This window comes from Corynebacterium xerosis NBRC 16721 = ATCC 373, from assembly GCF_001552415.1.
GTDB classification, from domain to species: domain Bacteria; phylum Actinomycetota; class Actinomycetes; order Mycobacteriales; family Mycobacteriaceae; genus Corynebacterium; species Corynebacterium xerosis.
Genome location: NZ_BCRD01000003.1, coordinates 170763 through 283410, shown reverse-complemented (window position 1 = coordinate 283410; position 112648 = coordinate 170763). Strand labels below are relative to the sequence as shown.

At 70.1% G+C, this 112648-nt stretch carries 105 protein-coding genes, 1 tRNA gene and 1 riboswitch (2 of these 107 only partly in view); of the genes, 58 read left to right on the top strand and 48 right to left on the bottom strand.

Annotated features, from left to right (window positions below):
• A protein-coding gene (locus CX1_RS06865) for an MmpA family trehalose lipid delivery protein (protein WP_060925452.1) crosses the window boundary here: on the bottom strand, positions 1 to 234 show its beginning. The gene continues 1497 nt to the left of window position 1, outside the view; the window shows 234 of its 1731 coding nt (coding positions 1-234); it begins with the start codon at positions 232 to 234; its stop codon lies off the left edge, out of view.
• A 155-nt stretch (positions 235 to 389) separates the two neighbouring features.
• Positions 390 to 1541 carry a cell envelope lipid trafficking protein PgfA gene (pgfA, locus tag CX1_RS06860; protein ID WP_046650405.1) on the bottom strand — a complete coding sequence of 384 codons (1152 nt, stop codon included), beginning with the start codon at positions 1539 to 1541 and terminating at the stop codon, positions 390 to 392.
• Positions 1542 to 1634: 93 nt separating this feature from the next.
• On the opposite strand from pgfA, the gene CX1_RS12040 reads away from it, so the two are divergent.
• Positions 1635 to 2954, top strand: a complete 1320-nt coding sequence (locus tag CX1_RS12040; protein ID WP_046650406.1) for an acyltransferase family protein — start codon at positions 1635 to 1637, stop codon at positions 2952 to 2954.
• Here CX1_RS12040 and CX1_RS06850 read toward each other — a convergent pair.
• From CX1_RS06850 to CX1_RS06825, 6 genes are all read right to left on the bottom strand, one after another.
• Positions 2864 to 6517, bottom strand: coding sequence for a DUF3367 domain-containing protein (locus CX1_RS06850; protein WP_060925451.1), 3654 nt, complete (start codon positions 6515 to 6517; stop codon positions 2864 to 2866). The two genes, CX1_RS12040 and CX1_RS06850, sit on opposite strands and share 91 nt — an antisense overlap.
• Before the next feature lie 22 nt (positions 6518 to 6539).
• Positions 6540 to 6734, bottom strand: a complete 195-nt coding sequence (locus tag CX1_RS06845) for a DUF2613 domain-containing protein (RefSeq protein WP_060925450.1) — start codon at positions 6732 to 6734, stop codon at positions 6540 to 6542.
• A 187-nt stretch (positions 6735 to 6921) separates the two neighbouring features.
• Entirely contained in the window at positions 6922 to 7410 is a 489-nt protein-coding gene (locus tag CX1_RS06840) for a universal stress protein (protein ID WP_046651038.1), read from the bottom strand.
• Positions 7411 to 7516: 106 nt separating this feature from the next.
• Positions 7517 to 8215, bottom strand: a complete 699-nt coding sequence (locus tag CX1_RS06835; RefSeq protein WP_160298031.1) for a class I SAM-dependent methyltransferase — start codon at positions 8213 to 8215, stop codon at positions 7517 to 7519.
• 47 nt (positions 8216 to 8262) lie between these two features.
• Complete coding sequence (locus tag CX1_RS06830; protein ID WP_046651040.1) at positions 8263 to 8760, bottom strand: GyrI-like domain-containing protein; 498 nt, start codon at positions 8758 to 8760, stop codon at positions 8263 to 8265.
• Between the two features lie 133 nt (positions 8761 to 8893).
• Positions 8894 to 8967: transfer RNA gene (locus CX1_RS06825), tRNA-Gly, on the bottom strand.
• A 150-nt stretch (positions 8968 to 9117) separates the two neighbouring features.
• On the opposite strand from CX1_RS06825, the gene dcd reads away from it, so the two are divergent.
• The 6 genes from dcd (at position 9118) to CX1_RS06795 (ending at position 14630) form a co-directional block, all read left to right on the top strand.
• Positions 9118 to 9690, top strand: a complete 573-nt coding sequence (gene dcd, locus CX1_RS06820) for a dCTP deaminase (protein ID WP_046651041.1) — start codon at positions 9118 to 9120, stop codon at positions 9688 to 9690.
• A gap of 108 nt (positions 9691 to 9798) precedes the next feature.
• The gene (locus tag CX1_RS06815) at positions 9799 to 10635 is read left to right on the top strand and encodes an ABC transporter ATP-binding protein (protein WP_046651042.1); all 837 of its coding nucleotides are present in this window, start codon (positions 9799 to 9801) and stop codon (positions 10633 to 10635) included.
• On the top strand, positions 10632 to 11405 hold the full coding sequence (locus CX1_RS06810; RefSeq protein WP_082719184.1) for an ABC transporter permease: 774 nt from the start codon (positions 10632 to 10634) through the stop codon (positions 11403 to 11405). Before CX1_RS06815 ends, CX1_RS06810 begins: the two co-directional genes overlap by 4 nt.
• Positions 11402 to 12145 (top strand): ABC transporter permease, encoded by a 744-nt coding sequence (locus CX1_RS06805; protein WP_082719183.1) that lies wholly within the window; start codon positions 11402 to 11404, stop codon positions 12143 to 12145. Before CX1_RS06810 ends, CX1_RS06805 begins: the two co-directional genes overlap by 4 nt.
• Positions 12142 to 13125, top strand: a complete 984-nt coding sequence (locus CX1_RS06800; RefSeq protein WP_052753288.1) for an ABC transporter substrate-binding protein — start codon at positions 12142 to 12144, stop codon at positions 13123 to 13125. Before CX1_RS06805 ends, CX1_RS06800 begins: the two co-directional genes overlap by 4 nt.
• Before the next feature lie 131 nt (positions 13126 to 13256).
• Positions 13257 to 14630: a UDP-glucose dehydrogenase family protein gene (locus tag CX1_RS06795; protein WP_046651043.1), complete on the top strand. Its 1374-nt coding sequence runs from the start codon at positions 13257 to 13259 to the stop codon at positions 14628 to 14630.
• A 51-nt stretch (positions 14631 to 14681) separates the two neighbouring features.
• Here CX1_RS06795 and CX1_RS06790 read toward each other — a convergent pair whose 3' ends face one another.
• The 3 genes from CX1_RS06790 to CX1_RS06780 form a co-directional block, all read right to left on the bottom strand.
• Positions 14682 to 15407, bottom strand: a complete 726-nt coding sequence (locus CX1_RS06790) for a DNA alkylation repair protein (protein WP_046651045.1) — start codon at positions 15405 to 15407, stop codon at positions 14682 to 14684.
• A gap of 12 nt (positions 15408 to 15419) precedes the next feature.
• Complete coding sequence (locus tag CX1_RS06785; protein WP_046651053.1) at positions 15420 to 16661, bottom strand: pyridoxal phosphate-dependent aminotransferase; 1242 nt, start codon at positions 16659 to 16661, stop codon at positions 15420 to 15422.
• 763 nt (positions 16662 to 17424) lie between these two features.
• Positions 17425 to 20949, bottom strand: coding sequence for a heterodisulfide reductase-related iron-sulfur binding cluster (locus tag CX1_RS06780; RefSeq protein ID WP_060925449.1), 3525 nt, complete (start codon positions 20947 to 20949; stop codon positions 17425 to 17427).
• 523 nt (positions 20950 to 21472) lie between these two features.
• Here CX1_RS06780 and dnaK point away from each other — a divergent pair.
• The 5 genes from dnaK to CX1_RS06755 all read left to right on the top strand — a co-directional run bounded on the left by dnaK (position 21473) and on the right by CX1_RS06755 (position 27144).
• A complete protein-coding gene (dnaK, locus tag CX1_RS06775) occupies positions 21473 to 23320 on the top strand; it encodes a molecular chaperone DnaK (RefSeq protein ID WP_060925448.1) in 1848 nt (615 codons plus the stop codon).
• A complete protein-coding gene (gene grpE, locus CX1_RS06770) occupies positions 23321 to 23935 on the top strand; it encodes a nucleotide exchange factor GrpE (RefSeq protein ID WP_046649627.1) in 615 nt (204 codons plus the stop codon).
• A gap of 43 nt (positions 23936 to 23978) precedes the next feature.
• On the top strand, positions 23979 to 25202 hold the full coding sequence (gene dnaJ, locus CX1_RS06765) for a molecular chaperone DnaJ (protein ID WP_060925447.1): 1224 nt from the start codon (positions 23979 to 23981) through the stop codon (positions 25200 to 25202).
• Positions 25203 to 25286: 84 nt separating this feature from the next.
• Positions 25287 to 25628 carry a heat shock protein transcriptional repressor HspR gene (locus CX1_RS06760; RefSeq protein ID WP_244465395.1) on the top strand — a complete coding sequence of 114 codons (342 nt, stop codon included), beginning with the start codon at positions 25287 to 25289 and terminating at the stop codon, positions 25626 to 25628.
• 19 nt (positions 25629 to 25647) lie between these two features.
• Entirely contained in the window at positions 25648 to 27144 is a 1497-nt protein-coding gene (locus CX1_RS06755; protein WP_060925446.1) for a PucR family transcriptional regulator, read from the top strand.
• 30 nt (positions 27145 to 27174) lie between these two features.
• Here the strand turns inward: CX1_RS06755 and CX1_RS06750 are convergent, their stop codons facing one another.
• From CX1_RS06750 to gabT, 4 genes are read right to left on the bottom strand one after another with little or no spacing between them, the layout of a single operon-like run.
• Entirely contained in the window at positions 27175 to 28272 is a 1098-nt protein-coding gene (locus CX1_RS06750; protein WP_046649629.1) for a CaiB/BaiF CoA transferase family protein, read from the bottom strand.
• A complete protein-coding gene (locus tag CX1_RS06745; RefSeq protein WP_046649630.1) occupies positions 28269 to 29726 on the bottom strand; it encodes an aldehyde dehydrogenase family protein in 1458 nt (485 codons plus the stop codon). The genes CX1_RS06750 and CX1_RS06745 overlap by 4 nt, the downstream gene beginning before the upstream one ends.
• Positions 29723 to 30886 (bottom strand): acyl-CoA dehydrogenase family protein, encoded by a 1164-nt coding sequence (locus CX1_RS06740; protein WP_046649631.1) that lies wholly within the window; start codon positions 30884 to 30886, stop codon positions 29723 to 29725. Before CX1_RS06740 ends, CX1_RS06745 begins: the two co-directional genes overlap by 4 nt.
• A 45-nt stretch (positions 30887 to 30931) precedes the next feature.
• The gene (gene gabT / locus CX1_RS06735; RefSeq protein ID WP_046649632.1) at positions 30932 to 32290 is read right to left on the bottom strand and encodes a 4-aminobutyrate--2-oxoglutarate transaminase; all 1359 of its coding nucleotides are present in this window, start codon (positions 32288 to 32290) and stop codon (positions 30932 to 30934) included.
• Positions 32291 to 32504: 214 nt separating this feature from the next.
• Here gabT and CX1_RS06730 point away from each other — a divergent pair, with 214 nt between their 5' ends.
• The gene (locus CX1_RS06730) at positions 32505 to 34088 is read left to right on the top strand and encodes an amino acid permease (RefSeq protein WP_082719182.1); all 1584 of its coding nucleotides are present in this window, start codon (positions 32505 to 32507) and stop codon (positions 34086 to 34088) included.
• Positions 34089 to 34163: 75 nt separating this feature from the next.
• The gene (locus CX1_RS12385) at positions 34164 to 34337 is read left to right on the top strand and encodes a hypothetical protein (protein WP_156425057.1); all 174 of its coding nucleotides are present in this window, start codon (positions 34164 to 34166) and stop codon (positions 34335 to 34337) included.
• Here the strand turns inward: CX1_RS12385 and CX1_RS06725 are convergent.
• Together CX1_RS06725 and CX1_RS06720 are read right to left on the bottom strand one after the other, a co-directional pair.
• Positions 34330 to 35742 (bottom strand): alpha/beta hydrolase, encoded by a 1413-nt coding sequence (locus CX1_RS06725; RefSeq protein ID WP_060925445.1) that lies wholly within the window; start codon positions 35740 to 35742, stop codon positions 34330 to 34332. The genes CX1_RS12385 and CX1_RS06725 overlap by 8 nt on opposite strands.
• Positions 35739 to 36029 (bottom strand): hypothetical protein, encoded by a 291-nt coding sequence (locus CX1_RS06720; RefSeq protein WP_146780708.1) that lies wholly within the window; start codon positions 36027 to 36029, stop codon positions 35739 to 35741. Before CX1_RS06720 ends, CX1_RS06725 begins: the two co-directional genes overlap by 4 nt.
• A 121-nt stretch (positions 36030 to 36150) precedes the next feature.
• On the opposite strand from CX1_RS06720, the gene CX1_RS06715 reads away from it, so the two are divergent.
• Positions 36151 to 36990, top strand: coding sequence for a carbon-nitrogen hydrolase family protein (locus tag CX1_RS06715; protein WP_046649651.1), 840 nt, complete (start codon positions 36151 to 36153; stop codon positions 36988 to 36990).
• 93 nt (positions 36991 to 37083) lie between these two features.
• Here CX1_RS06715 and CX1_RS06710 read toward each other — a convergent pair whose 3' ends face one another.
• Complete coding sequence (locus CX1_RS06710; protein ID WP_113570042.1) at positions 37084 to 37977, bottom strand: fructose bisphosphate aldolase; 894 nt, start codon at positions 37975 to 37977, stop codon at positions 37084 to 37086.
• Between the two features lie 37 nt (positions 37978 to 38014).
• A complete protein-coding gene (locus tag CX1_RS06705; RefSeq protein ID WP_052753042.1) occupies positions 38015 to 38923 on the bottom strand; it encodes an FAD-binding oxidoreductase in 909 nt (302 codons plus the stop codon).
• A 241-nt stretch (positions 38924 to 39164) separates the two neighbouring features.
• On the opposite strand from CX1_RS06705, the gene clpB reads away from it, so the two are divergent.
• On the top strand, positions 39165 to 41735 hold the full coding sequence (gene clpB / locus CX1_RS06700; protein WP_060925444.1) for an ATP-dependent chaperone ClpB: 2571 nt from the start codon (positions 39165 to 39167) through the stop codon (positions 41733 to 41735).
• Positions 41736 to 41864: 129 nt separating this feature from the next.
• On the opposite strand, the gene CX1_RS06695 is transcribed toward clpB, so the two are convergent.
• The 3 genes from CX1_RS06695 to CX1_RS06685 form a co-directional block, all read right to left on the bottom strand.
• The gene (locus CX1_RS06695) at positions 41865 to 42284 is read right to left on the bottom strand and encodes a hypothetical protein (RefSeq protein ID WP_046649636.1); all 420 of its coding nucleotides are present in this window, start codon (positions 42282 to 42284) and stop codon (positions 41865 to 41867) included.
• Positions 42285 to 42581: 297 nt separating this feature from the next.
• The gene (locus CX1_RS06690; RefSeq protein ID WP_052753043.1) at positions 42582 to 42887 is read right to left on the bottom strand and encodes a hypothetical protein; all 306 of its coding nucleotides are present in this window, start codon (positions 42885 to 42887) and stop codon (positions 42582 to 42584) included.
• 160 nt (positions 42888 to 43047) lie between these two features.
• Complete coding sequence (locus CX1_RS06685; protein ID WP_060925443.1) at positions 43048 to 43860, bottom strand: SDR family oxidoreductase; 813 nt, start codon at positions 43858 to 43860, stop codon at positions 43048 to 43050.
• Positions 43861 to 43930: 70 nt separating this feature from the next.
• Between CX1_RS06685 and CX1_RS06680 the strand changes: the two genes are divergently transcribed.
• The 10 genes from CX1_RS06680 to CX1_RS06635 all read left to right on the top strand — a co-directional run bounded on the left by CX1_RS06680 (position 43931) and on the right by CX1_RS06635 (position 52747).
• Positions 43931 to 44758, top strand: coding sequence for a sulfurtransferase (locus CX1_RS06680; RefSeq protein WP_046649639.1), 828 nt, complete (start codon positions 43931 to 43933; stop codon positions 44756 to 44758).
• A gap of 25 nt (positions 44759 to 44783) precedes the next feature.
• Positions 44784 to 46292 (top strand): type III secretion system chaperone family protein, encoded by a 1509-nt coding sequence (locus tag CX1_RS06675; protein WP_060925442.1) that lies wholly within the window; start codon positions 44784 to 44786, stop codon positions 46290 to 46292.
• Positions 46289 to 46843 (top strand): orotate phosphoribosyltransferase, encoded by a 555-nt coding sequence (gene pyrE, locus CX1_RS06670; protein WP_046650408.1) that lies wholly within the window; start codon positions 46289 to 46291, stop codon positions 46841 to 46843. The genes CX1_RS06675 and pyrE overlap by 4 nt, the downstream gene beginning before the upstream one ends.
• A 2-nt stretch (positions 46844 to 46845) precedes the next feature.
• Complete coding sequence (locus CX1_RS06665) at positions 46846 to 47658, top strand: lysoplasmalogenase (protein ID WP_060925441.1); 813 nt, start codon at positions 46846 to 46848, stop codon at positions 47656 to 47658.
• Positions 47655 to 48338, top strand: coding sequence for a TrmH family RNA methyltransferase (locus CX1_RS06660; RefSeq protein WP_046650409.1), 684 nt, complete (start codon positions 47655 to 47657; stop codon positions 48336 to 48338). Before CX1_RS06665 ends, CX1_RS06660 begins: the two co-directional genes overlap by 4 nt.
• Positions 48339 to 48410: 72 nt before the next feature.
• Positions 48411 to 49616: a glycoside hydrolase family 76 protein gene (locus CX1_RS06655; RefSeq protein WP_174520153.1), complete on the top strand. Its 1206-nt coding sequence runs from the start codon at positions 48411 to 48413 to the stop codon at positions 49614 to 49616.
• On the top strand, positions 49607 to 50524 hold the full coding sequence (locus CX1_RS06650) for an ornithine cyclodeaminase family protein (protein WP_217994757.1): 918 nt from the start codon (positions 49607 to 49609) through the stop codon (positions 50522 to 50524). Before CX1_RS06655 ends, CX1_RS06650 begins: the two co-directional genes overlap by 10 nt.
• A 12-nt stretch (positions 50525 to 50536) precedes the next feature.
• Positions 50537 to 50603, top strand: a riboswitch (guanidine-III (ykkC-III) riboswitch).
• 14 nt (positions 50604 to 50617) lie between these two features.
• Positions 50618 to 50932, top strand: coding sequence for a DMT family transporter (locus CX1_RS06645; RefSeq protein ID WP_046650410.1), 315 nt, complete (start codon positions 50618 to 50620; stop codon positions 50930 to 50932).
• A 23-nt stretch (positions 50933 to 50955) separates the two neighbouring features.
• A complete protein-coding gene (locus tag CX1_RS06640) occupies positions 50956 to 51366 on the top strand; it encodes a DUF3151 domain-containing protein (RefSeq protein ID WP_046650427.1) in 411 nt (136 codons plus the stop codon).
• A 13-nt stretch (positions 51367 to 51379) separates the two neighbouring features.
• Entirely contained in the window at positions 51380 to 52747 is a 1368-nt protein-coding gene (locus CX1_RS06635) for an FUSC family protein (RefSeq protein WP_052753194.1), read from the top strand.
• A gap of 24 nt (positions 52748 to 52771) precedes the next feature.
• Here the strand turns inward: CX1_RS06635 and aqpZ are convergent, their stop codons facing one another.
• Positions 52772 to 53530: an aquaporin Z gene (gene aqpZ / locus CX1_RS06630; RefSeq protein WP_371440288.1), complete on the bottom strand. Its 759-nt coding sequence runs from the start codon at positions 53528 to 53530 to the stop codon at positions 52772 to 52774.
• Positions 53531 to 53617: 87 nt separating this feature from the next.
• Positions 53618 to 54424: a hypothetical protein gene (locus CX1_RS06625; RefSeq protein ID WP_255217646.1), complete on the bottom strand. Its 807-nt coding sequence runs from the start codon at positions 54422 to 54424 to the stop codon at positions 53618 to 53620.
• An 86-nt stretch (positions 54425 to 54510) separates the two neighbouring features.
• On the opposite strand from CX1_RS06625, the gene CX1_RS06620 reads away from it, so the two are divergent.
• On the top strand, positions 54511 to 55797 hold the full coding sequence (locus CX1_RS06620; RefSeq protein ID WP_060925437.1) for an adenylosuccinate synthase: 1287 nt from the start codon (positions 54511 to 54513) through the stop codon (positions 55795 to 55797).
• A 4-nt stretch (positions 55798 to 55801) separates the two neighbouring features.
• Here the strand turns inward: CX1_RS06620 and CX1_RS06615 are convergent, their stop codons facing one another.
• Positions 55802 to 57004, bottom strand: coding sequence for an amidohydrolase (locus CX1_RS06615; protein WP_046650412.1), 1203 nt, complete (start codon positions 57002 to 57004; stop codon positions 55802 to 55804).
• Between the two features lie 33 nt (positions 57005 to 57037).
• On the opposite strand from CX1_RS06615, the gene CX1_RS06610 reads away from it, so the two are divergent.
• A complete protein-coding gene (locus CX1_RS06610; protein WP_060925436.1) occupies positions 57038 to 57973 on the top strand; it encodes a nucleoside hydrolase in 936 nt (311 codons plus the stop codon).
• Positions 57974 to 58011: 38 nt separating this feature from the next.
• Positions 58012 to 59232: a formate-dependent phosphoribosylglycinamide formyltransferase gene (purT, locus tag CX1_RS06605; protein ID WP_046650414.1), complete on the top strand. Its 1221-nt coding sequence runs from the start codon at positions 58012 to 58014 to the stop codon at positions 59230 to 59232.
• 56 nt (positions 59233 to 59288) lie between these two features.
• Here purT and CX1_RS06600 read toward each other — a convergent pair whose 3' ends face one another.
• The 3 genes from CX1_RS06600 to CX1_RS06590 all read right to left on the bottom strand — a co-directional run bounded on the left by CX1_RS06600 (position 59289) and on the right by CX1_RS06590 (position 63128).
• Complete coding sequence (locus CX1_RS06600) at positions 59289 to 60809, bottom strand: HNH endonuclease (RefSeq protein WP_082719181.1); 1521 nt, start codon at positions 60807 to 60809, stop codon at positions 59289 to 59291.
• Positions 60810 to 61102: 293 nt separating this feature from the next.
• On the bottom strand, positions 61103 to 61603 hold the full coding sequence (locus tag CX1_RS06595; RefSeq protein WP_046650415.1) for a phosphoribosyltransferase: 501 nt from the start codon (positions 61601 to 61603) through the stop codon (positions 61103 to 61105).
• 151 nt (positions 61604 to 61754) lie between these two features.
• Positions 61755 to 63128, bottom strand: coding sequence for an FAD-dependent oxidoreductase (locus CX1_RS06590; protein ID WP_060925435.1), 1374 nt, complete (start codon positions 63126 to 63128; stop codon positions 61755 to 61757).
• Between the two features lie 99 nt (positions 63129 to 63227).
• Between CX1_RS06590 and CX1_RS06585 the strand changes: the two genes are divergently transcribed.
• The 13 genes from CX1_RS06585 (at position 63228) to CX1_RS06530 (ending at position 76567) form a co-directional block, all read left to right on the top strand.
• Positions 63228 to 64172 carry a sulfite exporter TauE/SafE family protein gene (locus CX1_RS06585; protein WP_046650416.1) on the top strand — a complete coding sequence of 315 codons (945 nt, stop codon included), beginning with the start codon at positions 63228 to 63230 and terminating at the stop codon, positions 64170 to 64172.
• Positions 64173 to 64243: 71 nt separating this feature from the next.
• Entirely contained in the window at positions 64244 to 65920 is a 1677-nt protein-coding gene (locus tag CX1_RS06580; RefSeq protein WP_046650417.1) for a nitrite/sulfite reductase, read from the top strand.
• Positions 65917 to 66117 (top strand): hypothetical protein, encoded by a 201-nt coding sequence (locus CX1_RS12035; RefSeq protein WP_102214002.1) that lies wholly within the window; start codon positions 65917 to 65919, stop codon positions 66115 to 66117. The genes CX1_RS06580 and CX1_RS12035 overlap by 4 nt, the downstream gene beginning before the upstream one ends.
• Complete coding sequence (locus CX1_RS06575; protein WP_046650419.1) at positions 66114 to 66833, top strand: phosphoadenylyl-sulfate reductase; 720 nt, start codon at positions 66114 to 66116, stop codon at positions 66831 to 66833. Before CX1_RS12035 ends, CX1_RS06575 begins: the two co-directional genes overlap by 4 nt.
• Positions 66834 to 66860: 27 nt before the next feature.
• Positions 66861 to 67772, top strand: coding sequence for a sulfate adenylyltransferase subunit CysD (gene cysD, locus CX1_RS06570; protein ID WP_060925434.1), 912 nt, complete (start codon positions 66861 to 66863; stop codon positions 67770 to 67772).
• Entirely contained in the window at positions 67772 to 68992 is a 1221-nt protein-coding gene (locus CX1_RS06565) for a sulfate adenylyltransferase subunit 1 (RefSeq protein ID WP_046650420.1), read from the top strand. The genes cysD and CX1_RS06565 overlap by 1 nt, the downstream gene beginning before the upstream one ends.
• Positions 68989 to 69717 carry a sirohydrochlorin chelatase gene (locus CX1_RS06560; protein ID WP_060925433.1) on the top strand — a complete coding sequence of 243 codons (729 nt, stop codon included), beginning with the start codon at positions 68989 to 68991 and terminating at the stop codon, positions 69715 to 69717. The genes CX1_RS06565 and CX1_RS06560 overlap by 4 nt, the downstream gene beginning before the upstream one ends.
• 88 nt (positions 69718 to 69805) lie before the next feature.
• Positions 69806 to 71410 (top strand): ABC transporter substrate-binding protein, encoded by a 1605-nt coding sequence (locus CX1_RS06555; protein WP_046649571.1) that lies wholly within the window; start codon positions 69806 to 69808, stop codon positions 71408 to 71410.
• A 41-nt stretch (positions 71411 to 71451) separates the two neighbouring features.
• A complete protein-coding gene (locus CX1_RS06550; protein ID WP_082719207.1) occupies positions 71452 to 72402 on the top strand; it encodes an ABC transporter permease in 951 nt (316 codons plus the stop codon).
• Positions 72399 to 73205 carry an ABC transporter permease gene (locus tag CX1_RS06545; RefSeq protein ID WP_052753025.1) on the top strand — a complete coding sequence of 269 codons (807 nt, stop codon included), beginning with the start codon at positions 72399 to 72401 and terminating at the stop codon, positions 73203 to 73205. Before CX1_RS06550 ends, CX1_RS06545 begins: the two co-directional genes overlap by 4 nt.
• Positions 73202 to 73942 (top strand): ATP-binding cassette domain-containing protein, encoded by a 741-nt coding sequence (locus tag CX1_RS06540; RefSeq protein WP_060925431.1) that lies wholly within the window; start codon positions 73202 to 73204, stop codon positions 73940 to 73942. Before CX1_RS06545 ends, CX1_RS06540 begins: the two co-directional genes overlap by 4 nt.
• Position 73943: 1 nt before the next feature.
• Positions 73944 to 74582: an ABC transporter ATP-binding protein gene (locus CX1_RS06535; protein ID WP_060925430.1), complete on the top strand. Its 639-nt coding sequence runs from the start codon at positions 73944 to 73946 to the stop codon at positions 74580 to 74582.
• Between the two features lie 272 nt (positions 74583 to 74854).
• On the top strand, positions 74855 to 76567 hold the full coding sequence (locus CX1_RS06530) for an HNH endonuclease signature motif containing protein (protein ID WP_060925429.1): 1713 nt from the start codon (positions 74855 to 74857) through the stop codon (positions 76565 to 76567).
• Positions 76568 to 76727: 160 nt separating this feature from the next.
• On the opposite strand, the gene CX1_RS06525 is transcribed toward CX1_RS06530, so the two are convergent.
• Positions 76728 to 78089 carry an FAD-dependent oxidoreductase gene (locus CX1_RS06525; RefSeq protein WP_046649566.1) on the bottom strand — a complete coding sequence of 454 codons (1362 nt, stop codon included), beginning with the start codon at positions 78087 to 78089 and terminating at the stop codon, positions 76728 to 76730.
• A gap of 477 nt (positions 78090 to 78566) precedes the next feature.
• Between CX1_RS06525 and pta the strand changes: the two genes are divergently transcribed.
• Together pta and CX1_RS06515 are read left to right on the top strand one after the other, a co-directional pair.
• Positions 78567 to 79958 (top strand): phosphate acetyltransferase, encoded by a 1392-nt coding sequence (pta, locus tag CX1_RS06520; protein ID WP_082719206.1) that lies wholly within the window; start codon positions 78567 to 78569, stop codon positions 79956 to 79958.
• A gap of 3 nt (positions 79959 to 79961) precedes the next feature.
• Positions 79962 to 81158 (top strand): acetate kinase, encoded by a 1197-nt coding sequence (locus CX1_RS06515; RefSeq protein WP_046649565.1) that lies wholly within the window; start codon positions 79962 to 79964, stop codon positions 81156 to 81158.
• A gap of 124 nt (positions 81159 to 81282) precedes the next feature.
• Here the strand turns inward: CX1_RS06515 and CX1_RS06510 are convergent, their stop codons facing one another.
• The 4 genes from CX1_RS06510 to CX1_RS06495 form a co-directional block, all read right to left on the bottom strand.
• Positions 81283 to 81954, bottom strand: coding sequence for a L,D-transpeptidase (locus tag CX1_RS06510; protein WP_082719180.1), 672 nt, complete (start codon positions 81952 to 81954; stop codon positions 81283 to 81285).
• 62 nt (positions 81955 to 82016) lie between these two features.
• Positions 82017 to 84383, bottom strand: a complete 2367-nt coding sequence (locus CX1_RS06505; protein WP_052753022.1) for a serine/threonine protein kinase — start codon at positions 84381 to 84383, stop codon at positions 82017 to 82019.
• On the bottom strand, positions 84380 to 85420 hold the full coding sequence (locus tag CX1_RS06500) for a glutamate ABC transporter substrate-binding protein (protein ID WP_060925426.1): 1041 nt from the start codon (positions 85418 to 85420) through the stop codon (positions 84380 to 84382). Before CX1_RS06500 ends, CX1_RS06505 begins: the two co-directional genes overlap by 4 nt.
• Positions 85420 to 86949: a GlnX family signal transduction membrane protein gene (locus tag CX1_RS06495; RefSeq protein ID WP_046649563.1), complete on the bottom strand. Its 1530-nt coding sequence runs from the start codon at positions 86947 to 86949 to the stop codon at positions 85420 to 85422. Before CX1_RS06495 ends, CX1_RS06500 begins: the two co-directional genes overlap by 1 nt.
• A gap of 134 nt (positions 86950 to 87083) precedes the next feature.
• Here CX1_RS06495 and CX1_RS06490 point away from each other — a divergent pair, with 134 nt between their 5' ends.
• Positions 87084 to 87587 (top strand): NUDIX domain-containing protein, encoded by a 504-nt coding sequence (locus CX1_RS06490; protein ID WP_046649562.1) that lies wholly within the window; start codon positions 87084 to 87086, stop codon positions 87585 to 87587.
• Here the strand turns inward: CX1_RS06490 and CX1_RS06485 are convergent.
• A complete protein-coding gene (locus tag CX1_RS06485) occupies positions 87581 to 87895 on the bottom strand; it encodes a hypothetical protein (protein ID WP_046649561.1) in 315 nt (104 codons plus the stop codon). The genes CX1_RS06490 and CX1_RS06485 overlap by 7 nt on opposite strands.
• A gap of 32 nt (positions 87896 to 87927) precedes the next feature.
• Here CX1_RS06485 and thiE point away from each other — a divergent pair, with 32 nt between their 5' ends.
• From thiE to CX1_RS06465, 4 genes are read left to right on the top strand one after another with little or no spacing between them, the layout of a single operon-like run.
• Positions 87928 to 88665, top strand: a complete 738-nt coding sequence (gene thiE, locus CX1_RS06480; RefSeq protein WP_046649560.1) for a thiamine phosphate synthase — start codon at positions 87928 to 87930, stop codon at positions 88663 to 88665.
• On the top strand, positions 88662 to 89762 hold the full coding sequence (gene thiO, locus CX1_RS06475) for a glycine oxidase ThiO (RefSeq protein ID WP_060925425.1): 1101 nt from the start codon (positions 88662 to 88664) through the stop codon (positions 89760 to 89762). The genes thiE and thiO overlap by 4 nt, the downstream gene beginning before the upstream one ends.
• 14 nt (positions 89763 to 89776) lie before the next feature.
• Positions 89777 to 89986: a sulfur carrier protein ThiS gene (gene thiS / locus CX1_RS06470; RefSeq protein WP_052753021.1), complete on the top strand. Its 210-nt coding sequence runs from the start codon at positions 89777 to 89779 to the stop codon at positions 89984 to 89986.
• 3 nt (positions 89987 to 89989) lie between these two features.
• Positions 89990 to 90778, top strand: coding sequence for a thiazole synthase (locus CX1_RS06465; protein WP_060925424.1), 789 nt, complete (start codon positions 89990 to 89992; stop codon positions 90776 to 90778).
• Positions 90779 to 90823: 45 nt separating this feature from the next.
• On the opposite strand, the gene CX1_RS06460 is transcribed toward CX1_RS06465, so the two are convergent.
• Positions 90824 to 91351, bottom strand: a complete 528-nt coding sequence (locus CX1_RS06460) for a MarR family winged helix-turn-helix transcriptional regulator (RefSeq protein WP_046649558.1) — start codon at positions 91349 to 91351, stop codon at positions 90824 to 90826.
• 101 nt (positions 91352 to 91452) lie between these two features.
• Here CX1_RS06460 and CX1_RS06455 point away from each other — a divergent pair, with 101 nt between their 5' ends.
• Positions 91453 to 92661, top strand: coding sequence for a multidrug effflux MFS transporter (locus tag CX1_RS06455; RefSeq protein WP_046649557.1), 1209 nt, complete (start codon positions 91453 to 91455; stop codon positions 92659 to 92661).
• Here CX1_RS06455 and CX1_RS06450 read toward each other — a convergent pair.
• Positions 92649 to 93446 (bottom strand): exodeoxyribonuclease III, encoded by a 798-nt coding sequence (locus tag CX1_RS06450; protein WP_046649556.1) that lies wholly within the window; start codon positions 93444 to 93446, stop codon positions 92649 to 92651. The two genes, CX1_RS06455 and CX1_RS06450, sit on opposite strands and share 13 nt — an antisense overlap.
• A 100-nt stretch (positions 93447 to 93546) precedes the next feature.
• Here CX1_RS06450 and CX1_RS06445 point away from each other — a divergent pair, with 100 nt between their 5' ends.
• The gene (locus CX1_RS06445) at positions 93547 to 94200 is read left to right on the top strand and encodes an RDD family protein (RefSeq protein ID WP_160297995.1); all 654 of its coding nucleotides are present in this window, start codon (positions 93547 to 93549) and stop codon (positions 94198 to 94200) included.
• A gap of 11 nt (positions 94201 to 94211) precedes the next feature.
• Here the strand turns inward: CX1_RS06445 and CX1_RS06440 are convergent, their stop codons facing one another.
• Both CX1_RS06440 and CX1_RS06435 read right to left on the bottom strand, forming a co-directional pair.
• Positions 94212 to 94694: a hypothetical protein gene (locus CX1_RS06440; protein ID WP_052753019.1), complete on the bottom strand. Its 483-nt coding sequence runs from the start codon at positions 94692 to 94694 to the stop codon at positions 94212 to 94214.
• A gap of 254 nt (positions 94695 to 94948) precedes the next feature.
• Positions 94949 to 95884, bottom strand: coding sequence for a hypothetical protein (locus CX1_RS06435; protein WP_052753018.1), 936 nt, complete (start codon positions 95882 to 95884; stop codon positions 94949 to 94951).
• Between the two features lie 182 nt (positions 95885 to 96066).
• Here CX1_RS06435 and CX1_RS06430 point away from each other — a divergent pair, with 182 nt between their 5' ends.
• The 3 genes from CX1_RS06430 to CX1_RS06420 are packed head-to-tail and all read left to right on the top strand — an operon-like array spanning position 96067 to position 101433.
• Positions 96067 to 97923 (top strand): dynamin family protein, encoded by a 1857-nt coding sequence (locus tag CX1_RS06430; RefSeq protein WP_046649574.1) that lies wholly within the window; start codon positions 96067 to 96069, stop codon positions 97921 to 97923.
• Between the two features lie 17 nt (positions 97924 to 97940).
• A complete protein-coding gene (locus CX1_RS06425; protein WP_255217644.1) occupies positions 97941 to 99353 on the top strand; it encodes a dynamin family protein in 1413 nt (470 codons plus the stop codon).
• 34 nt (positions 99354 to 99387) lie between these two features.
• Positions 99388 to 101433: an Hsp70 family protein gene (locus tag CX1_RS06420; RefSeq protein WP_146780710.1), complete on the top strand. Its 2046-nt coding sequence runs from the start codon at positions 99388 to 99390 to the stop codon at positions 101431 to 101433.
• A 56-nt stretch (positions 101434 to 101489) separates the two neighbouring features.
• Here the strand turns inward: CX1_RS06420 and CX1_RS06415 are convergent, their stop codons facing one another.
• The 4 genes from CX1_RS06415 to CX1_RS06400 form a co-directional block, all read right to left on the bottom strand.
• A complete protein-coding gene (locus CX1_RS06415; protein ID WP_046649555.1) occupies positions 101490 to 102032 on the bottom strand; it encodes an RNA polymerase sigma factor in 543 nt (180 codons plus the stop codon).
• A gap of 7 nt (positions 102033 to 102039) precedes the next feature.
• Entirely contained in the window at positions 102040 to 102492 is a 453-nt protein-coding gene (locus CX1_RS06410) for a hypothetical protein (protein ID WP_046649554.1), read from the bottom strand.
• A 108-nt stretch (positions 102493 to 102600) separates the two neighbouring features.
• Complete coding sequence (locus CX1_RS06405) at positions 102601 to 103674, bottom strand: N-acetylglutamate synthase, CG3035 family (RefSeq protein ID WP_244465378.1); 1074 nt, start codon at positions 103672 to 103674, stop codon at positions 102601 to 102603.
• Positions 103671 to 104288, bottom strand: a complete 618-nt coding sequence (locus CX1_RS06400; protein WP_046649553.1) for a peptide deformylase — start codon at positions 104286 to 104288, stop codon at positions 103671 to 103673. The genes CX1_RS06405 and CX1_RS06400 overlap by 4 nt, the downstream gene beginning before the upstream one ends.
• Here CX1_RS06400 and CX1_RS06395 point away from each other — a divergent pair.
• From CX1_RS06395 to CX1_RS06380, 4 genes are all read left to right on the top strand, one after another.
• On the top strand, positions 104287 to 104610 hold the full coding sequence (locus tag CX1_RS06395) for a DUF3263 domain-containing protein (protein ID WP_244465377.1): 324 nt from the start codon (positions 104287 to 104289) through the stop codon (positions 104608 to 104610). The genes CX1_RS06400 and CX1_RS06395 overlap by 2 nt on opposite strands.
• Positions 104611 to 104734: 124 nt before the next feature.
• Positions 104735 to 105481 carry a LytR C-terminal domain-containing protein gene (locus CX1_RS06390; RefSeq protein WP_060925421.1) on the top strand — a complete coding sequence of 249 codons (747 nt, stop codon included), beginning with the start codon at positions 104735 to 104737 and terminating at the stop codon, positions 105479 to 105481.
• 91 nt (positions 105482 to 105572) lie between these two features.
• A complete protein-coding gene (locus CX1_RS06385) occupies positions 105573 to 106136 on the top strand; it encodes a hypothetical protein (protein ID WP_146780712.1) in 564 nt (187 codons plus the stop codon).
• Positions 106137 to 106240: 104 nt separating this feature from the next.
• Positions 106241 to 107437 (top strand): glutamate--cysteine ligase, encoded by a 1197-nt coding sequence (locus CX1_RS06380; protein WP_046650547.1) that lies wholly within the window; start codon positions 106241 to 106243, stop codon positions 107435 to 107437.
• A gap of 225 nt (positions 107438 to 107662) precedes the next feature.
• Here CX1_RS06380 and CX1_RS06375 read toward each other — a convergent pair whose 3' ends face one another.
• The 6 genes in view from CX1_RS06375 to CX1_RS06350 are tightly spaced (at most 25 nt apart) and all read right to left on the bottom strand, a layout consistent with a single transcriptional unit that may run on beyond the window.
• The gene (locus tag CX1_RS06375) at positions 107663 to 108019 is read right to left on the bottom strand and encodes a monovalent cation/H(+) antiporter subunit G (RefSeq protein ID WP_046650548.1); all 357 of its coding nucleotides are present in this window, start codon (positions 108017 to 108019) and stop codon (positions 107663 to 107665) included.
• A complete protein-coding gene (locus CX1_RS06370; protein WP_046650549.1) occupies positions 108019 to 108414 on the bottom strand; it encodes a monovalent cation/H+ antiporter complex subunit F in 396 nt (131 codons plus the stop codon). Before CX1_RS06370 ends, CX1_RS06375 begins: the two co-directional genes overlap by 1 nt.
• Complete coding sequence (locus CX1_RS06365; protein WP_052753217.1) at positions 108414 to 109127, bottom strand: Na+/H+ antiporter subunit E; 714 nt, start codon at positions 109125 to 109127, stop codon at positions 108414 to 108416. The genes CX1_RS06370 and CX1_RS06365 overlap by 1 nt, the downstream gene beginning before the upstream one ends.
• Positions 109124 to 110776: a Na+/H+ antiporter subunit D gene (locus CX1_RS06360; protein WP_046650563.1), complete on the bottom strand. Its 1653-nt coding sequence runs from the start codon at positions 110774 to 110776 to the stop codon at positions 109124 to 109126. Before CX1_RS06360 ends, CX1_RS06365 begins: the two co-directional genes overlap by 4 nt.
• A 25-nt stretch (positions 110777 to 110801) precedes the next feature.
• A complete protein-coding gene (locus CX1_RS06355) occupies positions 110802 to 111299 on the bottom strand; it encodes a Na(+)/H(+) antiporter subunit C (protein WP_046650550.1) in 498 nt (165 codons plus the stop codon).
• Positions 111296 to 112648, bottom strand: the end of a protein-coding gene (locus CX1_RS06350) for a Na+/H+ antiporter subunit A (RefSeq protein WP_046650551.1). The gene runs 1626 nt beyond the window's last position; the window shows 1353 of its 2979 coding nt (coding positions 1627-2979); its start codon lies off the right edge, out of view; it ends in the stop codon at positions 111296 to 111298. Before CX1_RS06350 ends, CX1_RS06355 begins: the two co-directional genes overlap by 4 nt.

Below are 112648 nucleotides of genomic sequence, written 5' to 3'. Positions count from 1 at the left end.
CGTGAATCCGCCGGCCAGGGCCAGCACCGTGTCCTGCGGCGCGGCGCGGGCGGCGGATTCGCCCAACCCCCACGCCGCATCCGTCAGCGCCGGGTGCGGCGGGACGACCATGTCCCGCAACATCGGCATCCCCGGCGACGCAAAGGGCCACAACACCGCGGCGACGAGCAGGAACGTCCAACCGACCACGATCATTTGGCCGGCCCGCTCGGACTTCACCACGGCAGTGTTCACGGCGACGAGTCTAACGGGCGAGCCGGACCGCCAGGCCGGATGGCGGGAAGGTGGGCGTCGCAAAGCAACCGGGCACGAAAAACCCCGCCCACCGAAAACGGTGGGCGGGGCGGAAACCCTGCGGTGGGATCATCGGGCGGGCGCCCGATGGCCGATTAAGAGCGGCGGTGGGTGCGGATGCCCAGCAGAACCAGGATCAGGCCGATGATGCCCAGGACCCACGGCACGACCGTGCCGGCGATGGTCAGCGCGGACTTGGAGTCCTTCGCCTTGGCCATCTGGTTCTTCTTGGTCTCCTCGCTCCACTGGCCGGAGAAGTCGAGCGCGGTGCGGTTGCGCTCCTCCGCCTCCTTGGCGCGGCCTTCCTCGGTGACCATTTCCTCGGCCTCGGCGTCATCGCGGGCGTAGAACTGGAAGATCTCCTCGGTGCCGTTGACGATCATGCCGGTGGTCGGCTCGACGCGGACGGTACGCGTGGTGGTGTAGTAGCGGTCCATCTCGACCTCGTCGTCGCCCTCGAGGCCCCACTTCTCGGCCGGGAACGCCAGGCGCAGGGACGCCAGGGTCGACTCGTCGGCCGTGGTCAGCTCGCGGCCATCGCGGGTGGCGTGGGCGAGGGTGTTCTCGTAGAGGTTCTGCGGGGGAACCGTCATGGAGTACTTGTAGACCGTCTCGCCGTCCTGCTCCTCTTCCTCGATGAAGTCGATCTCGAAGAGGTCCAGGCCGATGGCGTCGAAGTACGGGTACGACTTCTTCTCGGCGTCGAACGGGAACTGGTACTGGATGCCCGGGCGGGTGAACTGGACCGGCTCATCCGCGCCCTCCTGGCCCGGGGCGGCGGCCGAGATCGAGGAGATCGGCTCGTCGACGGGGAACGCGTTGGTGCGGTCGAGGGTGATGCGGTCGACCGTCGCGTTGATCAGGTTGCGCGGCTCCTCGCGGTCCTCGCGCAGGATGACCGTGCCGGCCTCGAGGGTGACGCGCTCCTTGTCGGAGGGCTCCTCGGTGCGGACGTGGCGGGACGACTTGAGCGGCACATCGGCGATGAAGCAGTGGATCGGCAGGTCGGGGTTCTCGCCCTCGGCCTCGCAGCGCGGGTCGTCCTCGCGGGTCTCGACCGCCTCGCCCGACGCCAGGGCGCCCGAATCGAGCAACGAGCCTTCGCGGACTTCGGTTACGGTCGTGCTGACCGTGTCCAGCGGAATGACCTTCAGCCGGGGCACGAGGAAGGTCGGCAACAGGACGGCGATGACGATCAAGGCGGCGCCGATGATGATCATCAGATGAGCGAGAGTTCTTTTAGCCATGAGCAGTGATTTCCCTTACGTCTTGCGGGTTTCTCGTGCAAAACCTAGCAGGTTCCGAAACGAAGGTACGACGAAATCAAATATTATCCGGGAATGATCGTGCGAGAGAATCAGGCGACCGGCCCCCACCTCGCGGAATCCGCCTTCTCCGGGGAACCGGGACCGGAATTCCGGCCCGCATTTCGCCCGGGTTTCCTGCCCGCCCTAGAAGGGCTGCGGGCGGTGGCGTCGCTGGGCATCATCGGCACTCACGTCGCGTTTCAGACGGGGCACGACGTCGGGGCGCTGTGGGAGCGCATGCTCGGGCGATTCGATTTTTTCGTCGCCGTGTTCTTCACGCTGTCCGGCTTCCTGCTGTGGCGCAGCCACCGGGCCGGGTACGGCGGCGTGGTGTGGCGCCGTCGCAAGCGCCCGCGGGGGGAGGCAGGTGCCTCGGCAGCTGCCCCCGCCGCTTCTTCTCCCGTCGAGCGCGGCTCACTCGCCGCCGGCTGGGCGAAGTACTACCGCAAGCGCGTCGCGCGCATCATGCCGGCGTATTGGGTGCTGGTGGTGCTGGTGCTGGTGGCGTTGCCGGTCGGCGAGGGCGCGAACCTGCGCACGTGGCTGACCAATCTGACGCTGACGCAGGTCTACTTCGCCGATTCCCTGCACGGCGGGCTGACGCACCTGTGGTCGCTGTCGGTGGAGGTGGCGTTCTACGTCACGCTGCCGATCTTCGCCATCGCGCTGCGCGGCCTGGACCCGATGCGCCGCCAGGGCGCGCGCATTCTGGCGCTGGTGGGGTTGTCGGTGCTCAGCTTCGGCTGGGTGTGGCTGCCGCTGCCGTATCCGGACGGCGTCAACCCGCACATCCAGCCGGCGGCGTATTTCTCGTGGTTCGCGGCGGGCATGATCTTCGCCGAGGTGGAGTCGCTGGCCGGTTCGCAGTCGGCCCGCGCCCGCGGGGTGCTGGCCACGGTGCAGCGGTTCGCGCGGCTGCGGTGGCTGTGGATCGGCACGGCGGTCGGCGCGCTGGCGCTGGCGGCGTGGATGGGCCCGGAGGGCCTGGTCGAGCTGTCCAACTGGGAGTTCCTGCGCCGCACGTGGTGTGGCCTGGTCTTCGGCGCGGCGGTCATCGGCCCGTGGGCGCTGGCCCCGGAGTCCCGGTTCCTGACCACCCCGGTCATGCAGGCCCTGGGCCGCTGGTCCTACGGCATTTTCCTGTGGCACATGGCCATGCTGTCGGTGGCGTTCCCGCTGTTGGGGGTCCGCATTTTCGACGGCCACCTGCTGGCGGTGTCGGCGGTGACCATCGCTCTGACCATCCCGTTGGCGGCGGCGTCCTACGCGTTGGTGGAGGAACCCGCCCGCCGTTGGCTGGGCAGGGTTTGGGCCAACGACGCCAGGACCAGCGCACCGGTCAGCACCAGCTGAAGCGGCCATTCGAATCCGGCGTAACCGCCGCCGGGCCATGCGTCGTTGGCCAGGAGGATGCCTGCGATCCCCGTCAGGACGGCCGTCGCCGCGATTGCTTTACGACGCACAGGTTCCGCCCCGAAGCGCCTGACCAGGTTCACGCCGATGGTGGCCAGAACGGCGGCGACGGCGATGCCGGGCAGGCCGGCGACGAGCCAGGCCACGGCGAATCCGGCGATGGCGGTGGCGTACCGGTGCAGATCCGGTGCGGCGTGGGATGAGGCGGCGGCGCTTTCTTCTGCGCGCGGGCGTCGCCAAGCAAAGCCGATGACGACGGCGACCAGCGCGAACAATGCCGCCAGGCCACCGCCGGCGATGATGCCCGTGCGCCATGTGGCGGCGGGCGGGAAGTCGATGGTGAACGTGCCCGATGCGCCGGCGGGGACCAGCCACGCCTGCTGCCAGCCGTTGACGGTCAGGGGCTCGAGCTCGCGGCCGTCGATGGTGGCGACCTGGCCCGGATTGACCGACACGGGGCGGTAGATGATGCGGTCGACGTCGGCGGCGGCGATGGTGCCCGAGCCGATCTCGGTGTCGGAGTCGGTGCCAGAGTCGGAGTCGGCCGTGCCGAAGTCGGCGACGACCTCCGGCGCCTGCTGCTCGCGGGTGGGTGCGGCGAAGTCCTCGCCGGTCAGCGACACCCAGCGGGCGCGGGAGCTGATCTCGTGCATGCCCGGCTCGAGGTCGACGACGTCGCCGCAGGCCAGGGGCTCGCCGTCGAGTTCGGTCCACGGGTCGTCCAGGCCGGCGCGGCAGGTCTCCGCGTCGATGGTGACGGTGATCGGCGCGGGGGCGGTGAAGGCGCGTCGGAAGCGGTCCTCGTCGATTTCCTGTCCGAAGGCCCAGCGCTGCACCAGCGGCGAGGCGTCGGGGACCACCGGGATGCGGATCGGCGTGACGTCCTCGCCGGCGGAGTTTTCCAGCTCGATCTCGGCCAACGCGAAACCGGCCGGGGCGTTGGTGGCGGTGATGCGGATGGCGCCGGCGTCCGAGTCGGAATCCTCCGAGCCCGAGCCCGAGTCGGCGGAACCGCCGCGCGGCAGAGGCATGCTCATCGGTTCGCCGGGGGTCAGCCACTTCGACGTGGAGGCGCCGCCGGCGCGGACCTGCACCTGAGCGGGGACGACGGCCGCGGTGATGGTCAGGCGGCCGCCGTCCATCGGCTCCTCGGGGACGATCTCGACCCACTCGGCCTGGCCGCCGGTGCCGGAGCGAGGCTCCCACCACGTCGACGGGTCGCCGTCGACGAGCGCGTTCATCGAATGCTCGGGGCGGGCGCCGCCGACGTTATAGGGCTCGGACGCCGAGGAGGACACCTCCAGCGACGCCCGGCCGGTGGCGGTCTGCGTTTCCGCGACGCCGGCGACCGGGTAGTCGGGGACGATGTTGGTCACGCCGGTGTCTTCGTCGGGGTCGAGGATGCCCGAGACCGCGCCGCGGACCTCGCCGTAGTTGCGGCCGCGGCGGGCCGGGGTGTCGGTGACGGTTCCGGCGGCTTCGCCGTGGAGCATGCGGACCGGGGCGTCGCGGTCGATTTCGTCCAGTCGCGGGAGCACTTCCGGTCCGCCGGAGACCAGCGGCACCGAGGAGGCCTCGACCATGTGCGGCGCCAGCGCGTCGGCGCCGCCGTCGACGGCCCAGATGGCCACGGCCGTGTCGGGCTCGCCGGACACCGGCCCGGTCGGGGCGTTGGCCCCGCCGTGGGCGAACTCGGCGACGAGCTCCATGCCGGGGGATTGCCGCAGCGTGTCGCGGAGATCGGACAGGCTGGTGCCGCGGTTGAACGGCGGCAGGTCCGAGCGGACGAGGACGTAGCCGATGCCCTGGTTGCGCAGCGTGGCGGCCAGGGATTCCACGCCGTCGCCGCGGCCGAGCTGGTCCTGCACGCCGTCGAGGCCGCGGATGGCCTCCGGCGGCACCAGCGGCACCGCATCGCGGACGACCCACGGCACGTCGGTCAACGGCTGCAGCGGCTCGTCGCGGGTGAAGCCCCAGTCCATGTCGGCGAAGGGCATCGACGGGGCGACCAGGGTGCGGGCGCCGCCGGCGTTGTCGTTCAGCCAGTCGGCGGCGTCCGTCCAGTGCGAGGGGACCTCGTCGTACGCCCCGGTCGGCGCCAGCCGGGCGCTCCAGGCCGGGGCGGTGGCGCCGGCGACGACGACGAGCACGAGCATGGCCACGACCGCCGACGGGTGCTTCTCCGGGTGCAGCCACTTCTCGCGGATGGACGTCTTTTCTGCGCCAGTCTCGGTGCCGATGCCGGTGCCGGTGTCGACGCTGGTGTCGGTTCCCGCGTCGCTCCCGGCCGCGGTCTCGGTCTCGTTTCGCGAGCCCCGCCCCGACCCCGGCCACGGCAGCATCGCCGTGGCGTGCGCCAATCCCAGCATCAGCGGCAGGCGCAGCGCCGGATCCATCTTGTGCAGGTTCCTCAGCGGGGCCAGCGGGCCGTCGAGAAGCTCTTGCCCGAACTCGCCCAGGGGCGCGAACGGCGTGGTCCATGCCGTCATGGTGGCCAGCCCGACCAGCGCCATGAGCAGCCAGCCGCGCCGGCCCGGCATCGAGCCCATGGCCAGGCCGACCAGGCCGATCGCCGCGACCGCCATGGTGGCCAGGATCAGGACCGGCTCAGAGACCAGCGCATTGCCGCCGACGCGCTCCAGCGACACGAACGGCGCCCACGACGTCGCGCCGCGCAGCGCCTCGCCGAGGTTGAGCCAGCGCGTGGTCACGCCGGAGGACTCGATGTAGTCGGTGAACGGCGGCGAGTACGAGCCGAGCATGAGCAGCGGCACGATCCACCACATGCTCGCCGCGGCGCAGGCGGCCAGCCAGCCGGCGAACATCGACCACGCGCGCTTGCGGCGCGGGCCGGTGCAGCCCGCGAACACCAGGATCAGGGCCGCGGGGACGCAGGCCGCGGCGGTGCCGACCGCGTTGACCGCGCCCGTGCACAGCACCGCCAGGCCGGACAGCAGCACCGCCCGGGTGGCGAACTTCCAGCCGACGGCGTCGGGCCTGCGCACCACCGCCAGCAGCGGCAGCAGGATCCACGGGGCCAGCGCCACGGGCCAGGCCTCGGAGGAGATCGCGCCGAGCGTGGTCAGGATGCGCGGTGACAGCGCGTAGAGCAGGCCCGCCAGAATGCGGGACTGCCGCGAACCGACGCCGGCGACCTCCGCCACCCGCACGAATCCCGTGAACGCCAGGCACAGCAGCAGGCACCACCACAGCCGCTGCGTCAGCCAATCCGCCCAGATCGCGTCGGGGATCAGGTCGAACAGCGCGAAGAAGGCCCCCTGCGGGAACAGGTAGCCGTAGGCCTGGTTCTGCAGCTGGCCCAGCGGCATGATCTCCGACCACATCTGCAGCGAACGCTCCAGGAAGCCGGAGGGGTTGGCCGTCAGGTCATGCTTCGTGTCCGCGACCGTGCGGCCCGGGGATTGGATGAAGGCCAGCAGACACAGCAATGCCCACCATCCGACCAAGGCGCGCGTGGGCGAGCGTCGATCGGTGGTGGGCATGGCGGGGAGGGTACTGGAGCGGCTAGCGCTCGCCGTACTCGACCCCGCCCATCAGGGCCTCATCCGCGGAGGCGGCCTGCGCCTCGGGGATCTCGGACTCCTGGGTGACCTGCGCGATGCCGAAAATGAGGGCACCGCCGAGGAGGGCGCCGACAAGGGCGCTGGCCAGGGCCGGGCCCAACGTGCGGCGCTGCTCCGACTCGGTCTCGTAGGGCATGTTTCACTCCTCGAATTAATGTTCCTGGGGAATGGACGCAACTGTAGACCATCCGTGGGGTCACGGGGAAGTTTCGGGGAAATCGGGGGAAGTTCCGGTTCGCCCCAGGTGGGGGAGCCTTCGTTGCCAGTTCGTTACCGGCCCGGGGGCTTTGCGACGGGCCGGCGTCCCCGTCATTCCGCGTGCGTCACTTCGGCGGCGGGACGATGAGCACCGGGCGGCCGGCGTTCTTCAGCACCGCGTCGGCGGTCGACGAGGACAGCAGCCCCCGCAGCCCGGAGTTGCCGCGGGTGCCGGAGACGATGACGCCGGCGTCGAGGTCGCGGGCGGCGTCGACGATGGCCGACCAGATGGTCGTCTCCGATTCGACCAGGTAGGGCTCGGCGGTGAAGCCCACCGATGCCGCGACCTCGACGCCTTCGCGGCAGATGCGCTGGGCTTCCTCGTGGGCGGGGTCGCCGTCGTCGACGGTGGAATCCCAGTCGGGCTGCATCATCCCGGAGGCGCCGGCGGTGCGGGCGGCCTGCCGCTGCAGCGGTTCCCAGGCGGTGAGGATGTACGCCGTGCGCACCGACAGCAGTGCGCCGGCCCATTCGATGGCGCGCTTGGCTTCGTCGGAGCCGTCGTAGGCGATGAGCATGGAATCGCCGCGGGCGGCGTCGTGAGCGTCGGACATCGGGTTTCTCCTGTCTGCTGACGTTTCGACACCAGACTAACCCCGGCCGCGTCCCCTCATGGCGAGATCGCGATCGGGGGCGCGGATCGCGATCTCGTCGGGTGCCCTACTTCTTCGGCGCGGTGGCCACGACGAGCGCATCGATGGAGCCTTCGCCGCGGTCGACGGCTTCGGCGACCTCGACGGTCCAAGTCTCCGGGAGCTTGGCGACGACGTCGGCCGCATGGAAGAGGACGTCCGGGTCCTTGGGGCCGTTTCCTTCGTTGTCGCGGTCGTGGCCGACGACGACGAGGGTGCCGCCCGGTGCGGTGATCTCCACCAGGTGCTCCCACGTCGCGGCCATCTTCTCCGCGGGCAGGTGGAGGTACGCGGCGACGACGAGGTCGAAGGTCTCCTCCGGGTGCCATTCGGAGACGTCGGCCTGCACGGTGGTCAGCGTGGGGACGTGGGCGACTGCGGCGGTCTCGCCGCCATCGGCGGACACCTCCACCTTGGGGGTCTTGCCGGCCTCGGCCTGGGCGTCCTCATCTTCGGAGACTGCGACCTCGGCGACGGCGTCGGGCACGTGGGCGGCGGCCTGGGCGGCCTCGCGGGTGTGGCGCAGCGCGACCTCGGAGAAGTCGACGGCGGTGACGTCCCAGCCGCGGCCGAGCAGCCATGCGGTGTTGCGGCCCTGGCCGCAGCCGACGTCGGCGGCCGAGCCGGGCGTCAGCTCGGAGGCGTGGCGCTCCAGGAGAGTGTTCGGGCCCGCACCGAAGTGCTGCGGGTTATCGGCGAATCGTTGGTCCCATCCGTGGTTGTCCATGACCGCGACCATACCCAAAGGGGTATCGATCCTGGTCCACCCGGGCGTCAGTCGACCCGGGTGTTTAGCCCCGTGCGCATGTCCGCCGGATCGGCGTCCGGCGTCGGTTCGGTGAGGTAGACCTCCCAGCACGGCATCGCCGGGGTGTGTCCGGCCGAGACGAGCGCGTCCGTCAGCTCCCGCCACGCCTGGCCGAGCCCGTCGTAACCGCCTTCGTACAGGGCGGACGCGACACGCCCCGCCGGCAATTCGGAGGGCTCGATCTCGATGGCGGAGCCGTCGGAAAGCGGGGCCGGGACCGTCCCGGGCAGCGGCGCGTCCAGGGGCACGCCGACTTCGATGTCGCAGCGGGACCAGTCGTCGGAAAAACGCGGGTACAGCGCGAACGGCGCACCGGCGGGGGAGATGCCCGCCGCGGCGAGCGCCGGCAGCAGCGCCGGGAAGGCCCGGTCGAACAGGCCGGACAGGTCGTCCATGGCGATGTCGGAGGCGCGGACGACGGCGGTGGGCACGGCGCGGGATTCGTCGACGGTGAACTCGGGCATGATGAGGGCTCCTTCGGGAGGCGGCAGTTCGGCGGCTCGGCAGCGAGGGGCCGGGAAGCGTCGGATGTGCCCGCGAGGATACGCAAAAACCCTCCGCCCGAACGTGCAGGTGGAGGGTCTTTCGGTGACGCGTTGGAGCCGATGACGGGAATCGAACCCGCGCCGCCTGCTTGGGAAGCAGGAGTTCTACCATTGAACTACATCGGCATGGAGCGGATCAGCATCGGAAAGATGGATCTCTCTTCCGCCCATAATGTAGCACCGCCGCCGGGCGCGTCCGCAAAAGCCCGGGATAGCGCGCGGCTGCTTTGCGACGACCCGCGTTTTTCCCGTCCGCCGTGCCGGTAGGGTGGTGGCGTGCTGCTTTCCGACCGAGACATCCGCGCCGCCCTCTCCGCCGACGATGACGCCCGCCTGGGCATCGAGCCGTTGGACGAGGAGATGATCCAGCCGTCGTCGATCGACGTCCGCCTGGACCAGTTCTTCCGCGTGTTCAACAACTCGCGGTACACGCACATCGACCCGAAGCTGCCGCAGGAGGAGCTGACCACCCTGCGCGAGGTGCCGTGGGACGAGGCGTTCGTGCTGCACCCGGGCGAGTTCGTGCTGGCGTCGACGCTGGAGAAGTTCACCATCCCGCCGCACCTGGCCGGCCGCCTGGAGGGCAAGTCCTCGCTGGGCCGCCTGGGCCTGCTGACGCACTCCACCGCCGGGTTCATCGACCCCGGTTTCACCGGCCACATCACCCTGGAGCTGTCGAACGTGGCCAACCTGCCCATTTCGCTGTGGCCGGGCATGAAGGTCGGGCAGCTGGCGCTGTTCCGCATGACCTCCCCCGCGGAGGTGCCGTACGGTTCCGGCGCGTTGGGCTCCAAGTACCAGGGCCAGCGGGGCCCGACGCCGTCGAAGGCGTACCTGAACTTCCGTTAGCCCTCGTTGGCGTGCGAGGTGACGGTTCGGCCACGACTGCCGACCGTGACCCCGGCCGTCGTAGGTGATCGGCGGTAACCGACGCCGTTTAGCGCTACCGTGGGCCGTATGGCCACCGAAACAGCCGCGCCCGCCATCCGGTTCGAGGGCGTCACCAAGTCCTACGGGGACGGCCCGCCCGCCGTCGACGACGTCGACCTGGACATCCGCGGCAACGCGGTGACCGTCCTGGTCGGCTCGTCCGGCTGCGGCAAAACGACGCTGCTGCGCATGATCAACCGCATGGTCGAGCCGACGTCGGGCCGGGTGCTCATCGGCGGCGAGGACGTCGCCGACCGCGACCCCGTTCAGCTGCGCCGCGGCATCGGCTACGTGATGCAGAACGGCGGTCTGCTGCCGCACCGCACCGTCGCCGACAACGTCGCCACGGTCCCGCGCCTCAACGGGGTGTCGAAGAAGGACGCCCGTGCCCGCGCGATGGAGCTCATCGAGCTCGTCGGCCTCGACGCCTCCGTGGCGGACCGGTATCCGTCGCAGTTGTCGGGCGGTCAGCAGCAGCGCGTCGGCGTCGCCCGCGCCCTGGCCGCCGATTCGGGGATCCTGCTCATGGACGAGCCCTTCGCCGCCGTTGACCCGATCGTGCGCCGCGAGTTGCAGGCCGAGGTCACGCGCCTGCAGGCGGAGCTGGAGTGCACCATCGTCTTCGTCACCCACGACATTTCCGAGGCCCTGCACCTGGGCGACGAGGTGGTGTTGCTGGCCAAGGGCGGCCGCATCGCCCAGCAGTGCCCTCCGTGGGAGCTGATCGAGAAGCCCGCCGACGATTTCGTCCGCGACTTCATCGACGCCGATTCCCGCCGCCTGCGCATCGACGGCGACCGGGTGCTCGACGCCCGCGGCCGCGTCGCCGGCGTACTCGGCGATTACCCGGAGCCGTCGCGATGATCCGCTGGTCCTGGTTCGCCGAGAACTCCGCGCAGATCCTCGATCTGACGTGGGCCCACGTGTGGCTGTCGGTGCCGCCGATCATCGCGGCGGTGCTCGTCTCGGTGCCGCTGGGCTTCGTGGCGTCGCGTCGCAAAGCAGTCCGGGGAACGATCGTCGGCGGCGCGGGCCTGCTTTATGCCATCCCGTCGCTGGCATTGTTCGTGATGTTGCCGCTGGTCCTGGGCACGTCCGTCCTGTCCCCGCTCAACGTGCAGGTGGCGCTGGCGGCGTACGGCGTGGCGTTGATGACGCGCACCACCGCCGACGCCTTCGGCTCCGTCCCCGCCGCAGCCAGCGACGCCGCGAAATCGATGGGCTACCCCGCGTGGCGGCGCGTCCTCGGCGTCGAACTGCCGCTGGCCGGGCCGGTGCTGCTCGCCGGTGCGCGCGTGGTGTCGGCGTCGACGGTGTCGCTGGTCAGCGTCGGATCGCTGGTCGGCGTGCACGGGCTGGGGTACTTCTTCACGGACGGGTTCAACCGTAGCTTTCCGACGGAGATCCTCGCCGGCGTCATCGGCACCGCCGTCGTCGCCCTGTTCTTCGACCTAGTGCTCGTGGCGTTGGGCAAGCTGCTCATGCCGTGGACGAGGTCGGTGGCCGGGCAGAAGGCCGGACGGAATTCGGGGCAAAAGTCGGGACGGAAACCCGGGCGGAAACCCGACGACGAGAACGCCGGGACCGATGAGCCCGGGGCGGACGAGAGCGACGAGCTGAAGGTGGCGAAATGAGCATCTCCGCATCGGCCCTCGTGGTCGAATCCGCAGCCGAATCCGCGTCCGACGCGGGCGTGGTCTCCCAGGCGTGGACGTGGCTGACCTCGGGTGATTCGTGGGCGGGCGACGGCGGCATCGGCGCCCGGATCCTCGAGCATTTGGGCTATTCGTTGCTGGCCACGGTCATCGCTGCGGTCATCGGCGTGGCGCTCGGCGTCGTCGTCGGGCACACGGGTCGCGGGCAGGGCGTGGTGCTCGGGACGTCGGGCATTCTGCGCGCGATGCCGTCGCTGGGCCTGCTGACCTTCCTGGCGCTGATCATCCCCGCGGGCGTGACGCTGCCGCTGATCCCGGCGACGATCGTGCTGGTCATCCTCGCGGTGCCGCCGATCCTCGCGGCGACGGCGTCGGGATTCCGGTCCATCGACCGCTCCGTCATCGACGCCGCCTACGCGATGGGGCATTCGACGAATCAGGTCATCGGCCGCGTGGAGTTCCCGCTGGCCATGCCGGTGCTCATCGGCGGGCTGCGGTCGGCGTGGCTGCAGGTGCTGGCCACCGCGACCATCGCCGCGTACCTGGGGCTCGGCGGTCTGGGCAGGTTTCTGCTCGACTCGCTGGCGGTGCGCGATTACGGCGTCATGCTCGGCGCGGCGGTGCTGGTGGCGGGGTTGGCGCTGATCACGGACCTGGTGTTCACCATCGCGGAGAAGGTGCTGGCCCCGGCCGGTGCCCGGACGGGAGGAGCCCGATGAACGGGCAGTCGAATCAGCCGGGTGGGCGGCCCACGAACAGGATCAGCCGCCGTGCTTTCCTGGCGGGCGCCGCCGCCACGACGGCCGCGGCGCTGGCGGGACTGTCCGCCTGTGCACTCGACCCGGCCAACCCCGCCAACCGCGCGGCCGGTCAGATCCGCGTGGGGTCGGCGATGTTCCCGGAGTCGGAGATCATCGCCCGCATTTGGGCCCACGCGCTCACCGAGGCCGGCCACGACGTCGAGGTCGTGCCGCAGATCGGCGCGCGCGACGTGTACCTCGCCGCTCTGCAAGAGGGTTCGGTCGATCTGGTACCGGAATACTCGGGCAACCTCGCCGCGTACTTCGGCGACGTGCCCGCCGGCGCCGACCCTTCCGGCGTCCTCGCCGCGCTCGACGCGAATCTCCCGCAGGACCTCGAGGCCCTCGCCCCGGCCCCGGCCGAATCCAAGGACGCCTACCGCGTCCTGCGCGCCGTCGCCGACGAGCACGGCCTGGCCAGCCTCGCCGACCTGCCGAAGCTGGCCGACGCCACCGGAGCCATCCGCATCGGCGGCTCGCCGGAACTGTCGCAGCAGCCCTACGGTCCCGACGGTCTCGCCGAGGTCTACGGCGTCGATCCGGCGGCGATGGAGATGGTCGTCTACGGCGATTCCGGTGGCCCGCTGACCATCCGCGCGCTGACCGACGGCGCCGTGGACATCGCGGACATCTACACCACCACGCCGCTGCGCGACCCGTCCGGCGCCGACGTCGACGTGGTCACGCTGGAGGATCCCGAGCAGCTCATTCCGGCGCAGAACGTCGTCGCGCTCGCCCGCCGCGGGGTGCTGGACGAATCGGCGCGCCGGGCCCTGGAGTCGGTGGCGTCGCGCTTGACGACGGCCGACCTCACCGACATGAACCTGCGCGCTTCGGGCGACGAGAAAGCCGGCGCCGACTTGATCGCGCGGGATTGGTTGGCGGCCGGGCCGTCGTAAAGCGACATCGGTGAACTTCCGGTGAGCACCGGGTGATGGCCCGGTGTTGCGCAGGTGAAATCACGTATCACCTGCGCGTTCGGGTGGGGCCCGAGTCGCCAAGTACCGCAACGTATTTCATACTGGCCGGTATGCGAATGACCGTCATCGGAACCGGATATCTGGGTGCGACCCATGCCGCGTGCATGGCCGAGCTGGGGCACGAGGTCCTCGGCGTCGACGTCGACCCCGCCAAAATCGAGGCGCTGTCGGAGGGGCGGGTGCCGTTCTACGAGCCCGGCCTGCCGGAGCTTTTGCGCAAGCACGTCGATTCCGGGGCGATTCGCTTTACGACGGACTATGACGAGGCCGCCGGATTCGCCACGCTGCACTTCGTCGGCGTGGGCACCCCGCAGGTGAAGGGATCGAGCGCCGCGGACGTGCGTTACGTGGACGCGGTCATCGACGAGCTGGCGGCGCGCGTGACCGGCGACCACGTGATCCTGGGCAAGTCGACGGTGCCGGTGGGCACCGCGCAGCGCCTGCAGGAGCGGGCCGACGCGATTCTGGCGGAGCGTGCGGCGGATGCGGGCAACACCGGCGACGCGGGCGACGGTGCCGGGCCGGTGGCGACCATCGACCTGGCGTGGAACCCGGAGTTCCTGCGCGAGGGCCACGCGGTGAAGGACACCCTCGAGCCGGACCGCATGGTCCTGGGCCTGGGCGAGGGCTCCACCCGCGCCGAGGACGCCGTCCGCGAGTGCTTCGCGCCGATCCTCGACCGGGGCACACCGATGATCGTCACGGATCTTCCGACGTCGGAGCTGGTGAAGGTCTCCGCCAACGCGTTCCTGGCCACGAAGATCTCCTTCATCAACGCCGTGTCCGAGATCTGCGAGACCACCGGCGCCGACGTCACGGTGCTAGCCGACGCGATCGGCATGGACCCGCGCATCGGCCGCCGCTTCCTCAACGCCGGTCTCGGCTTCGGCGGCGGCTGCCTGCCCAAGGACATCCGCGCGTTCATGGCGCGCGCCGGCGAGCTCGGCGCGGATCAGGCGATGACGTTCCTGCGCGAGGTCGACGCGATCAACATGCGCCGCCGCGAAAAGTGCGTCGGCCTGGTCAAGGACGCGTTCGGCGGCACTGCGCTGGGCCGCCAGGTCGCGGTGCTCGGCGCGGCGTTCAAGCCGAACTCCGACGATGTCCGCGATTCCCCGGCGCTGTCCATCGCCGGTTCGCTGTCGCTGGCCGGCGCGGCCGTGCGCGTCTACGACCCGCAGGCGATGGACAACGCCCGGAAGATCTTCCCCACGCTCGACTACCGCGACTCCGCCGAGGACGCCCTCGACGGCGCGGAAATCGTCGTCGTGGCCACCGAGTGGGACGAGTTCCAGCAGATCGACCCCGTGGCCGCGGGCAAGCTCGTCGCCGACAAGAAGCTCATCGACGGCCGCAACTGTCTGCCCGTCGATCAGTGGCGCGCCGCCGGCTGGGACGTCAACTGCCTGGGCCGCGGCAAGTAGGCGGCGGCTTCGCGCGGTCGGCTGCCGGGCCTGGACGAAGAGGCTGCACCGTCACAGGTGCTTCGTCGCTTCACGACGTGACAGCGCCGACATCTCCGGCCGCCCCGCCGCGAATGCCCGCACCCAGTCGGGGTCGGTCCTGGCGTAGTCGCGCAGCGCCCAGCCGATGGACTTGCGGATGAAGAATTCGCCGTCGCCGAGGTTCGGGTCGATGACGTCGGCGAGCAACCCCGCATCCGTCGTTTCCTTCGCCTGCAGCTGGTGCAGGATCGCGTAGCGCCGCACCCACATGTCGGCGTCGCGGGCCCAGCGCCGCATTCGCGCGTCCTCGCCGGCCCGGTCGTGGTCGCGGACGATGAGCTGCACGCGCACCAGCTCATCGACCAGGTCCCACCATGCGCCGGTGACCACCATGTGGTGCACCAGATCCATGACGGCCGGTGTCACGAATTGCTTGACGACGGGCGCCAGCAGCAGCCCGATCGCGGCCCTGCGCTCTTCGCGATTGCGCGCCCCGTCCCACAGCGTGTCCGTGGCGGCGATGACCTCGTCGGTCGAGGTGAACCCGGCCGTTTTCGCGGCGGCGCGGGCCACTCGGCGGACGTCGGGGACGCGTACGCCGAGCATCGGCTCGTCGGTCTTCAGATACGCCGCCTGACCGGCGGCGCGGTCGGGATCGGCCAGCGGCGCCAAGCCGTCGCGGACGGAGGCGATGAACGTGGCGGGCGCCGGGCCGTCGTCAAGCGAAGGATCCTGAACCCGCGACCGCCGCCCCACCCCGACGCCCTCCTACTGCTCGTAACTGGCCAGGAAGTTGCCCAGGCGCTCGATGGCCTCCTTGAGATCGCGCGCCCACGGCAGCGTGACGATGCGGAAGTGATCCTGCGTCGGCAAGTTGAAGCCCGAACCGCCGACCATGAGGATCTTCTCCTCGCGGAGGATGTCGAGCATCAGCTTCTCGTCGTCGTGGATCTCATGGACCTCCGGGTCGAGCTTCGGGAACGCGTACATCGCGCCCATCGGCTTGACGCAGCTGACGCCCGGAATCGAATTGAGGCCCTCCCACGCGACGTTGCGCTGCTCCAGCAGGCGGCCCGGCGGCAGCACCAGATCCTCGATGGACTGGTAACCGCCCAGCGCCACCTGGATGCCATGCTGCGCGGGCACGTTCGGGCACAGGCGAGTCGACGCCAGCAGGTTGATGCCCTCGATGAAACCCTCCGCATGGCGCTTCGGACCGGTCAGCACCATCCAGCCGGCGCGGTAACCGGCGACGCGGTACGTCTTCGACAGGCCGTTGAACGTGATGCACAGCAGATCCGGGGCCAGCGACGCGGTGGCGATGTGCTCGGCGTCGTCGTAGAGGATGCGGTCGTAGATCTCGTCGGACAGCAGCAGCAGCGAATGCTCGCGCGCGATGTCGACGATGCCCTCGAGGACCTCGCGGCTGTACACCGCGCCGGTGGGGTTGTTCGGGTTGATGATGACGATCGCCTTCGTCCGATCCGTCACCTTCGACCGGATGTCCTCCAGGTCCGGTTCCCAGTCCTGCTCCTCGTCGCAGACGTAGTGCACCGGCTTGCCGCCGGCCAGCGTCGTCGCCGCCGTCCACAGCGGGTAGTCGGGGGCGGGGATGAGGACCTCGTCGCCCTCGTCGAGCAGCGACTGCGTGACGATCGAGATCAGCTCCGACACGCCGTTGCCCAGCCACACGTCGTCGACGTCGAAGCGGGGGAAGGTCGGGTCCATCTCGTAGCGCGTGACGACGGCCCGCCGGGCCGAGTAGATGCCCTTCGACTCCGAGTAGCCCTGCGCATGCGGCAGCGCGCGCACCATGTCCTGCACGATGGTGTCGGGTGCGTCGAAGCCGAACTTCGCGGGGTTGCCGGTGTTGAGCATCATGATGCGATGCCCGTCGGCCTCCATCTGCTCCGCCAGCGTCGTCACCGGGCCGCGGATGTCGTAGAGGACGTTCTTCAGCTTGTGCGACTGGTCGAGCGTGCGCAGCGGCGTGCGGCGCGGGTGGTCCATGCCGCGGCGCTGGGCGACGCGGGCCGCACGGGTCTGCTCTGCGCGGGCGGCGCGCTGCAGCTCGGCGGACTTGCGCAGCGCCTTTTCCTTCACCACGGCCGGGTCGGGAATCGACGCGTCGGTGCCGGCGTCGGTGGTGGGGGAGTCGGTGGTGCCGGTGGTGTCGGCGTCAGAAGCGGGGGCCTGGGCGGCGGCAGCGGCGGCAGCGTCGGCGGGCGCGGCGGCGGCTGCGTTGGCGGCGGCCGCGTCGGTCGCGGGGTTGACGGTGTCCGGGTTGCCCGGCTGGTCCTGGGGTCGCTTCTGGATACTCACCCGTAAGAGTCTGCCACTTCGCCTCGTCCGGCGAGAAGTGTTCCACGGGGTCGGGTGGGGCTCTCCCCATGGTGGGGCTGCTTGGCGACGCCCGCCGGCCCCGTCGTCAAGCCGAACCATCGCCTTCCGCCGGCTTCGCCTGGCTCGCCTGCCGACTCACCTGCCTACCGACTTGCCTGCCTGTGTCCTCGGCCTGCCCCCTCCCTTCGGCTCGCCGATCTGGGGTTGGTGCATTTTGATCGACGCTCATGATTCGGCGGGCGCATCCGCGCAGGTGGTCGGACCTGCTACTGGGGAGCGTTGATCGTATGGCACGAACGGTCGGGGCGAAGGGGCGAGGAACGCATGAGGGCGGGTGGGCGCATGCGAAAGGAGGAGGTTCCGGGCGGAACCTCCTCCTTCGCGTTTCGGGATGCTTTACGACGTCCCGATCACCGTCGTATTCGCCGTGCTACTTCGCGTTGCGGCGAGCCGCCCCGGGAAGCGGGACGCCCTTGTCGTTGCGCGGCATGTCGGCGGCACCGGCGGCGGGGGCAGCAGGCGTCGCGTCGGCAGCCGGGGACTCCTCGGCGGCGGGCTCGACGGGAGCCTCCTCGACCGGGGCCTCATCGACCTCGGCCGGAGCCTCTTCGGCCGGAGCGGCTGCCGCAGCACCGGCGGCACCGGCGGCGGCCGGAGCGGCCTTGCGTGCGCCACCCGGAGCCGGGGCACCGCGGCGGGCACCACCCGGCAGCGGGACACCACGGGAGGTGGTGGCCTGCTCGGCGGCGGGAGCCTCGGTGGTCTCGGCAGGCTCGGTGGATGCGGCGGTTTCGTCGACCTCGTGGGCCTGCGAAGCGTCGGCATCGAGCTGCTCGACCTGCGCCTCCTGCGCGGCGGTCGCCTCCTCCGGAGCCTTGGTGGGCTCGGCGTCGGCGGCCTGGGTCGGGGTTTCCTCGGCGGAAGCCTCACCGGCCGGGGCACCCGCGGGAGCTGCGGCAGCCTTGCGCGCACCGCCCGGCACCGGCGCACCGCGTCGAGCGCCACCCGGGACGGGTGCACCACCGGCGGTCTTCGGGGCCTCGGCCTGGGCCGGAGCCTGGGCCTCGGTCACCGTCTCGGCCTCGGCCGGGGCAGTGGTCTCGGCGGTGGGCTCGGCGGCGGCGGGCGCGGCCGGAGCCGCACCACGGGCACTGCCCGGAACCGGGGCACCCTTCTTCGCGCCACCGGGCACCGGAGCACCGGCCTTCGCGCCACCCGGAGCGGGGGCACCGGCGGGCTTGGGGGCACCGCCCGGGGCCGGGGCGCCGGCGGACTTGGCACCGCCGGGCACCGGAGCACCCGACTTCGCGCCGCCCGGGGCCGGGGCGCCGGCCTTCGGGGCGCCACCCGGAGCGGGAGCGCCGGACTTGGCCCCACCCGGCTTGGGAGCGCCACCCGGAGCAGGAGCACCGGCCTTCGGGGCACCGCCCGGAGCGGGGGCGCCGCCCGGCTTGGGTGCTCCACCCGGAGCAGGAGCACCGGCCTTCGGAGCTCCACCCGGAGCGGGGGCACCGCCCGGCTTGGGAGCTCCACCCGGGGCCGGAGCACCGCCCGGCTTCGGGGCAGCGGCCGCAGCACCGGCAGCACCGGCGGCGGCAGCGCCACCAGCGGCGGCCTTCTTCTTGGCCTCGGCTTCCTCGGCGGCCTTCTTCTTGGCGGCCTCTTCCTCGGCGCGGGCGCGCTCCTCGACCTCGATGGCCTCGGTGTCGACCCAGCCGCGCTCGGGCTGCTGGATCCACTCGGGCTCGCGGGCCGGCGGCAGGGCACCGTCGACGAGCACGGAGTCGCGGATCATCTGGGCGATGTCCAGGACCTCGGGCTTCGTCTCGTCGTCCTCGGCGAGGTTGTTCACGCCGTCGGACATCATCGTCTTGCAGAACGGGCAGCCGATCGCGATCGCCGACGCGCCGGTCTCCAGAGCCTCGGAGGTGCGGTTGACGTTGATGCGCTCGCCGATGGTCTCTTCCATCCACATGCGCGCGCCGCCGGCGCCACAGCAGAAGCCGGTGTCCTTGTTGCGCGGCATCTCCACGAGGTTCGCGCCGGACGCGCCGATCAGCTCACGGGGAGCCTCGAAGACCTTGTTGTGGCGGCCCAGGAAGCACGGGTCGTGGTAGGTGACCTGGCGGCCCTGGCCGGAGGCGACGGGCTGCAGGCGGTTGTCGCGGACCAGCTGGTTGAGCAGCTGGGTGTGGTGGACAACGGAGTAACGGCCACCGAGCTCCGGGTACTCGTTCTTGAAGGTGTTGAAGCAGTGGGCACAGGTCACGACGATCTTGCGCTGCTTCGGCGGCACGCCCTCGAACACCTCGCCCAGCTGCTCGATGTTCTGCTCGGCGAGCATCTGGAACAGGAACTCGTTGCCCGCGCGGCGGGCGGAGTCGCCGGTGCAGCCCTCGGCCTGCGACAGGACGGCGTACTTCACGCCGGCGGTGTGCAGCATCTCGGAGACGGCCTTGGTGGTCTTCTTGGCGTTGTCGTCGTACGCGCCGGCGCAGCCGACCCAGAAGAGGTACTCGGTGTCGTCGAAGTTGTCGACGTCCTCGCCCCACACGGGCACGACGACGCCGTCCTGGCGGACCTCGTTGATCCAGTCGGCGCGGGTGGAGGCGTTCTGGCCCCACGGGTTGCCCTTGGTCTCGAGGTTCTTGAACAGGCCGGCCAGCTCGGTCGGGAAGTCCGACTCGACGAGCACCTGGTAGCGGCGCATGTCGATGATGTGGTCGATGTGCTCGATGTCCACGGGGCACTGCTCGACGCAGGCGCCGCAGTTGGTGCAGGACCACAGGACATCGGGGTCGATGACGCCGGCCTCGCCCTCGCCGACCAGCGGCAGGGTCAGCAGCGGCGAAGCCTCGGCCGCCTCCTCGCCCTCGACGCCGGCCTTCTTGTTGGCCAGCAGGTACGGGGCGGACTGGTATGCGTGGTCGCGCAGCTGGTTGACCAGCAGCTTCGGCGACAGCGGCTTGGCGGTGTTCCAGGCGGGGCACTGCTCCTGGCAGCGGCCGCACTCGGTGCAGGACGTGAAGTCCAGAAGGGCCTTCCACGAGTGGTCGGTGACCACGCCGGTGCCCATGGAATCGACCTCGGGGTCGGCTTCCTCCAGGTTGATGATCTCGCCGTCGGAGGTCATCGGCTTGGCGGCGCCGAGGGCGTTGGTGCCCTCCGCGTCGCGCTTGAGCAGGATGTTCGCGAACGCCAGGAAGCGGTGCCAGGCGACGCCCCAGGTGAGGTTGCGGCCGACGACGAACAGCCAGATCATGCCGGACAGCAGCTTGATCAGGGCCATGATCGACACGAACTCGGGGGACTCGGGCATGATCTTGGCGATCCACCCGGTGACGAAGTCGGTCCAGTGGACGGTGCCGTCGCCGTAGGTCGCCAGCTTGGCGGCCTTGACCAGCAGCATGCCCAGGCCCTCGATGAGGACGACGGCCTCGACGAAGTAGGCGGCCTTGGCGTTGGAGCCGTAGAAGCGGCTGAGGCGCTCCTTGCCCAGGTTGGTCTGGCGCACGATGATCAGCGCGAGGATGCCCAGGGTGGTGCCCAGGCCGAGCAGCTCGTCGATGAAGTGCCAGGCGGCGAGGTCCTTCAGGATCGGCCAGCCGCCGGCGGGGTTGAAGGTCTGGATGTAGGCCTCGAACCAGACCAGTGAACCGAGCAGGAAGCCGACCATGACGAACCAGTGGGCCACGGCGACGCCGGGCTTTTTGGCCATCTTGGTGTGGCCGACGATCTCCTTGATCGTGGTCCAGATGCGGGCGCCCCAGTCGCCGGTGTGGCCGTAGGTCTTCTGCCCGACCAAGATCGTGCGGACCATGTGCGCGAAGCCCTTGATGAACACGAACCAGCAGGGCAGGGACAGCAGCAGGCCGATGAATCCGACGGTGATGGTGAACCCGTTGGAGGTCACCGCATCGCCGCCGGTTTCGGCCGCAAGGTGAAGCACGCTCATGACGTTCCTAACATTGTCGGCGTGAACAATGGCTGAGCGTCCGCCCGTGGGTGACGGGTGGACGTAAATAGTTCTCTTGTGAGGTATATCACGAGCGTCGTGGCAGGTCGAACGAATTTCGCAAACGGGGGTCAGGTCATCTGAAAGCCTCCAGGTCCAGATTTCGCACACATTTTTATGACCTAATTTGAGTTAACCGTTACTAACTGGGCTTTACGACGTTTCGGGGGCGACGTGGCCGTCGTCAAGCGGTAAGGGCGAGCGTGTGGAGGGGCGAAAAATGGCGCTGCAACGGGGGTGATGCGCATCACAGTGGAAAAGTTGAGTCGACCGGGAACAACTTTGGGGTGGCGCCCGTTGTGAGGGGTGAAAGGTTGAGTGGATGGCACTCAAGATGAACGCCGCGAGGCTTGACGCGAGTCGGGCCCTTCGGCAAACTTGAGCGCCAGACGCTTAACGTCACATCTGACATCAACTAATCGTGAGCCGCGAAGGCGGCCCCGCAATCAGGAGGACATCAATCATGGGACGTGCAGTCGGTATCGACCTGGGCACCACCAACTCCGTCGTGTCGGTGCTGGAGGGCGGCGAAGCCGTCGTCATCGCGAACTCCGAGGGTTCGCGCACCACCCCGTCGGTCGTCGCCTTCGCCAAGAACGGTGAAGTGCTCGTGGGCCAGTCGGCCAAGAACCAGGCGGTCACCAACGTCGACCGCACCATCCGCTCCGTCAAGCGCCACATGGGCACCGACTGGAGCGTCGACATCGACGACAAGAAGTACACCGCGCAGGAGATCTCCGCGCGCACGCTGATGAAGCTGAAGAGGGACGCCGAGTCCTACCTGGGCGAGGACGTCACCGACGCCGTCATCACCGTCCCGGCGTACTTCTCCGACTCCGAGCGCCAGGCCACCAAGGAGGCCGGCCAGATCGCGGGTCTCAACGTCCTGCGCATCGTCAACGAGCCCACCGCGGCGGCCCTGGCCTACGGCCTGGAGAAGAACGACAAGGACCAGACCATTCTGGTCTTCGACCTCGGCGGCGGCACGTTCGACGTGTCCCTGCTGGAGATCGGCGACGGCGTGGTCGAGGTTCGCGCCACCGCCGGCGACAACAAGCTCGGCGGCGACGACTGGGACCAGCGCATCGTCGACTGGCTCGTGGAGAAGTTCAAGGCGTCCCAGGGCATCGACCTGACCAAGGACAAGATGGCCCTGCAGCGTCTGCGCGAGGCCGCCGAGAAGGCGAAGATCGAGCTGTCGTCGTCGCAGCAGGCCACCATCAACCTGCCGTACATCACCGTCGACGCCGAGAAGAACCCGCTGTTCCTCGACGAGACCCTGTCGCGCACCGAGTTCCAGAAGATCACGCAGGATCTGCTCGACCGCACCCGCAAGCCGTTCCAGCAGGTGCTGGCCGACTCCGACATCCCCGTGGCCGACATCGACCACGTCGTGCTCGTGGGTGGTTCCACCCGCATGCCCGCCGTGTCCGACCTGGTCAAGGAGATGACCGGTGGCCGCGAGCCGAACAAGGGCGTCAACCCGGATGAGGTCGTCGCCGTCGGCGCGGCCCTGCAGGCCGGCGTTCTGCGCGGCGAGGTCAAGGACGTGCTGCTCCTCGACGTCACCCCGCTGTCCCTGGGCATCGAGACCAAGGGCGGCGTGATGACGAAGCTGATCGAGCGCAACACCACCATCCCGACCAAGCGCTCGGAGACCTTCACCACCGCCGAGGACAACCAGCCCTCCGTGCAGATCCAGGTCTTCCAGGGCGAGCGCGAGATGGCCGCAGCCAACAAGCTGCTCGGCTCCTTCGAGCTGGGCGGCATCGCCCCGGCGCCGCGCGGCGTGCCGCAGATCGAGGTCACCTTCGACATCGACGCCAACGGCATCGTCCACGTCACCGCCAAGGACAAGGGCACCGGCAAGGAGTCCACGATCACCATCCAGGACGGTTCCGGCCTGTCGCAGGACGAGATCGACCAGATGATCAAGGACGCCGAGGCCCACGCCGAGGAGGACCGCAAGCGCCGCGAGGAGCAGGAGGTCCGCAACTCCGCCGAGTCGATGGTCTACCAGACCCGCAAGTTCGTCACCGACAACGAGGACAAGGTGTCCGACGACATCAAGGACCGCGTCGAGGAGGCGGCCAAGGGCGTCGACGAGGCGCTGAAGGGCTCCGACATCGAGGCCATCAAGACCGCGGTGGAGAAGCTGTCCACCGAGTCCCAGGAGATGGGCAAGGCCATCTACGAGTCCGAGGCCGCGCAGGGCGCGACCCAGGCCGACGCCGGCGATGCCGGTGAGGCCGCGGCCGACGACAACGTCGTGGACGCCGAGGTCGTCGACGAGGACGAGAAGGACAAGTAAATGACGAATCCGACCGACAACCCCTTTGCTGACCGGGGCGCCGGTCCGGACGCCGGCCCCGCCGAGGCGGCCGCCGCCGATGGCTTCGAGCAGAACGCCTTCGACGACGCCGTCGACGCGGACGCCGCCGCGCAGGCCGAGGCCGATGAGGCCGAGGCTGGCGACGGTGCCGGTGCAGTCGACGACGAGGCGACGCGCCTGCAGTCGGAGCTCGACGAGCGCACCGAGGATCTGAAGCGCGTGTCCGCCGAGTACGCCAACTACCGGCGCCGCGTGGACCGCGACCGCCAGCTCGACCGCGAGCTGGCCAAGGCGTCCATCGCCGGTGAGTTGCTGAACCTGGCCGATGACCTCGACCGGGCCGAGCAGCACGGCGATCTGTCCGCCGAAGGTCCGCTGCGGGCGTTCGCGGACAAGTTCCGCAACACTCTGACCACCCTGAAGATCACCGGTTTCGGGGCCGAGGGCGAGGAGTTCGATCCGGAGGTCCACGAGGCCGTCCAGGACACCTCGACCGGCGACGAGAAGGTCATCGGCGCGGTGCTGCGCAAGGGTTATCGCTTGGATCAGCGTTTGATCCGCACGGCGATGGTCGTCATCGCCGACCCCGCCTGATCGATCCCGATCCGGCGCCAACCACGGAAGGAGGAGATGTCCGATGACCCAGCGTGAATGGGCGGACAAGGACTATTACGCGGACCTGGGCGTCTCCAAGTCCGCGGGCCAGGAGGAGATCAAGAAGGCCTACCGCAAGCTCGCCCGGGACAATCACCCGGACACTCACCCGGGTGACCCGAAGGCGGAGGAGCGTTTCAAGAAGGTCTCCGAGGCCTACTCCGTCATCGGCGACGCCGACAAGCGCCGCGAGTACGACGAGTTGCGTTCCGCGCTGGCCGGCGGCGGGTTCCGCTTCCCCGGCGCGGGCGGCGGCTTCGGCGGCGGTGGCTTTACGACGGGCGGGCCCGGCGCCGGAGGTGCCGGCGGCGCCGGTGGCGCGGGCGGCTTCGACTTCAACGTCTCCGACATCTTCGGCGAAGGCGGTGGCGGCGGTGGCTTCGGCGACTTCCTCAATGGCTTCGTCAACCGCGGCGGTGGCGCCGGCGGTGCCGGGCGGGCGTCCCGACCGCGCCGCGGCGCCGACGTGGAAACCGAGATCACCCTCGATTTCCGCGAGGCCGCCAAGGGAGTCACCATCCCGTTGCAGTTGACCAACCCGTCGCCGTGCACCACGTGCCACGGTTCGGGCGCGAAGCCGGGCACTCACCCGGTCACGTGCGGCACCTGCCACGGTTCCGGCTTCACCAACGAACAGCGCGGCGCCTTCGGTTTCTCCGCGCCCTGCCCCGATTGCGGTGGCCAGGGCACGAAGATCGAGGATCCCTGTCCCGACTGTTCCGGCACCGGCGTGACCACGCGGCGCCGCACCATCACGGTGCGGGTGCCTGCGGGCGTCGTCGACGGCCAGAAGGTCCGCTTGGCGGGCCAGGGCGAGGCGGGGCTGCGCGGCCGCCCGGCCGGCGACCTGTTCGTCACCGTGCACGTGCGACCCGACGAGATCTTCACCCGTTCGGGTGACGACCTCGAGGTCACCGTGCCCGTGAGCTTCGGCGAGCTGGCGCTCGGCGGCACCATCACGGTGCCGACGCTCGACGGCAAGGTCCGCGTCCGCGTCCCCGCCGGCACTGCCGACGGCCGTACGCTGCGTGTCCGCGGCCGTGGCGTGCCCAAGAGGTCCGGCACCCCGGGTGACCTTCTGGTCACCGTCCGGGTGCAGGTTCCCCCGAAGTTGGATGACGCCGCCGCGTCGGCGTTGCGTTCCTACGTCGAGGCCGAGCGCGCCGGCGGATTCAATCCGCGCGACGGCTGGGCCGGGGCGAAGTAGGTGATTCGCGTGGCCCATGAGGAATCGCGTACCGAGTCCCGCACCGAGGTGTACGTCATCTCCGTCGCCGCCGACTTGGCGGGCATGCACGCCCAGACCCTGCGCAATTACGACCGCCTGGGTTTGGTGACGCCGCAGCGCACCAGCGGCGGCGGCCGCCGTTACTCCCAGCGCGATGTCGCGCTGCTGCGGGAGATCCAGCGGCTGTCGCAGGAGGAGGGCGTCAACCTCGCCGGCATCAAGTCGATCATCGGGCTCAACGAGCGAGTCGAAGAGCTCGAGAACGAAAACGCGGCGCTGCGCGCTAAGCTCAGCGAGGCGGAATCCCGTCGCGGTCGCCCGCGAGGTGAAATCGTCCACGTCCCCCGGTCCACCGCCGTGGTCATGTGGGAGCCGCGCCGCAGGCGGTCGAAAAATCGGGATTGAGGGCCATTAGGCTGCTGCCATGACCCTCACCGTCGCTTCGCTGGTGGACCGCCCCGACTTGGGGCTCACATTGTTGGCCGCGCGGGACGTAGCGGAATTCACGCCCGTCGATTGGGCCCATGCGATCGACCGCGCCGACACCGGCCGATGGATCGCGCGCGGCACCCTGGTGCTGACGTCCGGGTTCCAGCTTCCCGACGAAGAAGTCGGCCAGGCCGCCTACGTTGACGCGCTGCGCCGGGCGGGGGCGTGCGCCGTGGCGGTGGACACCGGCGGGCGGTGGGATCGGGTGCCCGCCGCGATCGTCGTCCGTGGCGCGGAAATCGGTTTCCCGGTCCTCGCCGTCGACGCCGGCGCCCCGTTCACGACGGTGGTGCGGGCGGTGGCGGAAGAGGTCACTGCGATCCGGGAACGTCGCCTGACGGAACTGGTCGGCGTGCAGTCGGACCTGGTGCGGATGATGTTGCGCGGTGGGGTGCCGCCGGTGCTCGAGCGGCTCGATTCCGTCATCGGCGGCAGGACTCTGGTGCTCAACAATCGTGGCACCGTGTTGGAGAGCGCGGGCGGGCGCCCGGATGATCCGGAGCGCCCGTTTCCGCATGTCCCGGCCCCGCCGTATTCGCCATCGGTGGGCAAGTCGCCTCTGCTCGAGCGGGGCATGCGGATGATCCGGCCGTTGACCGGGATGTCCGCCAGCCCCGGCGTTCTCGTCGTCGACGCCCCGCACGGGTTTGACGAGATGAACCGGCTGCTGGTCGATCACGCCGCCACCATCGTGTCGCTGTCCATGTCGAGGTCGTTGGCGGTCCACGAGGCGGAGGAGCGGCTGCGCAGGGACGCCATGCGGCGCATACTCGGCGGCGACGTGCCGGGCAGGGAGCAGTTGGCGTTGTTCGGCCTGTCCCCGTCATCTCGGGTGTCGGCGCTGCTCATCCGCAACTCTTCGGCTACGTCGTCGCGGTTGGCCGATGAACTGTCCGGTTGCGGGTGCTCGTTCTTGTGCGAGCCACGGTTGATGGGGCACGCCGTCGTCCACGACGGTCCGGACGACATCGCGGAGCACCTGGCGGCGGCGTTGACGGTGCCCGGCCGGCCGATGGTCATCGGCATGGGCGAGAGGATGCCGCTGTCCGACGTGGCGACGTCCCTGCGGCAGGCGGAACTCGCGGCGGCGCGCGCCGACTCCGGGATCCGGCACATCGGGGACCTGCCGGCCCATGAGCTTTTGCTGGGAGTCCTCGACGATCGTGCTGCGGAGATCCTCGCTGGCGGGTTGCTGCGGAAGCTGTCCGACCATGACGCCGCCACCGGCGAGCACACCGTCGCCGCGGCCATCGCATTCCTGGAAGGCAATGGCCGGTACGAGGCGATGGCGCGGAAGTTGGGCGTGCACCGACAAACTGCCCGTTCCCGCGCGGAGCGCGTCGAGGATGTGCTGGGGGCGAGCCTCGAGGATCCCGACGTCCGGGCGGAACTGTGGTTGGCATTGCGTTCGCGCGGCGACGCCGTCCGCTGACGTTCGGGCCGGCGCCATCCCCGGCGGGATTCACCGAAGCATCGGCGGCGGCATCGCGTACGCGGCGGGAGTCTCGGAGAGGTTCAGCGGATTGCGCACCGATGGCACCCCGTCGATGTCGACGCGCGGGACGAGGCCGAGTGACTCGGCGAAGTCGAAGGCGCCGGCGATGTCGTTGACGGGGCCGGCGGGGACGCCGGCGTCGGAAAGCAACCGGAACCACTCGTCGGCGGTGCGCTGGCGCAACGCCGCGTCGATCAGCTCCTTCAGCTCGGCGCGGTTGTCGACGCGCGCATGGTTCGTGGCGAAACGCGGGTCGCCGATGAGGTCGTCGATGCCGAGCACCCTGCAGAATCGGTCGAACAGGGAATCGTTGCCCACGGCGACCGCCAAACGGCGGTCGGCGGTGGGATAGACCTCATAGGGGCTTATCGACGGGTGCCGGTTGCCCATCGGCCCCGCCACCCGTCCGGCGCCGAGGTACGCCGATGCTTGATTGACCATTGACGACAGTCCGCAGGACAGAAGATCGGTGGATACGCGCTGGCCGAGTCCAGTCGACTCCCGATGGCGGAGCGCGGCGAGCACCCCGAAGCCGAGGTGCAGTCCGGTGAGCACGTCGATCACGGCCACGCCGACCTTGACCTCGCGTCCGGGGCCTTCGCCCGTGACCGACATGAGCCCCCCGACGGCCTGGACGACGAGGTCGTATCCGCCCAAGCGGGCGGCCGCCTCGGATTCGCCGAATCCGGACAGGGACGCGTAGACGACGCCGGGGTTGTCCGTGCGGATGCGGTCGTAGCCGAGACCGAGGCGGTCCATCGTTCCCGGCCGGAAATTCTCGATGATGACGTCCGCGCGCAGCGCCAGTTCGCGTGCTCGGTCGAGGTCCGAGGGATCGCGGAGGTCCAGTTGGAGTGAGCGCTTGTTTCGATTGACCGACGCGAAATAGGTCGATTGCCCATCGGGGCCGTAGGGCGGGCCCCACGCCCGGGTGTCGTCGCCGACGTCCTGCCTCTCGATTTTGATGACCTCGGCCCCGAGATCCGCCATGAGCATCGTGGCGTAGGGGCCGGCGAGCACCCGCGAAAAGTCGGCGACGATGATTCCGTCCAGCGCCCCGGTCATCGTGGGCCCCTGCCGAGATAGATCGTCGTCGTGCGGGTGAAGAAGTCCCTCGCCGCGCGCCCCTGCTCCTTCGGCCCGAGACCTGAGGCGCCGGCGCCGCCGAAGGGGACATGGGGGTCGGCGCCCGCGGACTCCGAGTTGACGTGGAGGATGCCGACCTCGAGATCATCGATTGCGTCGAACGTGGCGGCGAGTGAATCCGTGAACACTGCCGCGGTCAACCCGTATTCACCGAGGTCAGAAGTGCGAAAGGCCTCGGCCGCATCTTCGACGACCAGTACCGCGAGGACGGGGGCGAAGAGCTCGTCGCGCCACAAGGCGTCTTCGGGAGAATCGACCCGCACGATGGTCGGTTCCATGAAGTGACCGCCAGCGCAGCCGGGCACCTCGGGAATATTGCCCCCGCAGAGGATCTCGGCGCCGCGGTCGACTCCGGCGCGTACCGCGGCCAGAGCGTCGTCGCGGGGGACGGAGTCGATCATCGGGCCCATGGACGTGCCGTCGGCGAGCGGATCCCCGGTGACGCGCGCGGTGGCGCCCGCGACCAGTTCGGCGAGAAACTCCTCGGCGACCGAGCGGACCACCGCGACTCTCGATGTCGCGGTGCACTTCTGTCCCGTCGAGTTGAAGGCGCCGGCGATGACCTGGCTCGCCGCGTGGGGGATGTCGGCGTCCGCGAGGACGACCGCCGGATTCTTGCCGCCCATCTCGGCCTGGACGGGAATGCCCGCCGCGGCGCACGTTGCGGCGATGGTGCGGCCGACCTTCGTCGATCCCGTGAAGGTCACCGCCCGGATGCGGGGATCGACGAGCATCGTCGACGCGTCGGCGGAGGACGAGGCGACCAGATTCAGGACGCCGGGCGGCAAACCCGCGTCGTGCAGTGCTCCGGCCAGCCGCATCGCCAGCAGGGGAACGGTCTGTGCGGGTTTCCACACCACGGTGTTGCCGTGGATGAGAGCGGGTGCGGCTTTCCACGCCGGAATTGCGATGGGAAAGTTGAAGGGGGTGATCAGCGAGACGACTCCGACGGGTTTGCGCACGACCTCTATTCGTTCGCCTCGGCGCGGAGAGTGGAAGATTTCTCCCGCGTCGCGGTCAGACTCGCCGGCCTGGAAGTCGAGTACCGCCGCGGCCCGGTTCACTTCGCCGATGCCCTCGGCGAGGGTCTTTCCTTCCTCCTGTGCCAGTTCGGCGCCCCACTCGGCGGCATTGCCGCGGAGGATGTCGGCGGCGCGTCGCAAAACGGTGGCACGTTCCGCCATCGGCGTCTCCGCCCACCCCGCGCGAGCGGCGTCGGCGGCGGCGATGGCCTCGGCGACTTGGCTTGACGACGCCAACCTGCCGGCCGCGACCGCAATCTCCGGCCTGGCCGGGGACGTCGATGCGAACTCGGCGCCGTCGCCGGGGACCCATCGTCCGTCGATGAGATGCTCGATCGTCGCGTGGCTCATCGGAATGCCTGCTCTCCGGTCAGGGCCTGGCCGATGATCAACTGGTGCATTTCGGCCGTGCCTTCGTAGGTCAACACGGATTCGAGGTTGTTCGCGTGCCTGATCGGCGAGTACTCGGTGGTGATTCCGGATGCGCCGAGGAGAGTGCGGCACTGCCGGGCGATGGCGATGGCCTCGCGGGTGGAATTGAGCTTGCCCAGCGAGATCGACTCGTTGGGCAGGGCTCCGGCGTCCTTCAATCGGCCCAGCTGAAGTGCCAGCAGCAGGCCCTTGTCCAGCTCGAGGACCATGTCCGCGAGTTTGGCCTGCGTGAGCTGGTACGACGACAGGGGCTTGTCGAAGACGCGGCGCTCCCGGACGTACTCGAGGGTCTGTTCGATCGAATCGCGGGCGGAGCCGAGCGCGCCGAACATGATGCCGAAGCGCGCTTCGTTGAGGCATGACAGGGGACCGCGCAACGTGCCGACGCCCGGCAACCGGGATGAATCGGGTACCCGGACCTCGTCGAGGACGAGCTCCGAGGTGATCGACGCGCGCAGCGACACCTTTCGATGAATGTCCGAGGTCGTGAACCCGGCGGTTCCCTTTTCCACGAGGAAACCCGCGAACCCGCTGTCCGTGCGCGCCCACACGACGGCGACGTCGGCGAGCGAGCCGTTGGTTATCCACGTTTTCGTGCCGTTGAGGACCCAGTCGTCCCCGTCGCGCCGGGCATGGGTGCGCATCCCCGCAGGGTTGGAACCAAAGTCGGGTTCGGTCAATCCGAAGCAGCCGATTGCCCTGCCGGCGGCCATTTCGGGCAGCCAACGGTTCTTCTGCTCTTCGTCGCCCCATTTGTGAATCGCGTACATGGCCAGCGATCCCTGCACCGACACGAACGAGCGGATGCCCGAATCGACCGCCTCGAGCTCCATGCACGCCAGGCCGTAGGCCACCGCGGAGGTTCCCGCGCAACCGTAGCCTTCGAGGTGCATGCCCAGTACTCCGATTTCGCCGAACTTGGGACCCAGTTCCCGAGGAATGTCGTGGGCCTCGAACCAGTCGCCGATGTGGGGCCGGAGTTCGCGATCGCAGAATTCCCGGACGGTATCGCGGATCATCCGCTCTTCTTCGGAGAGCAAAGAGTCGAAGCCAATGAGCTGAGCGGGAGTGTGGGCCATGTCGTGGTCCTTTCGGGGGCGTGAGATTGGGGTTGGGGGAGGGGATCAGCGGGCGAGCTCTTCGACGAGTATCGCCAGGGCCTCGTCGAGGAGGCCGTCCCTGATGGACAACGGCGGGAGGAGGCGGATGACGTTGCCGAAGGTGCCGGCGGTGAGGACGATGACGCCGCGTTCCTCGCACCGGCGGGCGACGTCGGCAACGCGCGCCGGGTCGGGAGTGATCCCGTCGGCGCGAACGAGCTCGGCTGCGTACATTGCGCCGCGGCCCCGAACGTCCCCGATGACGGGGTTCGTCGACTTGGCTTTCGTCAGCGCCGCTTCGATGCGGTCGCCGATGTCGCGTGCCCGCTCCGTGAGGCCTTCCTTTTCCACGACGTCGAGAACGGCGATGGCTGCGGCGCAGGCGACGGGGTTGCCCGCGTAGGTGCCGCCGATGCCGCCCCGATGCGCGGCGTCCATGACGTCCGCGCGGCCGACTACGGCGGCGATGGGCATGCCGCCGCCGAGCCCCTTGGCCAGCGTCATCAGGTCGGGGACGACGCGTTCGTGATCGCACGCGAAGAGATCGCCGGTGCGGGCGATGCCGGTCTGGATCTCGTCGGCGACGAAGAGGATTCCCCGGTCGCGGCAGAAGTCGGCGAGGCGGGGCAGGAAGCCCTCGGGCGGCACGATGAATCCGCCCTCGCCCTGGATGGGCTCCATGACGATGCAGGCGATGTTGCCGGCACCGACTTGGGCGTCAACGAGGAGTTCGAGTTGAGCCAACGCGTCGTCGGCGGCGGAGTCGGGCCCGCCGGGCCAGCGGTAGGAATAGGGGCTGGGGGCGCGGTGGACGTCGGATGCAAATGGGCCGAACGACTGCTTGTATGGATTGTTCTTTGCGGTCATTGCCATGGTCAGGTTCGTGCGCCCGTGGAACGAGTGGTCGAAGACGACCACCCCGGGGCGGCCCGTGAACGCGCGAGCGTATTTGACGGCGTTTTCCACGGCTTCCGCCCCAGTGGAGAACAGCGCCGCGCGCTTGGAGTGGTCTCCGGGGGCGATGTCGGCCAGGCGCTGGGCGAGGTGGAGGTATCCCTCGTATGGCTGGTTGAGGAAACACGTGTGCGTCAGTTCGCCCATCTGCACACGGGCGGCCTCGACGACATCGGGGTGCGCATTGCCGACGGTGGTGGTCGCAATACCCGACCCGAGGTCGATGAGGCGGTTGCCGTCGACGTCGACGACGATTCCGCCGGCAGCGCGCTTGGCCCAGGTGCGCTGGCCGGAGCTCAGGCCGGCGGGCAGAGCCGAGGTGGCCTGGGCCGTCAGATCGCGGGAGCGGGGGCCGGGGATTTCCGTGGCTAGATGCCGCGATTGCTCGATGCCGTTGACCGTCGGCGTGGCGGTGAGCGAAGTGGTCATGGCTGATCTCCTCAGTGTCGGGATGTGCTGCCCATCACTTTCGGGCGCCGGAGACCGCTCCCGCCATCATCTGTTTGGTGAATAAAATGTTTCCGATTCGACATTTTGTCGATATGTCTGGCCGATCGGCCCCCTTAATGTGTCCCACATCACGTTCGCGGTGCGTTCGCCGCGTCGGGTGCGTGCCCGAGAAACCAATTTGAGGAGGATCGCCATGACCGACCCCACGGGGGCCCCGAGTTGTAGCGGCGGGGTCGAATTACGCTCTGACCTTTCCAAACGTCACCTGACCATGATTTCGATGGGCGGCACCATCGGTGCCGGGTTCTTCGTCGGCCTCTCCGGCCTCATCGCCGTCGCCGGGCCATCGGCCATCGTGACGACGACTATCGCCGGCGGCATCGTCTACTTGATCATGAGGATGTTGGGCGAGATGGCCGTCGCAAAGCCGTCGACGGGGTCGTTCGTCGACTACGCCCGCATGGCGATGGGGCGCTGGGCCGGGTTTTCGACGGGTTGGTTGTACTGGTATTTCTGGGTCATCGTGGTGGGAATCGAGGCCGTCGTGGGCGGCGAGCTCATCGCTCGTTGGGTGCCCGCCATCCCGCAATGGCTTACCGCGGTCGTCATTCTCGTGGTGATGGTGTCGGTCAACCTGCTGTCGGTGAAGAGTTTTGGCGAAGCCGAGTTCTGGTTCGCCGGCATCAAGGTGGTCGTCATCGTCGCATTCCTCATCGGGGGGCTGGCGTTTGCGCTTGGCGCGTGGACGGGGCTCGGCGATGCACCTCCGCAGTTGCGGAACCTGTGGAGCCACGGCGGCTTCGCTCCCAACGGAGTCAGCGCGATCTTCGTCGGCGTGGTCACGGTGATTTTTTCCATGACCGGCGCGGAACTGGTCACCATCGCCGCCGCCGAATCGTCGCACCCCGCCGACGCGATTCGTCGCACGACGCAAACGGTGGTCGTGCGCATCCTCGCGTTCTTCGTCTTGTCGACGTCGTTGTTGGTCGTGATCCTTCCGTGGGATTCGTATGCGGCCGGCGTTAGCCCGTTCATCACGGCACTCGACGCCATGGGCGTGCCGGGCGCTGCGGACATTCTCAACTTCATCGTCCTGGTGGCAGTGCTGTCGTGCCTCAATGCCGGTTTGTACACGGCCTCCCGAATGATCTTCACGCAGGGCCGCAACGGCGATGCCCCGGCGTGGATGACGCGCGTCAATGGGCGTGGCGTCCCCACGGGGGGCATTCTCTTCTCCGCGATGGTCGGATTCATCTGCGTGGCGGCGGGCTATTTTTGGCCGGACACGATCTTTCTGTACCTGGTCAACTCGTCGGGCGCGGTGGTGCTGTTCGTTTACGTCTTCATCGGCGTTTCGCAGATCATGTTGCGCCCCCGGCTGAGGCGGGAGCTCGAGCCCCATGGTGGCTTGACGTTCCGGATGTTCGGTTGGCCGGTCGTCCCGGCGATCGTCACGGGATTGATCGTGGTGATCATCGCCGTGATGGGCATCCGGACGGCGACGCGTGCCGAGTTCGTGCAATCGATGGTGTCGCTGGCCATCGTCGTCTCCGTCGGATTGTTTCTGCAGAAGACGGGAATCAAGGGCCGGTACGAAGGCCTTCCGGCGCCATTGCCGGAGGGGGTCAGCCCCGATGACTATTCGCCGGGGCGCATCTACGAGAATCCCTCTTTCCTGAACCGGGCCCCGGAGGGAACCTTGAGTTCGATGTCGGCGGGCGGTGCAACCTCGGATCGTGTTTCCGACCGCCCGCGCGCGGGTTCCTCCGTGGAGTAGGAGCCGCGTCCGCTCCTTTTCGCCCCCGGCCGGCCCGATGCATTCTCGCATCGGGCCGGCCATTGCATTTTCCGTATGCCTGATATCCAGGTCCGGGAGGCCCGCCCCGACGAGTCCGCCGTCGGCCACGTGGCGATCGTCGCGCTGGTGTTCGTGGCGCTGCCGCTGGGGTTGTCGATCCTGTTCAATTTCCTGTTCTCCCGCATTGGCGGGGTTCGCGGCGAGCATTACGAGCTCGACTTCAAATAGGCCCCGAAGCCCGAACCGGGCCCCGGTGCGGCTCGGCGGTCCATCCGGGCCGGACGTCCGAGCCCGGACCTGAACCGGGGAGGGAATTGGCGAAGGCCTCGACTCCGCGGCGGAAGCGATGGTCGGGGAAGTAGTCCTCGGAATGCGGTCCGGGCGTAAAATTCCTCGGCCATGGCCGTCCGTTGGTGATCTGCTTCGAACCCATTGCCCCGGCCCCGAACGCGGGATCCGCGGGGTCGGCGCCGTGGATTCCGCTCGCCGCCGCCCCGCGAATGATGTCGTGCCCGGTGGTCACGGCGGTCACCCGGTCGCGGGTTTGCCAGGCCGGGTACTTGGTGCCGTCGCTGCGCCGCAGGGTCATGTCGTCGGCGGATTGGATTCCCCGTCCTGCTCCTGGCGATGCCGCCAGCACCACGCCGTCGGCGTGGAGGCCCCGGCCCCTAGTCGCCTGGGCCGCCACGGTCGCCCCGTAGCTGTGCCCGATCACGACGAGGGAGGCGCGGGAGTTTTCGGCCAGGTGTGCCTGCACCCGCTGCAGGTCCGGCGCGGCCGCCTCGTAGAACCGCGCCGACGCCGCCGACGTCACCCCGGGCGGCGCGTTGTACGTCATCACGGCGACGGCCGTCCGGTCCCCATAGTCGCCCCTGGCCTTGTCGGTCTGCGCCAGGAGATCCTCCGGCGATGATCCCGTGCCGGGCACGATGGTCACGATCCGGTCGGCGCCCGCGGGATCCCCGGCGATGATCGTCGTGGTGGTCGCCGTCCTGTCCAGGACCGTCACCTCGGCATCATCGCCGAGCCCGAAGGCGTCGTAGATGCCTTGCGCGGCGTCCGCCCGCGCGCCGGGGAGCCCGCTGGCCGCTTCCCCGGCGCCGAACCTGACGCCCGGAACGTACATGTGCCGCCGCGGCGGATGCAGCGCCGGCAGCGCGGCGGCGAGCTCATCGTCGAGGCTCCTGACCCGTCGCAGGGCACTCCTCACTGCCTCGGAGAGCCTGCGGTCGCTGTCCGGGTTCGCGGCGTCTATGTCGATGGCGCCGAATCGCAGCGGTCGCATCACCTCACCCGTGTCGTCGTCGACGGTGAGTCCGGCGGCCCGCGCTTCGCCGACAGCCACGCGGAGGTCATCGCGTGCGCTGGTCAACGAGATTGCCGCCTCTCCGAGCTCCTCGGCGAACCGGCTCACCAGGGCACCGTCGCGGCGCACCCTGCCGCCGGCGTCATGGACGGCGGTCTCCGCGCTGCCCCGGATGTCCCCGGAAAGCTCATCCGCGCCCACGCCATCGATGCGGCCGTCGATGTCGCCCGCCGCCGACTCCATCAATCGCGCCAGCGACGCCCACCGTCGCGCGGCGGTGCCCAGGTTTTCGGTCCGCCAGGCGAGGATCGCGCTGATCGGCGTCACGGTTCCGTCCCGAAGGCCGCGCCATGGGCGGCATCGCCGTCGTCGATCGCCCGGGCCGCGCGGGCCGCGGCGACGCCAAGGTCATCGAGCAACTGACCCTCGGCCCGCAACTCCTCCCGCCATCGCAGGGCCCCGTGGAGCAGTTCTCCGAGCATCCGCGACCCGGGCATCTCGACGTCGTCGTAAAGCAGATGGGCCATGCCCGAAAGACGGTGCCCGTCGCCCCTCAATCCGGTCCCCATGCGCTCCAGAGCGGCCGGGCTCACCGTCATCCCCGTGTTGGTCATGCCCGCAGGTTCCCGGACCATCCGGCTCCGCGCACCCGGATCGGCCGCCCGCGACACCCGGATTGTGGATGAATCCCCGCAGCGCCCCCGCCTGTGGATGAACCCCGGTAACGTCGATCACATGCGCATCGCACTCGCCCAGCTGGAACTGTCCGCTGAGCCGCAGGAGAACCTCGGCCAGGTCAAGGACGTCATCGTCCGCGCCGTCGACGCCGGGGCCGACCTGGTGGTTTTCCCCGAGGCCACGATGAAGGCCTTCAACACCGGCCGCCTGGACACCGTCGCCGAGCCGCTCGACGGGCCCTTCGCCACCGCCGTCCGGTCCGCGGCGGCCGAGGCAGGCGTCACGGTCGTCCTCGGCATGTTCCGCCCCGCCGACGTCGTCGAGCGCGACGGCAAGGAACTCCGGCGCGTGCACAACACGCTGCTGGCGACGGGGCCCGACGTCGACGCCCATTACGACAAGATCAGGCTTTTCGACGCCTTCGGTTTCCGCGAATCCGACACCGTCGCCCCGGGCTCCGATCTGGTCGTCATCGACGTGCCGGTGGGGTCCGCCGAGGTCCGCCGCACGGTCCGCGTCGGCTTGGCGACGTGCTTCGACATCCGCTTCCCGGAGCAGTTTGTTGAGCTGGCGCAGCGCGGCGCCGAGGTCATCGCCCTGCCGGCGGCGTGGAACGACGGCCCGGGCAAGGTCCGCCAGTGGGAGGCGCTCGTCGCCGCCCGCGCCCTGGACTCGACGTGCTTCATCGCCGCCGTCGACGCCGCCCGTCCCGGCGGCTCCGCGAAGGCCGGCAAGCCGGAGGGCCCGGTCGGCGTGGGCCACTCGATCCTGTCCAGCCCCGACGGCGAGGTCATCGCGAAGGCCGGCTTCGCCCCGCAGCTGCTCATCGCGGACATCGACCTCGACGAGGTGCCGCGCCTGCGCAAGACCATCCCGGTCCTGGAGATCCGGAAGTAAGCCGGGGAGTTCCCGGCTAAACGGAGAAACGACGAACGCCCCGCCCCGGGAGAACCGGGGCGGGGCGTCACTCGTCTGACGCGGCGGTGCTTCTTACAGCGACGCCTCGTAGATGCCCTTCACGGAATCGGCCATGGTGGCGTCGAACTCCTCGTCGGACTGCTGGGCCGACAGGCCCTCGGACAGCGCGCGGGAGAAGGAAGCGATCATGCCGGGCTGGCGGGAGAGACGCTCGTTGGCGTCCTCGCGCGGGTAGCCGCCGGAAAGGGCCACGACGCGCATGCACTTGGGGTGCTCGACCAGCGGGGTGTAGAAGCCATCCTCGGAGGGGATGGTGACCTTGATCATGACCTGCTCGCCCTCGGGGAGGGCGTCGAGGTGCTTGATCAGCTCGTCGCGCAGAATGGCCTCGGCCTCGGCCTTGTCGGCGGCGTTGATGTCCACCTCGGGCTCGACGATCGGGACCAGGCCGTGCGACAGGACCTGCTTGGCGAACTCGAACTGCTGCTCGACGTTCTCCTTGATGCCGGCCTCGTTCGCCTCGGCGACGAAGGAACGCATCTTGGTGCCGAAGATGCCCTTGGCGACGCCACGCTCCAGCAGCTCGTCCAGGCCCGGGCACGGCTTCATCAGCTGCACGCCGTTGGCCTTGTCGGCCAGGCCCTTGTCGGTCTTCAGGAACGGGACGATGCCCTTCTTCTCCCACAGGTACTGCGCGGTGGGGATGCCGTCGATCTCGCGGTCCATGGTCTGCTCGAACAGGATCGCGCCGATGATGTGATCGGAGTTGAACGACGGGGACTTGATGATGCGCGTGCGCATCTCGTGGACCAGATCGAACATCTCGTCCTCGTTGGTCCACTGATCCTCGGTGACGCCGTACAGGCCGAGCGCCTTCGGGGTGGATCCACCGGACTGGTCGAGAGCGGCGATGAAGCCCTTGCCCTCGGTCATCTGCTTGGCCTGATCCGGGTTAATGGCGTTCATGCGTGTCCTTTCGTCGGGAAGGGTGTTCGTCACAAGCCTAGTCAAGGTCCGCCCGGCCCGCTCCCCGTGAAGCGGTGGTTTTGGCCACGGGGTCATGGTGAATGAACCGGGGGTCCGCCCCCGCCGCGACCAGCCGTTCGCGCGTTGCCTCGATCATCTCGCCGCGACCGGCGATGAGCACGGTTTTCCCGGACAGTCCTCCATCACGGTGCAATCGCACCGCAACATCGGCGGCCACCCCCAACCTGGGCATCGGGGCGGCCGGATGTGAACTGTATGGCCCCGGACGGGTCAGCGGTGCGTCGTCACGCTTTTCGACGGCCGTGGTCACCGTCAGGTTCGGCAGGTTCCGGCTCATCTCGATCACGGTCCGCAGATCGTAGAGTTCGCCCGGCGTGCGAGCGCCGTACACGAGGTGGATCTTCGGCGGCGCGGGCAGGTCCGCGGCTTCGAGGAGGATCGCGCGCAACGGGGCCAGGCCGGTGCCGCCGGCGATCATCAGGATGTCCCTCGGGTCCGGTTCGGGCAGGCGGTGGCGTCCGGGCGCCGGGTCGTCGTCAAGCTCCGTGCCGTACTCCCGCAGGACGTCGCCGAGACTGCCGCGCGGGGTCCCGAAGGTCCATACGTCGCCCGGGCGTGACGCGGCGACCAGCGGGCGCGACTCCGCGCCGCCGTCGACGATGCGGATGTGGAACTCCAGCAGGCCCTCCGGATTCGGCGGCAGGGCGGGGGAGTAGTCGCGCCAGATGCCCGGCGCCAGCGGCGAGCGGATGGGGATGTGCTGGCCGACGGTGAACGGGATCGGCTCGGGGCAGTGGACGCGGATGACGGCGATGTCGCGCGTGCGGCGCTGGACCTCCAGGACGCGGCCGGTGAACGTGGCGGGGCCGTCGGTGCGGGCATGGCGCTCGGGGGTGCCATGCCTGGGCCGGCGAGTGTGTTCCATGGTGTGCCAGATTTTCACGGCAACCTTGGGTGAGGATGAGAAAGGTCCGGGAAGACGTGGTTCATTGCCTGGTTCGACATCCTCAGTGTGACGCGAATCACGATAATTGGCAAGGTTGAGTGGAACAGGCTCAACCCTGTGGCCGTTGCATGGTGTGAATGGCTACGATTGCGGCCGATTCCGAAGTGGAGTTGAGCGCGATCGACTCACATATTGCAGACCCCACGAAAGGACGAGGACCATGTCGTTCACCCCGACCACCAAGACGAACGAGGCCCTGCAGGCGGCGCTGAAGTCCGCGTCCGCCGCGGGCAACCCCGACATCCGCCCGGGCCACCTGCTGGTGGCCCTGCTGGAGCAGCCCGATGGCATCGCCGGCCCGCTGCTCACCGCCGCGGGCGTCGAGCCGACCGGCGCGCTGGCCCGCGCCCGCGCGCTCGTCGCCGGTTACCCCAGCGCGCAGGGCTCCAACATGGCCAACCCGCAGTTCAACCGCGATGCGCTCAATGCGCTGACCGCGGCCGAGGAGCTGGCGGGCGAGCTCGGCGACGAGTACGTCTCCGCCGAGATCCTGCTCATCGGCATCGCCACCGGCCAGTCCGAGGCCGCGAAGTCGCTGCAGGACGCCGGTGCGACGCCGGAGGCGCTGAAGGGCGCCCTGACGTCGGTGCGCGGCAACCGCCGCGTGACCACGGAGGACCCGGAGGAGCAGTACCAGGCGCTGGAGAAGTACGCCACGGACCTGACCGCCCGTGCCCGCGAGGGCAAGATCGACCCGGTCATCGGCCGTGACCAGGAGATCCGTCGCGTGGTGCAGGTGCTGTCGCGCCGCACGAAGAACAACCCGGTGCTCATCGGCGAGCCCGGCGTGGGCAAGACCGCGATCGTGGAGGGCCTGGCCCGCCGCATCGTCGCCGGCGACGTACCGGAGTCGCTGAAGGGCAAGACCCTGATGAGCCTCGACCTGGGTTCGATGGTCGCCGGCGCGAAGTACCGCGGCGAGTTCGAGGAGCGCCTGAAGGCGGTCCTGGACGAGATCAAGGAGTCCGACGGGCAGATCGTCACGTTCATCGACGAGATCCACACCATCGTCGGCGCCGGCGCGACCGGCGAGGGTTCGATGGACGCGGGCAACATGATCAAGCCGATGCTCGCCCGCGGTGAGCTGCGGCTGGTCGGTGCGACGACGCTGGACGAGTACCGCAAGTACATCGAGAAGGACGCCGCGCTGGAGCGCCGTTTCCAGCAGGTCTTCGTCGGCGAGCCGTCGGTGGAGGACACCATCGGCATCCTGCGTGGACTGAAGGAGCGGTACGAGGTGCACCATGGCGTGCGCATCACCGACTCCGCGCTGGTCGCGGCGGCCACCCTGTCGGACCGCTACATCACGTCGCGATTCCTGCCGGACAAGGCCATCGACCTGGTCGACGAGGCCGCGTCGCGTCTGCGCATGGAGATCGACTCCTCCCCGGAGGAGATCGACTCGGCCGAGCGCATCGTCCGCCGCCTGGAGATCGAGGAAATGGCGTTGGAGAAGGAAACCGACGTCGCGTCCCGCGATCGCCTGGAGAAGCTGCGCGAGGAGCTGGCCAACGAGCGCGAGACCCTCACCCAGTTGAAGACCCGCTGGCAGAACGAGAAGTCCTCCATCGATGACGTCCGCGTCGTCCGCGAGGAGCTGGATCAGCTGCGCACCGAGTCCGACAAGGCCGAGCGCGAGGGCGATTACGGCCGCGTCGCCGAGCTGCGGTACGGCCGCATCCCCGAGCTGGAGAAGCAGCTCGCGGAGGCCGAGTCCGCGGTGGAGGAGTCGCAGGGCGAGTCGATGCTCAACGAGGAGGTCTCTCCGCAGGAGGTCGCCGACGTCGTCAGCGCCTGGACGGGCATTCCGGCCGGCAAGATGATGCAGGGCGAGACCGAGAAGCTGCTGTCGATGGAGAAGGTCCTCGGCGAGCGCGTTGTCGGTCAGGAGGAGGCCGTGGTGGCCGTCTCGGATGCGGTGCGCCGCACCCGTGCGGGTGTCGCGGATCCGGATCGTCCGACCGGTTCCTTCCTGTTCCTGGGCCCGACGGGCGTGGGCAAGACGGAGCTGGCGAAGGCTCTGGCGGAGTTCCTGTTCGACGATGAGCGCGCGATGGTGCGCATCGACATGTCGGAGTACGGCGAGAAGCATTCCGTCGCCCGCCTGATCGGTGCCCCTCCGGGTTACGTCGGCTACGACGCCGGTGGTCAGCTGACCGAGGCCGTGCGTCGCCGCCCGTACACCGTCGTGCTGTTCGACGAGGTCGAGAAGGCTCACCCGGACGTCTTCGACGTGCTGCTGCAGGTCCTGGACGAGGGTCGCCTGACCGATGGCCAGGGCCGGACGGTGGACTTCCGCAACACCATCCTGATCCTGACGTCGAACCTGGGCGCCGGCGGCACCCGGGAGCAGGTGATGACGGCGGTGAAGTCGGCCTTCAAGCCGGAGTTCATCAACCGCCTGGATGACGTGGTCATCTTCGACGCGCTGTCCCAGGAGCAGCTGCGCGGCATCGTCGACATCCAGGTCGCGCAGCTGGCGGCCCGCCTGTCGGCCCGTCGCCTGGTGCTCGACGTCGACGACGCGGCGATGGATTGGCTGGCCGAGCGCGGTTACGACCCGGCCTACGGCGCCCGTCCGTTGCGCCGCCTGGTGCAGAAGGCCATCGGCGATGAGCTGGCCAAGCGTCTGCTCGCCGGCGATGTCCGCGACGGCGACCGCGTGCTGGTCCGCGTCTCCGAGGACGGCGAGTCGCTGGTCATCACCGGCGAGCCCCGCGACGAGGAGTAGCTCGCGCGGCTGCGGGCAGGGCCCGTCGCTTTACGACGGCTGATCGCAGATTGGGTGAGGCCGACACATGAAAGCGGGCCGGGTGGAAACACCCGGCCCGCTTTTGCGTCTTCAGGCCGCACCCGCGCCCTACTTCTCCACCGTCACGGTCGTCTCGGCGCGCTCGTCATCGCGTTCGAGCTCAATGCGGTACTCGCCGGCCTTCAGGTCGCCGGCGCCGTCGACAAGCGTCATTTCCATCGAGCTGTCGCAGCCGGCGACGGGCACGGAGTTGATCACTTGGTCGTCGGGGGCGGTGACGGTGAGCACCAGGCGGCATTCCTCGTCCGGCCCGGCCTTCGCGGTCCAGTCGACGGTGTAGCGGGCGGTGCCGGACTCGTCGAATGTCAGGGGCTCGTCGGGCGTGACGCCCAGTTCGATGCTGCCGGCATCTTTGCTTTCCGACGTCTCCGGCGAGGCCTCCTCCGTCGTGCACGCCGCCATCACCAGGGCGGCCGCCGCCAGCGTCGAAGCGATCGAGGAGCGGCGAACCTGCGTGGTGACGTTCATCACTCAAACGTATTAGGTGCCGGCGGGGCATGCAACACCGTTCGCGGCGTGACGGGGGCGTGCGCCTCCCGGGCTTGGGTGGGTTGGCGTGCTACTTCTCGGTTTACGGCCACGCGACGGAAGGACAGGCGCATGCTCGACATCATCATCTCCATCTTCACCGACCCCGGCTTCGCCAAGGGGTTCTTCGGGGCGGCCATCAACCACGCCCGGGATACCTTCGGCGCCTTGTCGTAGGTGGGGGCTCGACGGGTGGGGGCCGTCGTAAAGCGAGAAAGTGAGGGCGAGGGGCTTGGGTCAGCCCTCCACGGCCATCTTGCGCACCGCGGTCTTGTCGCCGGAGGTCAGCTCGATGCCGTCGGCGTCCTGCTCGGCGGGCGGGCCGTTCGAGTCTTCGGGGGATTCTGAGGTGTCTGTGCTCCCCGAGGTTGCGGCCGACTCGGTGGCGTCCGCGGGTGCGGAGGCGACGATGTCGTTGCCGTTGGCGGTCGTATCCTCCGTGTCTCCCGATCCCGCATCCCCGCCGCAGGAGGTGAGAAGCAGTGTCATGGCGACGGTGGGGACGACGAGAGCGGTGCGGCGCTCTGCGCGAGCGATGTACATCACTCAAAACTATTCCGGCTGCACGGGAGTTTCGAGGGATCGATTGCTGGGGTGGCCAACGAGCGATGGCACGATCCGAGCAGAACGAAACGGGCCGGCGTGGATCGATCCACGCCGGCCCGTCGTAAAGCAGAACTCGTAAGCCCCGCCGTCCCTGCCCCTAAAACCCGATTTTGCGCTTCGTGGTCAGCTTGCCGTTGACGAAGCGGGTGAGGAACGGCGGCGACATGTGCGAGCCGGCGAACAGAAGCTTGGCCTGCAGGCCGACGGGGAAGTGGACCTTGGCGGGGGAGCGCGGGGTGCGGCGCTCGCCGTCCTTGTAGCCGGCGTCGATGCAGTCGACGACGGCCGTGGCGACATCGTCGGCGGTCAGGCGGATGCCCAGGCGGGACGTGCCGGTGGTGGCCACGCCGTCGAGCATCCCGGTGTCGGCGAACAGCGGCCACACGGCGGCGACGCGGATGCCCAGGGGGCGCCACTCGTAATCCAGGGCCTCGGTCAGGCCACGGACGGCGAACTTGGACGCCGAGTAGGTGGCCATGTCCGGGGTGCCGTAGATGGCAGCGGCCGACGCCAGGTTGATCAGCTGGCCGCGCGACTCCTTCAGGTACGGCAGCCCCAGCTTCGCGCCGTAGGTGACGCCCTTGACGTTGACGTCGATGATGCGTTCGTCGACGTCGATGCCCGCATCCTCGAAGGCACCGCCATAGAGGACGCCGGCGTTGTTGACGATCACGTCGATGCGACCCCCGGCGACTTCGGCGAAGGACCGCAGCGCGTCGCGCCACTCGTCGGGGTCGCGGACGTCGAGGTGCCCGGTGACCGCGCCCTTGCGGCCCTCGGCCCAGGAGACGTCGTCGGAAATGTCGTAGACGCCGACGGTCCAGCCGCGGTCGAGGAGGATCTCGGCGGTGCTGCGGCCGATGCCTTGGGCGGCTCCGGTGATGAAGGCGGTGCGCGTCGAATTGTTCATTTGATAAGGCTAACTGTTCCGGCGGTCGCGGCGCGGCGGATTCGCCACTTCGCCTCTAGGCTCTACCGGTATGAGCACCTGCATTTCCGCACGGGAACTCCACAGTCACATTCAAGCCGGACGTCGTATCGCGGTCATCGACAGCCGATGGTCCCGCGACCGGTCCGCCTACGGTCACTACACCATGGGCCACATTCCCCTCGCCCTGTTCTGTGATCCGACGTTTGACCTGGTCGGCATCCCCGACCGCGCCCATGGCCGCAACCCGCTGCCGGAGCTGGCGCGGGTGCAGGACGCCTTCGATCGGTGGGGTCTGACCGACGCCCACGAGGTCGTCGTCTACGACCAGAACGACGGCCTGCTGGCGGCGCGCGCCTGGTGGATCCTCACCTGGGCCGGCGTGAAGAACGTCAAGGTCCTCGCCGGCGGCCTGGACGCCTGGGAGGCAGAAGGCTTCGACACCGCCGGCGGCCCGGGCAACCTTCCGCAGCCGGGCAACCTGGTCGCCGAGGCCGGGAACCTGCCGGTCGTCGACGTCGACGAGGTCGCGGCCTGGCCGGATCACGGAGTCCTCATCGATTCTCGCGAGCTGACCCGCTTCCAGGGCCGCGCCGAGCGCCTGGACCTGCAGGCCGGCCACATCCCGGGCGCGGTGAACCTGCCGGCCCGCGCCCTGCAGCGCGAGGGCCGCTTCCTGCCCGTAGAGGAGATCCGCGGAAAGCTCGCCGAGATCGGCGTGACCTCCGGCGATCAGGTCGCCGTGTATTCCGGCTCCGGCCTGCATGCCTCGCTGTTCGTCCAGGCGATGCACGAGGCCGGTCTGCCGGGCGCGTCGCTGTTCATCGGCGGTTGGTCGAAGTGGGCGGGTGATCCGGCGCGGCCCATCGTCCGCCTGTGAGGGAGCCGCATAGACTGTTCCCACGATGACTTACCTCTTCATTTTCCTCGGGATCGCCCTGCTGGGCGCGGGCGCGGCGTTGTTCGTGCTCGATTCGCGCCGCCGCGCGCGGGCGTCTTCTTCGCTTGACGACGCCCACGTGGCCCCCGGCACGGCCCCCGAGACCGAAGAGGCGCGGGGATCGGATGTCGCGGACCTCGGCGAATCCGAGTCGGAGGCTGCACGAGAGCCTGCAGTCGAGCCCGGGCCCGAGCCCGAACCCGAGGACGACCGGGAGCCGGTGATCGACGTCGACGCCGAGCCGGAACTCGATCATGGGCCGGAACCGGTGCCCGCACCCGAACCCCGGCCCGACCCCGAGCTGTCGCGCGAAGCGCACACGGTGGTCGAGGCCGAGTCGGCCGAAAAGACCGAGTCTGCGGATGTCGCCGCATCGGCCGCCCCCACCGACCCCATCGATCCCGCCGACGAACCCCTGGATCTCGAACCCGAACCCGCTCCGGTGCGCCGCCATCGCCCGTCGCTGGCGTCGCGATTCCCGACGCGGGAGGACCTCCGCAACGTCGGCCCGCTGGCGGGCATGGCGGCCCGCCGAGCCCGCAGGGCGTGGGCGCTGGGTCGCAACGCGGACTTCCGCAAGATCGACGCCGAGGTCGCCTCGTGGTGGGACCGCGTGCCCGCCGGAGACGCCCGCGACGTGGTCAGCGGTTTCGCCCACGGCCGCGAGATGCACCTGTGCGACGTCGGCGGCGTGACACTGCTGGCGCTGCGCCGCGCCATCCCGTCCGACGAGATCCTGGAGTTCTCCCGCGACGGCCGCACCGACCTCCCGGAGGTCGGCGTCGAAGACGGCATCACCGTCTCCGCCACCGACCCGGAGATCATCCACCGCATCTTCGACGAGCGCGCCCACCGCGCGCTGCGCGACCTCCCCGACGTCATCGACGCCGCCTGGGCGGAGGGTGAGTGGGTCATCGGCGCATTCGCCGACGGCTCCGGCCCCGACGACTGGGACGACGCGCTGGCCCCGTTGGCCGCGTTCGCCGACATCGCCCGCCGCCTGCCCCCGTCGCCGGGGTCCATCGGCGAACTCGACGCCGGCCACCGCGACCCCACCCGCCCGGCCGCCGGCGACGGGGAGGTCGCCGCGCCGGGCCACCTGCGCCCGCTGGCGTCCGGTTCGCCGGTCGCCACGGCACCCGCGGCCGCCACGGCCGTCGCCGAACCCGCCGACGAAGCCCCCACCTGGCGCCCGCCGACCGCGCCGCCGGTGCCGGTGGACATGCCGACGCGGTCCGTCGGAAAGCGGATGGGCGACGGCGAGTTCCGGGACATCGGCGAGTCCGCCTCGGGCCTGCCCGCGCTGGGCGAGGACCCCGAACACAGCCGGGCCACCGTGACCGGCGGCCGGATCATCCGCCCCGACACCGGGCCCGCCGGAATTTTCGGCGACGGAGCACCCGAGCCAGACACCACCGAAGCCTCAGACAGCACCGACACGGACACCGACGAAGACAAGGACCAGCAGCAATGAACAACCCCCAGGTAGACGCCACTAAGCTCGCGGAACTCGCCGAGCTGGTCAAGGAGCTGGCCGTCGTCCACGGCAAGGTGACGCTGTCGTCGGGCAAGGAGGCCGACTACTACGTCGACCTGCGCCGCGCGACGCTGCACCACAAGGCGTCCGGCCTGATCGGCGAGCTGCTGCGCCAGCTCACCGCCGACTGGGATTACGTCTCCGTCGGCGGTCTGACCCTGGGCGCCGACCCGGTGGCCACCTCCGTCATGCACGCCGCCGGCCGCCCCATCGACGCGTTCGTGGTGCGCAAGGAAGCCAAGAAGCACGGCATGCAGCGCCGCGTCGAAGGCCCCGACATCGTCGGCGCGAAGGTCCTCGTCGTCGAGGACACCACCACCACCGGCAACTCGCCGCTGACCGCCGTCGCCGCGCTGCGCGAAGCCGGCGCCGACGTCGTGGGCGTGGCCACCGTCGTCGACCGCGCCACCGGCGCCGCCGACGTCATCCGCGAGCAGGGGCTGGAGTACCGGTACCTGCTCGGACTGACCGACCTGGGACTGGAGTAGACATGGGCAAGAAGACCGTGACCATCGGGGCAGAGACCGTCAAGCAGGCGGCGCTGCGCCGCACTTTCGAAGGCGCCGGTGCGCTGATCAGCGCCGTCTCCCGCTCCACGCGCGAGCCGGAGCGCGCCGCGTACGTCGGCGCCGCCACCGTCAACGTGGTGTCCTCGGCGCTGGGCGCGGAGAAGGTCCGCAAGGTGTCGAAGACGCTGCTCATGCCGCTGCTGGCCGCCTCCGTGGTGCGCCGTCGCCACGAGACGAAGCCCGCCGTCACCGCAGGCCTGCTCATCGGCCTGGCCGGTGGCTGGCTCGGTGACCTGGTGCTCATGCCGCGCAAGAACGACCTGAACAAGGGCGCCGCGGCGTTCGCGGTCAATCAGATCGCGTACATCAAGATGCTTCACGACGCCGGGGCCCGCCCCAACCGTTTCCGCTCCCTGGCCCGCTACCCGCTGTGGGCGGCGTCGACGGCCGGTGCGGCGTTCACGCGCCCGGACCTGCTGCCCGCGGCCGCCGGGTACGGCCTGCTGCTGACCACCACCTCCATGCTCGGCGACGACCCGGTGCTCGAGTCCGCCGGCGCCGCCGGACCCGCCCGCCCCGTCGGCGCGGCGGGGGAACTCGCCGAAGGCGACCCCCGCTACGGCATCGGCCACGGCGGCAACCTGTTCCTCGTCTCCGACGCGCTGCTCATGCTGCGCGCGCTGGTCGGCGAGGAGGGCGTCGTCGGAAAGCTCCTGGACGCTGGAGTCATGGACACCTACACCGCGGCGCAGCTGCTGCTCGTCGACGGCATCCTGGAGCTCGGCCGCAAGTGAGCGGTGAACTTCCCGGCGGCGGGGACGAGCCCGGCCCCACCGAATGGGGCCGGCCGCGCGTCGGCGTGGGCCCGTGGGCGCACGAGCACCCCGACCAGCCCAGGCCGACCGACCCCCGGTTCGATCCGGAGCTTCTCGACGACGGCGACCGCCGCAACGTCGTCGACGCGTACCGGTACTGGACGCGCGAAGCGATCGTCGCGGACATCGACGCGCGGCGGCACCCGCTGCACGTGGCCATCGAGAACTTCGAAAACGACATGAACATCGGCACCGTGGTGCGCACCGCCAACGCGTTCGCGGCGGCGGCCGTGCACATCGTGGGCCGGCGGCGCTGGAACCGGCGCGGCGCGATGGTCACCGACCGCTACCAGCACCTTCACCACCACGACACCGTCGACGAAGTCGTGGCGTGGGCGCGGGAGCGGGGGCTTGCGGTGGTGGCCGTGGACAACGTGCCCGGGTCGGTGCCGCTGGAGACGGCGGAGCTGCCGCGCGAATGCCTGCTGCTGTTCGGGCAGGAGGGCCCGGGCGTCACCGAGGCCGCCCGCGACGCCGCGGACATGACGGTGTCCATCGCCCAGTTCGGGTCGACGCGGTCCATCAACGCCGGCGTGGCGGCGGGGATCGCCATGCACGCGTGGATTCGAACGCACGCGCAGATCGGCGACGCGTGGTGAATCCGCGGCGGCACGTAATATGAGCGGGGATTAACCGGGAACACCGGAGAGGAGCGCCACGTGGTGACCAGGATGTCGCGAACCGAGGCCGAGAACTGGGCCTATCGCGCGGATGTGGCCGAGCAGGCGATCAGGGACCGGCACGCGTCCCGCCTGTGGGGGCTGCCGGGGACGAATCTGGCGGTGCCGTCGTGGCCCGCGCCGGTGGCGCACAAGGCCTTCATGTCGTGGCATTACTGGTGGCAGGCGCATTATCTGGACTGCCTCATCGACGCCGCCGCGCGCGTGCCGTCGCGCGAGAAGTCCAAGGCGGTGCAGGCGACCATCCGCGGCATCCGCATCCGCAATCTGTCGCCGCTGTCGTCGAACAAGTACTACGACGATCGCGCGTGGATGACGTTGGCGCTGGGCCGGGCGAGCCAGGTCGGCCGGGGCGCCCGCGGCACGAACCGCCGTTTGCTCCATTCGCTGGCGGAGGGCATCGATCCGTCGACGGGCGTGCTGCCGTGGCGGGTGGGCGACGTGTTCTTCAACGTGCCCTCCAACGGGCCGGCGGCCATCGCCTTCGCCCGCGCCGGGCGGTTGGACGAGGCCTGCACGCTGGTGGACTGGATCTTCGACAACCTCGTCGACGATTCGGGGTTGATCCTCGACGGCGTGCGCCTGGCCATGGCCGGCAGGGAGATCGAGCGCGGCCGCTACACGTACAACCAGGGCGTCATGATCGGCGCGTGCCTGGAGATCGCCCTGGCGCTGCGCGAGCGCGGCGACCGTGAGGCATCGACGGGTTACCTCACCCGCCTGCACAACATCATTCACGCGGTGGCCAAGGACATGGCGACGTCGGACAACGTGATCAAGGGCGGCGGTGGTGGCGACGGCGGCCTGTTCAACGGCGTGCTGGTGCGCTACCTGGCCGACGCCGCGCTGCGCCTGCCGGATGACGGCCGCACCGACCGCGCGGCCTCCCGCATCGCCCGCCGTCTGGTGCTGGCCACGGCCAACAGTGCGTGGCACAACCGCCTGGAGGTCGACGGCCTGCCGCTGTTCCCGGCCGATTGGACGAAGTCGGCCACGTTCCCGCAGGCCGGTGGCCTGGTGTCGGCGTCCGTCGGCGGTGCGGTGCGCGAGGGCGCGATCCGCGAGCGCGACCTGTCGGTGCAGCTGTCCGGCTGGATGCTCATGGAGGCCGCCGCCCGCGTCGCCGAGGACGCCCGCCGCAAGACCGATTCCCCCGACCAATCCCCGCATACCCCGAAGGGTCCTTCGTGCGAGTAGTCGATTCCGCCGCCGTCCGTTCCGCCATGACCGTCGGCCGCGCCGCCTACGTGCTGCGCGCCGCGTTGCTCGAGGGCCTCGATCCGGCCGCCGACATCCCCCGCGGCGGCGCCGAGGTGCCGTCGGGCGGCCAGCTGCTGTGGATGCCGTCGACGTCGCGCGACCATGCGGGAGTCAAGCTGCTCACCGTCGGCGGCGACCCGTGGATCCAGGGCGCCTACCTGCTTTTCGACGGCCCGACGCTCGTCCCCGTCGCCCTGCTCGACGGCCCGGCGCTGACGGATCTGCGCACCCCGGCGGTGTCCTTCGCAGGTGTGCTGGAGATCCTCTCCGCCCGCCGCCGCCCCGGCGCGCCGCTGCGGGTGGCCATCATCGGTTCCGGCCCGCAGGCCGTCCACCACGCCCTCGGTGCGGTGGAGCTGTTCGGCGGTGGCAAGGGCGGCGAGGACGGCGTCGAGGTCACCTTCGTCGTGCGCACCCCGCGCGACATCGACTGCGACGTGCCGCACGTCGTGGCCACGGAGCTGCCGGCCGACGCCGACTTCATCGTCTGCGCCACCTCGGCCGCCGAACCGGTGCTGGCGGATGCCGACGTCGCCGATCACGCCGTCGTCGTGGCCATGGGCGCCCACGACCCCGCCAAGCGCGAACTGCCCGGCGAGCTGATGGGCCGCGCCGCCGTCATCGTCGAGGACCCCCACGTCGCCGAAACGGAATGCGGCGACGTGATGATCGCCGTCGACGAAGGCCACCTCGAACGGGGCGACTGGACGACGTTCCGGGACGTCGTCGTCAAGCCGGGACTGGCCCGCGAACTGGCCGACTCCGACCGCCCGGTGGTGTTCAAGACCGCCGGGATGAGCTGGGAGGACCTGGCCGTGGCAGTGGAAGTCGACGCGCGACTTTGACATGATGTGAGGCCAGAGACGCACAGCGCGACCTCCCGGACGAGGGAGCCGTACCCGGTCCATGACAAGACGGCCTGAAAGGGATGTTTTGTCATGGCATGGTTGATTCTCGCCGTTTCCGGGGTTTTCGAGTCCGTCTGGGCGGTGGCGCTCGGCAAGTCCGAGGGGTTCACGCGGCTGTGGCCGACGGTCGTGTTCCTGGTCGCCCTGGTGATTTCCATGGGCGGCCTGGCCTGGGCGATGCGCGAGCTGCCGCTGGGCACGGCGTATGCGGTATGGGTGGGCATCGGCGCCACGCTGACCGTCGCCTACGGCATGATCTTCGACGGCGACCCGGCGACGCCGCTGCGGATGCTGTTCCTGGCGCTGATCGTCGGCGGCATCGTCGGACTCAAGGCACTGGCGTAGCGGTCGCTGGCATAGTGGTCGCCATGAAGCTCAACGACATGATGGCGCCCCCGCCGGTCCACCTCCCCCCGTTCGACGACGCCGAAGCCGCCCGCGCGGCCGGCAAGCCCGCCGACCAGGTCATCCGCGATTGCCCGCGCGATTCCCGCGCCTGGGCGGACCTGGCGGAGGCGGCGCTGGAGCGCGGCGACGACGTCACCGCCTACGCCTTCGCCCGCACCGGCTACCACCGTGGCCTGGACCTGCTGCGCGGCAACGGCTGGAAGGGCTTCGGCCCGGTGCCGTGGTCGCACGAGCCCAATCGCGGCGTCCTGCGCGCCATTTCGGCGCTGGCGAAGGCCGCCCGCGCCATCGGCGAGGACGACGAGTACGACCGCTGCCTGGCCCTGCTGCAGGATTGCGATCAGTCCGCGGTGGCCGCCACCGACCTGTAGGGGCGCGCGGCCCATGCACGATCCCTGCGAACCCGGCCAACCGCGCGAGCCCCGCGACGTCGGCCACGACGCCACGGAGTACCTCGACGCCCTGCGCCACCCGGCGTCGCGTGCGGCGATGGCGGTGCGCCGCCGGATGCGCCCGCGCACGCGATTCCTGCATGGCGTTGAGCGGCTGCGGACGCGGTGGCTGCTGGTCATCCAGGCGTCGGTGGCGGCGGGCCTGGCGTACTGGTTCGCGCTGGAGGTCCTGGGTCACCCGAATCCGTTCTTCGCGCCGATGGCGGCGTTCATCGGCCTCAACGTCATGGTGGCCGGGCCGCGCCTGAAATTCAGCATGGAGCTGGTCTTCGGTGCGGCGCTGGGCGTCGGCGTCGGCGACGTCATCTTCTCGGTCCTCGGGCCGGGCGTGTGGCAGCTGACCGTCGGCGTGCTGGTGGCCATGATGATCGGCGTTTTCGTCGGCCGCGGCCCACTCGTGGTCAATCAGGCGGCGTCGTCGGCGGTGCTCATCGCCACGATCATGCCGCCGGGCACGTCCCTGTCCTACGAGCGCATGGTCGACGCCCTGGTCGGCGGCCTGATTGGCGTGCTGGTCATGGCGGTGCTGCCGCGCAATCCCACGGCGGAGGCGCGGCGCACGGTGGCCATGGTCCTCGACCTCGGGTCGGATGTGCTTTACGACGTGGCGCGCGGCCTGCGCGACCGGGACACCGACCGCATCCGGGCGGGATTGCAGGTGGCGCGGGCGTCGCAGAACGACGTCACGCAGATGGACCGCATCATCGCCGACGGCGTCGAGCAGGTGCAGTTGTCGCCCCTGCTGTGGGGGCGGCGTCGCCAGTTCCGAACGCTGGCCCGGCTGGTGCACCCCGTGGACAACGCCCTGCGCAACATCCGCGTGTTGGCGCGGCGGGCGATCACGGCGTCGGAGGACCACACGGAGCCGTCGCCGGAGCTGGTCGAGCTGGTGATGGGCGTCAGCCACGCCATGCACGTGGTGCGCCGGCTGCTCGACGACACCCCGTCGCTGGCGGAGGTCCCCGAATGGGGCGAGCTGCCCCCCGACGATTCGAAGACCGGCACCTTCGCCGTCGTCGACCCCGGCGACGGCGGGGACAGGGCGGAGGGCCCCGAACCCGTCACGCACGAGGCGGCGATCCGCGAGCTGCGCATCCTCGCCGCCCACATGAAGCCGGCGGTGGTCGAAGGGGCGACGCTGTCGGAGATGGTCATCTTCGCGCAGTGCCGGTCGCTGGTCGTCGACCTGCTGCAGGTCTGTGGCCTGTCGCGGCTGTCCGCGGTCGCCGCCCTGCCGCCGACGGTGTCACGGCCGGCGATGCCGCCGGAGGTGTGGGACCTCGACGAGGGTGAGGATTAAAGGGCGAGGATCAAGGGGCGAGGATCAGTCCCTGGCGTCGGTGATGAACTTGTACGTCACGCCGGCGATGATCGCGCCGATGATGGGCGCGAGCCAGAACACCCAGAGCTGGCCGGGCGCGCCGTCGCCGTGGAAGAACGCCACGCCCATCGAGCGCGCCGGGTTCACCGAGGTGTTGGAGATCGGGATGGAGATCAGGTGGATCAGGGTCAGCGCCAGGCCGATGACGGCGCCGGCCGCGCCCGGAGTGGCGCGCTTGTCGGTGACTCCGAGGATGATCCACAGGAAGAACGCGGTGAGCACGATCTCCGCGATGAGCACCGCCGTCAGGCCGTAGCCGTCGGGGGAGTGGGCGCCGTAGCCGTTGGCGGCCATGGAGCCGGTGGCCTCGAACCCGTCCTTGCCCGAGGCGATGATGTAAATCAGCCCGCCGGCCAGCAGACCGCCGATGACCTGGGCGACGATGTATCCGGGCACGTCGCGCCACCGAAAGCGGCGGCCGACGGCAAGCCCGATGGTGACGGCCGGGTTGAAGTGCCCGCCGGAAAACGTGCCGAAGCTGTACGCGCCGGTGAACACGGTCAGGCCGAAGGCCAGGGCCACGCCGAGGTAACCCAGGCCCATGTTGATGTTGCCTTCCTGGATCTGGCTGGCTGCGAACACCGCGGACCCGGCGCCGCCGAAGACCAGCCACAGGGTGCCCAGCATTTCGCAGAGCAGCCGGGCGATCATGCTCGGATCGTGGACGGTGGGGATGGGGCCTGTCTTGACGTCGGTGGACATGGGGGCCGCCTTTCGTGCTTTCGGGTAAGAAAGAGCTTCCCCGCAGCCTAGGCGTTCAGGGCGTTCACCGCACCGGCCCGCACCACCTCACCGCACCAGCTGCAGATCCAGCAGGTGACGGTAGATGGTCGTCTTCTCGCGCGGCTTCTTGGTCTCCACGCCGTCGCGGACGTAGCGGAATCCCGGCCCGCCGGCCTGGACCGCGCGCCCCGTCAGGGGCTCGTGCAGCATGCGGGGGTTGCCGGCCATGTCGGCGAGGCCGTCGTCGTCGGAAAGCTTGGTGCGGAACAACCCGCGGCGCTGCCCCGGAGGCGGCGGCAACTCGGCCGCGACCAGCCCCGGGGCGTCCGGCAGGGCGCGGACCTGCACGCCATGCGAAACGCCGGAGAACAGCTCGCCGCTGTCGACCCACACCTCGCCGCGCAGGCCGCCGCGCGAGGACGTGCCCTCGATTCCCGGCTCCGTGAGCAGCGCGAATCCCACGATCGCCTGGCCCGTGTCGTCGCGGATCAGAGGCACGGGGCGGACGGGGCGCGTCTCGGCGTCGGCCATGGACAGGCCGAACTCGCCGGAGCCCGCGGAATCCGAATCGCCGACCAGCCCCCAGTTCCGGGCCGCCGGCGACGGCGCGGTGGGCACGTGCGCGACCTCGAACCACAGCAGATTGCGCCGCATCAAATGCGTGACCACCGCGGCCAGCGACGCGTCGGGGCCGACGACGATCACCCGCGCCGGCTCGCTCGGCCGTTGCGGGGCGAGCTGCGGGGCGCCCAGGTGCGGCACCTCCTTGCCCTTGGCGATTTCGTCGGGCGTGGGGTTGTCGTCGTGGGGCAGGACCTGCTTCGCGACGTCGTCGAGGAACGCCAGGTCGCGCCGGCCGGGGAGGAGGGGCATGTCGCCGACACCGCAACGCAACGTCAAAATCCGCATGCGACTACACTAGCCGGGGGTTTATCAACCGACTTGTTGGAGTGAATGACATGGCCGCAATCATCGTGGTGGGCGCCCAGTGGGGCGACGAGGGCAAGGGCAAGGCGACCGACATCCTCGGCGGCCGCGTCGATTACGTGGTCAAGCCCAACGGCGGCAACAACGCCGGCCACACGGTCGTCGTCGGCGGCGAGAAGTACGAGCTCAAGCTCCTTCCCGCCGGCGTGCTGTCCGAGAACGCCACGCCGATGATCGGCAACGGCTGCGTGGTCAACCTGGAGGCCCTTTTCGAGGAGATCGACGGTCTCGAGGCCCGCGGCGCGGACACCTCCAAGCTGCGCATTTCCGGCAACGCCCACATGGTCGCGCCGTACCACCAGACCCTCGACCGCGTCACCGAGCGGTTCCTGGGCAAGCGCGCCATCGGCACCACCGGCCGCGGCATCGGCCCGACGTACGCCGACAAGGTCGGCCGCGTGGGCCTGCGCGTGCAGGACATCTTCGACGAGTCGATCCTGCGCCAGAAGATCGAGGCGGCGCTGCACCAGAAGAATCAGATCCTGGTGAAGCTGTACAACCGCCGGGCCATCGAGGCCGACCGCATCTTCGACTACTTCATGTCCTACGCGGACCGCCTGAAGCCGATGGTCGTCGATTCGGCGTACGTGCTCAACGAGGCCCTCGACGCCGGCAAGCACGTCCTCATGGAGGGCGGCCAGGCGACGATGCTCGACGTCGACCACGGCACCTACCCGTTCGTGACCTCGTCGAACCCGACGTCGGGCGGCGCGTGCGTCGGCGCGGGCATCGGCCCGACGAGGATCACGTCGACGCTGGGCATCATCAAGGCGTACACCACCCGCGTCGGCGCGGGCCCGTTCCCCACGGAGCTGTTCGACAAGTGGGGCGAGTTCCTGCAGACCACCGGCGGCGAGGTCGGCGTCAACACCGGCCGCCTGCGCCGCTGCGGCTGGTACGACTCGGTGCTGGCCCGCTACGCCTCCCGCGTCAACGGCTTCACGGACCTGTTCGTGACCAAGCTCGACGTGCTCACCGGCATCGGCGAGATCCCGATCTGCGTGGCCTACGACGTCGACGGCGTCCGCCACGACGAGATGCCGCTGACGCAGTCGGACTTCCACCACGCCGTGCCAATCTACGAGACCATGCCGGCGTGGGACGAGGACATCACCGGCTGCACCACTCTGGAGGAGCTGCCGGAGAAGGCCCGCGATTACCTCGCGCGGCTGGAGGAGCTGTCGGGTTGCCGCATCTCCTACGTCGGCGTCGGCCCGGGCCGCGACCAGACGATCATCGTCAACGACCTGCTGGCTTAACCGGTCAGTCGGCCGCCAGCCACGCGCAGGCGGCGACGACGATGGCCTGTGCGCCCCGGTCGAGCGTGGGTTGGATGTCCGGGGCGAATTTCGGCGAGTGGTTGCCGGGGGCGGATTCCATGTCGGCGAATCCGCCGAGCCCCCAGTAGCAGTACGGGGTGCCGAAGGCGTCGGGGATGATGGAAAAGTCCTCGGAGGCGGGGGCGGCCGGCATGTCCACCGAGTCGTCGCCGAAGTAGCCGTCGAACGCGGCGCGGACGCGGTCGGTGACGGCATCGTCGTTGATGGTCAGCGGGTATTGGTCGTAGTACCGGAATTCGGGGGCCTTGGGGGAGCGGACCGCGTCGCATTCCGCGCGGACGATGCGTTCGATGGCGGCGTGGAGCCGTTCGGCGACGTCGGTGTCGTAGGCGCGGGTGTTGACCAGCAGCGTCACCGAGTCGGGGATGATGTTCGACTTCGTGCCGCCGTGGAAGCTGCCGACGGTGACCACGGCCGTGTCGGTCGGCGCGACTTCGCGGGAAACGATGGTCTGCAGCCGCCCGACGATGGCCGCGCCCAGCACGATCGGGTCGACGCCCAGATTCGGCATGGAGCCGTGGGTGCCGGCGCCGTGGACGGTGATCTCGATGGAGCTCGCCGTCGTCAGCACCGGTCCGCGCCGCGTGCCCACCGCCCCGCCGGGCACGGTCCCCAGCACGTGCTGTGCCAGCGCCACGGCCGGCTTCGGCAGCTTGTCGACGATGCCGGCGTTGACCATGTCCCGCGCCCCCGCGCCTGCTTCCTCGCCGGGCTGGAAGATGGCCAGGAACGTCCCCGACCACGCGTCGCGGTGCTCGTTCAGTTGTTCCACCGCGCCGAGCAGGGCGGTGACGTGGACGTCGTGGCCGCAGGAGTGGGCGACCCCGGGGTTGACCGAGGCGTAGTCGACGCCGGATTCCTCGTCCATGGGCAGCGCGTCGAAGTCGGCGCGCATGGCCACGACGGGGCCGTCGCCGTTGCGGATGACCCCGACGCGGCCGGTGACGCCGATCGCGATGTCCTCGACGCCCATCCGCGCCAGCTCATCGGCGATGACCCCGGAGGTGCGGTGCTCCTCCATCGACAGTTCGGGGTGCCGGTGGAGGTCCTTGTACAGGGCCTCGCGGGCGGCGGCGGTGTCGGCGAGGTCGGCGAGGATGGCGGCTGCTGCTTCGTTCGCGGTCATGGGGCCAGGGTAGGTCGCGGTTATGGTTGGCGCATGACCTCCCACCGCCGCCGCATCGTCGCCGACGTCGACACCGGCATCGACGACATGCTCGCCCTGATCTACCTCGCCGGCCTGCACCGCGCCGGCGAGATCGAGCTCGCCGCAGTGACCGCCACCGCCGGCAACACCACGGTGTGCCAGGCCTCCCGCAATTCCCGCTGGATCCTGGACCTGTGCGGCTGCCCCGACGTGCCCGTCGCCGCGGGGTTCGGGGCACCGCTGAAGGTGCCGCTGACCACGACGCCGGAAACCCACGGGGAGTTCGGCCTCGGCTTCAACCGGCCCCCGTCGTCCGGCGCGGCGGTGGAAGCCTGCGACGCCACCGGCGCCGCGCCGGGCGCCTGGACCCTCGCCCTCGACGCGGGTCCCGCCGACCTGCTGGTCACCGGGCCGCTGACGACCGTCGCACGGTTCCCGGAGCTCGCCGCGCGCTTCGATCGCCTCACCGTCATGGGCGGCGCCGTCGATCACCCCGGCAACACCACACCGACGGCCGAATGGAACTTCTGGGTCGACCCCGACGCGGTGGCGGCGGTGTTCGGTGGTGGTGGCCGGCCCCTGACGCTGTGCCCCCTCGACGTCACCGAGACGATCATCGTCCGCCCGGAGGACATCGAGCGGTGGGCCATCCCCGGCGAACTGGGCACCGTCGTCGCCGATGCGCTGCGCTTCTACTTCGGTTTCCACCGCGGCCAGGGCATCGGCTACCTGGCGCAGGTCCACGACCTCTTCGCTGCGATGGTCGCCTGCGGGACGGTGGATTTCGGCGTCGAGGCCATGAATCTGCGCGCCGTCGCGGGCGACCGGGGCGCGGTCGAGCGCACGGCCGGGGACGGCGGTGGCCGGGAGGTGGGCGTCATCAAGCAGGTCGATCCCGCTGCCGTGCACGCCGAATTCGACCGGGTGCTGCGCCTAGGATGTAACTGACGCGATTCGCCGCGGCGACCGACCACCGAGGAGATCCAATGTTCACCCCCGCATCCATCGGCACCCCGTACACGGAGGGCGCCACGCGAGTTCTGCTGCTGGGATCGGGTGAACTGGGCAAGGAAGTGGCCATCGCGTTCCAGCGTCTCGGCGTCGAGGTCCACGCCGCCGACCGCTACGCCCACGCCCCGGCGCATCAGGTGGCGCATTTCTGGCACGAGCTGGACATGACCGACGCGGAGGCCGTGAAGGACCTCGTCGCCGAGGTTCGCCCCGACTTCATCGTGCCGGAGATCGAGGCGCTGGCCACAGATGCGCTCGTCGAGCTGGAGGCCGCCGGCGACGCCACCGTGGTCCCGACGGCCCGCGCCGCGCAGCTGACCATGAACCGCGAGGGCATCCGCCGCCTGGCCGCCGAGGAGGTCGGCCTGCCGACGTCGCGCTACCGCTTCGCCTCGACGCGGGAGGAGTTCGCCGCGGCCGTCGAGGAGATCGGCTTGCCGTGCGTGGTCAAGCCGGTGATGAGCTCGTCCGGCAAGGGCCAGTCCACCGTGCGGTCCCGGGAGGACGTCGGCGCCGCGTGGGATTACGCCATGAGCGGCGGCCGCGTGTCCTCGGGGCGCGTCATCGTCGAGGGTTTCGTCGACTTCGACTACGAGATCACGTTGCTCACCGTCCGTTCCATCGATCCAGCCACCGGCGAGCCGGCGACGTGGTTCTGCGAGCCCATCGGCCACCGCCAGGTCGACGGCGATTACGTCGAGTCGTGGCAGCCGATGCCGATGTCGCAGGTCGCGCTGGACAACGCCCGTTCCGTCGCCGCCCGCATCACCGGCGCACTCGGCGGCCGCGGCATCTTCGGCGTGGAGCTGTTCGTCCGCGGCGACGACGTGTGGTTCTCCGAGGTCAGCCCCCGTCCCCACGACACCGGCCTGGTCACCATGGGCACACAGCGCTGTTCCGAGTTCGAGCTCCACGCCCGCGCGATCCTGGGACTGCCCATCGACGTCACGCTGACGTCGCCGGGGGCGTCGGCGGTCGTCTACGGCGGACTCGATGCGGTCGCCCCGTCCTATTCCGGGCTTGCCGACGCGCTGGCCGTCCCCGAAACCGACGTGCGCATCTTCGGCAAGCCCGAAGCACACGAACGCCGCCGCATGGGCGTTGCCGTGTCCACCGCCGAGACCGTCGACGTCGCCCGCGAGAACGCCTTCACCGCCGCCTCTGCATTGAAAGTCTCTGCTGAGCCGGTGAAGTAGGCGGTGAGTGAAGTAGGCGGCGGGTGAATCAACCGAACCGGTGAAGTAGCCGGCCCTCACGCCGCCTCGCCGAAAATTCGCTCGACTTCCGCTTGGCGGCGACGGGCTTCTTCGCTGATGAGTCCTCCTTCGTCGTTCCCACGTTGTTTCGCCCGCGCTTCGGCGACGATGGCGCGTTCGGCTTCCATGATCCGCAGCCTTTTCTCGTTGTGTTCGGCCAGGGTGCGCCGTTTGCGCATCTGCCGGGCGGTGAAGTTGGTGCGGTGTTTCCCGGCGAGCGGTCCCGACGGCACGCTGGCGGCGACCAGCCCCGTCGACCGCGAGGTCCAGTACTCGGTGCCGTCGGGAAGTCGGAGCACGTCCCACAACTCCTGCGTTTTCAGATCGTGGTGCCGTTTGCACAGGCAGTGGAGGTTTTCGGTGTCGGTCGCGCCGCCGGCACCCGGATCGTCGTGGTCGAAGGGCTCCACGTGGTCGCCTTCGGTGCGGTGGGCGGGCCGGTCGCAACCGGGGAAGCGGCACGTGCCGTCGCGGCCGACGATGAACGCCTTCTGCGCCTCCGACGGCGCGTACCCGCCGGTGGTCGAGTCGCCGCAGAGCCGGGCGCCGTCGATCATTCCCAACCAGTCGTCGGACATGATTCCGGCGGCCCATCGGCCCGTGCCGGGTACCCATGTGTCACCGGTTTCCCAGCTCTTGTAGACGTTCAACGTCACCGACACTTCGCTGGTGCCCCGCACCAGGTGGGTCAGGGCTTCGGCACGCGAGCACTTCTCGGCGGCGCAGATGGCGCCGAGGACGGCGAACAATTCGTGCGCCCGTGCCTTATCCAGTTGCGCGGTGATGTAGGTGACGCGCTCGTCCTGAGCGACGTCGATGAACTCCTGCGGTGGCGCATCGGGATCCGCGGCCGGGGCGGGCACGTCGGACGACTCGGGGTCCGCGTCCAATGGCCGCGCCAGCGGAGCCAACCTTTCGATGACTTCCTGGATGCGATTATGCAGCGCCCGCCATCCCTTGAGCCCCTGCCCGTCCCGCTTCGGCAGGATCAGTGGGAGCAGCATCTCCTCCAACTCCACGAGGATGTCGTCGGGTGCGGTCAGCGTGCAGCGGGCGAGGGTGCGCACGTGCGAAAACGGCATGTGGCCCCGGTGCCGCAGAACCCGGGCCAGCCGCGGGAACCTCTTCAACATGGTGCCGACGTCCGCATAGCACTCGGCGAACCCCGGCGTCATGCCGAACTGCAGGGCCATGTGCGCCAGGTGGTCCGCGACGTCCGCGGTGCCGTCTGGTGGCGCGCATGCTTCGGCGATGCGCAGTTCATCGCGGTTGTGGCGGATGCCGATGATGGACGCCGCGCCCGCGAACTCGTGCACCCAGCGAGCCGCGCCGGGCGCGCACGCGGCGTCGAAGGGCGATGGCCTGTTCCGGTGTGCGCCGAATGGTGCCGGGTCCGGTGCATCGGCAGATGTTTCGGCAGGTGCTGCGGTAGGTGCTTTCGTAGGTGCTTCGGTTGGTGTCTCAGCCGGTGTTGCAACCGGCCTGTCGGTCGGTGATTCGGATGCGTGATCGCGCATCGATGTCCCCCGGTCTTCCCCGGTATCCGACGGCCGCCGATGGCGCCCCTCACGCCATCTCCCCTTCGTCCGTCAGTTCGCATGCTAGAACATCGCGCGGATTTCAAACCCTCGACAGCGCGACGAATTAGTAAATGTGTTCGAATGTAGGGCAGGGTGAGGCTGAAACCAGCGGGCTCCTATACGATCTGGATGGCTGCCCGCGGCGAATTCGAAATGCGTCGGATCGGCGGAGCCCGCCGCGCGGGCGAACGTCGGCCCGTCGTAAAGCCTCGTGCCGGACCCCGAAAAAACTAGTTCTTGGTCACCGGCGGCTCGGCCGACCAGGGGAAGACGATCCACTCGTCGGTGTGGCGCCACGTGTAGTCGGGCTTGACCACGGACACGGACTTCTCGTACAGCACCGCGGACCGGACCTCGGCGCCCTGCTCGCGGAGGATCTCCAGAACCAGCTTCATGGTGCGGCCGGAATCGGCGACGTCGTCGACGACCAGCAGCTTGCGGCCGGAAATCGACGCGACGTCGAGCATCGGCTCGAGCAGGATCGGGTCCGGCAAAGTCGTGTGGACGTCGGTGTAGAACTCGACGTTGATCGCGTCGGACAGCTTCACCCCCAGCGCGTAGCTCAGGGCGCCGGCGGCGACGAGGCCGCCGCGCGCGACGGCGATGATGATCTCCGGTTCGTACCCGTCATCCGCGATGGTCTGCGCCAACTCGCGCGAGGCGACGCCGAACCCCTCCCAGGTGAGAATTTCCTTCTGCTGCAGGTCCGACGAATCCGCGTGGTATGCCATGCGTCAACTCTAATCGCGTCCGCGGCCGAGTCGGTGAAGGGTGCCGGAGGGGGTGACCCCGAGGGGTTCGGTCGGGCGCACCGGCAGGTTGAGGTACGGCGAAACGCCTCGGCGAAACCCGCCGGCTCCCGCTGCTGGCGGGCCCGCTGCCCTACCTGCTGAAGGAACCGGCGGGCACGCCGGTGCGATCGCGCGAGTGGGCGACCATGTCCTCCCACTCCACGAACTTCTTGCGCTCGCGCCCCTCGGCTTCGCCGGCCGCGCGTTCGGCGGCGTCGAGGCGGTGCCATCCGTCCCAGGTGGTGTACTCGATGCCGCGGACGTCGAAGAACTCGGTGACCGCGCTTTCCGACGGCTCGGCCGCAAGCTGCAGGATGCCTTCGTCCCAATCGGCCAGCAGGTTCCCGATCGCCTCGTTGGCGTCGCCCTTGGTGTTGCCAATCAGGCCGACGGGGCCGCGGCGCACCCACCCGGTGGCGTAGAGGCCGACGTGGCCGTCGACGCGGCCGCCCTCGTTGGGGATGACGGCCTTGGCCTCGTCGAACGGCACCTCCGGCACGGCGTCGGAGCGGTAGCCGACGGCGCGGTACACGGCGCCGACGGGCCAGTCGGTGAACTTGCCGGTGCCGACGACGCCGCCATTGCCGTCGAGCTTGGTGCGCTCGGTGCGGATGGCGGTGACGCGGCCGTCCTCGCCGAGCAGTTCCACAGGGGACTCGAAGAAGTGGATGTGGAGCTTGTGGGGAGCGCCCTTCGGGTCGCGGATCGCGTAATTTTCGATGATCGAGCACACCTGATCCACGATCTTCGACTCGCGCCGGGCGGACTCGGAGGCGGCGTCGTAGTCGATGTCCTCGGGGTCGATGACGACCTCGATGGTGGGGGAGTGGTCGAGCTCCTTCAGCTCCAGCGGCGTGAACTTCGCCTGGGCGGGGCCGCGGCGGCCGAAGACGTGGACCTCGCGGGCGGCGTTGGCGCCCAGGCCCTCGTAGACGTTGTCGGCGATCTCGGTGACGTGCAGCTCATCGGCGGTCTTCGCCAGGATGCGGGCGACGTCCAGGCCGACGTTGCCCACGCCGACGACGGCGACGGACTCGGCCGACAGGTCCCACTCGCGGGCGAACTCGGGGTGCGAGTCGTAGAAGCCGACGAACTCGCCGGCGCCATGGTGGCCCTCCAGGTCCGCGCCGGGAATGTTCAGGTCGCGATCGCCGGTGGCGCCGGTCGCGAACACGACGGCGTCGTAAAGCCTGCGCAGTTCCGCGACGGACACGTCGCGCCCGACGTCGACGTTGCCCAAAAGGCGGACCTCGGGCTTGTCCAGCACGCGGTGCAGGGACTTGATGATGCCCTTGATGCGCGGATGATCGGGAGCGACGCCGTAGCGGATGAGGCCGAACGGCGCGGGCAGGCGCTCGAGAATGTCGATGGACACGTCGCGGCCGGACTTCATCAGGGCGTCCGCGGCGTAGATGCCCGCGGGGCCGGATCCGACGATGGCGACTCGAAGCTTTCGGGTAGTCATGGGATCCGATGATGGGGGACGGCGGCCGCGGCGGCGGTGTTCGATTCACGCTGATTTTTACCGCGCCTTGAACAGACCGGCCTGTCTAGTGTTCGGCCCATGGAGAAAATCGTTCTGTTCACGTTGATAGGTCTAGGAGCCCAGCTCGTCGACGGCACGCTGGGCATGGCCTTCGGCGTGACGGCGACGACCCTGTTCATTCTTTCCGGAACGGGCGCCGCCACCGCCTCGGCCGTCGTCCACGTCGTGGAGGTCGGCACGACCTTCGCGTCGGGCGCCTCGCACTGGCGCTTCGGCAACGTCGACTGGGGCCGCGTCATCCGCCTCGGCGTCCCCGGCGCGGTCGGCGCGTTCGTCGGCGCCACCTTCCTGTCCAACCTCGACGGCGACGCGGCCAAGCCCGTCACCTCCACCATCCTGCTGTGCCTGGGCCTGTGGGTCCTGGTCCGCTTCGCATTTTTCTCCACGGGGCGGACGAAGGGCGTGCGCAAGTGGGGCCTGGCCAAGCTCGGCCCGTTGGGCCTGGTCGGCGGCCTGCTCGATGCCACCGGCGGCGGTGGTTGGGGCCCGGTGACCACGTCGACGCTGATGAGCGCCGAAGCCGATCAGCCCCGCAAGGTCATCGGCACGGTCTCCGCGGCCGAGTTCCTGGTCGCCGTCGCCGCCGTCATCGGTTTCCTGCCGATGCTGCGCGAAGAGTTCTCCGCCCACACCCTGCCGATCATCTGCCTGCTCGTCGGCGGCATCGCCGCGGCTCCCCTGGCCGCGTACCTGGTCGGCCGGATCAACCCCCGCAGCCTGGGCATCGTCATCGGCGGCGTGCTGGTCTTCCTCAACATCCGCACGCTGGCCGACGGCCACCTCCCCGGCGCCGCCCTGGGCGTCCTGCTCGGCGCCTGGGTCGCCGCGGTGGCCGCCACCCTGCTGTGGTCCCGCCGCCACGACACCCTGCCGTGGCGCCGCAAGAGGGTCGAGCTGCGGGAGGCCCGCGGGGCCGACGGGGCCGAGAAGCCCGATCCGGCCATCGCCGCCGAAGTGAACTAGAAGAAGCGAACCAGAAGAAACGTACCGAACGGTCTGCCTCAGGGCCGTCGTCAAGCGAAGAGAGTGACCCCATGACCACCGCCACCAAGCCCGCCCGCCGCCCCAAGGCGAAGAAGCCCCAGGGGCAATGGCTCATCGACGGCCGCGAGCCGCTCAACGACGACGAGCGCATCAAGCAGGAGGACGCCGGCATCGCCGTGCAGCAGCGCGTCCGCGACATCTACGCCAAGCAGGGCTTCGACTCCATCCCCGCCGAGGACCTCGCCCCGCGCTTCAAGTGGATCGGCCTGTACACCCAGCGCAAGCAGAACCTCGGCGGCGAGCACACCGGCGTCAAGACCAACGCCGAGCTGCAGGACAAGTACTTCATGCTGCGCATCCGCCTCGACGGCGGGCAGACCACCACCGCGGGCCTGCGCGCCATCGGCGAGATCTCCCGCGACTTCGCCCGCGACACCGCCGACTTCTCCGACCGCCAGAACGTGCAGCTGCACTGGATCCGCATCGAGGACATGCCGGAGATCTGGGACCGCCTGGCCGCCGTCGGCCTGGACACCCACTTCGGCTGCGGCGACGTGCCGCGCGTCATCCTCGGCTCGCCCGTGGCCGGCGTCGCGGCCGACGAGATCATCGACGGCACCCCGGCGATCCGCCGCATCAAGGACGAGTACCTGTCCACCGACGAGTTCAACAACCTGCCGCGCAAGTTCAAGTCCGCCGTGTCCGGCTCGCCGCGCCTGGACGTCACCCATGAGGTGCAGGACGTCGCGTTCGTCGGCGTCGACCACCCCGAGCACGGCCCGGGCTTCGACGTGTGGGTCGGCGGCGGCCTGTCCACCAACCCGATGCTCGGCCAGCGCCTCGGCGCGTGGGTGCCGCTCGACGACGTCCCCGAGGTGTGGGCCGGCGTCGCCCGCATCTTCCGCGACTACGGCTACCGCCGACTGCGCACCCGCGCCCGCCTGAAGTTCCTGGTCGCCGAGTGGGGCATCGAGAAGTTCCGCCAGGTGCTCGAGGACGACTACCTGGGCCGCAAGCTCGCCGACGGTCCCGCGCCGGAGCCGTGGGAGGCCGACCGCGACCACATCGGCGTCCACCCGCAGAAGGACGGCAAGTTCTACGTCGGCGTCAAGCCCGCCGTCGGCCGCGTGCCGGGCACCGACCTGGTCAAGCTCGCCGACATCGCCGAGGCCCACGGCGTCGGCCGCGTGCGCACCACGGTGATGAAGGAGCTCGTGCTCCTCGACGTCGAGGCCGACCGGATCGACTCGCTGGTCGCGGATCTCGACGAGCTCGGGTTGTCCGCGAACCCCTCCGCTTTCCGACGGGGCATCATCTCGTGCACCGGCCTGGAGTTCTGCAAGTTGGCGCTGGTCACCACCCGCACCCGCGCGATCGACCTGGTCGCCGACCTGGAGGCCCGCCTTGGCGACCTCGACGTGCCGCTGGGGATCTCGCTCAACGGCTGCCCCAACGCCTGCGCCCGCACGCAGATCGCCGACATCGGCCTGAAGGGGCAGATCGTCACCGACGACGAGGGCAACCGCGTCGAGGGCTTCCAGGTCCACCTCGGCGGTGCGCTGGGCCTCGACGCCAACTTCGGCCGCAAGCTGCGCGGCCACAAGGTCACCTCCGCCGAGCTGGGCGACTACATCGAGCGCATCGTGAACAACTTCAAGGAGCAGCGCACCGAGGGCGAGCAGTTCCGCCACTGGGTCGTCCGCGCCGCCGAGGAGGACCTCCAGTGAGCGACGCAGCCAACCTGGGCATCTCGGGCCGTTCGGCCCACCCGAACCCCAATCGCGGCGCGGTCATGCACTGCCCGTACTGCGGCGGGGAGAACCTCTGGCCCGACGCCGAAACCGATTACGCGTGGGAGTGCCGCGAATGCTGCCGCGTGTTCACCGTCAAACTGCACGGACAAGTTGAAAGGGGAGTGGCATGAGCACCGCGATTCAGCCCTCGACCGAAAACCCCGACGTCCTCGCCGACCCCGCCGTCGCCCGCCGCCTGCTGGAGCTCGCGCTGGACCATGGCCCGTCGCTGGAGAAGCTCTCCGCCGGCGAGATCATCGAATGGGGCGCCGAGCACCTGGGCACCAACCTGGCCGTGACCATTTCCATGCAGGACACGGTGCTGGCCGAACTCGCGGCGCGCCACGCCCCGGACGCCGACCTGATCTTCCTGGACACCGGCTACCACTTCCCGGAGACCATCGAGGTGGCGGATGCCGTCGACAAGCGATACCCGAACCGTCTGCTGCGCATCCAGCCGGTGGCCGGTGCCGTCCCGGAGCTGTACAAGACCGACATGACCGCGTGCTGCGCCCAGCGCAAGGTCGAACCGCTGGCACGGATGAAGCTGCCCTACGAGGGCTGGGTCACCGGCCTCAAGCGCGTCGATGCGCCGACGCGCAAGAACACGCCGGTGCTGGAGATCGACAAGACCGGCCGCATCAAGCTCAACCCCCTGGCCGCGTGGACCGACGACGACGTCGACCGGTTCATCGAGGACAACGACCTCATCATCCACCCCCTGACCAAGGCCGGCTTCCCGTCCATCGGCTGCGCCCCCTGCACCAACCGCGTCGCCCCCGGCGCCGACCCGCGCTCCGGGCGTTGGGCCGGGGCCGAAAAGACCGAGTGCGGCCTGCACACGTGACCGGGAAGAAGAACTAGGAGAAAACCCATGACAACCGCGACCACCACCCTCGATCCCCGCCTCGCCGCCCTGGAGGCCGAGTCGATCGACATCATCCGGCAGACCGCCGGCCAGTTCGACCGCCCCGCGCTGCTGTTCTCCGGCGGCAAGGATTCCGTCCTCGTGCTGGAGCTGGCCAAGCGCGCCTTCGCCCCGGCGCCCGTGCCGCTGGAACTGCTGCACGTCGACACCGGGCACAACTTCCCCGAGGTCATCGCCTTCCGCGACAAGATCGCCGCGCAGCCGGGCATCACCCTGCGCGTCGCCCACGTCCAGGACTGGATCGACCGCGGCGAGCTGACCGAGCGCGCCGACGGCACCCGCAACCCGCTGCAGACCGTGCCGCTGGTGGAGACCATCGCCGATGCCGGCTACGACGCCGTCATGGGCGGCGCCCGCCGCGACGAGGAGAAGGCCCGCGCCAAGGAGCGCGTGTTCTCGGTGCGCGACTCCTTCGGCGGCTGGGACCCCCGCCGCCAGCGCCCCGAGCTGTGGGGCCTGTACAACGGCCGCCACGCCGCGGGCGAGAACGTCCGCGTGTTCCCCATCTCCAACTGGACCGAGGCCGACGTGTGGGCGTACATCGGCGCCCGCGGCATCGAGCTGCCGCCGATCTACTTCTCGCACCAGCGCGAGGTGTTCAACCGGGGCGGCATGTGGCTCGCGCCGGGCGAGTGGGGCGGCCCGCGCGACGGCGAAGAGGTCGAGGTCCGCACGGTGCGCTATCGCACGGTCGGCGACATGAGCTGCACCGGCGCCGTCGAGTCCACCGCGTCGACCATCGACGAGGTCATCGCCGAGATCGCCCAGTCCACCCTCACCGAACGAGGCGCCACCCGCGCCGACGACAAACTCTCCGAATCCTCGATGGAGGACCGCAAGAAGGAAGGCTACTTCTGATGACCACCGCACTGCGCCTCTGCACCGCCGGCTCCGTCGACGACGGAAAGTCCACGTTCGTCGGCCGGCTGCTGCACGACACCAAGAACATTCTCGCCGACCAGTACGAGGCCGTCGCCGCCACCTCCGCCGCCCGCGGCCAGGAGGGCCCCGACCTGTCGCTGCTGGTCGACGGCCTGCGCGCCGAGCGGGAGCAGGGCATCACCATCGACGTGGCGTACCGCTACTTCGCCACCGACGCCCGTTCCTTCATCCTCGCCGATTGCCCCGGCCACGAGCAGTACACCCGCAACACCGTCACGGGCATGTCCACGGCGGAAGCGGTGGTCGTCCTGGTCGACGCGCGCAACGGCGTCGTCAAGCAGACCAAGCGCCATGCCACGGTCGCGTCGCTGCTGGGCGTGCGCCATGTCATCGTGGCGGTGAACAAGATCGACCTCCTCGACTATTCGGAGGAGGTGTTCCGCGGCATCGAGTCGGACGTGCGGGCGCTGGCGGATCGTCTGGGGCTTGACGACGTCCGCGTCGTCCCCGTGTCCGCCCTGGTCGGCGACAACATCGTGGACCGTTCCGACCGCACCCCGTGGTACGGCGGTCCGAGCGTCCTGGAGATCCTGGAGACGCTGGAGACGCCGGCGAACCTGCGCGAGGGCCTGCGCCTGCCCGTCGAGTACGTGCTGCGCGTGCCGGATTACCGCGGCTACGCCGGGCGCATCGCCGCCGGTTCCGTCGAGGTCGGTGACGTCGTGGGGCTGCCCGGCGGCCGCAGCGCCGTCGTCGAGCGCGTCACCGTCGCCGGCGAGGACGTCCGCGCCGCGGTGGAAGGCCAGTCCGTGGCCGTCAGCCTCGACGCCGAGTTCGACCTGGCGCGCGGCGACCTGATCTCCTCGGTCGACCGCCCGGAGGACCGGAAGCGCTTCACGGCCGTGGCCGTGCACCTGTCGGATTCCCCGCTCAACGTCGGCCGCGTGGTCGAGGTGCGCTACGGCTCGGCGCTGGTGCGCGGCCGCATCGCGTCCATCGACGCGCTGATCGACATCGAGACCGGCGAGCCCGTCGGAGCGGCGGACCGGCTCGAGGTCAACGACGTCGCCGAGGTCACCGTCGAGCTGGCCCGCCCGCTGCCGGTGGAGGCCTACCGCGCCGGCGGCCAGGTGGGAGCGTTCCTGCTGGTCGAGCCGGGCACCGGCGACACGCTGACGGCGGGTCTGGTGCGATGACCGCGCTGATCCTCGTCGCCCACGGTTCGCGCCACGACGGCGCCCGCCCGGCGCTGGAGGCGCTGGCGGAGTCGGTGCGCGCGACGCTGCCCGCGCCGTCGGCCGGCGGGCCCGAGGACGTGCGCGTGGCGTGGCTGGAGTTCATCGACCCGTCGCTGGAGGGGCTGTGCGCGGAGTTCGCCGCCCGCGGCATCCGCGACGCGGTGATCGTCCCGCTGCTGTTCACCGAGGCCTTCCACCGCACCGTCGACCTGCCCGAGCAGGCCGCGGCGGCGACGGCGGCCACGGGCGTCGAGCTGGAGATCCGCGATGGCCTGGGCCTCGGCGACGGCGTGCGCCGCGCCGTGGTGCGCTCGGTGCTCGCGGCGGCGGCGTCGCCGGGCGATGACGTGCTCATCGTGGCGGTCGGGTCGTCGGCTGCGGCGGCCGACGACGCGGTGCGCGATTTCGCCGCCGGCCTCGACGGCATGCTGCCGGGCCGGGTGCGGGCCGCGTTCGCCATCAAACTGGGCTCGGACATCGACGACGCCGTGGCCGCGGCGGCGGAGCGGGGACGCGGCCTGGTGGTCGCGCCGCTGTTCACCGCGCCGGGGCTGCTGTGGGACCTCGCCGTGCGCGGCGTCGCCGGGCGGGCGGCGGTGGCCGAGCCCCTGGGCACGCTGCTGTGCGATGTCGTGGCCTCGCGCTGGGGCTCCTGCATCGGCGCGACCAGGTGCGCGGCGTAGGCGGCCGGCCCCGGCTTTCGCCCAACCAGCGATAACCGAACTGTTAACCTCCTGATGGATCATTCTCGGGTGCGGGAGGTGCGGTCGCATGGCCGGCAAGAAGTCGAGGGCCATGGGCGGGGCGATCATCGCGTCGGCCGTGCTGGCCATCGCCGCATGCGGTGCCCCGGGCGTCACCGCCGACGCGTACCCGCAGCAGGTGAAGCTCGCGGAACGGGTCGCCGTCGATAATTTTCATCCCGCCTCGGGCTACGGCCAGGCCGGCGTCAGCCCGATCTACGACGGGCTGCTGCGCCCGGAACCGGCCGGAGGCCCGGACGTCATCCCGGACCTCGTCCCCGCGCTCGCGGCGGGCGAACCGGAGCCCGATGCCGACGCCGGCGAGTGGACCGTGAGACTCCGCGAGGGCGTGACGTTCCACGACGGCTCCGCTTTCGATGCCGCGGACGTCAAGGCGACCTACGACGTCGCCCGCGATGCGGCGGCCGGGTCGAAGGTGGCCCACGATTACGACCTCATCGACGATGTCGCGGTCGTCGACGAACACACGGTGACCTTCACGCTCGCGTACCCCTACGGCGCTTTCCGGTCCCGGCTGACGCTGCCCATCGCGCCGTCGGAGTTGGTGGGGGAGGGTTCCGTCGCCGACGGGCCGCTGGGGGAGAAGCCCGTGGGCACCGGCCCGTACCGGGTGACCGAACGCGGCGGCGACATGGTCCGCTACGCCGCGAACCCCGACTACTGGGGCGGGAAGCCCGAGGTCGGCGAGATCGTGGTGACCGTCGCCGCCGACGACGCCGCCCGCGCCCACCGCGTGGCCTCCGGCGAGCTCGACGGTGCGCCCGTGCCGGCGTCGGTGGCGACGAGCTTCGAGGGCCGCGAGGGCATCGAGGTCCATTCCGCCGCCACCGCGGATTGGCGCGGGATTTCCCTGCCGAAGCACCCCTTCCTGGAGGATCCGGCGGTGCGCCGGGCACTGAACGTCGCCGTCGACCGCGAGGCGATGGTCGCCGGCCCGTTGAACGGCCATGGCCGCGCGATGTCCACCGCCATCCCGGAAATGTACGGCGACGCGCACGACCCGGGCGCCGTGTTCCGCCATGACGTCGCCGCCGCCGAACGCATGCTCGACGACGCCGGCTGGCGCAGGGGACCCGATGGCGTGCGGACGAAGGACGGCGTCCGAGCCGAAATCCCGCTGTACTACGTCGGCGAGGACACCCAGCGCCGCGACCTGGGCATCGAGTTTTCGGCGCAGATGGCGCGCATCGGCGTCAGCTTCCCCACCCGCGCCTCCACGTGGGACGACATCACCCCGCGCCTGGGCGAGGCCGCGGCGGTGCTCGGCGGCGGATCGGCGCCGTGGGACCCGGACATGATGTCCCACGACCTCTTCCACACCCGCGGGGCGGGCACCTCCGAATACGACAATCCCGGCGACTACGGCAGCGCCGAACTCGACGCGAAGCTCGACGAGGCCCGCCGCGCCACCGACGACGCCGAGCGTGCCCGCCTGTACCGCGAGGTCCAGCAGCTGTACGTGGACGACCCGTCGAGCATCTTCCTGGCCACCGTCGATCACGTGTACCTGGCCAAGGAGAACCAGTGGGACAAGGGCCCGCTCATCCTCGAGCCGCACATCCACGGTGCGATCTGGGGCCCGTGGTGGAATCTGCGGGATTGGCGGAAATGAAGCCCGCGGTGAAGCGAGACAACCTCGACGGCCTCGGCCGCATGGTCGCGATGCGCACGGCGATCATCGCCGCGACGACGGTGCTCGTTTCCTTCGCCATGTTCGGCCTGGCGGCGCTGTCGCCGTTCGATCCCCTGGCGTCCTATCTGGGCACGACCTACGCGGAGCTCACCGAGTCCGAGCGTGCCGGCGTCGCCGCGGCCATCGGTGCCGACCTGCCCTGGTGGCGCCAGTGGTTCGATTGGGCAGCGGGAGTCATCACCGGCGACCTGGGGTATTCCCGCACTTTCGGGCGCCCCGTCGCCGACGTGCTGGCCGAACGCCTGCCGTGGACGATCCTGCTGTCGGCCACGGGTCTGACCGTCGCCGTCGCCGCCGCCGTGGTGTTGGGCCTGTGGGCGGGGCGTCGCCCGGGCGGCCCCGTCGACCGCGTGATCGTGGCGTTGGGCGTGTTCCTGGCCGCGACGCCGTCGTTCATCTATGCCCTCGGCGTGGTCCTGGTCTTCGCGGTTACCTTGCGCGTCATCCCGGCCGGCGGCGCGGCGCCGATCGGGGAGCAGCCGTCGCTCGCCTCGATCGGCCCGTACCTCATCGCCCCGGCGCTCGTGCTGGCGGTGACGCAATTGCCTTGGCCGCTGCTGGCCGTGCGGCAGGCGACGGTGGAGGCCATCGGCTCCGACGCGGTGGAAAACGCCCGCGCCCGCGGCGTGCCCGCAGGCGTCGTGCTGCGCCGCCACGCCGCGCCGATGTCGCTGATGCCGCTGGTCACCCTGGTCGGCGGGCGACTGTCGGAGCTCGTCGTCGGCGCCGTCATCGTCGAGGCGGTGTTCGGCTGGCCGGGGCTGGCCGAGGCCACGGTGGCCTCCGCGAAGGACGTCGACTTCCCGCTGCTCGCCGTGACCACGGTGCTGACCACCGTCCTGGTCATGGGCGGCAGCCTCGTCTCCGACGTCGCCTACAAGATCCTCGACCCGAGGGTGAGGGACGTATGAGGAATCTCCGTTTCCTCCCGCTGGCCGCGCTGCTGCTCTACGCGTTCCTGGTGCCGCTGCTCTGGCCCGAGCCGACGGCCGATTTCTCCCGCGCCCTGCTCCCGCCCGGCGGCGATTGGATCACCGGCACGGACCATTACGGCTTCGACCTGTGGTCGCGCACGGCCGCGGGCCTGCGGACGTCGCTGTTCATCGGCCTTATCTCGGCGTGCGCGGCGACGGCCATCGGCATGATCGTGGGTCTGGCCGCCGCGGCGCGGGGAGGCTGGGTCGACCGGGTGCTCATGCGCGGCACCGACGCGGTCAATTCGATCCCGCATCTCATCCTCTCCGTGGTCATCGTCGCGTTGTTTCGCGGGTCCGTCGCCGCTCTGGTGCTGGCCATCGCCTTGACGCATTGGCCGCAGGTCGCCCGCATCGTGCGGTCGACGGTGCTGTCGGTGCGCGAATCCGAGTACGTCGCCGCCGCCCATGGGGCCGGTGCGACGGGCCGTTCGGTGGTCGCCGGCCATCTGCTTCCGGTTGCGGCGGGCCAGGCGGTCATCGCCGTCGCCATGCTCGTGCCGCATGCGGTGTGGCACGAGTCGGCGCTGTCCTTCCTGGGCCTGGGCCTGCAGCCGGATCAGCCGTCGCTGGGCACCCTGCTCGACCAGGCCCGCGCGGACATCATGACCGGCGCCTGGTGGACGCTGGCGGTCCCCGGCGCGGTGCTCCTCGCCGCGTCCCTGTCCCTGTTGGCGCTGGTGCCCCGAAACGTGCTGCTTGGCGACGCCCACGCCCCCGCCCGAAAGGCCGCCCCATGAGTGCCGCGCCCAACGCCGGCGTCGCGAACCTCACCGTCTCCGTCGGCGGCGAGGACATCGTCACCGACGCCACCGTCGCCCTGGCGCCGGGCCGGGTCCACGGCCTCATCGGCGGGTCCGGCGCCGGCAAGTCGACCATCGGCCGCGCCATCGCCGGGCTGCGGCCCACCGGCGCCCTCATTACCGGGGAGATCGTCGGCGAGGGCTCGGCCGGTTACGTGCCGCAGTCTCCCGCGTCGTCGTTCACTCCCGTGCGGCGGCTGGGGCCCCAGGTCGCCGAAGTGCTGCGGGCCAATGGAGGGGACGGCCGGGACGTCGTCAAGCTTCTCGACCGCGTGCACCTGCCGCCCGGCACGGCCCGCATGTTCCCGCACCAGCTGTCCGGCGGCATGGCGCAACGCGCTGCGATCGCCGCCGCGCTGGCGACCGGGCGGCGCGTGCTCATCGCCGATGAGCCGACCAGCGCCCTCGACCCGGAGCTGACCGCCGGGGTGCTCGGGCTGCTGCGCGAGGTCGCCGACGAGGGGATCGCCGTGCTGCTGATCAGCCACGACACCGAGGATCTGCGCGTGGCTGGGCTTTGCGACGAGCTGTCCGTGATGCGGCGCGGCCGCATCGTCGAGCACGGCCCCGCCGAGCGCGTCTTCGGCGACCCCGGCCACGACTACACCCGCGCGCTGCTCGCCGCGCTGCCCTCCGGCGGCATGCGGCTGACCGCGCCGTACGAGAGGGGTTGAGATGGCGCCCGTGACCCCCGCTTCGCTGTCCGCCCGCGGCATCTCCGTCGCGTTCGGCGGCCGGACCGTGCTCGACGACGTCTCGCTCGACGTGGCGCCGGGACGCATCGTGGGCCTGGTCGGGCCCAGCGGCTCCGGCAAATCGACCCTGGCGAAGGTGATGTCCGCAAGGTTGATCCCGGATTCCGGCGAGGTCGCCGGCGGCGGCCCCGTGCGCGTGGCCATGATCGGCCAGGCGCCCCGCGACGCCTGCGACCCCCGGTGGACGTTGCGGCGGACCATCGGCGAGCCGTTCCGGATCGCGGCGGGCGGGCGCATCGGGCGCGAGGCGTCCGGGGAGCGCGCCGCCGTCGACGCCGCCGCCGAATCCGTGCTGCTCGACGGCGAATTGCTCGGGCGCCGCCCCGACGGCGTGTCCGACGGCCAGCTCCAGCGCGCCGTCATCGCCCGCGCGCTCGTGCAGGACCCGGCCTTCCTCATCTGCGACGAGCCGACGTCCATGCTCGACCCGATCACCTCCGCGGGCGTCGTGGCGGTGCTGCGCGAGCGTGCCGACGCCGGCGTCGGGGTGCTGTTCATCTCCCACGACCACCGGTTGCTGGCGGCCGTGGCGGACGAGGTGGTGGAGCTCGGCGGGTGAGGGCGCGGTGGTGAGCGTCGGTATCTCTTCCAATGGTGCTTTCGTTCATCCGTGCGACAACTGGAGGGCGGGTAAAATTCGCCGTTTCGTGGACAAAATGTCATCGAATGGACATGCGGTACATGTCGAACACATGTATCATTACGGGTGAAGGCGGGGCGGGGGTTCTACATCCGTTGGGGCTCTTCGGCCCCGCTTTTTCTGGCTCTTATTCCGGCTCTGTTCCCGGTTTTCTTCCCTGATCATTCATCCAGTCACCACAGGACGCGCTCGTGGCATTCGACTTCGTGAACGACGATCCGGACCACCACCACGACCAACCCGGCGATGATCGCTTCGACGAGATCGCCCACCTCGACTTCGGCGCCGGCCACTCATCGCAGTCGCCGCCGGCGCGCAAGAAGTGGATCACCGAAAAGACGGATGATCCCTTCATCAACCACGCCCGCGGCATGAACATCGCCGCGGTGGCCATGGCCACCATGGCGGCCCCCGACGATGCCGACGACGTCGACGCCCATGCGGCGAAGCTGGCCGTGAAAATCGGCGGCGGCAAATGGGCCGCCCTGCTCTACTGCGACGTCGGCATCATGCTTGCCCGCATGCCACGGCTGAAGGACTTCGCCGACGCCGGCGTGCTGCCCATCGCCTACCTCGGCAAAATAGCCGATGCCACCGTCGCCATCTCCGACGGCAACCTCCACGCCGTCGAGACCGCGATACTCAAATACTTGGCGCCCCGCCGGGAATACCAGGCCCTCCCCGGCCTGCGGAAATTTGCCCGCGAGTTGGCGGCGATCGTCGAGCGGATCGAACCGATCTCCACCCCACCCGATGAGGACGAGCCGAAGGATTCGAAGGAGCCCGAGGGCTACTCCATCGATACCCAGCGCCCCGGCGATCATGGCGAGCTGATGGCGCATCTGCGCAAAGACCGGATGGCGGAGTTCGAGGCGATCGCGAACGCCATCTACGAGTCGGAGCGTGCGGCGGGACGGGAGTGCACGCGGGGCGATGTGCTCATGCACATGTGCCGGGGCACGGCGTCGGCGGAGATCACCATGAACGTCTACGTCGACGGCGCCTGCGACAAAGAGTCGGTGGCGGTGTGGCTCGATGGTGCCGGGTGGTTGGAGGACCACGTCGGCCGCGAGTGGTTGGAGCGGTGCACCCACAAGCGCTTCTCCCGTGACTCCCACACGCCCGGGTACGTCCCCACCGATGAACAGAAGGCCCGGGTCCGGGGTCGGGATGGCACGTGCCGGTTTCCCGGATGCGATGTGCCGGCGCACAAGTGCGACATCGACCACGTCATCAACTATGACCCACGCTCGAAGTACGTCGAGGGGCATCCGTTGCTGGGTGGGGCGAAGCACACGAAGGGAGCGTTCGAGTCGGCCAGGGAGATGGCCGAGTTGGACCTGGCGAACAAAGCGCCGATGGGTCCGGTCGCCGGGCCGGTGACGGGCGTGACGGCCACGTGGAATCTGCAGTGCCTGTGCCGCCATCACCACAACATGAAGACCAGCAGACATTTCCATGCCGTCATGCACGACGCCGGCAGCGTGACGTGGACCAGTCATGATGGCGAGCTGGAGACGACGACGGTGCCGTCGGGCCCGATGGCGCACATCAAGCGGCAGACGTTCGGCCAGCGGGCGGCGCGGCGCACGAAGATCATCCGGGATGGCAACCACAAGCGGTTGCGGGCCAAATTCGATGCGATCGCGGCGATGGAGAAGGCGGATGACGATCGGGCCATTCGGGAGCATGCGCGGGCGACGAAGGAGTTTGAGGCGGCGTTCGATGAGTTCATCGCCGGCCCGCAAAACAGCTCGGACCCGGAGGCAGCTGCCGAGGCCCGGGCGGTTGCCGAGGCGCTCGATGACGGGTGGCCGCTGACCCCGCCCGACATTGAGGGCGATCGGGAGAAGGCTCCCGAGCCTCCGGATCCGCTGGGGCCGGTACCGGGGATCCCGTTCTAGATGGAATCGCAATCGCCACCACCGTCGGCGTGCTCGGCACCGCACTTTCCGGAAAATAGGCCCCGCCCGCGGCAAAAGCCGGGGTCCGAAGACCCCGGCTGATTCGGTGAAATCACATCCCCGAGTACCCGCGAACACGAAAGCCCGGGAACCCGGCAACCTAGCCGCGCGCGGCCTCGACCATCTCGTCCCACTCGACGATCTTCTTGCGCTCGCGGCCCTCGGTCTCGCCCAGCTTCCGCTCGGCGGCGTCGAGGGAGTACCAGCCGTCCCAGGTCACGAAGGGCACGCCCTTGGACTCCAGGAACGCCAGGGCCTCGTCCTCGCCCGGCTTGGACGGGGCGAAGGTGTTGCCGGCGTCGTAATCCTCCAGCAGGTTCGCCACGGTCTCGTTGGCGTCGCCCTTGGTGTTGCCGATCAGGCCGACGGGCCCGCGCTTGACCCAGCCCGTGGTGTACAGGCCGGTGATGTGGTCGGCACCCTCCTCTGCGCCGTCGAGGACGCGGCCGCCCGCATTGGGGATGACGGCCTTGCGGTCATCGAACGGAATGCCCGGCAGTGCGTCCGAGCGGTAACCGACGGCGCGGTACACCGCACCGACCGGCCAATCGGTGAACTCGCCGGTGCCGCGGACGCCGCCGTTGCCGTCGAGCTCCATGCGCTCGGTGCGGATGCCCGACACCTTGCCGTCCTCGCCGAGGATCTCCACCGGAGACTCGAAGAAGTGGATGAACAGCTTGTGCGGCGCGCCCTTCGGGTCGCGGATCGCGTAATTCTCGATGATCGAGCAGACCTGATCCACGATCTTCGACTCGCGGCGGCTCGACTCCGACACGGCGTCGTAATCGATGTCCTCCGGGTTCACCACGACCTCGATGGTCGGGGAGTGGTCCAGCTCCTTCAGCTCCAGCGGCGTGAACTTCGCCTGCGCCGGGCCGCGGCGGCCGAACACGTGGACCTCGCGGGCCTTGTTGGTGCGCAGGGTCTCGTACACGTTGTCCGGGATCTCGGTGACGTGCAGCTCATCGCCGGTCTTCGCCAGGATGCGCGCGACGTCCAGGCCGACGTTGCCCACGCCGACGACGGCGACGGACTCGGCCGACAGGTCCCAATCGCGCTTGAACAGCGGGTTGCCGTCGTAGAAACCGACGAACTCGCCGGCGCCATGGTGGCCGTCGAGGTCCGCGCCCGGCACGTTCAGGTCGCGGTCGCCGACGGCGCCGGTCGCGAACACGACGGCGTCGTAAAGCTCCCTGAGCTCGTCGAGGGTCACGTCCTTGCCGAACTCGACGTTGGCGATGAGCCGGACCTCCGGCTTGTCCAGCACCCTGTGCAGGCTCTTGATGATGCCCTTGATGCGGGGGTGATCCGGCGCCACGCCGTAGCGGATGAGGCCGAACGGGGCGGGCATCTTCTCGTACAGGTCGATGCTGACCCCGCGCCCGGACTTCATCAGGGCATCCGAGGCATAGACGCCGGCCGGGCCGGAACCGATGATGGCGACGCGGAGGGGACGGGACATGCTGAGTTGGACCTGCTCTTCTCGGGGTTGGGGTGCGCGACGGGAAACGCGATTTCCGCACCATACTAATGGGGCCACCTGAGAACATCCATGTCGGGTGAGGTGAACCTAACCGGGCCCCCGCTCAAGTGTGACCCTGGTCACGTCCGGGTGGTCGGGTCGTGCGGCGATCGCGGGAATGCGCCCGAATGTCCGGCTTACAGGGGTACCCGGGAGGTATCCGCCGTTGCGCCGGGTATGTAAGGTGACTCACAATTATTGGCAGAGAATGAACCATGACTCACTGATTCCCGGGACTCGTCGCGCGAGTCGGAGCCGGGTCCACAGGCGTGCGCCCAGCCCGGCGCATCGGAAAGGACACAAACCGTGAGCGAAAACGTGAATTCAGCCGCGGCGGTGCTCGTCACCTCCGTCGACCAGTCCGGGGACCACCGCGAGGTGATCGAGGCGGTCTCCTCCGCCCTCGGCGGCGCCCGCATGATGCACACGGTCGGCGGCCCGCAGGGCGCCACCGTCGACGAGGTCGTGGGCAACCCCGACCACGCCCTGGGCCAAGTCGTCACCGCCGTCGAGGCCGAGCGCGCCTCCGGCGACCAGCCGATGGTCCTCATCGCCACCGGCAACCTCGACTTCGACGCCCGCGTCGCCGCCGTCACCGGCTCCGGCGTGGTACTCGTCGCCGACGGCGAGGGCTGCTCCGACGACGCCGCGCTGACCCGCATCCGCATGGCCGTTGCCGAGCTGCGCACCCGCTACGCCGCGCCGCTGGCGGTCGTGCTCACCGGGGAGGTGGACGAGAAGCCGAAGCTGGACGTGCCGGTGGTCTCGCTTGACGACGCCGATGGCCTCGCCTCGGCCCTGTCGGCCGATGTGCCGGTGATCATGACGCCGCAGCGCTTCCAGTGGTGGCTGCTGCAGCAGGCCAAGGAGAACCGCCGCCACATCGTGCTGCCGGAGGGCGAGGACGACCGCATCCTCATCGCCGCGAACGAGCTGCTGTCCTCCGACATCTGCGACCTGACCATCCTGGGCGACCCGGAGTTCATCAAGGACCGCGCCCGCGTCCTGGGCCTGGACCTGTCGAAGGCCGCGCTGATGGACCCGACGACGTCGCCGCACCTGGATTCCTTCGCCGAGGAATTCGCGGAGCTGCGCAAGTCGAAGGGCATCACCATCGACGAGGCGCGGGAGACCATGAACGACATCTCCTACTTCGCCACGATGATGATCCACAAGGGCCTGGCCGACGGCATGGTCTCCGGCGCGGCCAACACCACGGCGCACACCATCAAGCCGTCGTTCCAGATCATCAAGACCAAGCCGGGCGCGTCGACGGTGTCGTCGCTGTTCCTCATGGTCATGGACGACCGCCTGTGGGGCTTCGCGGACTGCGCCGTCCTGCCGAAGCCGACGCCGGAGCAGCTCGGCGAGATCGCGGTGGTCTCCGCCGAGACCGCCGCCAACTTCGGCATCGAGCCGCGCGTGGCCATGATGTCCTACTCCACCGGCGAGTCCGGCACCGGCGAGGACGTCGACCGCGTCAAGGCCGGCCTGGCCAAGGCCCGCGAGCTCGACCCGGAGCTGGCCGTCGACGGCCCGCTGCAGTTCGACGCGGCCATCTCGCCGTCGACGGCGAAGAAGAAGATGCCGGATTCGAAGGTGGCCGGCAAGGCCACGGTCTTCGTGTTCCCCGATCTCGACGCCGGAAACATCGGCTACAAGATCGCCCAGCGCTGCGGCGGCGCACTCGCCATCGGACCCATCCTCCAGGGCCTGAACAAGCCGGTCAACGACCTGTCGCGCGGCGCGACGGTCGCCGACATCGTGAACACCGTCGCCATCACCGCCATCCAGGCAGGAGGAAACTAAGTCATGTCGCGTCACGCCCTCGTAGTCAATTCCGGATCCTCGTCCATCAAGTTCCAGCTGGTCGATCCCTCCAAGGACGCCACCGAGCCGCCGTACGTCTCCGGTCTCGTCGAGCGCATCGGCGAGGACAACGGCACCATCGTCCTCAAGGTCGGCGGCGAGAAGATCGAGGTCACCGAGCCGATCTCCGATCACGCCGACGGCCTGGACAAGGCCTTCAAGCTCATGGACGACAACGGCTGTGGCCCGCACTCCGTGGAGATCGCCGCGGTCGGCCACCGCGTCGTCCACGGCGGCAAGCTGTTCTCGAAGCCGCAGCTGATCGACGACCAGATCGTCGAGATGATCCGCGACCTGATTCCGCTGGCGCCGCTGCACAACCCGGCGAACATCGTCGGCGTCGAGGAGGCCCGCAAGCTGCTCCCCGACGTGCCGCACGTCGCGGTGTTCGACACCGGTTTCTTCCACGACATGCCGCCGGCCGCCGCGCTGTACCCGATCAACGCCGAGGTCGCCGCGAAGCACGACATCCGCCGCTACGGTTTCCACGGCACCAGCCACGAGTACGTGTCGGGCCAGGTCCCGGAGCTGCTGGGCAAGGATCCCCGCGAGGTCAACCAGATCACCCTGCACCTGGGCAACGGCGCCTCGGCGGCGGCGGTGCGCGGCGGCCTGGCCGTGGACACGTCAATGGGCCTGACCCCGCTGGCCGGCCTGATGATGGGCACCCGCACCGGCGACATCGACCCGGGCATCATCTTCCACCTGTACCGCCAGGGCATGTCCATCGACGAGATCGACAACCTGTGCAACCGCCAGTCCGGCCTGAAGGGCGTCTCCGGCGTCAACGACTTCCGCATCCTGCAGGAGCGCATGGACGACAACGACCCGGACGCGTGGGCGGCCTACCAGATGTACGTGCACCAGCTGCGCCGCTACATCGGCTCCTACATGCTGATCCTGGGCCGCCTGGACGCCATCACGTTCACCGCCGGCGTCGGCGAGAACCACGTGGGCATCCGCCGCGACTCGATGGCGGAGCTGGAGAACTTCGGCATCAAGATCGACCCGGAGCGCAACGCCGGCCCGAACGACGGCCCGCGCCTGATCTCCGCGGACGATTCCACCGTCAAGGTCTTCGTGGTCCCCACCAACGAGGAGCTGGCCATCGCGCAGTACGCCATGGCCTACGCGCACTAGTTCCCGGAGTTTCCGCGCACGCGAAAACCCGCCGGTCGGTTCCGGCGGGTTTTTCGCGTCGGTGGCCTTGCTTTGCGACGCTCACGTGGACCGTCGCGGTGGCCGTGCCCCTTGGTACGGGCCCTTAGTAGATGTAGACGACGTCGCCGACCTGCAGGTTCTCGAAGAAGAACTTGGCGGCGTCGTGGGACAGGCGGACGCAGCCGGCCGACTGGACGTTGGTCGAGCCCTCGTGGAACGCGTGGCCGTTGTTGGTGAAGTACACGGCGTACGGCATCGGGGCGTTGTCGAACTCGTAGGAGATCTCGTCCTTGACCTTGCGGGTCACCGTGAAGGTGCCCTTCGGGGTCTCCTGGCCGGGCTTGCCGTGCGACATGACGGTCGGGCCGTAGAGCAGCTTGCCGTCCTGCTGCAGCCAGGTGCGGTTGCCGGACAGGTCGACGCAGGCGCGGGCGGTGGCCGGGCACGGGGACTCCGGCGGGGCGTCGGCGGCGCGCTCCTCCTGCACCGGCGCGGGGGCCGGAGCCGGAGCCGGGGCCGGAGCCGGGGCGGGCTGCGGCTCGGCCTTGGGCAGGAACGGCTCCACGGCGTCGCGGACCTCGCCCGGGATCTGCGCGCGGTCCAGGAAACCGTCGATGTCGGCGCGGTTCGGGGCCTGCGGGGCCGGGCCGAGGTTCGGCAGCGGCTGCGCGCCGGCGGCTGTTGGGGCTGCGCCGAGGCCTGCGATGACGGCCAGCGGCGCGGCGGTGCGCGCCACGCGGCGGAGGCGGGAGGGCTTACGGTGCTTTCCGGTCATGAAGGGCACTTTACGGCGGCGGGGCCGATGGTGAAAGCCGTGCAATCCGCCGGGGGGGGTGCTCACCGGAAGGTGCGCGGCCGAATCAGGTTCGCCATGTCCACCAGCCGGTACCGGTGCCGGGGGAAGGGCGACGACCGCGCCAGCTGCCGCAATCCGGCTTCGAGGCCAGCGCGCAGGCCCTCCACGGTGAACGGGACGTCGAAAAGCTCGTTGCGGCTCGCGGCGTGCTCCAACCCGCTGGCCCGCAGCCAATTCAGGGCCGCGACCATCACGGCGATGCGCAGCTGCTCGACGCGCGGCTCGTTGGTCGGCAACTCCACCAGGCGCCGGGCGGCGCGGCGGATGCGTGATTCCGTCAGCGACTCCGGGGCGCCCGAGGTCAGCAGCAGGATCGTCGTCAGCTTGGCCAGGCGGTGGTGGCGCGACGCGGTGGGCACGCGGTCGAGCATCGAGATGGCCATCTCCTGCTGCCCCTCCACCGTCAGCTGCCGGGCCAGGCCGAACGCCGAGGACACCGTCGTCGGGTTGGTGGCCCACACCATCGCGTACAGGCGGGTGGCGTGGAAGCGCATCGACGCGTGATCCGACGCGTTGGTCGTCCACGTGTCGGTGAGGTGGCGCAGCATCGACTCGGGGATGTCCTCCAGATGCTGGTCCAGGTTCGCCGTCGCCCGCGCGGTCACGGGGTCGAGCAACTGCTGGCGCGCGATGCCCGCACGCTGCTGCAGCAGCTCCAGCGTCGCCGCCAGCGCCAGCTTCGGCGCCGGCTCTCCCGGCAGCATCGCCAGCACGCGGTTGAAGGACTCCAGCGCCGAGTCGTAGTCGTCGAGAAGCAATTCGGTGACCCCGGCGTACCAGCCCCAGCGCCAATCCCTGCGCAACCGCGGGGGAGCGGCGCGCAGGCCGTCGCGGGCCTCCTCCGTCGAGCCGAGGTCGAGCTGCGCGCGGACGATGGCCAGCGGGATCTCCACCGACGCCGAATTCTCCGGGTTCTGCAGCGCCGCGGTCAGGGTGTCGATGAGCTCGCCCGGCTCCGTGAACGACGACGCCGACAGCAGCCGCGCGCCCGGATCGTTCGGGTCGACCAGCGGCACCGGCAGCGCGGCGGTGATCTCCTGCGCCGTGATGGTGACGTCGCGGGCGATGCCGTCGACCAGCTGATCGGTGCGGAAAACCCGGTGCTTGGTGCCGTACGTCGATCGCTGCGGCGAAAACAGCGAGCCCACGTGCGGGTACTGCACGCCGTCGCGGACCGCCAGAATCTCGCGCAGCACGCCGGTGAGCTGGATGGCCATCTCCTCGGCGCTGGTGAAGCGGGCCTCCGGGTCCGGGTCGCAGGCGCGCAGCAGCAGCCGGTACAGCGACAGGTGGCGGCGGAACAGCGGCTCCTCCATCGGCGTGGGCAGGCCCGCGTCGTAGACGCCGTTCGTCGACGGCAGGTCCGTGATCAGCGACGCCAGCGTCCGGCCGACGGTGTAGATGTCCGACGCCACCGTCGGGCCGGTGCGGCCGACCTCGGGGGCCTGGAAACCGGGCGTGCCGTAGATGTGGCCGTAGGCGCCGATGCCGGTGACCGCGCCGACGTCGATGAGCTTGACCTGGTCCTCCGCCAGCAGCACGTTGTCCGGCTTCAGGTCGTTGTAGACCACGCCGCGCGAATGCAGGTAGTCCAGCGCCGGCAGGACCTCGAGGATGTAGCCCACCGCCACGTCGACGGGCATGAGGCCGTCGGGCTGGGCGCGCTTGCGCTGCCGCAGCGACGGGCCGCCGACGTACTCCATGACGATGAAGCCGGTGTCGGTTTCCGCGGGCTCGATGAAGTTGATGATCTTCACGATCCCCGGATGCGTGATCTCCGCCAGGAACTCCCGCTCGGCCTGCACCACGGCGAGGTCGCGTTCGCTGGTGGTGGCCATCATGCCCTTGAGCACGACCCAGCGGTCGGAGACGTTGTGGTCCTGCGCCAGGTAGATCCAGCCCAGGCCACCGTGGGCGATGGGCCCGGCGATCTCGTACTGGCCGGCCACCAGGTCGCCGGCCGACAGCGTGGGGGAGGGCTTGCCGGTCGCCGCGATCTTCTCCGGGCCCATGACCGCGTCGCGCGGGTTGGTCGGCGGGATGAACGGCAGCTGCACCATGCCCTCGGCGACGGTGCGGCCCTGGCGGGCGCGGCTGCGGCGTTCGCGGAACGTGTCCAGGGCGCGGCGGTGCGATTCCGCGGACGGGTCGACGCGGGTGGCCGCGGGAATGCTTTGCGACGGCCCGCCGGTGCCCGCTTGGGTCGCGATGTCGGCTTCGTCCACGTCATCGTCGTCGTCCGCGAAGGGGTCGAAGGGCGTGGCGACGGTGCCCGGCTCCGAATCGTCGGCGAACGGGTCGAAGGCCACGGCCTCGGTGGCCGGGGCGGATTCGTCGGGGTTCGTCATCGTTCCGCCTCCCGGTACGGGGCCGAGGGTTGCTGGCCGCCGGGCAGGAACGCCCCCAGCCAAGTGTCGTAAAGCTGCTGCCACGTGTCGTCGGAGCGGATGCGCTCCATGGTCAGGTTCACCTGCGACGCCAGGCCGGCGTTGTCCTGGGCGACGCCGACGGCGTAGTTCTCGGTGCTCAGGCCCCGGCGGACGATGGTCGTCGCCGGGTCCTGGTCGTTGATGCCGGCCAGGATGGTGTCGTCGGAGACCACGGCGTCGGCCTGGTGCTGCTGCAGCGCGACCAGGCAGTCGGACCAGCTGCGCACCAGCAGCAGTTCGGCGCCGGGGGCCTCCGAGCGGACGATCTCCTCCGGCGTGGAATCGGCGGCGACGCACACGCGGCGGCCGTTGAGGTCCTCCGCCGTGGAGATGGGCGCCGCGTCGTCGCCGCCATCGCCATCGCCGGCAGGGCCGGAGTCCTGCTCGGCGGCGGGCACGAGGATCCCCGCGCGGGCGGTCAGGTACGGCGCCGAGAAGTCCACCGAGGATTCGCGGTCCGGGGTGACGGACATGGTGCGCACGATCGCGTCGACGCGTCCCGTGCGCAGCGCGTCGATGCGCTCGGTGGAGTCGACGTACCGGAACTCGACGGCGTCGGGGTCGCCGAAGATGTCGCGGGCGATCTCCTGGGCCAGCGCCACCTCGAAGCCCGCGAGCTCGCCGGTGGTGGCATCGCGGAAGCCGAGTAGGTTCAGCGACTGGTCGACGCCGATGATGATGCGCCCGCGTTCGACGATCTCGGGGATGCGGTCCTGCGCGGGGCCGATGCCGGGGGCCGGCGTCGGCTCGGGGACGACGTCGCCCGGCAGCCGGGCGGGGCGGGAATCGGCGGGCTCGTACCGCGCTTCCGGCGGCAGCGGCATGGTGCCGGTGGCCGTTTCGATGATCTTGTTGAACGGGTCGTCGACGAGCGGCGCCTGCGGCGTGCAGGCCGTGAGCGAGGCCAGGGCGGCGACGGCGGTCGCGGCGGTGGCGGAGCGGAATCGGCGGCGCATCACAGGTACTCCAGCAATCGGTGGCGGAAGCCGACGACGACGCAGATCGTCGCCAGGATCGACAACAGCACGACGGCGGCGGACAGCGCCGCCGACGCCTGACGGGCGTCCTCGATTTCCGCGCGCAGGTCGAGGCGGGCGTCGGCGATGGCGGTCTGCAGCGCCGCGTCGAGGTCCTCGAACGCGTCGGCCGAGGAATGCGGTTGCGCGCCCTCCACCGTTGCCGCCTCCACCGCGCCGGCGTAGTCGCCGCGGTCGAGGCGGGAGCGCATGTCCGCGTGGCCGCGGCGCCACTCCTGCAGGGCTTCGGCCGCGTCTTCCGCCCCTTCTCCGGTGGCGCCGGATTCCTCGATGAGGTCGCCGATCGTCCCCGCCGCCTCCTCGAACGCGCTGACCTCGCCGGGCTGGCGGCGGACCAGGGCGAGCGTCTCCGACGAACGGGCCTGCTGCGCGGTGATGCGCGCCTCGGTGAGCGTCTGCACCGGCGAATAGGACCCGCCGAAGGACGCCGAACCGCGCCACGACAGCGTCGTCGCCAACGAGACCGCGACCAGCGCGATGACCATCAGCGCCGTCGCCGCCGCCAGACCCAGATTGATCAGTCGGCCGTTGCGGCGCGTCAGCCGCCACTGCACGAACAACAGCAGCAGCACCGCGGCGAGCAGCCCGGACAGCGGCACCCAGGGCAGGCCCGTGAGCTTCGCGCGGTCCTCGGCCACCGACCGGCTGGTGTCGCCGTACAGGGCGGCCGCCGCCGGCAGGATCTCCGACCGCATCAGCCCCGAGGCCTCCGCCAGATACGCCACGCCCACCGGATTGCCCTGCCGGGCATTCGCGCGGGCCGACTCCACCAACCCCGTGTACACGGGGGTGAGCCGTTGGACGGTGGCGATGTTCCGCATCGACTCGCCGTCGACCTCCGTGATACCCGCCGCCGCGCGCGTGCCGGCCAAGGTGGCCTGGGCGATGGCGTCGTCGTAACGCTTGCGGAGCTGGGGCGCACTGCCCAGCCCACCCCGGCTGAAGGACGTGTTGGCGGCCGCGTCGGCGATGGTCAACGCCGAATACAGGTTCTGCGCCGCATTCGCCTGCGGCTCCGACGCCGACGACACCGTGGCCAACTGCTGCTGGCGGTTGTTCGTCGATTCCGACATGGACAGGCCCGCCGCGAGAATCGCCACGATGAGCACCACCGCCGCCAACGTCAGCCGGCCCGGCGACGTCAACAGGAACGACATGGTCCGCTTCGGGTACTCCAGGGCCGGCGCCAGCCGCTCGCCGAGGATCGTGCTGAACGTCGTCGCCCCGCCGCCGAGCTCGAGGTCGTCGACGCGCTCGTCCGGGTCGCGGTCGTCCTTCGACGCGGGCGGCGGTGGGTACATCGCCGGCAGCACCCACACCGGGTCGCCGGACGTGCGGGGCTCCGTCGCCGACGACGCGCTGCCCAGCTCCGATCCGATCGGCGTGCGGCGCTGGGTGAACCGTGTTCTGCGGGGTCTTTTCCGGACATCGGGGGCATCGGCGGCCATCGCGCTTCGCCTCCCGTCGCTGCAGATCCGGCCCCCGCGGGCGCGGGGGAAACTCTGTTACAGATGTTAGTCCCGTTGTCATGTGAGGCAAACCACAGGGAGGGGCGCCGGCGGCGACCGCGTAGTCTGGGGCCATGCTTCACGACGGCAATGGCTGGGCCGCTGGCCCCGACGGCTCCCGATTGTGGGGGAGGCTCGGCGCCGCGGGGTTGCTCCTGCTCACCCCCGACGGGCGCGTTCTCATGCAATATCGCGCCGAATGGACGTCGTGCCCGCTGACGTGGGGGGTGCCGGGAGGCGCCCGCGATTCACACGAAACGGCCGCCGAAGCGGCGCTGCGCGAATCCGAGGAGGAAACGGGGATCACCGCCGATCAGGTCCGCGTCCTCGAGGCCGAGGTCACCTCCGGGCCGTTCCCTGCCGACCCCGCGCGCCCGGATCTGACCGGCGACTGGACGTACACGACCGTCTTCGCCATGGCCGACCATGCGCTGGAGACGTTTCCCAACGCCGAGTCGCTCGAGCTGCGCTGGGTGCCGCTGGCCGAGGTCGCGGACCTGCCGCTGCTGCCGGCGTTCGCGGAGTCCTGGCCCGGCGTGCGGCGGCGCGCCGAGGAGTTGCTGCGCGAAACCTACTGATCCGCCAGCGCGGCCAGCCCGGCGGTGACGGCGGTGACGGACAGCACGGCGGGCCAGGCGCCGATCTTCTTCGCGGCCGGGTGCGAGACGCCGAACGCGCCGACGTACGCGCAGAGCAGCCCGGCGGTGGCCAGCGGGCCCTTGCGGGCGTACCAGGTGCGCGCCGAGTAGATGCCGGCCGCGGCGAGGATGACGCCGCCGAGCGGGCGGATGCCGGTTTCGCGGGCGGTGAGCCAGCCGCCGATGAGCCCCGTCGCGATGAGCGGGGCGGTCTGCACGTCTTCTGCCTTTTTGAGCTTCATGTCCATGTCCTCCAGCGTATCCGCGCTACGCTGGCCGCATGTTGAACAATGTTCCGGCCGGGGGTTCGGACGTGCGCGACTCGCGCGGCCGGAAGCTCGCCGATGCGGCCCTGTACCTGGTCACCGATGCTCGCCGCCACATTGACCCGGGTTTCGGCGAGTTGGCGCGGTTCGCGGATGCGGCGCTGGCGGCGGGGGTGGACATCATCCAGCTGCGCGACAAGGGCTCGGCCGGCGAGCGGGAGCTGGGGGCGATGGAGGCCGCGGAGGAGCTCGCGGCGCTGGCCGTCCTGCGCGAGGTCGCCGACGCCCACGGCAAGCTCCTGGCCGTCAACGATCGGGCGGACATCGCGGTCGCGGCCCGCGCCGACGTGCTGCACACCGGGCAGAAGGATCTGCCGGTCGCGGTGGCGCGCGAGCTGATCGGCCCGGACATGTTGCTGGGCAAGTCCTGCAACACTCCGGAGCAGGTCGATGCGGCGTGCGGAGACCCGGATCTCGATTACTTCTGCACGGGCCCGGTGTGGGCCACGCCGACGAAGCCGGGGCGCAGGGCCGCCGGGCTGGATCTGGTCCGGCATGCGGCGGGCCGGTTGCTTGACGACGCCCACGCGCACCCGTTTTTCGCCATCGGCGGCATCGACGCCTCCAATGCGGGGGAGGTCGCGGCGGCGGGCGCGACGAAGCTCGTCGTGGTGCGCGCCCTGACGGCGGCCGCCGACGATGACGAATTGCGCGCGAATGCGGCGGCGCTGCGGGAGGCCGTGCGGTCATGAGCGGAGATGTTTCCCGCGACCCCCAGCGCGTGGCCGTCGTCGGAGCCGGAGTCATCGGTCTGGCCACCGCCTTTCGCCTGGCGCATGCCGGGCACCGCGTGAGCCTGCACGCGCCGAGCGCCGCGACCGGCCCGAGCTGGGTCGCCGGCGGCATGTTCGGCGCGTTCACCGAGGCGTGGCCGGGGGAGGAGGCCATGCTCCACCTCGGCGCGGAGTCGCTGAAGCGGTGGCTGCCGCTGCTGGAGGATCTGGAGGGCGTGCCGGCGGAGCAGTCGACGATCCTCACCGGCCGCGGCACGGTGCTCGCCGGCGTCGACGCCGCCGACGCCGCCGACGTCGAGTCCATCGCCGCGACCACCGAGGCCCACTACCCGGGCGCGCTGCGCCACGTCACGCGCCGCGAGCTGCGCGATCTCGAGCCCGCGCTGGCCCCGGTGCTGCGCGGCGCGGTGGTGTGCGAGGACGAGTGGAGCGTGGACAACCGGCGGTTGCTCTCGCAGCTCGGCGCCGCCTGCCGGAACCTCGGCGTCGATAGGTCCCTGGCCCCGGTCGCCGACGTCGACGAACTGCGCGAGAAAACCGGAGCCGACGTCGTCGTCGTCGCGGCGGGCGCGGGGTCGGCGGAGCTCATCGACGTGCCAATCCGGGAGGTCAAGGGGGAAGTGCTCCGGTTGCGGCAGCGCGGGTCGTCGGAAAGCGGGCCCGCACGCACCATCCGTGCCCGCGTCCACGGCCGACCCTGCTACCTGGTGCCCAGGAGCTGGGGGCTTGCCGTCGGCGCGACGGAGTACGAGCACGGGCACGAAATCGAGGCGACCGCGGGCGGTACCCGGATGCTTCTCGACGATGCCGCGCTCGTGTTCCCCGGCATCGACGACTACGCGTTCGCCGAAGTCTCCGCCGGGCTGCGGCCGTACTCGCCGGACAACGCGCCCATGATCGGTGAGGTCCGTCCGGGGGTCGTCGCCGCCTGCGGCCACGGGCGCAACGGTATTCTTCTGGCCGCGGTCACCGCCGACGCCGTGAAGGGCATCGTCGAAGGCGAACCACTGCCGGAGGCCGCGAGCGCGGACCCCGACCGATTCCGCACACGATGAGCGAGAAGGACACAATGACCAGCACCGTTTCCGTCAACGGCGCCGACCGCGAGCTCGCGGCCGACGCCACCATCGCCGACGTCGTCGCCGAGATCGCCGGGGATGCCCGCGGCGTGGCCGTCGCCGTCGACGGCGTCGTCCTGCCGCGCGAGCGGTGGGAGGCCACCGTCGGGGAGCTCGAGCCGTCGGCCATCGACGTGCTCACCGCGGTCCAGGGGGGTTAGACGATGGCGGCGGCAGCCGAAACCACCACCGATCCGCTCGTCATCGCCGGCCGCGAGTTCGGCTCGCGGCTGATCATGGGCACCGGCGGGGCGGCGAATCAGGCGGTGCTGGGCGAGGCGCTGCGCGCGTCGGGCACCGAGTTGACCACCGTCGCCATGCGCCGCGTCGACGCAGGCGGCGGCACGGGCGTGCTGGGCCTGCTCCGGGAGCTGGGCATCGAGGCCCTGCCGAACACCGCCGGGTGCCGCACCGCCCGCGAGGCCGTGCTCACCGCGCGGCTGGCGCGCGAGGCGCTGGGGACGTCCTGGGTCAAGCTGGAAGTGATCGCCGACGACAGGACGTTGCTTCCCGACGCCCTCGAACTCGTCGACGCCGCCGAACAGCTGGTGGACGACGGATTCACCGTGCTGCCGTACACGAACGACGATCCGGCGCTGGCCAAGCGCCTGGAGGACATCGGCTGCGCGGCGGTCATGCCGCTGGCGGCGCCGATCGGCACCGGACAGGGCATCCTCAACGAACACAACCTGGGCATGATCGTCGAACGCGCCGGCGTGCCCGTCATCTGCGACGCGGGCATCGGCACGGCGTCGGATGCGGCGCGGGCGATGGAACTCGGCTGCTCGGCCGTGCTGCTGGCGACGGCCGTGACCCGGGCGAAGGACCCGGTGCTCATGGCCGCCGCGATGCGCGACGGCGTGGCCGCCGGACGGTTGGCGTACCGCGCCGGGCGGATCCCCAAGCGCTCGTGGGCGCTGGCGTCGTCGCCGGACTACGAGGATCTGGGCTAGGGGATTCGGGCTACGGGTTTTTGATTCTCGGAACCCGGGTGGCGCCTAGAACGTCTCGTGCCGGCGCTGGTGCTCCTCGACGAAGGTCTCGGAGTGCTCGGCGAGCTGCAGCAGCGGCTGGACGGCCTTGGCCAGGCGGCGGACATCATCCGGGCTCATGGTCAACACGATGCGCTCGATGATCTCGCCCCAGTGGCCGATCATCTGCTCCAGCAGCTCGGTGCCGGTGTCGGAGACGTAGAGGTCCTGGGCCCGGCGGTCGACGGCGTTGTGCTCGCGCTTGATCAGGTTGTTGTCGAGCAGGCGCCGCACGGTGGCCGACACGTTGGACGGCCGCAGGAACCGCAGCCGCGCGATGTCCGATACGCCGCAGCCGGGGTGGGTGGAAATGAAGTGCAGGACCTCCATCTCCGACTGCGAAATGTCGAGTCGCTGGTTGGGGCGTTCCCCGAGGCGACGGGTGGCGGCCAGGAAGTCGTACAACCCGATCGCGATGCGCCGGACGTTCTCCTTCGTCGCCGCGTCGAAGTCCGGGGTGAAGCCGGGGTTCTCGGCGGAGGAAGCGGAAACCATGGTGTACCTTCCTTTCTCGGGTCCGGGGGCCGCCGCGGGAATGCTGCGGGGTCCGGAATAGTCCCTCAACTATATATTCAGTGTAGAAAGTCGTGTGTTACATGCGTGCGGAAATCTCCGGGAAAAACACCGGCGTCCCCCTGCCCCTCCTCGCCGCGCTGGCGCTGGCGACGATGGCGGGACCGCTGTCGATCGACACCTACCTGCCCGCCTTCCCGCTCATGGCCGACGACCTCGGCACCACGGAACCGGGCGTCCAGCTGACGTTGACGCTGTTCATGGCGGGCATGGCGCTGGGCCAGTTCTTCATCGGCCCGATGTCGGACTCGATGGGCCGCCGCCGTCTGCTGCTGGGCAGCCAGCTCATCGCCGCGGCCGCCGCCTTCGTCTGTGCCGTCTCCCCGGACATCTGGGTCATGTGGGGCGGCCGCCTGGTCCAGGGCATCGCGGGCGGCGCCGGCGTCGTCCTGGCGCGCGCGGTGGTCGCCGACTTGGCGGTGGGCAAGACCGCGGCACGGGCGTTCGCCCTGATGATGCTCATCAACGGCATCGCCCCGATCATGGCCCCGCTCATCGGCGCGGTGCTGCTGGTGCCCTTCGGCTGGCGCTCGATTTTCGTGTTCATGGGTCTGTTCAACGTTTTCGCCATGATCGTCCTGGCCCTGGTGGTCAAGGAATCGCTGCCGCCGGAAAACCGCAGCGCAGGCGGTCTGCGCGGCCTGTTCGGCGGCATCGCGGAGGTCGTGAAGATCCGCGGCTTCCTCGGCTACGTCATCGCGTTCTGGTTCAGCTTCGGCGCGATGTTCGCCTACATCTCCGGCTCACCGTTCGTCATGCAGGGCCAGCTCGGCCTGGGCGTCGGCACGTACTCGATGCTCTTCGCGGTGTCGTCGGCGATGATCGTGCTGGGTTCGGCCGTCAGCGCGCGGATGGTCAACACCATCGATCCGCGCCGGCTGTTGGCCTTCGGCATCCTGCTCATGCTCACGGCCTCGGTTCTTTTGCTTGTCGACGCCCTCCTCAACCCGACCGTGTGGGTCATCGTTCCGCTGCTGATGCTCGCCCTGTTCTCGATGGGCTTCATCATGGGCAACGCCACCGCACTGGCGACGGGCCTGGCCCGCCGCCGTGCGGGCGCGGCGTCGGCGATGCTCGGCGCCGGACAGTTCGTCGTCGCCGGCGCGATCTCGCCGATGGTCGGCCTCGGCGCCGACGCCGCGGCGACCATGGGCACCGTGATGACGTGCTCGGTGCTCGTGGCCCTCGCCGGTTACGTGTGGGGCGTCAAGCGGGAGAACTACACGTCGTAGTCGACGATGACGGGGGCGTGGTCGGACGCGCCCTTGCCCTTGCGCTCCTCGCGGTCGATGAACGCTCCCGTGACGGTCTCCGCCAGCGCGGGCGTGGCCAGTTGGAAATCGATGCGCATGCCCTGGCGCTTCTGGAACCGCAGCTGCTGGTAGTCCCAGTACGTCCACTGGTCCTCGGTGTGCTCGCGCGTCACGTCGCGGAAGCCCGCCTCCTGCAGCGCCTCGAACGCCGCGCGCTCCGGCGGGGTGACGTGCGTCTTGCCCTCGAAAAACGCCATGTCCCAGACGTCTTCATCGCGCGGCGCGATGTTGAAATCGCCGCCGATCATGGCCTTGTGCGCCGGATCGTCGTCAAGCGAAGCCTTGCCCGCATCCCGCAGGGCCTCCAGGAACCGCAGCTTGTAGTCGTAATGCGGGTCGCCGACCTCGCGGCCGTTGGGGACGTAGACGCTGTGGACGCGCACGCCGCCGCACGTCGCCGCGATATGGCGGGCCTCCGCGAGCTGCTCGACCTTCTGGTCCTTGGTGAACCCCGGCTGGCCGGGGAAGCCCGTGACCACGTCGTCGAGGCCGACGCGGGAAATGATGGCCACGCCGTTCCACTGGTTGAGGCCGTGGTGGGCGACCCGGTAGCCGAGCTCCTCGAAGCGCGCCGCGGGGAACTGATGGTCGCGGCACTTGGTCTCCTGCACGGCCAGGACGTCGACGTCGTGGCGCTCGAGCAGCCCGGCCATCCGCTCGAGACGGGTGCGGGCGGAATTGACGTTCCAGACGCAAATACGCATGCGGCAACCGTACCCGGCGGCGCGGGGGCCGGGAACAAACGCGGGGCGGCGGCCGTTGGACGGGGTGACAGAGGCGCGTGACAGAAAGGCGGTATCCGACATGCACGGCAGGCGAGTCCAGGTGGATCCGTTCACGTCCGCGAACCCGTACGAGGTCGACCCCTTCGCGCAGCAGCCCACGCCGGCACAGCCGCCCGCCCCGTTCGTGGCGCGGACGCCGGTGCCTGCGGACCACCCGCTGCTGGGCGTGCCCCGCAACCCGCACATCACGCCCGCGACGGCCGCCGCCGCCGAAGCGCTGGGCTACGACCCGGAAGCGGTGAATGCTCCGCTGATCAGGCGCCTCGGCGCGCTGTTCGTCGACGGCGCGATCTACGCCGGGCTGCTCGCCGTCCTGATGGTGCTGCTCGGCATCTTCGGCCCGCCGGACGCGTGGGCCGCCGGCGCCGTCGCCGCGCTCTTCGCCGGCCCCGCCGGTTTCTACGGTTACCGCGCCATGGGCGACGCGATCTTCGAGGGCTCGCCCGGCAAGCACGCCATGGGCCTGCGGATGGGCGGCCCCAACGGCCTGCCCGTCTCCGGCGGCGACGGCCTGCGCCGCAACCTGTGGATCCTGCCATCGATGGTCCCCGGCCTGGGGTGGATCGTCAGCCTGGCCATGATGGGCTGGATCGGCCTGAGCGCGGGAAGCGACCCGCTCGGCCGCGGAGGGCACGAGCGGGCCGTCGACACGCGCGTCACCGAGAAGGACTAGCCTCCCCGGCGCTACATGGCGCTCGGGTCGACGTTGATCGAGTCGACGACGCCGTCGCCGTCGAAGTCATGGTGGCGGGTGTCGAACTCCCCGTTGCCGGTGGTGTCGTACAGGATCGAGTCGGCCATGCCGTCGCCGTCGAAATCGTAGGCGCGGGCGTCGACCTCCCCGTCGCCGTCGAGGTCGAAGTCGATCTTGTTCACCAGCCCGTCGTTGTCGTAATCGGCGATGGTCACGTCGACGACGCCGTCGCCGTCGAGGTCCAGCTGGATCTCGTCGATGTCGCCGTCGCGGTTGAGGTCGGACTTGGTCACCACCTGCTCGGGGTCGACGGAGTCGGCGATGTCGTCGATCGAGCCGAACGGCAGCTTGCCGATCTCCTCGGCGGTGGGGGTGCCATCGGACGCGGGCGCCGGGTCGCGCGGCTGGTCCTTCGCGGGCTCGTCGCCGCGGACGTCGTCGATGAACTGGGTGAAGATGGTGTTGTCGGACATGGTTCCGGTTCCTCTCGGGGTGGGTCTCTGGTGTGTCGGGTGCAGCGCCTCTCTTGCGCTTCCTTCACCGATGAGATGCCCCGGCGGCCCGGAAAGTTCCCGTTCAAAAGAGTTTTTTCGCTTGACGACGCCCCTGCGCGCAAGAAACCCACGTTGCGCACAGGTGCTCGCGGTGGAACGCGAGCGACTGCGGGAAACGTGGGTTACCAGGGGGACGGAGAGCAGGGAAGGGGGCGGGCGTCGTCAAGCGGGAACTACGCGTCCAGCGAGCCCGCGCCCGGATCCACCGGGTCGCCGCCGCCGTAGTTCGGGTCCTCCTCGACGTTGTCGACGATGCCGTCGCCGTCGACGTCGGTGTAGCGGATGTCCGTGTAGCCGTCGAGGTCGCGGTCGATTTCCAGGGTGTCGATGTTGCCGTCGCCATCCGAGTCGGACCAGATGTGGTCGATGCGGCCGTCGCCGGAGGTGTCCACGTGGAGCTCGGAGAAGCCGTCGCCGACCGGCTCGCGCATCTCGGCGTCGACGATGCCGTCGCCGTCGAGGTCGAGCGACAGGGTGTCGACCACGCCGTCGCCGGTGGTGTCGGTCGCGGCGACGACCTCCGCGGCATCCAGGTCGATGGTGCCGTCGGGGCCGGTCACCTGGCCGTAGACGTCGTATTCGCCGGCGTCGGTGTTGGACACCTGGCCCGCATCGGAGGCCTGCTCGGGAGCCGGGGCCGGAGCCGGTGCCGCGGCCGGGGGAGCGGCGGCATCGGGGGCGGTGGAACCATCGGGGGCGCCGGAGCCATGCCCGTCCATGAAGGCGTCGACCTCTTCCTTGTTGGACAGCGTCGTGTCCAGGACGGCGTCGTCGGTGGTGTCGAACTGGATGGAATCCACCTCGCCGTCGCCGTCGATGTCCGTGACGATGGTGTCGATGTAACCGTCCTTGTCCAGGTCCAGCACGATCTGATCGACCTCGCCGTCGCCGTCGAGGTCCGAGGCGGACATGACGTCGGCGGCGGACTCCTCCAGCACCTCGTCGAGGCTGATGCCCAGGCCGGACTCGGGGGCGGGGGCCGGGGAATCCTCGGGGGCCGGGGCCGTCTTGTCCGTGTTCTGGTCCATGGTGTTCTCATCCATGTTCTGATCCGTCTCCTGGGGCGCGTTCTGGTTCTTGTCGGCGGTGCGGTCGTCGTTTCCGGACATGATGTCGTTCCTCTCGGGGCGTGTGTCGCGCGGTTGGCTTTCCGCGTTGGTCGACGATGTGATGCGCCGGGTGGCGCCGAATGTTCCCGTCCAAGCGAAATTATCCACGAACTGTTTTTCCGAGGTGACCCTTATGATTGCGGGGACCCACCGAAACGGCGACCGCCACGAAGGAAATCCGCATGACGACGACCCCCGCCGACGCGCGCGCCACCCTGCGCCGTGAAGTCGAGACCGCGGCGAAAACGCTGTCGTCGGCCCTGAAGATCCTCGACCGCTACGGCCACAAGGACGTGGCGGCGGCGATCCGGCGCACCTGGGGGGACACGGCGCTGCGAGGCACCGTCGTGGTCGTCGGCGAGGTCAAGCGGGGGAAGAGCTCGGTGATCAACGCCATCGCGGGCGCCCGGGACCTGCTGCCCGTCGACGTCGACGTGTGCACCTCCGCCCCGGTGCAGGTGCTGCGGTCGGAGGAGAACACCGACGTCATCGACCTGAACTTCGGTGACCGCATCGAACGGGCGCCGCTGTCGGAGCTGCGCGAATGGGCGACCATGAACGGCGCCCGCGTGGCCGATCCCGATACCCCGGAGCTGCCCACCGGCGTCACCGTGCGGGTGTCGGGTGAGCACGTGCCCAAGGCGCTGTTCATCGACACCCCGGGTGCCGGCGGCCTGGACCGGGCGGCCATCGACGTCGCGTTGGAACGCGCCCGCGGCGCCGGCGTGCTGCTCATGGTGTGCGACGCGACGACGCCGATCACCGCGCCCGAAATGGAGATCCTGGGCCGGGCGGCGCAGGCGGCGGGATCGGTCATCGTCGCCGTGACCAAGACCGACAAGAACCTGCGCCGGTGGCGCGCGATCGTCGACGACGACCGCCGGCTGATCCGCGAGCACCTGGGCCGCGACGTGCCCGTCATCGGCGTCTCCAGCCTGCGGGCCGTCGATGCCGCCGAAATGGAGGACCCGGAGCGCCGCGCCCGCGTCGAGCGGACCTCCGGGATCGCGGAGCTGCGCGGGCGCATCGCCGCGGAAATGGCCCGCGGTGCCCTGCTGTCCAAGGTCGCGGCGCTGTCGATGGCCGAAACCGCGCTGGAGGGCGTCGCCGCCACCATCGCCGCCGATCTCGCCGCCGTCGACCGCGCCGAAGAAGTGGTCCCCGAGCTGGAGGCGCGCCGCGACGAACTGCGCCGGCTGCGCGACCATGGCCAGGAATGGGAGCAGATCCTGGCGCGCAACATCACGGTCGCACGGCAATCGATCATGGCGGGCTTCGACGCCGAAACGGACCGCATCCGCGAGCAGTGGATCCGGACCATCAACTCCTCGGGCATGAAGGTGCTGCGTTCGAAGCCGCAGGTGTTCACTTCGCGCATCGAGGACGAACTGTCGGCGGCGGCGGAGACGGCCGTCAACCGCCAGCTGGAGGTGCTGCGCCGCGAGGCCAACGCCCTGTTCGGCGACGACCACGAATGGGAGGCCATGGCCGGCGCCGCGCTGATGAGCATCGCCCCCGGCGGTTCCGGCGACGGGCGGCACTCCGTCGCGTCGAAGACCGAGAACCTCATCGACCCGGGCATGGTGACGTTGGGCATCATTTCCGGGCCCGCCATCGCCTCGGCCGGCGGCGGTGCGCTGGCGGCGATGGGTCTGGCCACCATCGCGCTGCCCGCGGCGGTCATCGGCGGCGGCTGGCTGGGCGTCAACATGGCCTACCGGGCCATGCGCAACGGCAAGCAGCATCTGGTCACGTGGACCCGCGAAACGGTGGCGGCGCTGCGCATGAGCGTCAACCGCAACGTGGACACGCTGGTGACCACGGTGCGCACCGAAATCGTGCTGCGCTACCGAGCCCGGCTGCGGCGCGACGGCGACGAACTCAAACGGCGCATCGAAGACGCCCGCGCCGCCGCCCGGGCCTCCGAGGAGGAGCGCCGCCAAACGCTGGCGCGGCTGAACCGGAACAAGGAGATCGTGGCGAAGATCCGCGGGGACCTGGCCACGTCCGCGGGCACGTTGAGGGGAGTGGGGCGCTGATGGAGGACCGCGCGAACGTGAACGCCGAGACCATGGACCCCGTCACGCGGGAAATCGACCGGGCGCTGCACGCGCTGGCCTCCGGCGGCGGCGATCTGCCGGACCACGCCAACCGGCTGGGCGGGATCCTGTTCTCGCCGCCGCGGGTGCTGGTCGTCGGCAGGCTCAAGGCGGGCAAGTCGACGCTGGTCAACGCCCTGATCGGCGAGAACGTCGCGGCGACGGGCGCCCTGGAGACCACCAACGCCGTCACCGTCTTCCGCCACGGCGCCCCCTCGCGGGCGGAGGTCGTGGGCAACGACGGCCGCCGCAGCAGGGGAGTGCTCGACGACGGCGTGCTGGTCGACGTCGGCCGCCCCGTGCCGGAGGTCGCCTACGTCGACCGGTTCCTGCCGTCGGCGGCGGTGGAGCGGATGACCATCATCGACACCCCCGGCATCGCCACGCTGACGGTGGAGAACCGCGACGCCACCGAGCGTGCCCTCATCGACGGCTACGCCCAGACGCGCGAGGCGTCGGTGGACGCCGATGCCGCGGTGTTCCTGTTCGATTCGTCGCCGCGGATCGACGAACGCGAGTTCGTCGGCAAGCTCGGTTTCACGCCGCTGAACACCGTCGGCGTGCTGGCGCGCGCGGACTCCTTCGGCGAGGGGGCCTTCGGCCGGCGCGATCCGCTCGACCACGCCGAACGCTACTGCGGGGTGCTGCGCGGGCGTCTCGGTTCGCTGATGGGCGCCGTCGTGCCGGTGTCCGGCCTGATGGCGGAGTCGGCGGCGACGGGGCGGGTGACCGAGCCGGTGGCGCGCGCCGTCGCGGAACTGGGGCGGCTGGCCCCGGAGGATCTGGTCGAGGAGCTCGAATCCGCGTCCCCGGCCCTCATCGACGCGCAGTTGCGCGACCGGGCGCTGGATCTGCTCGGCGAGTACGGGGTGGTGCGCGGCGCGGGTATCGCGGGGCAGGGCGCGGTGGCGCTCAACGAGTGGCTGGAGGAGCGCTCCGGCATCGCCCGCCTGCGCCGCGTCCTGGAGGGCGGGTTGCTGCGCTACGCGGCGTTGGGCCGGGCGGCGCGATTGCTGCAGCAGCTGGAGCAGCTCGGTTATTCGCACCAGCTTTCCGCGCACGTGCGCCACATCCACGGGGTGCTGGCGAATCAGCCGGCGATGGTGCCGGTGATGCTCTTCACCGCCTACCGCGGGTTGGCGGCGACGTCGCCGAATTCCCCTCTGATGCCCATGCTTTACGACGCCTTGTCCGGCGGAAACGACGCCGAGCGGCTGGGGCTTCCGGCCGCCGCGGATCCGGCGCAGGTGTCCCGTCGGGCGCGGGAGATGTACGACGAGTTGCAGAGGATGACGCTTCTGGGACGATCCGCGGCGGAAGAAGACTCGCGAGTTCGCCTCATCGCGATGGTGTCGGCGCTGTTAAGCTGACCGGGTTGATGAGGCCCCCGAAAGGAACATGACCATGTCCGGTTGGCGATTGGCCATCGATTTCGGCACGTCGAACACTGCCGCCGCCCACCGCGCGGCCGGCGCCGGGCACGGCGGCCCGGCGGCGGAGGCGCTGGCGCTGTCGCACCACGGCAATCTGCTGCCGTCGGCGGTGTTCGCCGACGGCCAGGGCCTGCTGGTCGGCCATGTGGCCATGAACCAGGCGGAATCCCGCCCCGACGCGTTCCTGCCGGAGCCGAAGCGGGCCATCGGTTCGGAAACCGTGCTGTTGGCGGGCTCGCGCATGCCGGTGGTCGAGGTCGTCGCCGCGGTGATCGGGTCGGTGCTCGAGCGGGCGCGGCGTTTCGCGGGCGGGACCATGCCCGACGACGTCGTGCTGACGCACCCGGAGGGTTGGGGCCAGGCGGAGCTGGTGCGCCTGATCGAGGGCGCGGAGCGCGCCGGCATCGAGCGTCGCCGCCTGTCGCTGGTCTCCGAGCCGCGTGCCGCGACGTACTGGTACTCGTTCAAGCGGCCGCTGTCGCCGGGCCAAAAGGTCGCGGTGTTCGACCTCGGCGGCGGCACCCTCGACGTCGCGGTGCTGACCCCGGCCGCCGATGGGTCGCTGCAGGTCGTGGCGGCGCGCGGCGACAATTCGCTGGGCGGCCGCACCCTCGACGCCCGCATCCGTTCGTGGGTGGAGTCGGAGCTGGAGGAGAACGACACCGAGCTGCTGCGCGCGCTGCAGTCCGGTGCGACGGGGCCGTCGCTGTCCCTGGACCGGTCGATCAGGACGGCCAAGGAGGTCCTGTCGGAGGCTCCGCGGGCCACCATCACCGTGGCGGCCAAGGGCCGCGAGACCACGCTGATGCTCACCCGCGGCGAGTTCGAGGAGCTGATCAAGCCCGACATCGACCGTGCCCTGGACGTCACCCGCGCGACGATGCTCGACGCCGGACTGCGCCCCGACCCGTCGACGCCGCTGTACCTCACCGGCGGTTCCGCCCGCGTCCCCTACGTCCAGGACCGCCTGGGCGAGCTGTGCCAGGTGGCCACCCTCGACGACCCGAAGACCGTGGTCAGCCGCGGCGCCCTGATGGGGCCGACGCGCCGGGCCGATGACGTCGTCGCCGGCGTCACAACGTGGATCGCCCCCGACGCCATCGCGGCGGGCGCCGGCCCGATGGCGGTGTCGCCGATGCCGCCGGCCGGGCCGCACTCGTCGGCGCAGTCTCCGGCGCCGGCACAACCGCCGACTCAGCCCCAGCCGCAGCAGCAGTTCCAGCCCCAGCAGTTCCAGCAGTCGCAGCCGCAGATGTCGCAGCAGCCGTACCGCCCGGTGTCGAATCCCTACGGGCAGCAGCCCGGGCCGCAGAATGCCCAGCAGCACCAATCCCAGCCGCAGCAGTTCGCGGCGGTGCCCAGCTCCTCCGGCACCAAGTCCGGGAACTCGAAGACGCCGCTGATCGCCATCGGCGCGATCGCCGCGCTGCTACTGGTCGGAGGCATCGCCTGGGCCGCCATGTCCGGCGGCGACGAAGGCGGCGAAGGCAACGGCAACGGCGGTGGAACCTCCACGGGGGCGTCGGAAAGCACCTCCCCGGGGGACGATGGCGGCGTCGCCATGACCGGCGCACCGTGGCCGAACCCGATGCCTGGCCCGTCGGACTACAAGGAGGCCACGGCGGCCGTCGATGAGCGCCTGCCCGATGGCCTGACCGATGGCCTGCAGCAGTGCAGCGCCACGGATACGTCGTTGAGCATCGGAATGGGCGGCGAGCGGGTGCCCGGGTACCTGTGCGGCTACGAGTCCGACGTCGGAAACGGCCGGGGCCCGAACATCTTCGACGTGATGCCGAACCCCGACATCATCGAGGTGGTGCGCAGCGCCGGAAAGCGCTCCACCAGCGAGCTCGAGGAGCTGCTCAACGAGGACGGGAAGGCCATCTACCTCCACGACCGTGATTCGTTCGCGTACTTCTACTACGTCGACGACGCCGGCGGGTACGTGTACGAGTCCGGCCACTTCGAAACGGCCGACGACGCCCGGGCGTTCCTGCGGGACCGGGGCCTGATCTAGGCCTGATCCAGGCTCCCGGCCCGGGCCTTCGCCCGGTTCTTCGCCGAGCTTTTCGCTCAGCCGACGCCCGCCTCCACCAGCGCCGCCTTCAGTTTCGCGCGGCCGCGGTTGAGGCGGGTTTTCACCGTCGCCACGGCGACGCCCTGATGGTCGGCGATGTCCTGGTAGGTGAAGTCGGCGTATTCGCGCAGCACCACGGCCTCGCGGAACTCCGGCGGCAGCGCCGCCAGCGCGGAGCGGACCACGTCGACGGTGGTGACGCGTTCGGAGACGCCCGGCGCCCGGTCCACCTCGTCGTCGCCGGCATCGGCGTCGGGGGTGTCGCGGCGCTTGCGCACCAGCATCAGGGCCGCGTTGGCGGCGATGCGGTGCATCCAGGTGGAAAACCGCGCGTGGCCCTCGAACCGCTCGAGATTGCGCCACCCGGCGATGAGCGCGTCCTGCAGCGCGTCCTCGGCGTCCTGCCGGTGCGACGTGATGGACAGGCACACGGCCCACAGGTGATCGCGGTGCGGAGCCACCAATTCCCGGAACGCCCCCGAATCGCCCTCGCGGGCGCGGGCCACCAGGTCGAGTTCCACATCGCGGTCGCGGCTCATGGGCGGGTCACCACTCCATTTCGGGGTCGGCTTCGCCGATGCTCGACGACGGATCGGCCACCCCATCGTCCACAGTGCCCGCGCCGAAACCGTCGAGGTCGTCGGCGTGGGGCGCGGCCGTCGGGTCGTCGGTCAGGTCGCCGGGCAGATCATCGGGGAGGTCACCGGCGAAATCGTCGAGGTCGCCGTAACCATTGCCGGCGGGTGAATCATCGGCGGTGACGGGCGAATCATCGGCGGGGGAGTCGAGGGGGTCGTCGGCGTCGTCGGCCAGGGCGATGGAATCGAGGTCGTCGTCGGCCATCGCATCGGCGGGGGAGTCGGCTGGCACGATCGAATCGTCGACGTCGTGGGCGTCGGCGCTGACGGCGTAGTCCAGCAGCCCGTCGAAGACGTCGTCGTCGAGGTGCATCGGCGCGGTCTCGGCCAGATTCAGATCCGGATGGTTGTCGTCGAACATGGCACCTCCCTTTCTGGTGGGGGATTATTCCATGGTCCGCGCCCGGAGGGAACGCGGTTCATGGCCTGTCGCCGGTGAGATGCGGCGGGAACGCGGAATGTTCCCGCCTCACCCGTTCCACACCGCGTAGCGGTGGCGGTGGTGCTCGGTGAACCCGAGGCTGCGGTACAGGGCGACGCCGGCGTCGTTGCCCGATACGACCTGCAGGTAGCACTCGTCGGCGCCGTTGGCCGCGCCCCAATGCATCATGTGCAGGCCCATCAGCGTGCCCAGGCCGCGGCGGCGGAGGTCCGGGGCGACCTCTACGGCGGAAAAGCCCAGCCAGCGCCGGCTGTCGCCGGATTCGGTGAGGGTGCCGCGGGTGATGGCGACGGTGCGGGATTCCCCCGCTTCGCCGTCGACGACCAGCCGCCCGAAGGACATCCGGCCGTCGATGTCCTCGCGCAGCAGCTGCAGCGCCCGGCGGGGCAGGGCCTTGCCGCGGAAGTGGTACAGGTCCAGCCAGGCCTCGTCGGGCTGGTCGAGGACCTCGGCCCGGATGCCCGGCAGCGACTCCGGCGCGGTGGGCTCCGGCAGGTCGGCGGCCGAGCGCGTCATGACGATGATGTCCGGCCCGATTTCCCAGCCCTCGCCCGCCACCAGCTGCTCGGCGGGCCGGCAGATGCGGTCGGGCACGGCGATGCGCACCGGCAGATCATGCCGGGCGTAGAAGGCGCGGATGTCGTCGAGCGGCACCGGCGACGTCCCCGCGCCCGGGCCGATGGGCAGCGCCGAATTGGACCGCTCGGTGATGCCGTCGCCGGCTCGCATCAGCCACTGGCCCGCCCACGTGTGCTCGATGCCTGGAAACGCCTTCGCCGTGGCGGTTTCCACCGCGCGGATGTCGGAGTTGCGCACCACCTGGTCCGGCAGCGCCTTGACCACCAGGACCTTGTACGGGGTGAAGTCGATCGCGCCCGGTTCCTCGCCGGGGCCGGAGTGGCTTTTCGACGACGGTCGCACGATCAGCGGATCCAGCGACTCCACGTGGCCGATGACGTCGGTGACCTTCTTGCCCGACGCGGCGGCCTCCTCGGCCGTCAGCTCGCGGCGCACGATGACGCGGCGGCCCACCGCCACGTCGCCGACGCCCCAGCGGGAAGTGGGCAGGCCCGGTTGTTCCGGGTATTCGGGAAGGCTCACGCGTCGTCCTCCCGACCCTTGTCCAGCGAATCCGGCTCGTCGTGGCCGAAGGGATCCTCGTCGACGCCGGGCGTCCATGTAATGCCCGCGACCGTCCATCCCTCGTGCTTGATCTCCTTCTTCGCCCGGCGCTTCCACCGGCCCGTCAGCACGTCGGTGTACAGGAAACCGTCGAGGTGGCCGACCTCGTGCTGCAGGCAGCGGGCCAGCAGGCCGGTGCCGACGACCGTGACGGGCTCCCCGTTTTCATCCAATCCGGACACCGTGGCGTGGGTGGCGCGGGCCGTCGGAAAGCTCAGTCCCGGGACGGACAGGCAGCCCTCGTCGTCGGAACCGTCGTCCTCCGGCATGCCCTTGGGGATCTCCGAGGTGTCCAGCACCGGGTTGATCACGCAGCCGCGGCGGAACTCGCCCGACTCGTCCGGGCAGTCGTAGACGAACAGGCGCAGATCGACGCCCACCTGATTGGCGGCCAGGCCGACGCCGTTGGCGGCGTCCATGGTCTCGTACATGTCGGCGATCAGCTCCGACAGCTCCGACACGTCGCCGGTGACGGGGCGGGTCGGATTGTGCAGGACGGGATCGCCGCAGACGACGATGGGCAGGATGGTCATGGGGAAATTCTACGCGGCGGGTTCCGGCCGCCCGGACGCCCCGTGCTTTAGTGGAGGGATGGACGGGGACGACAGGGACGGGACCAGCGCCGCCGAGGATTTCCTCCGCCGCGCGCTGGCCTTCGAGCGCCGGTGGTCGGCGAGCGTGCGGCGCGGGCCCAGGCAGGCCGGACGCCGCGAGGAGGCGATCCGCGCCGAGTTCGGCATGGGCGCCGTGCGGTACCACCAGCGCCTGAACCTGCTGTTGGACACCGCAGAGGCGGAGGCCGCGGACCCCGTCACCGTGCACAGGTTGCAGAGGCTTCGCGACGGGTCGGCGTAGGCCAGGCGGAGGGGCCGGTAGAGGAGCCGACAAATGGTTCGACGGAGGCTCCGGCAGAGGGGCCGGCGGAGCATGTCTCAACCTCTACTTAACAGTTAGGGGCGTTGGTCGTTACGATGGGGGCGTGACCGACGTACATGACCAGAGCAACTTCCCCCGCCCCGGCCGCCACCGCAGCGCCGACGACAGGGTTGACGCCCCCGTCGACGACGACTTCCGCGACGATTACCGCGACGACCGCCGCGAGGCCGCCCCCGCCGACTCCGGCGGTGGGATGCCCCTGCGCGGCCTGGCCATGATCTGCATCTTCATCGGCGTCTGCCTGATGGGCTGGGGCCTCTACGCCTGGAGCTCCGGCAACGACGGCTCCGGCTCCGCCGACGGTGCGGGCGACGGCTCCGGCACCGTGGCCGAGGCCCCCGCCGACGGCGCGGGCGACCGTCCCGCCGGCGAGCAGCCCGCAGTCGCCCCCGGCGGCAACGCCGACGGCCGCCCCGACGCCGAGGCCCCCGCCGCACCGCCCGCCGCCGGCGAGGGTGCCGACGGTGCCACCGGCGATGGCGAGGTCCGCCGCGCGGACTTCCGCGTCACCGTCCTGAACAACTCCCCGGAGCAGGGCCTCGCGGCCGAGGTCTCCGAGCGCCTGGGTGGCGAAGGTTGGGGCCGCGGCGAAACCGGCAACGCCCCCGAGGGACAGTTCGGCGTCTGGCCGGCGACTACCGTCGTCTACACCCCGGGCAACGCCGCGGAGAAGGCCGCCGCCGAGGAAATCGCCCGCGACAACGGCTGGGCCGTCGAGGCCCGCGACGAGCGTCTCGCCGACGCTCCGGGCGGGGTCGTGGTGGTCACCGCGGTCGATGCCCGACGCTGATATCCGCCCAGCCCCCTAGTAGTCTGTTCACGCCCGGCCGCCCTCGCGCGCCGGGCGTCGACGCACCGAAATGATGGAGAACCCCCACGCCATGAAGCCCCGCACCAGCCGCACCGCCCCCGCCCTCATCGCACTGGCCGCGTCGGCGCTGGCACTGGCGGCGTGCGGCGCCGACGGCGAGGGCGGCGGCGACGGCGGGGAAGCGACCACCTCCACTGCCGCGGTCAGCGTCGACCCCGACGCCCCCGAGCTCGAGGACCGCGAGGGCTCCTACAACTTCCTGCGGCTCGACGACGACGGCCGCTCCCACATCCTCGGCCACGTCAAGGTCCTCTCCGCCGACGGTTGGCTGGGCCTGGCCGACGAGGACATCGCCTTCACCGCCCTCGACGACGGCGAGTACCGCGTCATCGCCCGCGGCGCCTCCGGATGCCCCGGCGTCGGCGAAGACACCGACGAGGGCCTCGGCGTCATCGGCGAAATCCACGCCGCCGACGGCGCCGCCAAGGTCTGGGGCACGCCCGTCGAGGCCGACATCGATTCCTTCTCCACCGTCGTCCTCGCCGACTCCGACGACACCGTCCTGTCCTGCGGCAAGAGCGTCAACTGGACCGAACCGTCCACCTCCTCGTCCTCCGCCACCACTTCGACGTAGGCCACCCCGGCGGCCGCCACGCCGGCCCCGTCGTAAAGCGAAATGGGCCCCCACCCGCCCGGGTCGCACCCCCGGCACACCTCTCCGTGTGATGAAATGGGCCAATGACCGAAGAATTCGCCGGCTCGCCCCGACACACGCTGGGAGTGGAATGGGAGGTCGCGTTCGTCGACCGCGACACCCGCCACCTCGTGCCGTGCGCGGCCGAAGCGCTCGAAATCATCGAGCGCGACCACCCGGACCACCGCATCCAGCGCGAATTCCTCGCCAACACCCTCGAACTGGTCACCGGCGTCCACGACACCGTGCCCGACGCGATGGAGGACCTCGGCGAACAGCTGGAGATGATCCGCACCGCCGCCGGCGAACTCGGCGTCGACGTGTGGTCCTCCGGATCGCACCCCTTCTCCCGCGGCACCGGGCAGCGCGTCAGCGAAAAGACCTCCTACTCGGAGATCATCAACCGCACCCAGTGGTGGGGCCGGCAGATGATCATCTGGGGCATCCACGTCCACGTCGGCGTGCGGTCCGCCGACCGCGTCTGGCCCATCATCAACGCGTTGCTGGTCAACCTGCCGCACATGCTCGCCCTGTCGGCGTCGTCGCCCGCCTGGAACGGCGAAGACACCGGCTACGCCTCCAACCGCACCCTGCTGTACCGCCAGCTGCCCACCGCCGGGCTGCCGCCGGACGTGCGCGACTGGGAATCCTGGCAGGCGTACATGGCCGACCAGTGGAAATCCGGCGTCATCAACCACACCGGCTCCATGCACATCGACATCCGCCCGGCGTCGAAGTACGGGACCATCGAGGTGCGCGTCGCCGACGCGGTGTCCAACACCCGCGAGCTCGCCGCCATCGTCGCGCTGACCCACTGCCTGGTGGTGCATTACGACGACATGCTCGACCGCGGCGCCGACCTGCCCTCCATGCAGTACTGGCACAACGACGAAAACAAGTGGCGCGCCAGCCGATACGGCATGGACGCGCTGATCATCGTCGACCGCGACACCAACGAGCGCTGGGTCAAGGACGACCTGGAGGTTCTGCTGGTGACTCTCGCGCCCATCGCGGAGCGGTTGGGGTGCGCCGAGGAGCTCGACGGCGTGCGCGACATCATCCGCGGCGGGGCGGGGTACGAGCGCCAGCGCCGCGCCGCCGGCCGGGCGGGGGCGCTGCCGTCGCTGGCCGAAGAAGAGGACGTGCTCGCCGTCGAGGCCGAGCAGGGGCACAGCCCGTGGGTCGCGGCCGTGGACCTCGCCGTGCGCGAGATGGAGGCCGGCACCCCGCTGGAGGGGTAGGGGAGGGGCGGGGCGCCGTCGCCGGTTGCCGTTGTTCGCTGCCGTCGCCTTTCGCCGCTTATGACATTCCCGTGCCATATGGGTGCCACCGATTTTGCCGACCTGGGCAAACGCGTTCATCGACGCCGCGGTGGCATCTATATGGCACGAAACTCCGGTTTCGTCGGCGGGCCGTCGTAAAGCGAAAGCGGCGCCCGCGCCCCGCATACCGCTGCCTGCCCGCGCCTACTGCCGCGGCTCGAGCTCGTCGTCGCGGGACAGCGCGTCCCGGTCGATGAGCCCCTCCTTCTGTGACACGTGGCCCAGGCGGTTGCCGATGATCGGCGACGTCATCAGGGCGAACAGCATGATGAGCACCAGCATGCTCAGGTCGCCGTTGACGGTCACGCCACCGCCGCCGTTGGCGAAGATGTGCAGCACCGTGCCCAGCAGCGTCAGCGACAGGCCGAGCGTCTGCGGCTTCGTCGACGCGTGCATGCGGCCGATGGTGTCGCGGAAACGCGCCAATCCGATCGCCGTGGCCAGGCAGAACAACGCGCCCGCGAGGATGAGGGTGATGGAGATGATGTCCACGAAGAGCATCAGAAGTGATCCTCCTTCTGATCGACGTGCTTGAGGTCCTCCTGGCGGGCGGCCTCCTGGGCGGCGTCGCGCGACGCCTCGCGGGTCGCTTCCCGCGAACTGGCGCGGACCGTGACCTTCGGCCGCTTGTCCGGCACGCGGAAGCGCGCGACCGACAGCGAGGAAATGAAGCCGAGCAGCGCGATGACCAGCATCGCATACGCCACCGACGTGTCCATGGACCACGCGATGTACGCGGCGAGCATGCCCTGCGACATGGCGATCATGGACTCCAGGGACACCAGCCGATCCATCGAATTCGGCCCGGCGAGCAGGCGCCCCAGCGCGGTCAGCGCCGCGATGAAGTAGATGCCCGCGGCGACGCCCAGCAGCGTGGTGTAGATCTGCGGATCCATCAGTCCTCCTTCCGGACGTCGGGGGTGCCGGCCTCGGTGTGCGCGTCGGCTCGTGAATCGGCCTGAACATCGGCCTGCGCATCCGCCGCCACATCGTCCTGCACGTCCGCGTGGTCGTGGCCGAGGGGCACGGCGGCGGCCGCGTCCTCCTCGTGGATGTCGCGGCTTTCGAAGGCCCGGATCACCTGCCACTCCAGGCGCCCGAGCTGGCGGATGGTCTTGTCGATGCGCCCGGTCGACGAGCCGTCGAGCAGGTGCATGGTGACGGTCTTGCGGCGGTTGTCGATGTCGATGGCCAGGCCACCGGGCTGCAGGTTGATCAGGGCGATCGCCGACGCGAGCGACAGGTCGTCGCGGGTGCGCATGGGGATCTCGACCACGGCGCTGGGCGGCGGGTCCTGGCGGCGGACGGCAAGCCACGCGACGGTGAACGACGCGACGATGAAGTCGACGAAGAACGTGGCGAACAGCTTGATCATCGACGGCCAGTGGACGTCGATGTCGCTGACGGGCACGCGCGGCATGGGCACGAAGATCGAGATCAGCAGTCCGACGCCGATGCCGCCGAAGATGTTGGCCCAGGTGACCTCGCCCCACAGGAGCTGCCACATGACCACGATCCACAGGAAGAGGATGAACGAGGGCCGGCTCTTGCGGCGTTCCTCGCGCTTGTCGGGCTTTGCGACGCCCGCGTGGTTCTTGTCCGGGTTCATCGTTCCTCCTCCCGTTCGACGGAGTCGCCGCCGGCGCTGGGGTCGTCGGCGGGGTTGAGCGTGCGCCCCGGGTCGGGCAGCCCGCTCTGGTCGTCGGCGTTGCGCACGCCGAGCACGGCCGCGCGGTAGCCGGCGACGTCGGAGACGTTGGCGGCGGCGCGGTCGGAGACGATGGACAACGGGCCGGCGAGCACCGTGACGGCGACGGACGCGGCGACGAGGAAGACCGTCGGGGCGACCATGCCGAAGGGCATGCGGCCGACGTCCTCGCGCTCCTCGAGCGACACGACGCGGGTGTCCTCGCGCAGCGGCGAGACGCGCGCCAGGGCGGTGTCGCCCTCGGGGGCGTCGGAGCGGTCGCGCCAGAACGCCTTCGACCACACGATGACCATGGTGTACAGGGTCAGCAGCGAGGTGACCACGGCGCCGCCGACGAGCACCCACGCGGTGAGGGTGCCGGACTGCGCGCCGGCCTCGATGAGCATGATCTTGCCCAGGAACCCTGAGAACGGCGGGATGCCGCCCAGGTTCAGCGCGGGCACCAGGTACAGCAGCGCCAGCAGGGGAGAGGCCTTGGCCAGTCCGCCCAGTCTGCGCAGCGACGACGATCCGGCCTGGCGCTCGATCAGCCCGACCACCAGGAACAGCGCGGTCTGCACCAGAATGTGGTGGACCATGTAGAAGATCGCGCCGGACAGCCCGAGCTCGTTGCCCAGGGCGATGCCGAAGATCATGTATCCGATGTGCGACACCAGGGTGAACGACAGCAATCGTTTGATGTCGTTCTGGGCCATGGCGCCGAGGATGCCCATGATCATGGTGGCCAGGCCGGCCCACATGAGCACTTCGTCCAGCGCGCCGTCGGGGAACATCACCGACCGCGAGCGGATGATGGCGTACACGCCGACCTTCGTCAGCAGGCCCGCGAACACGGCGGTGACCATCGACGGGGCGGTGGGGTAGGAGTCCGGCAGCCACGACGACAGCGGGAACACGGCCGCCTTCACGGAGAACGCGACGAGCAGCACGGCGAAGATCGCGGTGCGGGTGCCCGACGGCAGCTCCTCCATGCGGATGGACACGTGCGCGAAGTTGACGGTGCCCACCGACGCGTAGACGAAGCCGATGGCCATGAGGAACACCATCGACGACAGCAGGTTGACCATCACGTAGCTCACGCCCGCGCGGATGCGCGACGCCGAGGCGCCCAGCGTCAGCAGCACGTAGGAGGCCAGCAGCAGCACCTCGAAACCCACGTACATGTTGAACAGGTCGCCGGCCAGGAAGGCCATGGACACGCCCATGTTCAGCAGCATGTACGTCGGCACGAACACGGAGATCGGGTCGTCGTCGTCGCCGTCGCGGATGCCCTGCCCGATGCCGAACCAGTGGACGGCGAAGAGCACGAGTTGGGAGACTGCGATCATGATCGTCGACAAGCCATCGGCGACGAGCGTGATGCCGATCGGCGAATTCCAGCCGCCCACCTGGACCGTGTGGATGCCGTTGTCCTGCACCAGGTACACCAGCCACACCGACAGGATCAGCAGCACGATCAGCGCGGCCATGCTCAGTACCTGCTGCACGCGCGGGCGCCGCGAGAACAGCAGCGCCAGGCCCGCGGTGACCGCCGGGATGAGCACCGGCATGGGGATGAGGAAGAGAATCAGTTGCTCAGTCGTCACCGGAATCGTCCTCCTCCACGGGCTTTTCGAAGCTCTCCGGCCCGAACCGGTCGCCGGCTTCCGTGGGACGGCCCGTGGTCGGGTCGTCGGAGCGGTCGTGGTCCGGGGCGGCCGACGGGTCGTCGGGCCTGCGCTTGGCGACGAACTGGTCCTCGCGGTCGTCCTGCACGTGGTCGCCGACGCGGTAGCGGTGCTGGCGGTACGCCAGCGCCAGCAGGAACGCCGCAACGCCCATGGTGATGACGATGGCCGTCAGGATGAACGCCTGCGGCAGCGGATCCGCGCCCTCGGCGTAGGGGATGGAATCGCGGCCCCAGATCGGCGGGTCGCCGGGACCGCCGCCGCCGATGAGGATGAGCAGGTTGATGCCGTTGCCCATCAGCAGGGCACCCATGAGCATCTTGGTCAGGGCACGGTCCAGGAACAGGTACACGCCCGTGGCGATGAGCACGGCCACCGTGGCCAGCAGCACGAAGTTGATGATCACTTCGCGGCCTCCTTCCCGGACTTGTAGCGGAACTGGCGCGTGCGCCCCAGCTTGGTCAGGGTGACGCGGCGGGAACGCGCGCGCTCGGCGCGGCGGTCCGTTTCGACGTCGATGCGGCCGCCGAGGCTGCGCAGGATGTAGGTGACCGTGCCGATGACGATGAGGTACACGCCGAGGTCGAACAGCAGCGGCGACACCAGGTGCATGTCGCCGATCAGCGGCACCTCCAGGTCGACGACCGCGCTGGCCAGGGGCGGCCAGCCGAGGATCATCGGCCAGAACACGGCGAGCGCCGCGGCGGCGAGGCCGGAGCCGAGCACCTTGTCGGTGGACCACGGGATGGTCTCCGCCAGCTCGTAGCGGCCGCCCGCCAGGTAGCGCAGGGTGATCGCCAGCGACGCCACCAGACCGCCGGCGAAACCGCCGCCGGGGGCGTTGTGGCCCGCGAAGAACAGGTACAGCGACAGCGCCATCATCGACGGGAACAGGAAGCGCGTGGCCACGACCACCATCAGCGGTCGGCGGCCTGCGTCGACCTTGGAGCCCGACGTGGTCAGCCAGCGCGGGTTGCGTTCCCGGCGGGTGCGGCGCGTGGTCACGCGCGGCAGGTTGTGCACGGTGTGCGTGCGGAACACCAGCGACGCGATGCCCACGGCCACGATGACCAGGACGGAGATCTCGCCGAAGGTGTCCCACGCGCGGATGTCCACGAGCAGGACGTTGACGGCGTTGGCGCCGTGGCCCTCGTCCAGCGCGATCTGCGGGATCGCCTCGGAAACCGGGTCCGACGACCGAGCGGCCATGGCGAAGGCGCCGACGACCGCGGCGGTGGCGCCGACGGCGACGGCGAGCCAGGCGCGGGCCCGTTCCAGGCCCGTGGGCTGGTTCGTGGTCTTCGCCGGCAGGGTGCGCAGCACCAGGACGAACACGACCATGGTGACCGTCTCGACCAGAAGCTGCGTCAGCGCCAGGTCCGGGGCACCGTACAGCGCGAACACCAGCGCCAGGCCGTAGCCCGTCACACCGACCATGATCACGCCGGACAGGCGGTTGCGCATCCGCGTGGCCGCCAGCGCCGCGATGATGATCAGCAGCGCCGCCGCTCCCTGCGGTGCGGTGCCCCACAGCTCCATGCGCAGGTCGTTGCGGCCGCCCATCACCAGCGCCGCGATGGGAAGGAGGATGAAGACGCCCAAAATCGTCGCCTCGGTCAACGGCAGCGAACCGCGCTGCGTCGCGGCGGTGACCCGCAGCGACAGGCGGCGGGCCATGTCCAGCACCCAGTCGTAGGCGTCGTCGGCGTCGCCGAGGGCGGGCTGCTCGAACTGCAGCTCGCGCACCAGCTTCCG

Excerpts from the sequence above, each read along its gene's own strand:
- pgfA (WP_046650405.1), bottom strand. The coding sequence starts at position 1,541 with ATGGCTAAAAGAACTCTCGCTCATCTGATGATCATCATCGGCGCCGCC.
- CX1_RS12040 (WP_046650406.1), top strand. The coding sequence starts at position 1,635 with ATGATCGTGCGAGAGAATCAGGCGACCGGCCCCCACCTCGCGGAATCC.
- CX1_RS06850 (WP_060925451.1), bottom strand. The coding sequence starts at position 6,517 with ATGCCCACCACCGATCGACGCTCGCCCACGCGCGCCTTGGTCGGATGG.
- CX1_RS06845 (WP_060925450.1), bottom strand. The coding sequence starts at position 6,734 with ATGCCCTACGAGACCGAGTCGGAGCAGCGCCGCACGTTGGGCCCGGCC.
- CX1_RS06840 (WP_046651038.1), bottom strand. The coding sequence starts at position 7,410 with ATGTCCGACGCTCACGACGCCGCCCGCGGCGATTCCATGCTCATCGCC.
- CX1_RS06835 (WP_160298031.1), bottom strand. The coding sequence starts at position 8,215 with ATGGACAACCACGGATGGGACCAACGATTCGCCGATAACCCGCAGCAC.
- CX1_RS06830 (WP_046651040.1), bottom strand. The coding sequence starts at position 8,760 with ATGCCCGAGTTCACCGTCGACGAATCCCGCGCCGTGCCCACCGCCGTC.
- CX1_RS06815 (WP_046651042.1), top strand. The coding sequence starts at position 9,799 with ATGGCCACCGAAACAGCCGCGCCCGCCATCCGGTTCGAGGGCGTCACC.
- CX1_RS06810 (WP_082719184.1), top strand. The coding sequence starts at position 10,632 with ATGATCCGCTGGTCCTGGTTCGCCGAGAACTCCGCGCAGATCCTCGAT.
- CX1_RS06805 (WP_082719183.1), top strand. The coding sequence starts at position 11,402 with ATGAGCATCTCCGCATCGGCCCTCGTGGTCGAATCCGCAGCCGAATCC.
- CX1_RS06800 (WP_052753288.1), top strand. The coding sequence starts at position 12,142 with ATGAACGGGCAGTCGAATCAGCCGGGTGGGCGGCCCACGAACAGGATC.
- CX1_RS06795 (WP_046651043.1), top strand. The coding sequence starts at position 13,257 with ATGCGAATGACCGTCATCGGAACCGGATATCTGGGTGCGACCCATGCC.
- CX1_RS06785 (WP_046651053.1), bottom strand. The coding sequence starts at position 16,661 with ATGGACCACCCGCGCCGCACGCCGCTGCGCACGCTCGACCAGTCGCAC.
- CX1_RS06780 (WP_060925449.1), bottom strand. The coding sequence starts at position 20,949 with ATGAGCGTGCTTCACCTTGCGGCCGAAACCGGCGGCGATGCGGTGACC.
- dnaK (WP_060925448.1), top strand. The coding sequence starts at position 21,473 with ATGGGACGTGCAGTCGGTATCGACCTGGGCACCACCAACTCCGTCGTG.
- grpE (WP_046649627.1), top strand. The coding sequence starts at position 23,321 with ATGACGAATCCGACCGACAACCCCTTTGCTGACCGGGGCGCCGGTCCG.
- dnaJ (WP_060925447.1), top strand. The coding sequence starts at position 23,979 with ATGACCCAGCGTGAATGGGCGGACAAGGACTATTACGCGGACCTGGGC.
- CX1_RS06760 (WP_244465395.1), top strand. The coding sequence starts at position 25,287 with ATGCACGCCCAGACCCTGCGCAATTACGACCGCCTGGGTTTGGTGACG.
- CX1_RS06755 (WP_060925446.1), top strand. The coding sequence starts at position 25,648 with ATGACCCTCACCGTCGCTTCGCTGGTGGACCGCCCCGACTTGGGGCTC.
- CX1_RS06750 (WP_046649629.1), bottom strand. The coding sequence starts at position 28,272 with ATGACCGGGGCGCTGGACGGAATCATCGTCGCCGACTTTTCGCGGGTG.
- CX1_RS06745 (WP_046649630.1), bottom strand. The coding sequence starts at position 29,726 with ATGAGCCACGCGACGATCGAGCATCTCATCGACGGACGATGGGTCCCC.
- CX1_RS06740 (WP_046649631.1), bottom strand. The coding sequence starts at position 30,886 with ATGGCCCACACTCCCGCTCAGCTCATTGGCTTCGACTCTTTGCTCTCC.
- gabT (WP_046649632.1), bottom strand. The coding sequence starts at position 32,290 with ATGACCACTTCGCTCACCGCCACGCCGACGGTCAACGGCATCGAGCAA.
- CX1_RS06730 (WP_082719182.1), top strand. The coding sequence starts at position 32,505 with ATGACCGACCCCACGGGGGCCCCGAGTTGTAGCGGCGGGGTCGAATTA.
- CX1_RS12385 (WP_156425057.1), top strand. The coding sequence starts at position 34,164 with ATGCCTGATATCCAGGTCCGGGAGGCCCGCCCCGACGAGTCCGCCGTC.
- CX1_RS06720 (WP_146780708.1), bottom strand. The coding sequence starts at position 36,029 with ATGACCAACACGGGGATGACGGTGAGCCCGGCCGCTCTGGAGCGCATG.
- CX1_RS06715 (WP_046649651.1), top strand. The coding sequence starts at position 36,151 with ATGCGCATCGCACTCGCCCAGCTGGAACTGTCCGCTGAGCCGCAGGAG.
- CX1_RS06710 (WP_113570042.1), bottom strand. The coding sequence starts at position 37,977 with ATGAACGCCATTAACCCGGATCAGGCCAAGCAGATGACCGAGGGCAAG.
- CX1_RS06705 (WP_052753042.1), bottom strand. The coding sequence starts at position 38,923 with ATGGAACACACTCGCCGGCCCAGGCATGGCACCCCCGAGCGCCATGCC.
- clpB (WP_060925444.1), top strand. The coding sequence starts at position 39,165 with ATGTCGTTCACCCCGACCACCAAGACGAACGAGGCCCTGCAGGCGGCG.
- CX1_RS06695 (WP_046649636.1), bottom strand. The coding sequence starts at position 42,284 with ATGAACGTCACCACGCAGGTTCGCCGCTCCTCGATCGCTTCGACGCTG.
- CX1_RS06690 (WP_052753043.1), bottom strand. The coding sequence starts at position 42,887 with ATGTACATCGCTCGCGCAGAGCGCCGCACCGCTCTCGTCGTCCCCACC.
- CX1_RS06685 (WP_060925443.1), bottom strand. The coding sequence starts at position 43,860 with ATGAACAATTCGACGCGCACCGCCTTCATCACCGGAGCCGCCCAAGGC.
- CX1_RS06680 (WP_046649639.1), top strand. The coding sequence starts at position 43,931 with ATGAGCACCTGCATTTCCGCACGGGAACTCCACAGTCACATTCAAGCC.
- CX1_RS06675 (WP_060925442.1), top strand. The coding sequence starts at position 44,784 with ATGACTTACCTCTTCATTTTCCTCGGGATCGCCCTGCTGGGCGCGGGC.
- pyrE (WP_046650408.1), top strand. The coding sequence starts at position 46,289 with ATGAACAACCCCCAGGTAGACGCCACTAAGCTCGCGGAACTCGCCGAG.
- CX1_RS06665 (WP_060925441.1), top strand. The coding sequence starts at position 46,846 with ATGGGCAAGAAGACCGTGACCATCGGGGCAGAGACCGTCAAGCAGGCG.
- CX1_RS06655 (WP_174520153.1), top strand. The coding sequence starts at position 48,411 with ATGTCGCGAACCGAGGCCGAGAACTGGGCCTATCGCGCGGATGTGGCC.
- CX1_RS06645 (WP_046650410.1), top strand. The coding sequence starts at position 50,618 with ATGGCATGGTTGATTCTCGCCGTTTCCGGGGTTTTCGAGTCCGTCTGG.
- CX1_RS06640 (WP_046650427.1), top strand. The coding sequence starts at position 50,956 with ATGAAGCTCAACGACATGATGGCGCCCCCGCCGGTCCACCTCCCCCCG.
- CX1_RS06635 (WP_052753194.1), top strand. The coding sequence starts at position 51,380 with ATGCACGATCCCTGCGAACCCGGCCAACCGCGCGAGCCCCGCGACGTC.
- aqpZ (WP_371440288.1), bottom strand. The coding sequence starts at position 53,530 with ATGTCCACCGACGTCAAGACAGGCCCCATCCCCACCGTCCACGATCCG.
- CX1_RS06625 (WP_255217646.1), bottom strand. The coding sequence starts at position 54,424 with ATGCCCCTCCTCCCCGGCCGGCGCGACCTGGCGTTCCTCGACGACGTC.
- CX1_RS06620 (WP_060925437.1), top strand. The coding sequence starts at position 54,511 with ATGGCCGCAATCATCGTGGTGGGCGCCCAGTGGGGCGACGAGGGCAAG.
- CX1_RS06615 (WP_046650412.1), bottom strand. The coding sequence starts at position 57,004 with ATGACCGCGAACGAAGCAGCAGCCGCCATCCTCGCCGACCTCGCCGAC.
- CX1_RS06610 (WP_060925436.1), top strand. The coding sequence starts at position 57,038 with ATGACCTCCCACCGCCGCCGCATCGTCGCCGACGTCGACACCGGCATC.
- purT (WP_046650414.1), top strand. The coding sequence starts at position 58,012 with ATGTTCACCCCCGCATCCATCGGCACCCCGTACACGGAGGGCGCCACG.
- CX1_RS06600 (WP_082719181.1), bottom strand. The coding sequence starts at position 60,809 with ATGCGCGATCACGCATCCGAATCACCGACCGACAGGCCGGTTGCAACA.
- CX1_RS06595 (WP_046650415.1), bottom strand. The coding sequence starts at position 61,603 with ATGGCATACCACGCGGATTCGTCGGACCTGCAGCAGAAGGAAATTCTC.
- CX1_RS06590 (WP_060925435.1), bottom strand. The coding sequence starts at position 63,128 with ATGACTACCCGAAAGCTTCGAGTCGCCATCGTCGGATCCGGCCCCGCG.
- CX1_RS06585 (WP_046650416.1), top strand. The coding sequence starts at position 63,228 with ATGGAGAAAATCGTTCTGTTCACGTTGATAGGTCTAGGAGCCCAGCTC.
- CX1_RS06580 (WP_046650417.1), top strand. The coding sequence starts at position 64,244 with ATGACCACCGCCACCAAGCCCGCCCGCCGCCCCAAGGCGAAGAAGCCC.
- CX1_RS06575 (WP_046650419.1), top strand. The coding sequence starts at position 66,114 with ATGAGCACCGCGATTCAGCCCTCGACCGAAAACCCCGACGTCCTCGCC.
- cysD (WP_060925434.1), top strand. The coding sequence starts at position 66,861 with ATGACAACCGCGACCACCACCCTCGATCCCCGCCTCGCCGCCCTGGAG.
- CX1_RS06565 (WP_046650420.1), top strand. The coding sequence starts at position 67,772 with ATGACCACCGCACTGCGCCTCTGCACCGCCGGCTCCGTCGACGACGGA.
- CX1_RS06560 (WP_060925433.1), top strand. The coding sequence starts at position 68,989 with ATGACCGCGCTGATCCTCGTCGCCCACGGTTCGCGCCACGACGGCGCC.
- CX1_RS06555 (WP_046649571.1), top strand. The coding sequence starts at position 69,806 with ATGGCCGGCAAGAAGTCGAGGGCCATGGGCGGGGCGATCATCGCGTCG.
- CX1_RS06550 (WP_082719207.1), top strand. The coding sequence starts at position 71,452 with ATGGTCGCGATGCGCACGGCGATCATCGCCGCGACGACGGTGCTCGTT.
- CX1_RS06545 (WP_052753025.1), top strand. The coding sequence starts at position 72,399 with ATGAGGAATCTCCGTTTCCTCCCGCTGGCCGCGCTGCTGCTCTACGCG.
- CX1_RS06540 (WP_060925431.1), top strand. The coding sequence starts at position 73,202 with ATGAGTGCCGCGCCCAACGCCGGCGTCGCGAACCTCACCGTCTCCGTC.
- CX1_RS06535 (WP_060925430.1), top strand. The coding sequence starts at position 73,944 with ATGGCGCCCGTGACCCCCGCTTCGCTGTCCGCCCGCGGCATCTCCGTC.
- CX1_RS06525 (WP_046649566.1), bottom strand. The coding sequence starts at position 78,089 with ATGTCCCGTCCCCTCCGCGTCGCCATCATCGGTTCCGGCCCGGCCGGC.
- pta (WP_082719206.1), top strand. The coding sequence starts at position 78,567 with ATGATGCACACGGTCGGCGGCCCGCAGGGCGCCACCGTCGACGAGGTC.
- CX1_RS06515 (WP_046649565.1), top strand. The coding sequence starts at position 79,962 with ATGTCGCGTCACGCCCTCGTAGTCAATTCCGGATCCTCGTCCATCAAG.
- CX1_RS06510 (WP_082719180.1), bottom strand. The coding sequence starts at position 81,954 with ATGACCGGAAAGCACCGTAAGCCCTCCCGCCTCCGCCGCGTGGCGCGC.
- CX1_RS06505 (WP_052753022.1), bottom strand. The coding sequence starts at position 84,383 with ATGACGAACCCCGACGAATCCGCCCCGGCCACCGAGGCCGTGGCCTTC.
- CX1_RS06500 (WP_060925426.1), bottom strand. The coding sequence starts at position 85,420 with ATGCGCCGCCGATTCCGCTCCGCCACCGCCGCGACCGCCGTCGCCGCC.
- CX1_RS06495 (WP_046649563.1), bottom strand. The coding sequence starts at position 86,949 with ATGGCCGCCGATGCCCCCGATGTCCGGAAAAGACCCCGCAGAACACGG.
- CX1_RS06490 (WP_046649562.1), top strand. The coding sequence starts at position 87,084 with ATGCTTCACGACGGCAATGGCTGGGCCGCTGGCCCCGACGGCTCCCGA.
- CX1_RS06485 (WP_046649561.1), bottom strand. The coding sequence starts at position 87,895 with ATGGACATGAAGCTCAAAAAGGCAGAAGACGTGCAGACCGCCCCGCTC.
- thiE (WP_046649560.1), top strand. The coding sequence starts at position 87,928 with ATGTTGAACAATGTTCCGGCCGGGGGTTCGGACGTGCGCGACTCGCGC.
- thiO (WP_060925425.1), top strand. The coding sequence starts at position 88,662 with ATGAGCGGAGATGTTTCCCGCGACCCCCAGCGCGTGGCCGTCGTCGGA.
- thiS (WP_052753021.1), top strand. The coding sequence starts at position 89,777 with ATGACCAGCACCGTTTCCGTCAACGGCGCCGACCGCGAGCTCGCGGCC.
- CX1_RS06465 (WP_060925424.1), top strand. The coding sequence starts at position 89,990 with ATGGCGGCGGCAGCCGAAACCACCACCGATCCGCTCGTCATCGCCGGC.
- CX1_RS06460 (WP_046649558.1), bottom strand. The coding sequence starts at position 91,351 with ATGGTTTCCGCTTCCTCCGCCGAGAACCCCGGCTTCACCCCGGACTTC.
- CX1_RS06455 (WP_046649557.1), top strand. The coding sequence starts at position 91,453 with ATGCGTGCGGAAATCTCCGGGAAAAACACCGGCGTCCCCCTGCCCCTC.
- CX1_RS06450 (WP_046649556.1), bottom strand. The coding sequence starts at position 93,446 with ATGCGTATTTGCGTCTGGAACGTCAATTCCGCCCGCACCCGTCTCGAG.
- CX1_RS06445 (WP_160297995.1), top strand. The coding sequence starts at position 93,547 with ATGCACGGCAGGCGAGTCCAGGTGGATCCGTTCACGTCCGCGAACCCG.
- CX1_RS06440 (WP_052753019.1), bottom strand. The coding sequence starts at position 94,694 with ATGTCCGACAACACCATCTTCACCCAGTTCATCGACGACGTCCGCGGC.
- CX1_RS06435 (WP_052753018.1), bottom strand. The coding sequence starts at position 95,884 with ATGTCCGGAAACGACGACCGCACCGCCGACAAGAACCAGAACGCGCCC.
- CX1_RS06430 (WP_046649574.1), top strand. The coding sequence starts at position 96,067 with ATGACGACGACCCCCGCCGACGCGCGCGCCACCCTGCGCCGTGAAGTC.
- CX1_RS06420 (WP_146780710.1), top strand. The coding sequence starts at position 99,388 with ATGTCCGGTTGGCGATTGGCCATCGATTTCGGCACGTCGAACACTGCC.
- CX1_RS06415 (WP_046649555.1), bottom strand. The coding sequence starts at position 102,032 with ATGAGCCGCGACCGCGATGTGGAACTCGACCTGGTGGCCCGCGCCCGC.
- CX1_RS06410 (WP_046649554.1), bottom strand. The coding sequence starts at position 102,492 with ATGTTCGACGACAACCATCCGGATCTGAATCTGGCCGAGACCGCGCCG.
- CX1_RS06395 (WP_244465377.1), top strand. The coding sequence starts at position 104,287 with ATGGGGAAATTCTACGCGGCGGGTTCCGGCCGCCCGGACGCCCCGTGC.
- CX1_RS06400 (WP_046649553.1), bottom strand. The coding sequence starts at position 104,288 with ATGACCATCCTGCCCATCGTCGTCTGCGGCGATCCCGTCCTGCACAAT.
- CX1_RS06385 (WP_146780712.1), top strand. The coding sequence starts at position 105,573 with ATGAAGCCCCGCACCAGCCGCACCGCCCCCGCCCTCATCGCACTGGCC.
- CX1_RS06380 (WP_046650547.1), top strand. The coding sequence starts at position 106,241 with ATGACCGAAGAATTCGCCGGCTCGCCCCGACACACGCTGGGAGTGGAA.
- CX1_RS06375 (WP_046650548.1), bottom strand. The coding sequence starts at position 108,019 with ATGCTCTTCGTGGACATCATCTCCATCACCCTCATCCTCGCGGGCGCG.
- CX1_RS06370 (WP_046650549.1), bottom strand. The coding sequence starts at position 108,414 with ATGGATCCGCAGATCTACACCACGCTGCTGGGCGTCGCCGCGGGCATC.
- CX1_RS06365 (WP_052753217.1), bottom strand. The coding sequence starts at position 109,127 with ATGAACCCGGACAAGAACCACGCGGGCGTCGCAAAGCCCGACAAGCGC.
- CX1_RS06360 (WP_046650563.1), bottom strand. The coding sequence starts at position 110,776 with ATGCCGGTGCTCATCCCGGCGGTCACCGCGGGCCTGGCGCTGCTGTTC.